The 115,343-nt window shown below is 39.3% G+C and carries 100 protein-coding genes, 1 tRNA gene, 1 rRNA gene, 5 pseudogenes, 1 riboswitch and 1 other annotated feature (1 of these 109 only partly in view); of the genes and pseudogenes, 18 read left to right on the plus strand and 89 right to left on the minus strand.

The genetic code is table 11. The features are described 5' to 3' along the window. Positions 1 to 47: 47 nt before the first annotated feature. The 14 genes from RBL01_RS11755 to pth all read right to left on the minus strand — a co-directional run bounded on the left by RBL01_RS11755 (position 48) and on the right by pth (position 17,460). A tRNA-Ala gene (locus tag RBL01_RS11755) sits at positions 48 to 120 on the minus strand. A 76-nt stretch (positions 121 to 196) separates the two neighbouring features. Next, positions 197 to 1,756 (minus strand): 16S ribosomal RNA (locus RBL01_RS11760). A gap of 680 nt (positions 1,757 to 2,436) precedes the next feature. Continuing rightward, positions 2,437 to 3,933, minus strand: coding sequence for a lysine--tRNA ligase (lysS, locus tag RBL01_RS11765; protein WP_002296055.1), 1,497 nt, complete (start codon positions 3,931 to 3,933; stop codon positions 2,437 to 2,439). A gap of 110 nt (positions 3,934 to 4,043) precedes the next feature. Continuing rightward, a complete protein-coding gene (dusB, locus tag RBL01_RS11770; protein ID WP_002307694.1) occupies positions 4,044 to 5,048 on the minus strand; it encodes a tRNA dihydrouridine synthase DusB in 1,005 nt (334 codons plus the stop codon). Next, positions 5,049 to 5,936: an Hsp33 family molecular chaperone HslO gene (gene hslO / locus RBL01_RS11775; RefSeq protein ID WP_002298174.1), complete on the minus strand. Its 888-nt coding sequence runs from the start codon at positions 5,934 to 5,936 to the stop codon at positions 5,049 to 5,051. 216 nt (positions 5,937 to 6,152) lie between these two features. Then, the gene (gene ftsH / locus RBL01_RS11780) at positions 6,153 to 8,264 is read right to left on the minus strand and encodes an ATP-dependent zinc metalloprotease FtsH (RefSeq protein ID WP_002287418.1); all 2,112 of its coding nucleotides are present in this window, start codon (positions 8,262 to 8,264) and stop codon (positions 6,153 to 6,155) included. A gap of 89 nt (positions 8,265 to 8,353) precedes the next feature. Then, positions 8,354 to 8,899, minus strand: a complete 546-nt coding sequence (gene hpt / locus RBL01_RS11785) for a hypoxanthine phosphoribosyltransferase (RefSeq protein WP_002287415.1) — start codon at positions 8,897 to 8,899, stop codon at positions 8,354 to 8,356. After that, positions 8,899 to 10,344: a tRNA lysidine(34) synthetase TilS gene (gene tilS, locus RBL01_RS11790; protein WP_002377521.1), complete on the minus strand. Its 1,446-nt coding sequence runs from the start codon at positions 10,342 to 10,344 to the stop codon at positions 8,899 to 8,901. Before tilS ends, hpt begins: the two co-directional genes overlap by 1 nt. 119 nt (positions 10,345 to 10,463) lie before the next feature. Next, complete coding sequence (locus RBL01_RS11795; protein WP_002287412.1) at positions 10,464 to 10,934, minus strand: S1 domain-containing RNA-binding protein; 471 nt, start codon at positions 10,932 to 10,934, stop codon at positions 10,464 to 10,466. A 45-nt stretch (positions 10,935 to 10,979) separates the two neighbouring features. Then, positions 10,980 to 11,405: an FtsB family cell division protein gene (locus tag RBL01_RS11800; protein WP_002287409.1), complete on the minus strand. Its 426-nt coding sequence runs from the start codon at positions 11,403 to 11,405 to the stop codon at positions 10,980 to 10,982. 66 nt (positions 11,406 to 11,471) lie between these two features. Further along, positions 11,472 to 11,741: an RNA-binding S4 domain-containing protein gene (locus RBL01_RS11805; RefSeq protein ID WP_002318863.1), complete on the minus strand. Its 270-nt coding sequence runs from the start codon at positions 11,739 to 11,741 to the stop codon at positions 11,472 to 11,474. 10 nt (positions 11,742 to 11,751) lie between these two features. Beyond that, positions 11,752 to 13,347: a polysaccharide biosynthesis protein gene (locus tag RBL01_RS11810; RefSeq protein ID WP_002298177.1), complete on the minus strand. Its 1,596-nt coding sequence runs from the start codon at positions 13,345 to 13,347 to the stop codon at positions 11,752 to 11,754. Between the two features lie 14 nt (positions 13,348 to 13,361). Beyond that, a complete protein-coding gene (gene mfd / locus RBL01_RS11815; protein WP_002318862.1) occupies positions 13,362 to 16,883 on the minus strand; it encodes a transcription-repair coupling factor in 3,522 nt (1,173 codons plus the stop codon). Positions 16,884 to 16,899: 16 nt separating this feature from the next. Then, complete coding sequence (gene pth, locus RBL01_RS11820; protein ID WP_002287401.1) at positions 16,900 to 17,460, minus strand: aminoacyl-tRNA hydrolase; 561 nt, start codon at positions 17,458 to 17,460, stop codon at positions 16,900 to 16,902. A 352-nt stretch (positions 17,461 to 17,812) separates the two neighbouring features. Here pth and RBL01_RS11825 point away from each other — a divergent pair, with 352 nt between their 5' ends. Together RBL01_RS11825 and RBL01_RS11830 are read left to right on the plus strand one after the other, a co-directional pair. After that, positions 17,813 to 18,787 (plus strand): L-lactate dehydrogenase, encoded by a 975-nt coding sequence (locus RBL01_RS11825; protein ID WP_002287399.1) that lies wholly within the window; start codon positions 17,813 to 17,815, stop codon positions 18,785 to 18,787. 169 nt (positions 18,788 to 18,956) lie between these two features. After that, on the plus strand, positions 18,957 to 20,357 hold the full coding sequence (locus tag RBL01_RS11830) for a L,D-transpeptidase family protein (RefSeq protein WP_002318861.1): 1,401 nt from the start codon (positions 18,957 to 18,959) through the stop codon (positions 20,355 to 20,357). 77 nt (positions 20,358 to 20,434) lie between these two features. On the opposite strand, the gene RBL01_RS11835 is transcribed toward RBL01_RS11830, so the two are convergent. Continuing rightward, entirely contained in the window at positions 20,435 to 21,157 is a 723-nt protein-coding gene (locus RBL01_RS11835; RefSeq protein WP_002287391.1) for a YebC/PmpR family DNA-binding transcriptional regulator, read from the minus strand. Positions 21,158 to 21,235: 78 nt separating this feature from the next. Then, positions 21,236 to 21,742: a VanZ family protein gene (locus RBL01_RS11840; RefSeq protein ID WP_002318860.1), complete on the minus strand. Its 507-nt coding sequence runs from the start codon at positions 21,740 to 21,742 to the stop codon at positions 21,236 to 21,238. A gap of 122 nt (positions 21,743 to 21,864) precedes the next feature. On the opposite strand from RBL01_RS11840, the gene RBL01_RS11845 reads away from it, so the two are divergent. Beyond that, a complete protein-coding gene (locus RBL01_RS11845) occupies positions 21,865 to 23,664 on the plus strand; it encodes a M3 family oligoendopeptidase (protein WP_002318859.1) in 1,800 nt (599 codons plus the stop codon). A gap of 67 nt (positions 23,665 to 23,731) precedes the next feature. Here the strand turns inward: RBL01_RS11845 and RBL01_RS11850 are convergent, their stop codons facing one another. The 20 genes and pseudogenes from RBL01_RS11850 to RBL01_RS11945 all read right to left on the minus strand — a co-directional run. Continuing rightward, positions 23,732 to 25,339: an NlpC/P60 family protein gene (locus tag RBL01_RS11850; protein WP_163299461.1), complete on the minus strand. Its 1,608-nt coding sequence runs from the start codon at positions 25,337 to 25,339 to the stop codon at positions 23,732 to 23,734. Positions 25,340 to 25,593: 254 nt separating this feature from the next. Beyond that, positions 25,594 to 26,103, minus strand: a complete 510-nt coding sequence (gene mreD / locus RBL01_RS11855) for a rod shape-determining protein MreD (protein WP_002287385.1) — start codon at positions 26,101 to 26,103, stop codon at positions 25,594 to 25,596. 3 nt (positions 26,104 to 26,106) lie between these two features. Further along, entirely contained in the window at positions 26,107 to 26,961 is an 855-nt protein-coding gene (mreC, locus tag RBL01_RS11860) for a rod shape-determining protein MreC (RefSeq protein ID WP_002298185.1), read from the minus strand. Between the two features lie 154 nt (positions 26,962 to 27,115). Next, positions 27,116 to 27,754 carry a thiamine diphosphokinase gene (locus RBL01_RS11865; RefSeq protein WP_002287382.1) on the minus strand — a complete coding sequence of 213 codons (639 nt, stop codon included), beginning with the start codon at positions 27,752 to 27,754 and terminating at the stop codon, positions 27,116 to 27,118. Continuing rightward, positions 27,755 to 28,405 carry a ribulose-phosphate 3-epimerase gene (gene rpe, locus RBL01_RS11870; protein ID WP_002318857.1) on the minus strand — a complete coding sequence of 217 codons (651 nt, stop codon included), beginning with the start codon at positions 28,403 to 28,405 and terminating at the stop codon, positions 27,755 to 27,757. A gap of 12 nt (positions 28,406 to 28,417) precedes the next feature. Further along, complete coding sequence (rsgA, locus tag RBL01_RS11875) at positions 28,418 to 29,317, minus strand: ribosome small subunit-dependent GTPase A (protein WP_002318856.1); 900 nt, start codon at positions 29,315 to 29,317, stop codon at positions 28,418 to 28,420. Between the two features lie 164 nt (positions 29,318 to 29,481). Beyond that, positions 29,482 to 31,551, minus strand: coding sequence for a Stk1 family PASTA domain-containing Ser/Thr kinase (pknB, locus tag RBL01_RS11880; protein WP_002318855.1), 2,070 nt, complete (start codon positions 31,549 to 31,551; stop codon positions 29,482 to 29,484). Further along, positions 31,548 to 32,288, minus strand: coding sequence for a Stp1/IreP family PP2C-type Ser/Thr phosphatase (locus RBL01_RS11885; protein WP_002287376.1), 741 nt, complete (start codon positions 32,286 to 32,288; stop codon positions 31,548 to 31,550). The genes pknB and RBL01_RS11885 overlap by 4 nt, the downstream gene beginning before the upstream one ends. Before the next feature lie 12 nt (positions 32,289 to 32,300). Next, positions 32,301 to 33,659: a 16S rRNA (cytosine(967)-C(5))-methyltransferase RsmB gene (gene rsmB / locus RBL01_RS11890; protein WP_002298188.1), complete on the minus strand. Its 1,359-nt coding sequence runs from the start codon at positions 33,657 to 33,659 to the stop codon at positions 32,301 to 32,303. Then, a complete protein-coding gene (gene fmt / locus RBL01_RS11895) occupies positions 33,659 to 34,597 on the minus strand; it encodes a methionyl-tRNA formyltransferase (RefSeq protein WP_002298189.1) in 939 nt (312 codons plus the stop codon). Before fmt ends, rsmB begins: the two co-directional genes overlap by 1 nt. Further along, positions 34,590 to 35,081 (minus strand): peptide deformylase, encoded by a 492-nt coding sequence (gene def / locus RBL01_RS11900; protein ID WP_307780871.1) that lies wholly within the window; start codon positions 35,079 to 35,081, stop codon positions 34,590 to 34,592. Before def ends, fmt begins: the two co-directional genes overlap by 8 nt. Before the next feature lie 14 nt (positions 35,082 to 35,095). Further along, the gene (priA, locus tag RBL01_RS11905) at positions 35,096 to 37,504 is read right to left on the minus strand and encodes a primosomal protein N' (RefSeq protein WP_002287367.1); all 2,409 of its coding nucleotides are present in this window, start codon (positions 37,502 to 37,504) and stop codon (positions 35,096 to 35,098) included. Between the two features lie 252 nt (positions 37,505 to 37,756). After that, positions 37,757 to 38,062 carry a DNA-directed RNA polymerase subunit omega gene (rpoZ, locus tag RBL01_RS11910; RefSeq protein ID WP_002287365.1) on the minus strand — a complete coding sequence of 102 codons (306 nt, stop codon included), beginning with the start codon at positions 38,060 to 38,062 and terminating at the stop codon, positions 37,757 to 37,759. 4 nt (positions 38,063 to 38,066) lie between these two features. Beyond that, complete coding sequence (gene gmk, locus RBL01_RS11915; RefSeq protein WP_002287358.1) at positions 38,067 to 38,681, minus strand: guanylate kinase; 615 nt, start codon at positions 38,679 to 38,681, stop codon at positions 38,067 to 38,069. 486 nt (positions 38,682 to 39,167) lie between these two features. Further along, entirely contained in the window at positions 39,168 to 39,452 is a 285-nt protein-coding gene (locus tag RBL01_RS11920) for a hypothetical protein (protein WP_002287356.1), read from the minus strand. A gap of 17 nt (positions 39,453 to 39,469) precedes the next feature. Next, complete coding sequence (locus tag RBL01_RS11925) at positions 39,470 to 40,360, minus strand: YicC/YloC family endoribonuclease (protein ID WP_038809715.1); 891 nt, start codon at positions 40,358 to 40,360, stop codon at positions 39,470 to 39,472. Between the two features lie 19 nt (positions 40,361 to 40,379). Further along, the gene (locus RBL01_RS11930; protein WP_002287352.1) at positions 40,380 to 40,598 is read right to left on the minus strand and encodes a YdbC family protein; all 219 of its coding nucleotides are present in this window, start codon (positions 40,596 to 40,598) and stop codon (positions 40,380 to 40,382) included. Further along, positions 40,568 to 40,996 (minus strand): annotated as a pseudogene (locus RBL01_RS11935) (patatin-like phospholipase family protein); the annotation flags it as partial. The gene RBL01_RS11930 and the pseudogene RBL01_RS11935, both read right to left, overlap by 31 nt. Positions 40,997 to 41,001: 5 nt before the next feature. Beyond that, complete coding sequence (locus tag RBL01_RS11940; protein WP_002341232.1) at positions 41,002 to 41,961, minus strand: IS30-like element IS6770 family transposase; 960 nt, start codon at positions 41,959 to 41,961, stop codon at positions 41,002 to 41,004. 94 nt (positions 41,962 to 42,055) lie between these two features. Further along, positions 42,056 to 43,336 (minus strand): annotated as a pseudogene (locus RBL01_RS11945) (patatin-like phospholipase family protein); the annotation flags it as partial. A 265-nt stretch (positions 43,337 to 43,601) separates the two neighbouring features. Here RBL01_RS11945 and RBL01_RS11950 point away from each other — a divergent pair. Beyond that, the gene (locus RBL01_RS11950) at positions 43,602 to 44,375 is read left to right on the plus strand and encodes a hypothetical protein (protein ID WP_002298196.1); all 774 of its coding nucleotides are present in this window, start codon (positions 43,602 to 43,604) and stop codon (positions 44,373 to 44,375) included. 80 nt (positions 44,376 to 44,455) lie between these two features. Here RBL01_RS11950 and thiT read toward each other — a convergent pair whose 3' ends face one another. The 9 genes from thiT to mprF all read right to left on the minus strand — a co-directional run bounded on the left by thiT (position 44,456) and on the right by mprF (position 55,386). Beyond that, positions 44,456 to 45,025, minus strand: coding sequence for an energy-coupled thiamine transporter ThiT (gene thiT, locus RBL01_RS11955; RefSeq protein ID WP_002301201.1), 570 nt, complete (start codon positions 45,023 to 45,025; stop codon positions 44,456 to 44,458). 65 nt (positions 45,026 to 45,090) lie between these two features. Beyond that, positions 45,091 to 45,193, minus strand: a riboswitch (TPP riboswitch). A 5-nt stretch (positions 45,194 to 45,198) separates the two neighbouring features. Then, positions 45,199 to 46,170, minus strand: a complete 972-nt coding sequence (locus RBL01_RS11960; RefSeq protein ID WP_002287347.1) for a ribose-phosphate diphosphokinase — start codon at positions 46,168 to 46,170, stop codon at positions 45,199 to 45,201. A 93-nt stretch (positions 46,171 to 46,263) separates the two neighbouring features. Continuing rightward, positions 46,264 to 47,637 carry a bifunctional UDP-N-acetylglucosamine diphosphorylase/glucosamine-1-phosphate N-acetyltransferase GlmU gene (gene glmU / locus RBL01_RS11965; protein WP_002298200.1) on the minus strand — a complete coding sequence of 458 codons (1,374 nt, stop codon included), beginning with the start codon at positions 47,635 to 47,637 and terminating at the stop codon, positions 46,264 to 46,266. A gap of 502 nt (positions 47,638 to 48,139) precedes the next feature. Continuing rightward, positions 48,140 to 48,958: a pur operon repressor gene (gene purR / locus RBL01_RS11970; protein ID WP_002287345.1), complete on the minus strand. Its 819-nt coding sequence runs from the start codon at positions 48,956 to 48,958 to the stop codon at positions 48,140 to 48,142. Between the two features lie 166 nt (positions 48,959 to 49,124). After that, entirely contained in the window at positions 49,125 to 49,949 is an 825-nt protein-coding gene (locus tag RBL01_RS11975) for a metal ABC transporter permease (RefSeq protein ID WP_002287344.1), read from the minus strand. Then, a complete protein-coding gene (locus RBL01_RS11980) occupies positions 49,922 to 50,602 on the minus strand; it encodes a metal ABC transporter ATP-binding protein (RefSeq protein WP_002318851.1) in 681 nt (226 codons plus the stop codon). The genes RBL01_RS11975 and RBL01_RS11980 overlap by 28 nt, the downstream gene beginning before the upstream one ends. Before the next feature lie 22 nt (positions 50,603 to 50,624). Next, the gene (locus RBL01_RS11985) at positions 50,625 to 51,563 is read right to left on the minus strand and encodes a metal ABC transporter substrate-binding protein (protein WP_002287342.1); all 939 of its coding nucleotides are present in this window, start codon (positions 51,561 to 51,563) and stop codon (positions 50,625 to 50,627) included. Positions 51,564 to 51,807: 244 nt separating this feature from the next. Continuing rightward, complete coding sequence (ispE, locus tag RBL01_RS11990) at positions 51,808 to 52,659, minus strand: 4-(cytidine 5'-diphospho)-2-C-methyl-D-erythritol kinase (protein WP_307780913.1); 852 nt, start codon at positions 52,657 to 52,659, stop codon at positions 51,808 to 51,810. A gap of 153 nt (positions 52,660 to 52,812) precedes the next feature. After that, complete coding sequence (gene mprF, locus RBL01_RS11995) at positions 52,813 to 55,386, minus strand: bifunctional lysylphosphatidylglycerol flippase/synthetase MprF (protein ID WP_002318849.1); 2,574 nt, start codon at positions 55,384 to 55,386, stop codon at positions 52,813 to 52,815. 139 nt (positions 55,387 to 55,525) lie between these two features. Between mprF and proC the strand changes: the two genes are divergently transcribed. Continuing rightward, the gene (proC, locus tag RBL01_RS12000; RefSeq protein WP_002318848.1) at positions 55,526 to 56,332 is read left to right on the plus strand and encodes a pyrroline-5-carboxylate reductase; all 807 of its coding nucleotides are present in this window, start codon (positions 55,526 to 55,528) and stop codon (positions 56,330 to 56,332) included. Between the two features lie 78 nt (positions 56,333 to 56,410). Here proC and rny read toward each other — a convergent pair whose 3' ends face one another. From rny to yfmF, 7 genes are all read right to left on the minus strand, one after another. Beyond that, complete coding sequence (gene rny, locus RBL01_RS12005) at positions 56,411 to 57,967, minus strand: ribonuclease Y (RefSeq protein WP_002287336.1); 1,557 nt, start codon at positions 57,965 to 57,967, stop codon at positions 56,411 to 56,413. A gap of 410 nt (positions 57,968 to 58,377) precedes the next feature. After that, positions 58,378 to 59,427 carry a recombinase RecA gene (gene recA / locus RBL01_RS12010; protein ID WP_002318847.1) on the minus strand — a complete coding sequence of 350 codons (1,050 nt, stop codon included), beginning with the start codon at positions 59,425 to 59,427 and terminating at the stop codon, positions 58,378 to 58,380. Positions 59,428 to 59,535: 108 nt separating this feature from the next. Then, complete coding sequence (locus RBL01_RS12015) at positions 59,536 to 60,777, minus strand: competence/damage-inducible protein A (RefSeq protein ID WP_002318846.1); 1,242 nt, start codon at positions 60,775 to 60,777, stop codon at positions 59,536 to 59,538. A 239-nt stretch (positions 60,778 to 61,016) separates the two neighbouring features. Beyond that, entirely contained in the window at positions 61,017 to 61,595 is a 579-nt protein-coding gene (pgsA, locus tag RBL01_RS12020) for a CDP-diacylglycerol--glycerol-3-phosphate 3-phosphatidyltransferase (protein ID WP_002298210.1), read from the minus strand. Between the two features lie 208 nt (positions 61,596 to 61,803). Continuing rightward, on the minus strand, positions 61,804 to 62,727 hold the full coding sequence (locus RBL01_RS12025; RefSeq protein WP_080129768.1) for a RodZ domain-containing protein: 924 nt from the start codon (positions 62,725 to 62,727) through the stop codon (positions 61,804 to 61,806). Between the two features lie 738 nt (positions 62,728 to 63,465). Then, positions 63,466 to 64,752 carry an EF-P 5-aminopentanol modification-associated protein YfmH gene (gene yfmH / locus RBL01_RS12030; RefSeq protein ID WP_002318844.1) on the minus strand — a complete coding sequence of 429 codons (1,287 nt, stop codon included), beginning with the start codon at positions 64,750 to 64,752 and terminating at the stop codon, positions 63,466 to 63,468. Further along, positions 64,745 to 66,013 carry an EF-P 5-aminopentanol modification-associated protein YfmF gene (gene yfmF, locus RBL01_RS12035; protein ID WP_038809669.1) on the minus strand — a complete coding sequence of 423 codons (1,269 nt, stop codon included), beginning with the start codon at positions 66,011 to 66,013 and terminating at the stop codon, positions 64,745 to 64,747. The genes yfmH and yfmF overlap by 8 nt, the downstream gene beginning before the upstream one ends. Before the next feature lie 251 nt (positions 66,014 to 66,264). Between yfmF and mscL the strand changes: the two genes are divergently transcribed. Next, positions 66,265 to 66,726: a large conductance mechanosensitive channel protein MscL gene (mscL, locus tag RBL01_RS12040; protein WP_002287431.1), complete on the plus strand. Its 462-nt coding sequence runs from the start codon at positions 66,265 to 66,267 to the stop codon at positions 66,724 to 66,726. 57 nt (positions 66,727 to 66,783) lie between these two features. Here the strand turns inward: mscL and RBL01_RS12045 are convergent, their stop codons facing one another. From RBL01_RS12045 to RBL01_RS12100, 12 genes are all read right to left on the minus strand, one after another. Beyond that, entirely contained in the window at positions 66,784 to 67,230 is a 447-nt protein-coding gene (locus RBL01_RS12045) for a GNAT family N-acetyltransferase (protein ID WP_002297374.1), read from the minus strand. Between the two features lie 92 nt (positions 67,231 to 67,322). Further along, positions 67,323 to 67,568 (minus strand): Veg family protein, encoded by a 246-nt coding sequence (locus RBL01_RS12050; protein WP_002287434.1) that lies wholly within the window; start codon positions 67,566 to 67,568, stop codon positions 67,323 to 67,325. A 114-nt stretch (positions 67,569 to 67,682) separates the two neighbouring features. After that, positions 67,683 to 68,261, minus strand: coding sequence for a sigma-70 family RNA polymerase sigma factor (locus tag RBL01_RS12055; protein WP_002287436.1), 579 nt, complete (start codon positions 68,259 to 68,261; stop codon positions 67,683 to 67,685). Between the two features lie 76 nt (positions 68,262 to 68,337). After that, positions 68,338 to 68,868, minus strand: coding sequence for an NYN domain-containing protein (locus RBL01_RS12060; protein WP_002318843.1), 531 nt, complete (start codon positions 68,866 to 68,868; stop codon positions 68,338 to 68,340). Between the two features lie 3 nt (positions 68,869 to 68,871). Continuing rightward, a complete protein-coding gene (rlmB, locus tag RBL01_RS12065; protein ID WP_002318842.1) occupies positions 68,872 to 69,732 on the minus strand; it encodes a 23S rRNA (guanosine(2251)-2'-O)-methyltransferase RlmB in 861 nt (286 codons plus the stop codon). Continuing rightward, positions 69,725 to 70,120: a Mini-ribonuclease 3 gene (locus RBL01_RS12070; protein ID WP_002293091.1), complete on the minus strand. Its 396-nt coding sequence runs from the start codon at positions 70,118 to 70,120 to the stop codon at positions 69,725 to 69,727. The genes rlmB and RBL01_RS12070 overlap by 8 nt, the downstream gene beginning before the upstream one ends. Next, positions 70,117 to 71,529, minus strand: coding sequence for a cysteine--tRNA ligase (gene cysS / locus RBL01_RS12075; protein WP_002318841.1), 1,413 nt, complete (start codon positions 71,527 to 71,529; stop codon positions 70,117 to 70,119). Before cysS ends, RBL01_RS12070 begins: the two co-directional genes overlap by 4 nt. Continuing rightward, a complete protein-coding gene (epsC, locus tag RBL01_RS12080) occupies positions 71,526 to 72,062 on the minus strand; it encodes a serine O-acetyltransferase EpsC (protein WP_002287446.1) in 537 nt (178 codons plus the stop codon). The genes cysS and epsC overlap by 4 nt, the downstream gene beginning before the upstream one ends. Positions 72,063 to 72,147: 85 nt before the next feature. Then, positions 72,148 to 72,388: a binding site (T-box leader), on the minus strand. Further along, positions 72,385 to 73,845, minus strand: a complete 1,461-nt coding sequence (gene gltX, locus RBL01_RS12085) for a glutamate--tRNA ligase (protein WP_002293095.1) — start codon at positions 73,843 to 73,845, stop codon at positions 72,385 to 72,387. Its footprint overlaps the feature before it by 4 nt. A gap of 169 nt (positions 73,846 to 74,014) precedes the next feature. Continuing rightward, positions 74,015 to 75,172: a PIN/TRAM domain-containing protein gene (locus RBL01_RS12090; protein ID WP_002318840.1), complete on the minus strand. Its 1,158-nt coding sequence runs from the start codon at positions 75,170 to 75,172 to the stop codon at positions 74,015 to 74,017. Positions 75,173 to 75,205: 33 nt separating this feature from the next. Beyond that, positions 75,206 to 76,576 (minus strand): DNA repair protein RadA, encoded by a 1,371-nt coding sequence (gene radA / locus RBL01_RS12095; protein WP_002287449.1) that lies wholly within the window; start codon positions 76,574 to 76,576, stop codon positions 75,206 to 75,208. Positions 76,577 to 76,638: 62 nt separating this feature from the next. Further along, positions 76,639 to 77,166, minus strand: a complete 528-nt coding sequence (locus RBL01_RS12100; protein WP_002287450.1) for a dUTP diphosphatase — start codon at positions 77,164 to 77,166, stop codon at positions 76,639 to 76,641. A gap of 229 nt (positions 77,167 to 77,395) precedes the next feature. Between RBL01_RS12100 and proB the strand changes: the two genes are divergently transcribed. The 3 genes from proB to RBL01_RS12115 all read left to right on the plus strand — a co-directional run bounded on the left by proB (position 77,396) and on the right by RBL01_RS12115 (position 79,866). Beyond that, entirely contained in the window at positions 77,396 to 78,202 is an 807-nt protein-coding gene (gene proB, locus RBL01_RS12105; protein WP_002318839.1) for a glutamate 5-kinase, read from the plus strand. After that, complete coding sequence (locus RBL01_RS12110) at positions 78,199 to 79,446, plus strand: glutamate-5-semialdehyde dehydrogenase (RefSeq protein ID WP_002318838.1); 1,248 nt, start codon at positions 78,199 to 78,201, stop codon at positions 79,444 to 79,446. The genes proB and RBL01_RS12110 overlap by 4 nt, the downstream gene beginning before the upstream one ends. A gap of 75 nt (positions 79,447 to 79,521) precedes the next feature. Continuing rightward, positions 79,522 to 79,866 carry a hypothetical protein gene (locus tag RBL01_RS12115; protein WP_002318837.1) on the plus strand — a complete coding sequence of 115 codons (345 nt, stop codon included), beginning with the start codon at positions 79,522 to 79,524 and terminating at the stop codon, positions 79,864 to 79,866. Between the two features lie 254 nt (positions 79,867 to 80,120). Here RBL01_RS12115 and RBL01_RS12120 read toward each other — a convergent pair whose 3' ends face one another. Next, the gene (locus RBL01_RS12120; protein ID WP_002287453.1) at positions 80,121 to 80,447 is read right to left on the minus strand and encodes a hypothetical protein; all 327 of its coding nucleotides are present in this window, start codon (positions 80,445 to 80,447) and stop codon (positions 80,121 to 80,123) included. 493 nt (positions 80,448 to 80,940) lie between these two features. After that, positions 80,941 to 82,143, minus strand: coding sequence for an MFS transporter (locus RBL01_RS12125; protein ID WP_002318836.1), 1,203 nt, complete (start codon positions 82,141 to 82,143; stop codon positions 80,941 to 80,943). A 116-nt stretch (positions 82,144 to 82,259) separates the two neighbouring features. Here RBL01_RS12125 and RBL01_RS12130 point away from each other — a divergent pair, with 116 nt between their 5' ends. Next, complete coding sequence (locus RBL01_RS12130) at positions 82,260 to 82,775, plus strand: PadR family transcriptional regulator (protein WP_002287456.1); 516 nt, start codon at positions 82,260 to 82,262, stop codon at positions 82,773 to 82,775. 198 nt (positions 82,776 to 82,973) lie between these two features. Here RBL01_RS12130 and RBL01_RS12135 read toward each other — a convergent pair whose 3' ends face one another. The 7 genes from RBL01_RS12135 to RBL01_RS12165 form a co-directional block, all read right to left on the minus strand. Continuing rightward, on the minus strand, positions 82,974 to 83,420 hold the full coding sequence (locus tag RBL01_RS12135) for a DUF2798 domain-containing protein (protein ID WP_002287457.1): 447 nt from the start codon (positions 83,418 to 83,420) through the stop codon (positions 82,974 to 82,976). Positions 83,421 to 83,466: 46 nt separating this feature from the next. Then, positions 83,467 to 84,945 (minus strand): ABC-F type ribosomal protection protein Msr(C), encoded by a 1,479-nt coding sequence (msr(C), locus tag RBL01_RS12140; protein ID WP_307780914.1) that lies wholly within the window; start codon positions 84,943 to 84,945, stop codon positions 83,467 to 83,469. A gap of 353 nt (positions 84,946 to 85,298) precedes the next feature. Further along, positions 85,299 to 85,928, minus strand: a complete 630-nt coding sequence (locus RBL01_RS12145) for a nitroreductase family protein (RefSeq protein ID WP_002287459.1) — start codon at positions 85,926 to 85,928, stop codon at positions 85,299 to 85,301. Beyond that, entirely contained in the window at positions 85,912 to 86,376 is a 465-nt protein-coding gene (locus RBL01_RS12150; RefSeq protein WP_002287461.1) for a MarR family winged helix-turn-helix transcriptional regulator, read from the minus strand. The genes RBL01_RS12145 and RBL01_RS12150 overlap by 17 nt, the downstream gene beginning before the upstream one ends. Before the next feature lie 669 nt (positions 86,377 to 87,045). Then, entirely contained in the window at positions 87,046 to 88,314 is a 1,269-nt protein-coding gene (locus tag RBL01_RS12155; RefSeq protein ID WP_307780915.1) for a glycoside hydrolase family 73 protein, read from the minus strand. A 230-nt stretch (positions 88,315 to 88,544) separates the two neighbouring features. Then, positions 88,545 to 89,282, minus strand: a complete 738-nt coding sequence (locus RBL01_RS12160; RefSeq protein ID WP_002287466.1) for an SDR family oxidoreductase — start codon at positions 89,280 to 89,282, stop codon at positions 88,545 to 88,547. A gap of 66 nt (positions 89,283 to 89,348) precedes the next feature. After that, entirely contained in the window at positions 89,349 to 89,918 is a 570-nt protein-coding gene (locus tag RBL01_RS12165; protein ID WP_002318833.1) for a DapH/DapD/GlmU-related protein, read from the minus strand. A 127-nt stretch (positions 89,919 to 90,045) separates the two neighbouring features. On the opposite strand from RBL01_RS12165, the pseudogene RBL01_RS12170 reads away from it, so the two are divergent. From RBL01_RS12170 to nagE, 3 genes and pseudogenes are all read left to right on the plus strand, one after another. After that, positions 90,046 to 90,918: pseudogene (locus RBL01_RS12170) on the plus strand (LysR family transcriptional regulator). A gap of 341 nt (positions 90,919 to 91,259) precedes the next feature. Continuing rightward, entirely contained in the window at positions 91,260 to 92,132 is an 873-nt protein-coding gene (locus RBL01_RS12175) for a PRD domain-containing protein (protein ID WP_002318830.1), read from the plus strand. Continuing rightward, positions 92,129 to 94,087 (plus strand): N-acetylglucosamine-specific PTS transporter subunit IIBC, encoded by a 1,959-nt coding sequence (gene nagE / locus RBL01_RS12180; RefSeq protein WP_002318829.1) that lies wholly within the window; start codon positions 92,129 to 92,131, stop codon positions 94,085 to 94,087. The genes RBL01_RS12175 and nagE overlap by 4 nt, the downstream gene beginning before the upstream one ends. Before the next feature lie 453 nt (positions 94,088 to 94,540). Here nagE and RBL01_RS12185 read toward each other — a convergent pair whose 3' ends face one another. Continuing rightward, on the minus strand, positions 94,541 to 95,392 hold the full coding sequence (locus RBL01_RS12185) for an SDR family oxidoreductase (protein ID WP_002318828.1): 852 nt from the start codon (positions 95,390 to 95,392) through the stop codon (positions 94,541 to 94,543). A gap of 122 nt (positions 95,393 to 95,514) precedes the next feature. Here RBL01_RS12185 and RBL01_RS12190 point away from each other — a divergent pair, with 122 nt between their 5' ends. Beyond that, positions 95,515 to 95,982, plus strand: a complete 468-nt coding sequence (locus tag RBL01_RS12190; protein ID WP_002287477.1) for an Rrf2 family transcriptional regulator — start codon at positions 95,515 to 95,517, stop codon at positions 95,980 to 95,982. A 262-nt stretch (positions 95,983 to 96,244) separates the two neighbouring features. On the opposite strand, the gene RBL01_RS12195 is transcribed toward RBL01_RS12190, so the two are convergent. Both RBL01_RS12195 and RBL01_RS12200 read right to left on the minus strand, forming a co-directional pair. Next, positions 96,245 to 96,727 (minus strand): GyrI-like domain-containing protein, encoded by a 483-nt coding sequence (locus RBL01_RS12195; protein ID WP_002339704.1) that lies wholly within the window; start codon positions 96,725 to 96,727, stop codon positions 96,245 to 96,247. Between the two features lie 99 nt (positions 96,728 to 96,826). Then, the gene (locus RBL01_RS12200; RefSeq protein ID WP_002318826.1) at positions 96,827 to 97,690 is read right to left on the minus strand and encodes an AraC family transcriptional regulator; all 864 of its coding nucleotides are present in this window, start codon (positions 97,688 to 97,690) and stop codon (positions 96,827 to 96,829) included. A gap of 597 nt (positions 97,691 to 98,287) precedes the next feature. Here RBL01_RS12200 and RBL01_RS12205 point away from each other — a divergent pair. Further along, positions 98,288 to 99,136 (plus strand): annotated as a pseudogene (locus RBL01_RS12205) (SWIM zinc finger domain-containing protein). Between the two features lie 170 nt (positions 99,137 to 99,306). Here the strand turns inward: RBL01_RS12205 and RBL01_RS12210 are convergent. The 3 genes and pseudogenes from RBL01_RS12210 to RBL01_RS12220 form a co-directional block, all read right to left on the minus strand. Further along, positions 99,307 to 99,465, minus strand: a pseudogene (locus tag RBL01_RS12210) (xylulose kinase); the annotation flags it as partial. 261 nt (positions 99,466 to 99,726) lie between these two features. After that, positions 99,727 to 101,058, minus strand: coding sequence for a PTS sugar transporter subunit IIC (locus RBL01_RS12215; RefSeq protein ID WP_038809695.1), 1,332 nt, complete (start codon positions 101,056 to 101,058; stop codon positions 99,727 to 99,729). A gap of 149 nt (positions 101,059 to 101,207) precedes the next feature. Then, entirely contained in the window at positions 101,208 to 101,921 is a 714-nt protein-coding gene (locus RBL01_RS12220; RefSeq protein WP_002318822.1) for a GntR family transcriptional regulator, read from the minus strand. Positions 101,922 to 102,095: 174 nt separating this feature from the next. Here RBL01_RS12220 and RBL01_RS12225 point away from each other — a divergent pair, with 174 nt between their 5' ends. The 3 genes from RBL01_RS12225 to RBL01_RS12235 all read left to right on the plus strand — a co-directional run bounded on the left by RBL01_RS12225 (position 102,096) and on the right by RBL01_RS12235 (position 104,837). After that, positions 102,096 to 103,520, plus strand: coding sequence for a glycoside hydrolase family 1 protein (locus RBL01_RS12225; RefSeq protein WP_002318821.1), 1,425 nt, complete (start codon positions 102,096 to 102,098; stop codon positions 103,518 to 103,520). A 299-nt stretch (positions 103,521 to 103,819) separates the two neighbouring features. Continuing rightward, complete coding sequence (locus tag RBL01_RS12230) at positions 103,820 to 104,527, plus strand: AzlC family ABC transporter permease (protein ID WP_002318820.1); 708 nt, start codon at positions 103,820 to 103,822, stop codon at positions 104,525 to 104,527. Beyond that, positions 104,514 to 104,837 (plus strand): AzlD domain-containing protein, encoded by a 324-nt coding sequence (locus RBL01_RS12235; RefSeq protein ID WP_002318819.1) that lies wholly within the window; start codon positions 104,514 to 104,516, stop codon positions 104,835 to 104,837. Before RBL01_RS12230 ends, RBL01_RS12235 begins: the two co-directional genes overlap by 14 nt. 88 nt (positions 104,838 to 104,925) lie before the next feature. Here the strand turns inward: RBL01_RS12235 and RBL01_RS12240 are convergent, their stop codons facing one another. The 10 genes from RBL01_RS12240 to RBL01_RS12285 form a co-directional block, all read right to left on the minus strand. Next, positions 104,926 to 105,963 (minus strand): zinc-binding alcohol dehydrogenase family protein, encoded by a 1,038-nt coding sequence (locus RBL01_RS12240; RefSeq protein WP_002318818.1) that lies wholly within the window; start codon positions 105,961 to 105,963, stop codon positions 104,926 to 104,928. Between the two features lie 447 nt (positions 105,964 to 106,410). Beyond that, positions 106,411 to 107,394, minus strand: coding sequence for a tRNA dihydrouridine synthase (locus RBL01_RS12245; RefSeq protein ID WP_002318817.1), 984 nt, complete (start codon positions 107,392 to 107,394; stop codon positions 106,411 to 106,413). 536 nt (positions 107,395 to 107,930) lie between these two features. Next, entirely contained in the window at positions 107,931 to 108,701 is a 771-nt protein-coding gene (locus RBL01_RS12250; protein WP_002287492.1) for an ABC transporter permease, read from the minus strand. Further along, positions 108,694 to 109,629 (minus strand): ABC transporter ATP-binding protein, encoded by a 936-nt coding sequence (locus RBL01_RS12255; RefSeq protein WP_002287494.1) that lies wholly within the window; start codon positions 109,627 to 109,629, stop codon positions 108,694 to 108,696. The genes RBL01_RS12250 and RBL01_RS12255 overlap by 8 nt, the downstream gene beginning before the upstream one ends. A 599-nt stretch (positions 109,630 to 110,228) precedes the next feature. Further along, entirely contained in the window at positions 110,229 to 111,878 is a 1,650-nt protein-coding gene (locus RBL01_RS12260; RefSeq protein ID WP_002318815.1) for a MutS-related protein, read from the minus strand. A 194-nt stretch (positions 111,879 to 112,072) separates the two neighbouring features. Continuing rightward, on the minus strand, positions 112,073 to 112,969 hold the full coding sequence (locus RBL01_RS12265) for a sensor histidine kinase (protein ID WP_038809454.1): 897 nt from the start codon (positions 112,967 to 112,969) through the stop codon (positions 112,073 to 112,075). Then, entirely contained in the window at positions 112,962 to 113,642 is a 681-nt protein-coding gene (locus RBL01_RS12270) for a response regulator transcription factor (RefSeq protein ID WP_002376364.1), read from the minus strand. The genes RBL01_RS12265 and RBL01_RS12270 overlap by 8 nt, the downstream gene beginning before the upstream one ends. Beyond that, the gene (locus RBL01_RS12275) at positions 113,643 to 114,425 is read right to left on the minus strand and encodes an ABC transporter permease subunit (protein ID WP_002318812.1); all 783 of its coding nucleotides are present in this window, start codon (positions 114,423 to 114,425) and stop codon (positions 113,643 to 113,645) included. It abuts the gene before it with no gap. Next, complete coding sequence (locus RBL01_RS12280; protein ID WP_002287502.1) at positions 114,418 to 115,335, minus strand: ATP-binding cassette domain-containing protein; 918 nt, start codon at positions 115,333 to 115,335, stop codon at positions 114,418 to 114,420. The genes RBL01_RS12275 and RBL01_RS12280 overlap by 8 nt, the downstream gene beginning before the upstream one ends. A 2-nt stretch (positions 115,336 to 115,337) precedes the next feature. Continuing rightward, positions 115,338 to 115,343, minus strand: the 3' end of a protein-coding gene (locus RBL01_RS12285; protein WP_002318811.1) for a hypothetical protein. It continues 210 nt past the right edge of the window; the window shows 6 of its 216 coding nt (coding positions 211-216); its start codon lies off the right edge, out of view — the gene reads right to left on this strand; its stop codon occupies positions 115,338 to 115,340.

A 115,343-nucleotide genomic window follows, 5' to 3' on the forward strand; every position in this document is an offset into this window, starting at 1 on the left:
CAAATATCCAGTTTTCAATGAACAAATTTAACAACTAATGTTGTTAATGGAGCCTAGCGGGATCGAACCGCTGACCTCCTGCGTGCAAAGCAGGCGCTCTCCCAGCTGAGCTAAGGCCCCGTTTTAAATTGAGAGTAAACCTCTCAAAACTGAACAAAGTAAAAACAAATTGTGTAGTCTCCGTAATATTCCTTAGAAAGGAGGTGATCCAGCCGCACCTTCCGATACGGCTACCTTGTTACGACTTCACCCCAATCATCTATCCCACCTTAGGCGGCTGGCTCCAAAAGGTTACCTCACCGACTTCGGGTGTTACAAACTCTCGTGGTGTGACGGGCGGTGTGTACAAGGCCCGGGAACGTATTCACCGCGGCGTGCTGATCCGCGATTACTAGCGATTCCGGCTTCATGCAGGCGAGTTGCAGCCTGCAATCCGAACTGAGAGAAGCTTTAAGAGATTAGCTTAGCCTCGCGACTTCGCAACTCGTTGTACTTCCCATTGTAGCACGTGTGTAGCCCAGGTCATAAGGGGCATGATGATTTGACGTCATCCCCACCTTCCTCCGGTTTGTCACCGGCAGTCTTGCTAGAGTGCCCAACTGAATGATGGCAACTAACAATAAGGGTTGCGCTCGTTGCGGGACTTAACCCAACATCTCACGACACGAGCTGACGACAACCATGCACCACCTGTCACTTTGCCCCCGAAGGGGAAGCTCTATCTCTAGAGTGATCAAAGGATGTCAAGACCTGGTAAGGTTCTTCGCGTTGCTTCGAATTAAACCACATGCTCCACCGCTTGTGCGGGCCCCCGTCAATTCCTTTGAGTTTCAACCTTGCGGTCGTACTCCCCAGGCGGAGTGCTTAATGCGTTAGCTGCAGCACTGAAGGGCGGAAACCCTCCAACACTTAGCACTCATCGTTTACGGCGTGGACTACCAGGGTATCTAATCCTGTTTGCTCCCCACGCTTTCGAGCCTCAGCGTCAGTTACAGACCAGAGAGCCGCCTTCGCCACTGGTGTTCCTCCATATATCTACGCATTTCACCGCTACACATGGAATTCCACTCTCCTCTTCTGCACTCAAGTCTCCCAGTTTCCAATGACCCTCCCCGGTTGAGCCGGGGGCTTTCACATCAGACTTAAGAAACCGCCTGCGCTCGCTTTACGCCCAATAAATCCGGACAACGCTTGCCACCTACGTATTACCGCGGCTGCTGGCACGTAGTTAGCCGTGGCTTTCTGGTTAGATACCGTCAAGGGATGAACAGTTACTCTCATCCTTGTTCTTCTCTAACAACAGAGTTTTACGATCCGAAAACCTTCTTCACTCACGCGGCGTTGCTCGGTCAGACTTTCGTCCATTGCCGAAGATTCCCTACTGCTGCCTCCCGTAGGAGTTTGGGCCGTGTCTCAGTCCCAATGTGGCCGATCACCCTCTCAGGTCGGCTATGCATCGTGGCCTTGGTGAGCCGTTACCTCACCAACTAGCTAATGCACCGCGGGTCCATCCATCAGCGACACCCGAAAGCGCCTTTCAAATCAAAACCATGCGGTTTTGATTGTTATACGGTATTAGCACCTGTTTCCAAGTGTTATCCCCTTCTGATGGGCAGGTTACCCACGTGTTACTCACCCGTTCGCCACTCTTCTTTTTCCGGTGGAGCAAGCTCCGGTGGAAAAAGAAGCGTTCGACTTGCATGTATTAGGCACGCCGCCAGCGTTCGTCCTGAGCCAGGATCAAACTCTCATAAAAAGTTCGAACAATCTTGCGATTGTTAAGCTCAATTTGTTTGCTAGCATATTGCTTGCTTGTTAAAAATGTTTGTTGTCTTGAATTGAATCAAGACGCCCTACACATTTGGTTTGTCTTACTTTGTTCAGTTTTCAAAGGTCTACTTCATCGAGAGTGTTTCCCGATTCATTTTTGGCTGCCGTAGCAACTTTTATATCATATCAGAGAGACAAACGATTGTCAACTCTTTTTTAAAAGTTTTTTTCGATTTCGTTTTTCGAAATCTTTCAGCAACTCATTTATCATAACTTATCGTTTGTTATTTGTCAAGAACTTTTTTGAAGTTTTTTTCGATAGAATCAAGCTTCGCAAGTGGTTCTTTTTTAACGACTCAGTTATCTTATCATGTCGTTAGTAACATGTCAATAACTTTTTTGTTATGTTTTTGAATAAATATTTTCTTCTGTCTTTTGGACAAGTAATAATATACCAACTAAATTTAGCTTGGTCAACGAATTTTTTGTATTTTTTCAAGTTTTTTTCAATAAACGATTATTCATAACTTTTCTTTCTTTATCGTTCGTTTTCGTCTTCTTTAATGTCTAGAATAGTCGGCATTAGCTTTTGAACTTTCGTTATTATTTATTCCTTTCTACACAGCAAAAGCTGCCTAAGGAATTCCTTAGACAGCTTTTATTCGATTATCTCATTGTTGGGAATAGCAAAACATCCCGAATTGATTGTGCATCAGTTAGCAACATTACTAATCTGTCGATCCCGATACCTAGACCACCAGTTGGCGGCATACCGTATTCTAAGGCTTCCAAGAAGTCTTCGTCTACACCGTGAGCTTCGTCATTTCCTAGTTCACGTTCTTTTTCTTGCGCTTCGAATCTTTCTCTTTGATCAATTGGATCGTTCAGTTCTGTAAAGGCATTAGCAAATTCACGCCCCACGATGAATAGTTCGAATCGATCTGTGAATCGAGGATCTTCTGGATTTTTCTTCGCTAAAGGCGAAACTTCGACTGGATGTCCGTATACAAACGTCGGTTGTGTCAATGTTTCTTCAACAAATGTTTCAAAGAATTCATTGATAACATGTCCGACACCCATAGCTTCGGTTACTTCTACATTGTGTTTTTCGGCTAAAGCTAATGCTTCTTCCAATGTCATTTCTTGCCAGAAGTCTACACCAGTTTGTTCTTTGATTGCATCTACCATATGGATGCGTTTAAAGTCACTTTCTAAGTCGACAGCTTGTCCATCATATGTGATTTTTGCTGTTCCTAGTACTTTTTCAGCTGCGTTACGGATAATACCTTCTGTCAGATTCATTACATCATTGAAATCAGTATATGCTGTGTATGCTTCTAACATCGTAAATTCTGGATTATGTGTAGTATCAATTCCTTCATTACGGAAAACGCGGCCGATTTCATAAACTTTTTCCATTCCGCCAACAATTAGTCGTTTTAAATGAAGTTCTAGCGCAATACGCAAATATAAATCAATGTCCAGTGCATTATGATGCGTGATAAATGGGCGTGCGGCAGCTCCACCTGCCTCATTGTGCAATACTGGTGTTTCTACTTCAATATAGCCATTGCCATCTAAATAGCGACGGATTTCGCTGATAATTTGGCTTCGTTTCATAAATCGGTCAAAGCTTTCGCGATTACTGATTAAATCCAAGTAGCGTTGTCTGTAGCGTTGTTCAATATTCGTTAAGCCATGGTATTTATCTGGCAGTGGACGAAGTGCTTTTGACAAAATCGTGATTTCTGAAGCTTTGATAGAAACTTCGCCTGTGTCTGTTTTCATGATTTGTCCAGTTACACCAAAGAAATCTCCAAGGTCTGCATGTTTGAATACTTCATAGGCCTCATCACCTACTTGGTCTTTTCTTACATAAATTTGAATTTGGCCTTCACGATCTTGTAGATGCGCAAATCCAGCTTTCCCTTTTCCTCGGCGAGTCATCATACGACCAGCTACACTAGCGGTCAATCCCATTTCTGCTAGTTCTTCTTTTGTTCTTGGATCAAATAGTTCATGCAATTCTTCTGAGTTGTGCGTGCGTTCAAATCGTTTTCCAAATGGATCGATTCCATCTTCACGCAATTGTTCCATTTTTTGACGACGTACAAGCATTTGATCATTTAAATCTTCTACTTGATGTTGTTGTTCCTGTGTCACAAAAGTTCCTCCATTCTCATGTTAATCTCTTTCCTATAATGCCAATGAAACACAAAAAAAGCAAGCCGAACTTGGAATTTCGGCTTGAAAATTCACGAAAAACTTAGAAATCACAACGTTTGTTTCAATAGTACTTTTTCCGCTTTTTCTACAAATTGATCCAGCAGGTCATTGATTTCTTGCTGTTTTTCTGTCTGATTGATTGCTACTTTCACTTTCGCTGCTCGAGGAATCCCTTTTAAATAATAAGCCGCATGTGTTCTGAATTCTCTACAAGCTACTTTTTCTCCTTTGAGATCTGCTAAGCGTTGTAAATGAAGTTTAGCTGTAGCAATTTTTTCGGCTGGTGTTGGTTCAGGAATCAGTTCTCCTGTTTCGAGATAATGCTGTGTGCGGTGAATCATCCATGGATTGCCCAGCGCTGCACGACCAATCATCACACCGTCTGCACCGACATAGTCAAGCATCCGTTTTGCATCTTCTGGCGTTTTGACATCCCCGTTCCCCATAAATGGGATCGTCAAATGTTTTTTCACTTCTTTCAATACTTCCCAGTCCGCTTTTCCTTCATACATCTGAACCCGTGTACGTCCATGCATAGCGATGGCACTTGCTCCAGCTGATTGTGCTGCTAATGCATTTTCTACAGCAAAGACGTGCTCTTCATCCCAACCAATACGCATCTTGACTGTTACTGGGATATCTACTGCTGAAGAAACAGCTTGGACCATTTCGTATACTTTCTCAGGATCTAAAAGCCATTTTGCTCCTGCTTCTGCTTTGATCACTTTATTTACTGGACAGCCCATATTGATATCTATTATATCGGCAGCTGTGTTTTCTTCGACAAATTGAGCAGCTTCAACTAGACTATCTTTATTTCCGCCAAATATCTGTAAACTTAATGGATGTTCTGTTTCTTCAATGTGGAGCATCTCTAAAGTTTTTTTGTTTCTGAAATGAATACCTTGGTCACTGATCATTTCACATACGACTAAGCCTGCACCAAATTCTTTGACAGTGACTCGAAATGCTGAATTTGTTATTCCAGCCATCGGTGCAACAACGACACGATTAGGGATTTCCACATTGCCGATTTTCCATGTGTGTTCCACTTAAATCCCTCCTAAGGCTTCTTTCTTCAATCCAGCTAATTCTTCTTCACTATACTTGTATTTGTTATTACAGAAAGAACAAACCGCTTCTGCACCGTGATCTTCGTCTATCATTGCTTGGATTTCTTCTGCACCTAACGCGATAATTGCTTCTGCAAATTTTTCTTTTGAACAGTCACATTTGAATTGAACAGGCATTTTTTCCAAAATGTTCAATTCTTCTGTACCAAGCAATCCTTTCAATATTTCTTCTGGTGTCTGTCCTTCATCTAAGAGGGTAGAGATTCTTGGTGTCGTTTTTAATTGTTCTTCGATCTTGCTGATTGTTTCTTCATCGGCACCTGGCATGATTTGGATCATGAATCCTCCCGCCGTCTTGATGCTGTCGTCAGTATTGACCAATACACTCAGTCCAACAGCTGAAGGGATTTGTTCTGAGATAGCAAGATAGTAAGTAAAATCTTCAGCGATTTCTCCAGAAACAATCGGCGTTTGCCCAGAAAAAGGTTCTTTTAATCCTAAGTCTTTTGTGACAGTAAACATTCCTTGTGTTCCAACTGCTCCCCGCACATCGATTTTACCTTCACTATTTAGAGGAAGACTGAGATGCGGATTTTTGATGTAACCTTTCACATCTCCCTTTCCATTTGCATCTACTACAATTCCTGTTGCTGGACCATCGCCTTGGATTCGAACAGTTAGTTTGTCTTCTCCTTTGAGCGTCGCACCAAGTAGCAGACTACCGACCAATGTCCGTCCCAAAGCAGCTGAGGAGGTGTGCCAAGTATCATGACGTCTTTGTGCCTCCGCTACGGTATTTGTTGCTTGAACGGCGTATGCTCGGACGAATCCGTCGTGAGCAAGTGCCTTAACCAAATAATCTTTCATTTGTTATGTACTCCTTTTTCCGTTTTTAAACTCATAGTGAATCATACTAGCAACTACTGCTTTTTTCAACTTTGGAATGCTTCTTTTAAAAATAATTCAGAATCATCTAGAAAACAGGACATCACCCTATTTACAACTTAAATAAAGAAATCTCCCGAAAACCGGTTTTTGTTCCGGTTTTCGGGAGTCATATCAGATCAATTGACCTATATTTTTTTATTTGTATTGATCGTCTGAATGATTATCTTCTGATTGTTGAGAATCTGAATCATGTTCTGCTTTATTTTCCTCATTCAGTTCATGTTTTGCTTCTTCAAAATCACGTTTTTCTTCCGCTTGTTTTTCAGCGTCTTTTTCTTCCAAAGCACGTTTTGCTTCTTCAAAAGTTTTCGCTTCTTTTTCGCTTGGATAATCATTTGACTCAGTACCTTCAGGCATCACACCGTGTTCAAACAATGACTTGATTGCTTTGGCATCCAACGTTTCGAATTCCAAAAGTTTTTCAGCAATCAGTTTATGCTGTGCACGATGAGCTTCGATGATTTCTCGAGCTTTATCATGAGCTTCCATCAAGATTTTTCGTACTTCTTGATCAATCTCGAAAGCGACTTGTTCAGAGTAAGCTTTTGTTTGACCATAGTCGCGGCCAACAAACACTTGATGGTTTCCTTCATATTGAACAGGACCTAAACGATCACTCATTCCATATTCTGTTACCATGCTTCGTGCTAGAGCTGTCGCTTGCTCAAAGTCATTGGAAGCACCAGTTGATTGGACATTGAAGATGATTTCTTCAGCTGTACGTCCACCAAGTAAGCCTACGATTTGTTCAAACATATCTTCTTTCGTCATCAAGAACTGATCTTCTTTTGGTAAAGCGATCATATATCCGCCGGCGCGTCCGCGAGGGATGATCGTTACTTTGTGGACGACCCGAGCGCGACTCAATACTAATCCGACAATCGTATGACCAGCTTCGTGATAAGCAACCATTTCGCGTTCTTTTTTGCTGATTACGCGATCTTTTTTAGCTGGACCTGCAATCACGCGATCTTCCGCTTCATCGATATCAGAAGCATCGATTTTCTTTTTATTTCTTCTAGCAGCTACTAACGCTGCTTCATTCAAGACATTTTCTAAATCTGCTCCGGCAAAACCTGGTGTCTGTTGAGCCACAACTTTCAAGTCAACGTCATCTGCCATCGGTTTATTCCGTGCATGGACTCGCAAGATTGCTTCACGACCTTTTACATCTGGACGTCCAACTAAAATCTGGCGGTCAAAACGGCCTGGACGTAGTAACGCTGGGTCTAGTACATCAGAACGGTTGGTTGCAGCAATGACGATTACTCCTTCATTTCCGTCGAAGCCATCCATTTCTACAAGCAATTGGTTCAATGTTTGTTCGCGTTCATCATGTCCGCCGCCCATACCGGCACCACGTTGACGACCTACCGCATCAATTTCATCAATGAAAATGATAGCTGGTGCGTTTTTCTTCGCTGTTTCAAACAAATCACGAACACGACTTGCTCCAACACCGACAAACATTTCTACGAAATCAGAACCCGAAATCGAGTAAAACGGTACTCCAGCTTCTCCGGCAACAGCTTTTGCTAATAAGGTTTTACCTGTTCCTGGAGGTCCTTCTAAAAGTACACCTGCCGGGATACGGGCACCTAATTCAACAAATCGGCGAGGATCTTTCAGAAATTCAACAACTTCAACTAGTTCTTGTTTTTCTTCTTCCGCACCCGCTACATCAGAAAAACGTACGCGATTAGCTTTTTTGTCTGCTTCTTTGGCTTTTGATTTACCAAAGTTCATGACACGGCCGCCACCGCCACCGCCGCCGCCTTGTTGTCCCATCATCATGTAAAAGAAAAAGATGATGATTACGATTGGCAAGAAGCTAAGCAATAGGGAAACCCATATACCGCTGCTTGATTCTTCTTTTACTGTTGTAGCAACTTTGTTTTCTTTTGCCAGTTCTGTTACTTGGCTCAATGTTGTATCATTTGGCAAAATGATTGTTGTGAAATGGGTAGTAGTCGTATCTGTTGAACCTAAGATAGCTAACCCACCGCTGTTAGCGACGGTCTGCTGTTCTTTGTATTCACCAGTGATCTTATATACACCATTTGCAGGCTGCACTTCAAATTCTTTGATCTTGCCTGCTTGTAGTTGTTCTGTGAATTTTGAGTACTCGATATCTGACGATCGCTGGCCGTTATTACCAAAAATAAAATAAACGACCATTACCATCGCTAAGATTACGAGGACATAATACAAGGCATTTTTCATCATGCCGTTGTTCTTTTTGTTCATAGTTGCCCTCCCTAAGCGTCAATTTAATTTAACAGTTTTTTATCAATCCTGACCATTCTATTGTACCATAATTTAATTGAGATACAGCATTAATTTGATTGATAAACACTAGGTTTCAATACACCGATGTACGGTAGGTTACGATATGCTTCTGCATAATCCAAGCCATAACCGACCACAAATTCATTTGGTACGTTGAAGCCAACATAATCTGCTTCGATATTTACTACTCTTCCTTCAGGTTTGTCAAGTAGTGTAACAATTTTGACTGATTTTGCTTTGCGGTATTTGAAAAGATCCACTAAATAAGCAAGTGTTCTTCCGCTGTCAATGATATCTTCAACGATCAACAGATCGCGACCTTCTACATTCGTATCTAAGTCTTTGACGATTTTTACTTCCCCTGACGAGACTGTTGCATTCCCGTAGCTTGAAACATCCATGAAATCCAATTCCAAATACGTATCGATAGAACGAACGATATCTGCCATGAATGGTACCGCTCCTTTTAAGACACCTACTACTAGGGGATTGGTGTTTTGGTAAATTTCTGTTAACTCTTTGCCTAGTTCTTTGCAACGAACTTGTATCTCTTCTTGTGAGATCAAAATTCTCTCAATATCCTTTTCCAACATCAGGTTCTCCTTCCAATTGCTTCTTTTTGATATTTGTAAAGAAGTATGTAGTGTATTTTATCAGTTTCTTCACGAATACTCAAATATGAAAAGGCAAAAGGTATCAAGCTATATATATTTCTTTTGGCATCTGTAATGATCCAAGCATGCTGCCTTTGTGAATTAGGTACTTTCTGATCGATAAAATATCTAGATACTTTTTTTGTGAGATTCTCTGTTAATTTAATGCGGTCTCCTGCTTTTCTTTTTTCGACATACAGTTGCACATCAGCAGGAATCCAAATGTCATGAGAAAATAGAGACCATGAATCTGTTGCTTTGATGTCCCCTGCATTTTCAGGTTTGACCAGACCAATCCATTCTGTTTCATTCAAATATATTCCTTGTTCTGGAATCAGCAACAAGCGCTGGTCTTCTGTCTGGCTAGTTGCTTGTTTTTCTTTTTTAGCGAGTACAACAAAATGATACTCTCTTTTCAGTATCCAATTATTGCCAATACTGAGTTGCCATTGGCTTTTTTTCTGTTGCCACTGGTCTAAAATCGACTCCATTTGTTGTTCTTTCAAAATAATCCCTGTTTTTGAGAATGCTTTGTCGAAAAAGGAGTAAAAAAAATAGTATCGTTCAGCATCTGTCATTTCTTCAATCATTTCTGCAGAAAATCGAAATTGTTCCTCCCACTGTTCGACTTCCTTTTCGATCAACTGTCCCATATATTTTTGAATGACTTGGTCTGCCCATTGGATCTGTTGCGAAAATTGCTGGAAATGTCTCAACGCCTGTGTATTTTCTTGTTTCAATTGAGGAACTACCAAATGACGAAGCCGATTTCTCTGGACATCTAACAATTGGTTTGTCTGATCCTCAAAGTAAACAAGCTGCGATTCCGCTGCATAAGTATATAGGTCTTCTTTGCTAAAACTCAGCAACGGACGAACCAGTCTGCCAGCAGCAAATGGTTGCACTTCTTTGATTCCAGAAAAAGTATTTAACTGTCCCCCACGAACGATTTTCATTAACACCGTCTCGATTTGATCATCTCCGTGATGAGCAGTCATCAATGTGTCATATTGTCCTTCTTCCATCACGCGAGTGAATTCTTGATAACGAAAGTTACGAGCTTCTGTTTCTATGGCGGATTTGGCTGGATCTTCCCAAATACTTACATATAAAGGGAGATTTTTCTCTTCACAATATGAGCGAAGATAGGCAGCTTCTTCTGCTGATTCTTCTCTTAATTGGTGATTGATGTGGACGATACCTAAAGAAAAACCGATTTGGCGTTGCACTTGTAAAAGTAAATGGAGCAAAACCATCGAATCAACACCACCTGATACCGCTGCTAAAATTCTCGATCCTTGTTGCCAGAATCCTTGTTCATTCCCGTGCCGAATAAATGACTGCTGTAATAGCGGTGCTTTTTTCCCGCCTTTTTCAACGTTCATCCTTTCCACACCCTTTCTTCCTAAAAAAAAGAGAGCGGGAAAACGTCTAAAACGACAATTAACCTGCCCTCTGTTGATACTATGACCCAAATAGTCGCACTATCCTTATTTGCGGCTTTTTAGCTGCGGCGTCCGCCACGGCCACCGCGCTTTCCTTCTGTGTTTCGCTTCAATGAAGATAAGCGGTCATCGCTATCTTTCAAAAATGAACTCATCAATGAATCGAAGTCTTCTTTTTGAGCTGAAGGTTGACTGCGAGAAAAAGATTTTTTCTGTGCTGGACGATTTCTGTTGTCACGGGGATCTTTTTGTTGATATTTTTTAGGACGGCTTTCTTCTCCAGATTCAGCAGGTTGTTCCTGCGCTTTCCGGATAGATAGTCCGATTTTTCCATCATCATTTACTGAAATAACTTTGACTGTTACTTCATCTCCTACACTTAAAACATCATGGATGTCTTTTACATAGCCATTTGACACTTCGCTAATATGAACTAGACCCGTTTTTCCAGCACCTAGATCAATAAACGCACCAAAATTTGTGATTCCTGATACTTTTCCTTGCAGTTTTGCTCCTACCTCGATTGACATAAAAAAAATGTTCCTCCTAATTATTTCCCTTTTTTATATTCCTGCTTATTTTGCAGTTGTAGAACTAGTTGATTGATCTGTTTCATTTGTCGAGCTGTCTGTATTTGATTCTAATATAGGATAAACTTTTTCACCGTCTTTTGAGTAAAAGAATTTGCTTCTGGCAAGTTTAGCTACATACTCATCATCTTTCAGCAATGAAACATCTTGGTGCAGCTGATCAACGTCTGCGTTGACTTCTTTCATTTCAGTATTTGCTTCGACTCTCAATTCGTTCAATTGATGCATCCTTTGCATGTCATGGAAAATCTGCACACCTATTATCGCGAAAATGACCAAAGCACCAACAAAAATTGCAGCCAGTCTGCGTCTTCGAAAAATCAGTTGACGTTGTTGTTGCTGAAATTCAGCATACTTTTTCTTTGCATATTCCGTATCTAGCGCAGCGATTTTATTGCTTTTTTTCGTCACTTGGATTCGCTCCAATCTTTTTGATTGTCTTTTTCATTATACCAATATCGTGAAAGCTTGTCTAATCTATTTCTTTAGTGTTTCTGTGCGATTTTCAGAAATAATTTCGTACATTTTTTGTGCATCTTCTTTTTTGGTTGATTCATGTAATTCCGTGATTTTCACTTCCAACGTTTTGTTGCCGAACTGGACTTTCAAAATATCGCCTACTTTGACATCACTGGAAGATTTCGCCAATTTACCGTTGATTTGAATTCTTCCTTTATCAGCTACTTCTTTTGCTACTGATCGTCTTTTGATGATTCGGGAAATTTTTAAAAATTTATCTAATCGCATATCTTATTCCTCACTTTTTAATTTTTTTATTTAATCGCAGGATTTTCTTACCAAAAGGCAACATTAGCCATTCTCGTACTGTAAACAGACGAAGACGGATCACTGTATAAATGAACACAGAAGCCCCGATCCCAACTCCTATCACGCTGACAAAAAAAGCAGTGGAACGATGAGTTACAGGACCAAACACTATATTCAATACACCATAATACAGCAGCAGTACTACTGCCATACAAAGAAGGCTGATCATCAACTTCCGTCCAAAATGCCGTTCTTTCCAAAAAGCATTTAGCTCTTTTGTTTCAATTCGAACAAAATACCAAAGCGTCACACCTAATCCTAAAAGGGTAGACAGGCTTGCACCTGCTGTTCCTAATAAACCGGTCAGAAAAGAAGTAGTCAATCCTTTTACCAATAGTCCCCATCCTGCGCCTTTTAAAGAAGGGCGAAACGAGTTCTTGCTTTGAGCAATACTTTGATAAGCTTGGATGACTGCAGTGAAAGCAATGGAAAAAACAAACAATACAAGCGCTGCATTTCCCGCATAATCTTTAAACAACGCATAATTGATATAAGGGAGCAGCAAGGCTAATCCCAAAGACGCAGCTAATGCTAAAGCGGTCGTCAATCTAAGATAGATTTTGGCTGTCTGTAAAAACTGACGATAGATCCGGTTGGTCAAATGACGAGTCAACGCAGGCAGGAATGTCGCACTTAATGCAGTGGCAATCACTAAACCTAATTGTACTAAAGGCTGACCTCGATCATAGACCCCTTTTGCTATCTTCGCACCGTATTCTGACAGTCCGTAAACTTCCAAAGCATTTTTTACAAAGAAAGAGTCGATCAGCTGGAAAAAGATAAGCAATCCACTATAAATCGAAACCAGTCCGCCTTCTACCAGAAAACGCCGGATCAAGGGCTTTGACGGCTGTTTGAACAATGGAAACCGTCGGAAGCTTAACGCTCCTCCATGAATCTTTTGTTCATAGTAGTGAAGGATCCCATATGCGCATAAACCGCCAAAAACAGCTCCACTCATTGCTGCCGTCCCTGTTTGGTACACCGTCCATCCAAGCTTTCTAAAAGCAAACGCACTACAGACAATCACAAAAACACGAACGAACTGCTCAACTACTTGAGAAACAGCAGTTGGTTCCATCAAGAATCTTCCTTGGAAATTCCCTCGATAAAAAGATAGACCAGGCATCAGCAAAAAGGTAAAGGAAACTACTTGGATCAGCGGTTTCAATTGTATGTCTCCCATCATCCAAGCAATCCAGCTGCTAAATGCAAAGACAAACAACCACAAAAAGACACCTGTCCAAAATACTAAGGGATAAAGATTTTGCAAAGCTTGCTTTCGCTCGAAAGGATTCTTTCTTTCTGCAACGTACTTTGATATGAACTGCGGAAGACCGGATAAAGCTAAAGTCATTGCTATCCCATAAATTGGATAAACTTGCTGATAAACATAAAAACCTTCGTCGCCGACTAAGTTTTGGAGGGGAATTCGGTAAAGGGCACTTAATACTTTTGCTATGAAAGAAGCAATCGTCAATACAAATGCTCCTTGCATGACGCGCCGCATTTCTTTATGATCCAAATCATTGCTCCTTCCTACGCTGACAGATATTTTTGCTCACGCAACGCTTTGACAAACTTTTGGATTTCCTGAAGCCATACTGCTTCTTCCATTTGGTTGGGGATCGTCAAGCGTATCACCATCTGTTCTTTTTCAACGCCTAGACTGGCTTTTAGTTTTGTCGCTGTCAGTGCTTCGAATAACTGTTCCACACTATAGCGTTTTGTTCCAACTTTACTTAGAGTAAAGACTATATGCGCCTCCTGTTTCCTTATCGTTTCTAGGAGCGCTCGATCGCCATCCATTTTGATCTGCCCAATTGTCAAGAGATGTGCTACTTCTTCTGGATATTCTCCAAAACGGTCGAGCAGATCATCTTCTAGTTCATCTAGCATTTCTTGCGAATCAAGTTCACGAATTCGTTTATAGATCTCGATTTTCTGCCGTTGATCTGCCACGTATGTTTCAGGTAGATACGCATCGACACCGAGGTCGATCTCAACAGTGGTCTTCTCCACTTGACTATTCTTTCCTTGTTTACGAGAAACAGCTTCGCTTAGCATTTGAGAATACATATCGAAACCGACTGCATCAATAAATCCATGCTGCTGAGCACCTAAGAGATTACCTGCACCGCGAATGGAAAGATCCCGCATCGCAATCTTGAATCCAGATCCCAGTTCTGTAAAATCTTTGATTGCCTGAAGACGTTTTTCACTGACTTCGTTAAGGATCTTCTGCTGCTCATACATAAAGTAAGCATATGCGACACGGCTGCTTCTTCCTACCCGCCCTCGCAATTGGTATAACGTGGATAATCCCATATAATCAGCGTTCTCAACGAACAACGTATTTGCGTTCGGGATATCTACTCCTGTTTCAATGATGGTTGTAGTGACAAGAACATCATACTGACCTTCAATAAATTCAAAAAGCGTATTTTCTAATTGCGCCTCTGTCATTTGCCCATGAGCATAACCGATCCGTGCTTCCGGAACGAGTTCTTGGATTTCTTCTACTTTTTGTTCGATCGTTTCTACCCGATTATATAAATAGAATACTTGTCCACCTCGTCCCATTTCTCGATGGATTGCTTCGCGAATAGCCCCAGGATTTTTTTCCATAACATATGTTTGGATCGGATAACGATTCGCAGGCGGTGTTTCGATTACTGAAAGATCCCGCACGCCTAACATCGACATATGCAAAGTTCTCGGAATCGGTGTTGCAGTCAGAGTCAAAACATCCACTTGTGCACGTAACTGTTTCAATCGTTCCTTATGTTTTACACCAAAACGTTGTTCTTCGTCAATGATCAGTAGACCCAAATCGCTAAATTCAATATCTTTTGACAAAATTCGGTGGGTCCCTACAACAATATCAACTTGACCTGTACGCAGTTGTTCGATGGTTTCTTTTTGTTGCTTTCTTGTTCTGAAACGACTTAATAGCCCGATATTTACGGGGAAGCCTTCAAATCTTTCCAGCATCGTTTCATAGTGCTGCTGTGCCAAGATCGTTGTTGGAACTAAAAAGGCTACTTGTTTGCTTTCCTTTATCGCTTTAAAGGCCGCTCGAAGCGCTACTTCTGTTTTCCCATAACCAACATCACCTACGAGTAGTCGATCCATTGGTTTTTCTTTTTCCATATCCCGTTTGATCTCCGCTGCACTTCTCAACTGGTCATCAGTTTCAGAGTAGGGGAAGGCATTTTCGAATTCTTTTTGGTAGGCGTCATCAGGTCCAAAAGCATATCCTTTTTCTGACTCTCTTGCGGCATATAATTTGATTAGATCGTCAGCGATATCCTCGATTTTTGAAGAGACTTTTCGCTTGGTTTTCGCCCATTCACTTCCGCCTAGCTTATTGATGCGAGGCGCTTTGGCTTCAGAGGCGACATATTTTTGGATCAGGTTCAGTTGAGTAACAGGAATAAACAGTTTATCGTCGTTTTGGTACAAAATAGTCATATAGTCTTGGTGAACGCCATCTACTTCTAGCGTTTCCATCCCGATGTATTTCCCGATACCATGATTGGCATGGACAACGTAATCTCCTGCTTTTAATTCATTATAGCTTTTCAATCGCTCTGCGTTTGTTACTGTTTGACGTCTCGTTTGTTTTTTTGTTGTTTTTTGAAAAATTTCTTTTTCTGTGATAGCTACTATTTTTTCTTGAGGAAGTTCAAAACCAGCTTGCAAAGCTCCTTCAACTAATTGCACTTGTCCTCTGATCAATGCATTTTTTTCTGTTTCTACTACTAATATGTCTTCATCTCGAAGCATTTGTTCTGCTTTGCGTATCCTGTCCTTTGTCGGAATAAAAATCACAACAGTTTGCTTTTGCTTGCGCCAACGGTCCATTTCTGTTTTCAGCAATGGCATTTGTCCGAAGAACTGTTGCATCGTCCGATATTGAAAATTATGGATTGCTTGGAAGCGAAGATTTCCCATTCCTTTTTGAAAGAGCGAGAAAAAGGTTGTGGTGAACTTTTCCTTCTGCACGATTTTTTGTATATCTGCTGAAAATGTCTGCTCAGAAAACACCCGCAATTCGCTGATTTTTTGAGTCTGCCATTCTGCCGCTTCCCTTTCGATTTCCCGATTTGTTTCCATGATTCGCTGATAATCATCAACGACTAGTAAACTATTTGAAGGGAAATAATCCAAGATCGTCACAGATTCTTGGTAAAGAAGATCTGAGTAGAATTTTGCTTCTTCTGTCGGGACACCTGCTTGCCAGCTTGAAGTCAGCTGACCGAAGTAATCTTGCAAAAACTCGCGGTCTGCTTCTTCTGTGGTCGCAGCAAGCCGTTTTTCTAGCATTTTTTGCATTTGCTCTATTCCATGTTCTAGATCCTCTGGTCCGTAGACTTGTTCACTCGTTGGGGAAACCCAGATTTCTTCCGTTTTTTCGATTGAGCGTTGTGTTTCTGCTTCAAAATACCGCATAGAATCTATCTCTACATCAAATAGTTCTACACGAACAGGATAGGTTGTCGTTAACGGGTAAATATCGATAATGCTTCCTCGAATACTGAATTCTCCCGGTTTTGCGACCATCTCTTCTCGTACATAGCCCATCAAAGTCAATTGGCGAGGAAGATTTTCCACGTCTATCTCATCACCAATATGCCAATTCAATTGCGCCTGTAGCCAAGTTTTCTTATTCGGCAGTCGCTTGTGCAAAGATGCGACTGGCAACAAATAGATACCTGCTTTTTTTTCTTGAAGTGCGTTAAGCGTTGCGACTCTCTCGCCTCGCGCTTCTGGAGAAGAAAAGGCCATTTCAGCAGAAAGCACTTCATCCACTGGAAATAAATGGATCTGATCTTGCGGAATCACATGTTGCAGATCTTCTGCTAACTGATTCGCATAATACAAATTTGGCATCAGAATAATCATGTTTTTATTTGTTTTCTTAAACGCTCGAGCAAATAGAAGTGTTTTCGCTGAGCCCGCTAATCCTGTGATTAGTTGTCTAGGCATTTTTTCTTCTAAATTGCTGACCCATTCTTTTACTTGCGGATCTTTTCCGACTAATTGAATAATATCCATTCCTTTTCCTCCTTCCTCAATTGAATCGATTCATCGCATCCACGAACGAATGCCCTTCTATGAGATATTCGACTGCTTTAACAGATTGACACATGCTTTCTTCTATCAAAGGCTGATTTTCTTTGCTGAAAGGACTAAGCACATGCTGGACTACTGTTTTTTTCCCTTCTGGCCTGCCGATTCCCACCTTGATTCGATCAAAGACATTCGTATTCAAATGGGAAATAATACTTTTGATACCGTTATGCCCGCCGGCACTTCCCTTTTGACGGAGCCGGATTTTTCCCACTGCCAGATCCAAATCATCGTAGATTACGACTAATTCCTCTGGATAAATCCCAAAATAAGTCATTAGTGGGCCGACTGCACGACCAGATTCATTCATGAATGTTTGTGGTTTGACTAAAAGGATCTTTTCTCCATTATGAAAAAATTCGGCAACTTCTGCTTCGAACGGATTTTTTTTGAAAGTAGCTTGATGCTCGCGTGCAATTTTATCCACGACCATAAAGCCGATATTGTGTTTTGTATATTGGTATTTGGTACCTGGGTTTCCTAACCCGACGATCATTTTCATTTTTGTTTTCCACCTAATTCTAAAAAGCAGCACAAAAGGCTGGACTGCTAATTAGCGGTCCAGTCCATCGAGCTTTTTTCTTTTTTATACTTGCCAATGCATAGTATAACACAAAACAAGGCGTTTCGGCTAAAAGAGAATCGTTAATAAATGATAAAGAAATTAAAAATTTCTTCAAAGTTTAATGAAATAATTGATATATAAAAATAGTGAAATAACGCACATGTAAGCTTTTACATATAATACAACCTTGTTATCTGTTATATTTTATAGCCAAATAGCGTGACATGGGGCTTGAGAAATGTTAGCATAAGCATGGGAAAAAACAAATCAATGGAAGGATTGATACTAAATGACTGCAGCTGCAGAAAAAAAAGATCATCAAAAAGTTATTCTTGTTGGAGACGGCGCCGTAGGTTCTAGCTATGCCTTTGCTCTAGTTACTCAAAATATCGCTCAAGAAGTAGGTATCGTGGATATCAATACTGCTAAAACTGAAGGAGACGCAATTGACTTGTCTCACGCTTTGGCATTTACTTCACCTAAAAAAATCTATTCTGCTACTTACGCAGACGCACATGATGCTGACTTAGTTGTTATTACAGCTGGTGCACCACAAAAACCAGGTGAAACTCGTTTAGACTTAGTAAACAAAAACCTAAAAATCAACCGCGATGTTGTCACACAAATCGTTGAATCAGGATTTAACGGTATCTTTTTAGTTGCCGCTAACCCAGTAGATATTTTGACTTACTCAACTTGGAAATTCTCAGGTTTCCCTAAAGAACGCGTAATCGGTTCAGGTACCTCTCTTGACTCAGCTCGTTTCCGTCAAGCACTTGCGGAATTAGTTGACGTTGATGCACGTAACGTCCATGCTTACATCTTAGGTGAACACGGAGATTCAGAATTCCCAGTTTGGTCACATGCAAATGTTGCCGGCTTGCAAATCTATGAATGGGTAAAAAACAACCCAGAAATCGATGAAGAAGCTATGGTTAACCTATTCTTTGGCGTACGTGACGCTGCTTACACAATTATCGAGAAAAAAGGCGCTACTTTCTATGGTATCGCAGTAGCATTAGCACGTATCACTCGTGCCATCTTAGATGATGAAAATGCTGTTCTTCCTTTATCAGTATTCATGAATGGCGAATATGGATTGAACGACATCTACATTGGTGCACCTGCTGTTATCAACCGTCAAGGTATCCAAAAAGTAATCGAAATTCCTTTAAGTGACAGCGAGCAAGACCGTATGGCTGCTTCTGCTAAGCAATTAAAAGAAATTCTAGATGAAGCTTTTGCTAAACTAGACGCTGAATAATCTTTGAACATGACGGAAAACATCTATTCGGTGTTTTCCGTTTTTTTATTTTATCACCCTTATGGTTTCTAAATTTTTTCATAAAGTAGAGATAACCTTCGTCTTTTCCTCTAAATTATGCTATCATGAGACCGTTCCACCCTAAACTTTTACTTAAGGAGTTGTCGATATGACAAGATCTTCGCATCGAAAAAAATCGAAACATGTTGCTTTGCTTTCAGCTCTTGGTGTTCTCTTAGTGCTGATCAGCTTTTATACCTATCGCAGTACATACTACACAAAGCATTTTTTGCCGAATACAGAAATAAATGGAATAAATGTCAGCAATCTAACAGTCGAAAAAGCAAATGAAAAATTAAAAGAAGCTTATTCTGATAAAAAACTGGCTATTAAAGAAGATGGAAAAGTCTGGCAGGAAGTACCAAAATCCGAGCTCGGCTACAAAGATGATTTCACTTCGGAGCTTTCTCCGATCCTAAATGAACAAAACGGATGGACTTGGGGAATGACTTATGTCTCAGCGGCAGAAAAACAAGAAATAGATCCTGTCAGTCAAAACCACCAAAAACTAGACACTACCGTTCAGACATTGACAACTAAGCTGACTGATTTGAACAAAGACCGGACACCTACTACTGATGCAACGATCGAAAAAGCAGGTGACTCTTTCGATATCAAGCCTGAAGTCAATGGAAATACGATCGACGTCGATGCTGCGATCAAACAATTAAAAAGTGCGGTAAACTCTGGTAAAGATACAATTGAATTGACTGAATTCAAAGAAAAACCAAAAGTAACATCTGAAGACAGCTCACTGAAAGAACAACTCGCATCCATGAATGCTATCGCAAATGTAAAAGCTACTTACAGTATAAACGGTGAGACTTTCCAGATCCCATCAAGTGATATTATGAGTTGGCTGACCTACAATGATGGAAAAGTCGATTTAGATACAGAACAAGTACGTCAATATGTAACAGATTTAGGCACAAAGTATAACACAAGTACGAATGACACAAAATTTAAAAGTACAAAAAGAGGAGAAGTTACGGTCCCAGTTGGCACTTACAGTTGGACGATCCAAACAGACAGCGAGACAGAAGCATTGAAAAAAGCGATTCTGGCAGGCCAAGATTTTACTCGTTCACCCATTGTGCAAGGTGGCACAACCGCTGATCATCCATTGATCGAAGATACGTATATCGAAGTTGATCTGGAGAACCAGCATATGTGGTATTACAAAGACGGAAAAGTGGCCCTTGAAACAGATATCGTTTCCGGAAAGCCAACTACACCTACACCTGCTGGAGTCTTCTATGTTTGGAATAAAGAAGAAGATGCAACTTTAAAAGGAACAAATGACGATGGAACACCTTACGAGAGTCCGGTAAACTACTGGATGCCGATTGACTGGACAGGTGTTGGTATCCACGATTCAGACTGGCAACCTGAATACGGTGGAGACTTATGGAAAACCCGCGGTTCACACGGCTGCATCAACACCCCACCAAGTGTAATGAAGGAATTATTCGGGATGGTCGAAAAAGGAACGCCTGTATTGGTCTTCTAACAAAAATAATATATAAAAAGAAAGCACCCGTACGATTGGTACAGGTGCTTTCTTTTTATTATCTAACCATGTGCTACTTACATTTCAGCAGCAGTAAAGACTTCTGAAACATCATCATCGTCTTCTAGCTTATCTACTAGACGTTCCAATTGCTCTTTTTGTTCCTCATTTAAATCAATCGTCGTTTGTGGAATCATCGTCAATTCTGCTTGTGCCAAAGTGAACTCTTTTTCCAACTCATCTCGTACAGCAGCAAAATCTTCTGGTGCAGTATAAATCTCGAATACTTCAGGAGAAGTTTGCAGATCTTCTGCCCCCGCCTCTAATACATCCTCAAACATCGTCTCTTCATCAACAGTCAACCCATCGCGTTCAATAGCGATATATCCTTTGCGGTCAAACAAGTAACTGACTGAACCCGTTTCTCCCAGTGATCCACCGTTTCGAGTAAAAGCTACTCGGACATTTGTCGCTGTCCGATTACGGTTATCTGTCAATGCATGGACTAAGATTCCTACTCCACCCGGACCATATCCTTCATACGTGATTTCATCGTAATTCGTTTCATCTACGGCACTCGTAGCCTTTTTAATCGCCCGTTCCACATTGTCGTTAGGCATATTTGCAGCTTTTGCTTTGTCCACAACAAGCCGCAAAGCTGGATTCATAGATGGATCAGGACCGCCTGCTTTAGCTGCCATATAAATTTCACGAGAAAGTTTCTGAAAGACTTTCCCTCGTTTTGCATCTTGGGCATTTTTTCTTCCTTGGATATTATGCCATTTACTATGTCCTGACATGATTTTTCCTCCCTTGTTCTTTTGAGAATACACTTCTATTCTAGTACTATTTCACAAAAAAACAAAGCCACAGCCAATCTATAAACGCTTCTTGAATGCCGCAAAAAGCACACATAATATCACAGCAGTCAGAGCACCGATCGAATCCAACATGACATCTTGGAACATAGGTGTTCGTCCACCGGTCATCATCTGATGGAATTCGTCCAAACCTGCGTACCCTGTTGCTGAAAGCCAAGCAAGGATCGCTGTCAGCCACCAAATTTTTAGCTTGGGGAAAACACCTAAAAACAAGCTGCTTCCCAAAATAAAATAGGTACCGAAATGTGCGCCCTTCCTTAAAAAGAACTCTAAAAATTTGGCGTAGCCCAGATGGTCGATACTCACCATACTTCCACCATAATTAAAACGTATACCCGCTAATGTGTCTTTAAATGGCTGATTAGGCAGCCAGCTTTCTAATCGCGAAACTTGTGATTGCTGTCCGTAAGTTTGAGAAGAACTGTAAAATAAGATTATAACGACTATCAGTGCGATTACTAAATAAATATTTCCGTTTTTCATTTGTTTTTTTGAAGAATTCATAAGTCACCTCTGTATTTTATCTTAGACTTTTTTTGAAGAAACAACAATCATTTTCATAGAGACTTCTTCCATAAAAAAGTGCTATACTTAATTTTGTATTACAATATGAAGGGAGTTTTTTCATGAGTTATTCATTAAATTGGAATCTAGATTCTATTTTTTCCGGAGGCAGTCATTCTGATGCTTTGAACCAACGGATGAAGCAATTGGAAGACCAAATGAACGAGTATTATCACCGCGTAACAAAATGGTCACCTAGTTCTGACAATGCAGAGCAGTTAAACGCTATTCTTCAATTGCAAGAAACGATTACGAATGGCTTTACCCAATGCAGCAGCTATATTACTGCATTGCTTTCTGCCAATGTCAATGATTCAGATGCAAAGGTCTTATCGGGCAAGCTTTACGCAATGCTGCCTCGTCTGCAATCAGCCGAAACTGTATTGTCAAAGAAATTTGCAGAAATATCTGACAATGATTGGAATCAGATGCTTTCTAAATCTTCGTTTGAAACAATTGCTTTTCGTTTAAACGAGATTCGTCGTGATGGCTCACAATTATTATCAGAAGCTGAAGAAAACATTATAAATACGCTTTCTTTAGATGGTCTAAATGCTTGGAGCAGTCATTATGATACGATTGTAGCCAGCATTTCGATTCCCTTCGAACAAGATGGACAAGTAGTCGAATTATCTGCTGGACAAGCCTTCAATAAGATGATGGGCGATCCAGATCCAAAAGTCAGAGAAACACTTTTCGCAGCATGGGAAGAAGCCTGGAAAGAAAAGGCACCCCTCTTCACGGATACTTTGAATCATTTAGATGGTTTTAGACTTTCTGACTATGAACTTCATGGTGTCACAGATTTTCTACAAAAACCATTAGAGTACAATCGGTTGAAGAAAGAAACATTGTCTGTCATGTGGGATACAATCCAGAAAAACAAACAACCCCTTGTTGATTACTTGACTAGAAAAGCTAATCTTTTCGGTAAAGAAAAAATGGAATGGCAAGATCAAGATGCACCTATTATTTTAGGCGATTTGAAAGAAAAAACCTTTAGTTTTGACGAAGCAGCAGCATTTATTATCGAAAACTTTAACAAATTCAGTCCAAAAATGGCTAAATTTGCCCAATCTGCTTTTGAAAAGAGCTGGATCGAAGCAGAAGATCGTCCTGGGAAACGTCCTGGTGGTTATTGTACTGAGTTACCAGAAACAAAAGAATCAAGGATCTTTATGACCTACAGTAATTCTGTTAATGAGGTTGCGACACTTGCTCATGAACTAGGACATGCTTTCCATAGCAGCACGATGTGGGATTTACCTTCTTTAAATCGCGAATATGCCATGAATGTCGCAGAAACAGCAAGTACATTCGCAGAACTGATCGTAGCCGATGCTACATTAAAAGTCGCAAAAACAAAAGAAGAAAAAATTAATTTGCTAGATACAAAACTGCAAAATGCTTTAGCTATGTTCATGAATATCCATTCCCGATTCATTTTTGAAAATCGATTCTATGAAGCACGGCAAGAAGGATTAGTCTCAGAAGATAAGATCACAGAGATGATGGTTGAGGCGCAAAAAGAAGGCTATCAAGGAGCTTTAGCTACTTACCATCCATATTTCTGGGCTGCAAAATTGCATTTCTTTATTGATGACGTACCGTTTTATAACTTCCCATACACATTTGGCTACCTCTTTAGTTTGGGCATCTATGCTTACGCCAACCAAAAGGGAGCAAATTTTGAAGAAGAATATATCCATTTACTACGCGATACTGCCTCAATGACGACGGAAGATCTTGCGAAGAAACATTTGAATGTCGATCTTACCCAACCAGATTTTTGGCAAGCAGGTATCGACATGGTGACTGAAGATATCCAAACGTTCATGGAATTGACAGAAGAATTTATCTGATTTCTATTTTATCACAATAAAAAAAGAGTTAGTCCAGAATGGGCTAACTCTTTTTGATTAATCATTCTTACATGCTGACAGCAAAGTCAGGGGCAAACCATTGAACTGAACCAACTTTTACGCTTTCGCCTGGTTGAGGAGCATGGATATATTGTCCTCCGCCTAAAGCAATCGCTACGTGGTAAGTTCCGCCTTGTGACCCCCAGAATAACAAGTCTCCAGCTTTTGCTTGAGAAACTGAAATTTTTGTTCCAGCTGATTCTTGAGGAACTGTCCAACCACCGATGTCACGACCAGTTACTTGCATGTAAACATAGCGTGTGAACCCTGAGCAGTCAAAGCCACTTGGATCTTTACCGCCCCAAACATATGGAGTACCAATATATTTGTAAGCTTCTGCTACGATTGCTGCACCATTCACACTTCCAGAAGGAGCTGGAGCAGGTGTTACAGGTTTTGGTTGTTCAGGTGTTGGTGTTGGCGTTGGAGCCGGAGTACTACTTCCTGTGCCGTTTCCTGTATCAACACTTTGATCTGTTGATGGTGTTGTAGGCGCAGGTGTTGTTGATTCTTCTGTTGAAGATTCAGGTACAGTTGTTGATTCTTCTGTTGTTGAAGATTCAGGCACTGTTGTTGATTCTTCTGTTGCTGAAGATTCAGGCGCTGTTGTTGATTCTTCTGTTGCTGAAGATTCAGGTGTTGTTGATTCTTCTGTTGCTGAAGATTCAGGTGTTGTTGATTCTTCTGTTGCTGAAGATTCAGGTGTTGTTGATTCTTCTGTTGCTGAAGATTGTGTAGCTGATGATGATTCTTCAGTCACTGAAGATTGTTTAGCTGATGATTCTTCTGTTGCTGAGCTTTGTGCAGTAGATGAAGCTTGAGTAGCTTGTGCTTCAGCCTCTGCTTGTTCGCGTGCTTCTTTTTCAGCTTTTTCTTGTGCAGCTTGTTGACGAGCTTGTTCTGCTAGACGTTGTTGTTCACGAATACGAGCTTGCTCTGCTTCAGCTTCTGCTTTTTGACGGTTCAAGTCAGCTTTCTTGTCTTCAGCAGTTGCTTGTTCAGCAGCTAATGAAGTTTTCAGTACGTTCAAATCAGCTTGTTTAGATAAAAGATCGCCTTTTTGAGATTCCAAAGCAGCTTGGTTTTCAGCTAATTCTTTTAGTTTAGCATCGTTTTCAGCTTTTTTGTCTTCTACAGCTTTTTTATCTTGTTTTTGTTGTTCCATCAAGTCGTTGTTTGCTTTTACCATCGTTGTCATTGCTTGAACGCGTCCAATAGCATCTGCTAATGATTCAGCATTCAATACAGCATCGATGTAGTTTGAGCTTGTGTTGCTTACTTGTGCTTCGCGTGCTTGTTTTTGGATTGTATCTTCACGTTTTTCAATACGTTCTTGTAAATCTGCAATGTCTTTTACTAATTGTGCAGATTCTTGACGCAATGTATCTTGTTTTGCTAATAGGTCTTGTGCTTGTGTGTTGATTTCAGAAACTTGGCTTTCTAAGGCATCGATTTGTGATTGTGCATCTGCTTGTTGATTTTTCAAGTCTGCAATCTTTTGATCTTGCTGTTGTATCTGAGAATCAAAATCGTCCGCCGCGGCAGCGATCGGTGATGCTACGGCAGTTAAGGTCATTGAACATACCATTACTGCTGATATTAAACTCTTTTTCACTCTTCATTCCTCCGACTGGCTTAATTTAATAAATATCTAAATATATTTAAGTCTTTCTTAACGATATAAAAATTGTACCATAGCAGTATGTCAACGATATAATAGTTATGTTACAAAAATGTTTCAAAACAACCTTTTAAAATGACAAAACTGTTCGTTTCAGAAAATGATCATGAAAAAGCCGCGTTAAGTCTAGCATTTCTTAAGATAACAACGATTCTTTTTCGCTTTCGACCTAAAAATAAAAAAAGAAATTATTCATCACTGAATAATTTCTTAAATGGAAAAATGAATAATACAAATATAATCATGTTCAACAGCAGTGTAGGTCCTAAAAACCTTGTAATAAAATACGTGTTATTTACTACTGCTAATTTAAAAATCAACTGGACCACCATCGTAAACAATTCATAACCCGTGACAAAGATGATCATACTGAAAAATTCAGTAAAGATGTTGACATGGATAACGTCTTTCATTACATACATCAACCATACAATTAAAGGGAGAGCTACTGCATAGATACCGATAACGCCAATATAGTAAGCGTCATAGATAGCCCCGAGAACAATCGTGGTAATCAGTAAATAACGTTTTTCAAACGCCATACTGCAACATAATAATGCCAATATCAGAAAGTGGGCATTTGACATATAGGTGCCTTTCGACCACTCCCCTAGCATTCTTGTTAAATGACCATCTATCAACATCAAAAAGAACAAAACGATTGGCAGATAGTACTTCATTGTTTCTTTCTTCAACATGGACTAATCCTCCGCTAGCCGTTGGACAATCGTCACAACTGACACGTCATACATTTCTGCATAAGGTTTCACATAAACTTCCCGATCCAGCCCATAACTATCTGGTTTCGTTTTAATAACCGTACCGATCGGCAAGTTAGCTGGAGAATTCCCTCCAAGACCGGATGTCTGGACAACATCCCCTTCTTTGATATCCGTATCACCAGTTAATTGGGTCACCACTAAGGCATGGAGCTTTTCATCATAGTTTTTAAGCAAACCAAACGCTTCGCCATTAGCCGAAGATACCCGTACTGGAAAATGATTGGAGCTTTCATTAGAGGATGACAGTAATTCGATTTTAGACGAAGCCGTATTGACCTCGATCACTCGGCCAATCAATCCTTTTTGCGACATGACTGCCATATTTGCTTCGATACCGTCTTTAGAACCCTTGTCTACGATCAGCATGTCCTGCCAACTGTCAGGCGAACGAGTAATGACATTTGCCGTTACTTTTTCGTAACTAGTCAGCGTCTGATTCAACTCAAGTTCTTTTTTCAACGATTCGATTTCTCTCTCGTAATTCTTGTTTTGCTGTGAAACGTCATCATAGCTATCGATTTTTTCTTTTAGCCGCTCATTTTCGGCATAAGTTGAAAAAAGATTATGGACAGAATCTACTCCATTTCGTACCCACCGTACTGGGGCAGAGATTGTTTTATCAACCATTGCAACACTGTCATTAACGATGGATTGGAAGAAATTGGGCTTTCCTTCATTCGCTCGCTGCGCAGCGGTCACACTTAGTATCGTCACCACGATGATAACAATAACCAAGGTAATAATAATATTTTTATTAGGATTGAACTTCTTCACAAAGACACCTCGAATTAATTAGACTCTTGTGTTCAATTTTATCACTAAATGCCGTGAAACAAAAGGTAAGTTGCTCCTCTTAAGCTTTTTTTTAGCAAATAATAGATTCTGTCATTTTTAGCCTGAAAGACAAATTTTTTTATTTGTTTATGGATCAATCTTTGCTTTGAATAACTGCAATCATACCATCTGAAAAAGAAAATTCTGCGGTATCTGAAAGAAATTCGTTACTTGCATAAGATGTCGGATATTCTACTTCTTTATTTTCCAATACATACTTGCTGCCTTTTAATGTAAGATTCGAGACGGGAGTCAAGCAGCAATAAGCTAAATACTTCATATCTGGTATCTGTCTTACTATATGCTCTCCAGGCAAATAATAAGACAAATAATTTTGACAATCTCTGATAATAAGCTGATGGGCAAAGGGTTTGAAGCGAGGTTCCATACCTAACCAGAGATTGGCTAAAAGATGATCCAATCTTCCGCCCGTAGCTCCAATCAAAGTGACTTCCGCTTGCGGGTAACGTTCAAATGTTTTTAAGATACCTAACTGTGTATCTGTATCGTCTTTTTCTGCAGGGGAACGGGTATACTCTTTGGCTTTTGCAAATACTTCCTTCTGCTCTTCGTTCGACAATGAATCAAAATCACCCACTGCCAGATCTACTGGGTAGCCTGCTTGAAGCAGGTACAGCGCACCACGGTCTATCCCGACATAGGCATCGTATTTGGACAGCAGAGACTGCGGCCAGTTTTGCGGATTACCTCCAGCAGCTAATAAAATTTTCATTTAGTCTAATGCCTCTTTTAATCGTTCGATTTGTCCGACTGGATTTTCGGCTCCATAGATATATGATCCTGCAACGAAGACATCCGCCCCTGCATCTTTACAGATTTTTGCTGTGTCTGGAACGATTCCGCCATCTACTTCGATTGCATAAGTCCAATTGTTCTCTCTACGTAGATCAGCGAGTTCCGTAATTTTTTCTACTGTTTCTTCAATAAAGCTTTGTCCGCCGAACCCAGGATTGACAGTCATGACTAGTACTTGATCAGCCAAAGGCAAAACATGTTTGATCATGGAGACTGGTGTTCCTGGATTGATAACTACTCCAGCTTTAACTCCTAAGCTTTTTGTCATTTGAAGTGCCCGATGAATATGAGGAGTTGCTTCGACGTGGACAGTAATGATATCTGCTCCAGCTTTTGCAAATGCTGGAATGTAGTTTTCTGGATCAACGATCATCAGATGGACGTCTAACGGTAATTTAGTAACAGGACGGATTGCCTGAACAATATTTGGCCCTAATGTGATATTTGGGACAAATTGGCCATCCATTACATCTACGTGGATGTAATCTGCGCCTCCTTTTTCCACTAACTCAATGTCTCTTTGTAAATTGGCAAAATCTGCACTCAAAATGGATGGTGCTATTTTCATTCTTGTTTCCTCCTATTTTCGTTTACCTTCTTTTTTTGCATACATTGGTTTTCTTTTTTCGATTTCTTGTAAGAATTGCAAATAATTGTCGTAACGTGTCTGTGCGATACCACCTGTTTCTACTCTATGTTTTACTTCGCAGCCAGGTTCTTTAGCATGCATGCACTCTCTAAATTTGCAATGGACAGAAGCTTCTACAAATTCAGGAAATTGTCTCGGCAGTTCTCCTGCTTCAATTGTCAAAAAGTCAATCGAGCTAAATCCTGGTGTATCTGCTACTAACCCGCCATAGATAGGAATCAGTTCCACATGACGTGTTGTATGCCGTCCTCTTCCAAGTGCATCAGAAATCTCTCCTGTTGCTAAATTCAGTTCCGGTGATATTTGATTCAGTAGCGTCGATTTTCCTGCTCCAGACTGACCCATAAAGACCGATAGCCGTTCTGGTAAGTAACGGATCAGTTCTGTCGTATCACCCGTATGATTGGGTACAATCACCGGATAGCCTATTTTAGTATAGGTTTGCTTGATCTCTTCGATTTTTTCTGGGTCGTCTGACAAGTCGGTCTTTGTCAAAAAAATAATCGGTTCGATCGACTCGTATTCCAAGGTAACTAGAAAGCGGTCAAGTAGATTATAAGAAAATGCAGGCTCTACGATACTTGTGACAATGATTCCAAGATCAACATTTGTGACTGGTGGGCGAACTAATTGATTTTTTCTCGGCAAGATTTCCAGAAGATAGCCGTCTGTTTGATTTTCACTCTCAAAGATCACCTGATCTCCGACAAGCGGCGTGATTTTCCGATTCCGGAAATTTCCTCTTCCTCTTGTTTGATAGGTCTCTCCGTTTGCGTATACATAGTAAAAACCGCTGATTGCTTTTCTGATTTGTCCTTTGATAAGTGCCACCTCCGTTTTTGTTTATTTTACCATACGAAGAGGAAAGTAGGTGTTATTCCATGCAAACTTCTCAAAGTATATGGCTTGAAAATTGATCAAAAGAGATAGAAACACAAAAAAGAGAATGCAACAAATCAATGTCGCATTCCCTTCTGATATATTTTATTCAGCACTTATTTTGAACTTTCTGAGGTGCTAGCTGATGAACTTGTGGAGCTGGAAGATTCTTCTTTTGAAGAGTTGCTTGTGCTACTGGAGCTACTTGAGCTGCTAGAACTGTCTGAAGAGTCTTTTTCAGAACTAGAAGACGCTGGATCTGGTCCTTTAGAGTAAATTACGTTCACAACCATTCCTTTGGTAATTGTCGTTCCTGCCCCTGGTACTGTACGAATCACTTTATCTTTATCCACCGTGTTTGAATATTCGGAAGTCTCATGCCCGATATATTCTGCACCGACACTAGCTAAATAACTTTGTGCTTCGCTTTTTGTATAGCCGGAGATATCATTCAATTTAGGCTCTGTTCCTTGGCTTACGACAAAATTGATGTAAGTTTCTTCTGCTACAACTTCACCCGAGGCTGGATCCTGACTGATGATCGAACCTGATGGTACAGTGTCGCTATAGTCATAAGTAGCACTAATATTATTGATATTGAATCCTTGTGTAACAAGCCAATTACGAACAGTTTCGTAGTTTTCTCCTACATGACTACTCAAAGTCACTGTTTCTGGTCCTTTGCTGACTGTGAAAGTAATCGTGTCTGTTTTAGGATCGACTTCTGTATCTTCTGATGGAGATTGCGAAATGATCATTCCGCTTTCTACCTCTGAACTGAATTCCTCTTCTTTTTGAATCAAGTCAGCAGAAAACCCTAATTCTTTCAAACTTGCTTCGGCATCTTCATAACTTTTACCACTGTAATCATCTAATTTGATTTTTTTCGTGCCGCTACTAATATACAGAGTGACTTCGCGTTTTTGCTTGACTGTCGTTCCCGCTGCCGGGTCTGTCTTCACTACATTACCTTCTTCGATTTTGTCATCTGCAATTTCTTCTGTTTTTGTTGCTACTTCTAATTTCGCTTTTGCGAGTGTTTCTCTAGCAGAAGCTTCAGAAAGATCAGAAACATCAGGAACAACAACTTCTCCTCGCCCGCCAGAAGCAAAGAATACAGCTGTTCCGATTCCTAAAACAGCAAGAATAGCTAATAGGATCAGCCACCATTTTTTCTGTCCTTTCTTTTTAGGATCAGGCAGAACTTCTTCCTCCTCTGGTAAGGTTTCGTTTTCTGGCTTGTCTTTTGGCAGAGGCATAGATTTGAATGAATCAGGCATTGGTGCATCTTCCGTAAGGGGTGTGATAACTTTTGTTTCATTATCCATCGCATGAGGCTGCCATTTTTCTTCGTTTGCACGAGCTGGTGATAATACTGTAGAAAGATCATCAGACATTTCCTCGGCTGACTTATAACGGTCTGCAGGTTCTTTAGCCGTTGCCCGTAAAATCACGTTTTCCAGTGCTTGTGGCACATTTGGATCAAGTGCTTTTATAGATGGAAGATCATCTTGAAAATGTTTTAAAGCAATTGTTACAGCAGATTCACCATCAAACGGTACGCTACCCGTCAACATCTCATAAAGGATGATCCCTAAAGCATAAATATCTGACTGCTTCGTTGCCATACTTCCTCTGGCCTGCTCAGGGGACAGATAATGAACAGATCCTAGCATCGTATTCGTCTGCGTGATCGATGTTTCAGATAAAGCGATAGCAATCCCGAAATCCGTGATTTTTACAACACCTTCATTATCGATCAGTACGTTTTGGGGTTTCAAATCTCGGTGGATGATTTGATGGTTATGAGCTAAAGAAATAGCAGAAAGGATCTGCTGCATAATATTTACTGCTGTTTCATAAGGAACAGGATAATGTGTTTGGATATATCGTTTCAAGTCCATTCCTTTGACGTATTCCATCACCAGATACTGCATGTTGTCTTCTTCACCAACATCGTAAACACTAACAATGTTTGGATGAACGAGTTCTGTTGCTGCTAAAGCTTCTCTCTGAAATCGTCGAATCGCAGTCTGGTCATTTTGAAAGTCAAATCGTAAGACTTTAACTGCTACATCACGATCCAAGATTAAATCGTGCGCCAAAAATACATTTGCCATACCACCGCTACCGATATTTCCAGTGATTTGATAACGGCCATTTAATTTTTTTCCCAACTCGATCATACACTGTCCTCCTTATATTCGATAAGAAGAACGGTGATATTATCCGCTCCGCCTGCTTCATTGGCACGATCAATCAGCTCAGTTACTTTATGAGACAATGGGCCTTCTTGATTGATGATCGTTCCTATTTCTTCTTCAGACAGCATGTTCGTCAAGCCATCTGAACATAACAGCAGTCGATCTTTTAGTTGCCAAAGATGAGTAGAAACATCTACTTCGACTGTTCCAGGCATGCCGACAGAACGTGTTAAAATATTTTTCCTTGGATGGTTCACTGCCATTTCTTCGCTGATTTCTCCTGATTTGACTAGTTCATTGACTAAAGAATGATCCTCCGTCAATTGCATGATTTTATCTTCACGAATCAAATAAGCTCTGCTATCCCCAACATTGGCAATCGTGAACCAGTCATCTGACAGAGCGGCCGCTACGATTGTTGTTCCCATACCGTTATATTCCGGCTGTTCTTGTCCACGTTGATAAATCAGCATATTTTCTTCTTGAATCGATTGAATGAACCATTGGGCGATTTTTTCATCGTCAACAGCTTCTTGTTTTTCCCAAGCTTCGCCTAGATTCGTTACCGCCATCTGACTGGCAATGTCTCCGGCACGATGACCACCCATCCCGTCTGCTAATACAGCAAGCTTGAGACCTGAACGGCTGGTAAATACACTGGCATAGTCTTGATTTGTGTTACGTCGTCTTCCTACATCTGATTGATATTCAATCTGCATTTTTTCACCTCATTACTTTTTGCGCAAACAACAAATGAAAAATCCATCTGTGTAAAACTGATGCGGATACAAAGTCAACATTTTCTCTTCGATTGATGATTGTAGCATAGGATTGGTCAAAACATCAATCCTCTCAAAATCAGGGTGTCTTTCCAAGAAAGCAGAAACAACGTCTTGGTTTTCTTCTTTTAAGATCGTACAAGTGCTATAAGTCAGAATACCGGAAGACTTTAAAGCTGGTGCGCAGCTTTCTAAAATTTCCAATTGGATTTTTGGTAAATTCGCTAATTCATCCGGCTGTTTTTTATAACGAATATCTGGTTTTCGCCGAAGCAGCCCAAGACCTGAACAAGGCGCGTCTACTAAAATCCGATCAAACTGCTCTGCTTCGAACTGTTTACTGACTTCTCTAGCATCCATCTTTTGAGCGTAGACAGCAGAAGAGACACCTAGACGTGCTGCATTATCTTCAATGAGTTTGACTTTGTGTTCGTGTACATCTAAAGCGACCACTTCTCCACCGCATGACGGATCTAAAAAAGAAGCAATATGCGTCGTCTTACCTCCGGGTGCTGCACAGGCATCTAAGACATGATGTTCAGGCTCGATTTGCATAGACGGCGCTACAAGCATCGAACTTTCATCTTGGATCGTCATGACGCCATCGTGGAACAATGAGCTAGAAGCTAAATGCCCTTTTTTCGCTACTATACCGTATGGACTGACTTGGCTTTTTTCAGCTGTGATCTCTTCTTCTTGCAAAACAGTGATGGCCTGATCTCTGGAAAGTCGGCGTGTATCTACTCGGGCACTAGCATGGCTAGGCTGATATAGCGATAAACCGAGCTTTTCAGTTTCTTCGTATCCGATTTGATCCACCAGTCGTTTCGTCATCCATAGAGGCAGGCTGATTTTGACAGAAAGTCTTTCGATAGGATCAGCAATGCCTTGCAGATCTGGTGCTCCTTGACGCTGATAATTCCTCAAGACACCATTTACAAATTTCCCTGTCCCAGGATTTCCTTTTACTTTTGCGATTTCGACCGCCTCGTTTAAAATAGCATGTGCAGGGACTTTATCTAAAAATTCTAATTGGTATACAGAAAGATAAAGAAGCGTCTTGACCCAGTCATCCACTTTTTTTGCTTTAGCGATCAATGGTGCAACGTAAAATTCCAATAGTCGCTGATGGCTAATCGTACCGTAGATCAATTCTGTAAATAAACCCACATCTTTTTGATTTAGCTCGCTTTGTTTGATCATCTCATTCAACAAAAGATTCGAGTAGGCGCCACCCTTGTTCACTCGCTCTAATGTCAGTAATGCCATATATCGTACTGATTTTTTCATTTTTTTAGGGATTTTTTTCATTATTTCACCTGCTGACCAATCTGAACTTGCTGACCGCTTCCGTTAAGGAAATCATGTACGGCCTGTTTTCCTTTACCAGCTGGCTGTAATTCATTGATGGCTAAGACGGTCTGTTTACCGCAAGCAATCCATAGATTTTTTTTGTCTTTCCGGATGATCGTACCAGGTGCTTTGTCTGTAGTTTCTTCCAATACTTCAACCGATAATAATTTCCAGCGTATGCCCTCATAGGTCGTGAATGCAATTGGCCAAGGACGCATTCCGCGTACTTGGTTGTCAATTTCTTCTGCAGTTTTATGCCAATCGATTGCTTCTTGTTCCCGTGTGATGTTTGGCGAAAAAGTTGCTTCTGACTCGTCTTGAGGTACTGGTTTTTGTCCATCCAAAATATTGGGCAATGTTTCTAGCAATAGCTTTCTTCCTAAAAGGCTAAGCTTTTCAAACATCGTCCCTACATCATCTTGTTTAGTGATTGGTATGCTTTCTTGCGCATAGATTCCGCCTGCATCCATTTTTTTGATCATTTCCATGATCGTTACACCAGTTTCTTTCTCCCCATTCATGATGGCATAATGAACAGGCGCACCTCCCCGATATTTAGGAAGTAAAGAAGCATGGACATTGATTGCCCCTAATTTTGGTACTTGCAATAACTTTTCAGGCAAGAATTGGCCAAATGCCGCAGTGACGATCACATCAGGCGCCAATTCAATGATTTCTTCCATTTCTGGCGAACCGGAGATTTTCTCTGGCTGCAGCACACGGATACCGTGCTTCAGAGCCGCTTCTTTTACCGGTGTCGGCGTAATTACTCGTTTCCGCCCAACTGGACGGTCGGGCTGTGTTACCACTGCCTGGATCTCGTAACCTGATTCTATCAGCCCTTCAAGAATCGGCACAGAAAAAGCAGGTGTGCCCATAAATACTAGCTTAGTCATCAAGATGTTCCTCCATATATTCTTCAAGTTCTTCTTCCGGGATCTGCTGTATCATTTTCTCAATGAACAAGATACCGTCTAAGTGATCGATTTCATGCTGGAAGGCACGGGCTAAATAGCCAAAAGACGTCACTTCTATCTCTTCTCCGTCTCGATCATAATAACGCACGGTCACTTCATCTGCTCGCTTGACCGTTCCATAGACATGCGGAATACTGAGACAACCTTCTACGTCAAGGCTTTCACCTTTTGCTTCGATGATTTCTGGGTTAATCAGTTCAAATTTCTCGCCTTCATCTACTTCGATCACAGCAATTCTCTTGTTTTGTCCTACTTGAGGAGCAGCGATCCCTATTCCGTCATTCGCAATCATTGTCTCATATAAATTGTCTAATAAAGCGATTGTCTCGTCCGTGATTACATCGATTGGCTGAGCAGTTCTTTTTAATTTATCATTAGGGTGGATCAATATAGGATAGCGCATAATTTGGCCCTTTCTTAAATAAAGTTTAATGGTTCGTTGTCAATTGCCACAAAAAGACCTTGTCGCTGTTCTTTCTGGCTTCCATTCAAAATTTCATCCAAAACATGAGGAAGATTCGGTTCATGTTTATATTTGATGATTAGTTGATAATAATATCGGTTTTTCACTCTCAAAATCATGCTGGGCGTTGGCCCTAATAGCAAGCTTTGAGGGCTTAACACTTCTTTTAGCTGATTGGCAATCTGAAAGATTTTCTTTGCCGCTACTTGTTCTTCAGGATGGCTGGCGGTTATTTTCACAGTAAAGTAATAAGGAGGATAGCCTCCACGATGCCGTACATGCATTTCCTGCTGATAAAACTGCTCATAATTTTGTTTTTTAGCCAATTCTATGGCGTAATGTTGAGGATTGAATGTTTGGATCACGACTTCGCCTGCTTTTTCCGCTCGCCCTGCTCGTCCTGAAACTTGGGTAAGCAATTGGAATGTATGCTCACTAGAACGAAAATCCGGTAAATTCAGGGAGGTATCAGCATTCAACACCCCAACTAATGTCACTTCTGGAAAGTCCAAACCTTTAGCAATCATTTGTGTCCCTAATAATATATCTGCTTCTTTTGCACCGAATTTTTGTAAAATCTGTTCGTGTGCCCCTTTTCTTCGAGTGGTATCTACATCCATACGCAAAATCCTAGCTTGCGGATAAAGTTCTCGGAGTTCCTCTTCTACTTTTTGAGTACCTGTTCCATAGTAGCGGATTTTATTGCCGCCACAATTAGGACAGCGATTGGGAATAGGTTCTTCATGTCCGCAATAATGGCAGCGCATTGAACGTGTATCCATATGCAGTGTAAGAGAGATATCGCAATTAGGACATGGAAGAACAAATCCACAGTCCCTACACATCACAAAAGACGAATATCCTCGACGATTGAGCAATAGGACAGTTTGTTCTTTTTTGTCTAATCGATTTTGTATTTTTTCCTGCAAATTAGCAGAAAAAGTAGAGGTCCGATGATTCTGAAACTCTTCACGCATATCTACGATCTCAATAGCTGGAAGCTGTGCAGCTGCTTTGGCTCGGTGGTTCAACTGCAATAACTGATAAACGCCTTTTTGAGCTCGTGCTCTTGATTCTAAAGAGGGCGTCGCGCTTCCTAGAACTATTGGGCAATGATGATATTTACTGCGCCAAATTGCTAGATCTCTCGCATGATAACGCGGTGTCTCATCTTGTTTGTAACTTGATTCATGTTCTTCATCGATAATGATCAGCCCGATATTTTTCAGCGGGGCAAAAATAGCAGATCGTGCGCCTACTACTACTTGCGCTTCTTCCCGCTCAATCTTGCGCCATTCATCATATTTTTCACCTTGGGAAAGTCCGCTATGTAAGACCGCAACTGATTCTCCGAAGCGTCCTTTGAATCGCTCGACCATTTGCGGAGTCAATGCGATTTCAGGCACTAACATGATCGCCGTTTTATTTTCTGACAAAACATCAGCGATTGCCTGAAGATATACTTCTGTTTTCCCGCTGCCAGTGATTCCCTCCAGCAAAAAGACCTGATCTTTTTGCTGCTGACCTGCTGTGATGATTTGTTCGACAGCATTTTTTTGTTCTGCATTCAGTTCCAATGCCGTCGTTTGGTCAAATACTCGGTCTTTATAAGGGTCGCGATAACGTTCTGATTCTATAAACTCCAGCCAGCCCTTTTCTTTTCCTTGATTCAAGACAGCAGTACTGATTCCTTTATTTTTGAAATAAGCAATTGGTTCTTCTTGGCTCAGTTCAGATAAACACAAAAGAAGTTCTTTTTGTTTCTTGGCATTTTGCCGTAATTTTGCCCATTCTTCTTCGATTTGCTTTTCAGTTAACAAAGAACGGACCAAACGAATCGTTTTTACTTTATTTCGTGTATGGACTTCATATTTGATATCTACTAATTGCTCTTGGCGCCAGCGAATCAATTGAGAAAGGCTGCCTTCTTCTTCTGCTTCCTTCCAGGAAATCACTTCTCGCTGATCAAACAATACCTGAACTTCTGGTGTGTCTGCCAAAGGATAGATCAATTTATCATATTCTGCTTTCATCACACTCGGAAGCATCGTTTGTAGACAAGTGATTTTGAATGCGTAAGTAATTTTTTTCATATAATCAGCTAATGAAAGCAATTCTTCATTGACCACCGGAGCAAGGTCTAGCAAACGAATAACTGCCTTCAAAGATGGATTAGCTGATTCTTCTGATTTTTGGATAGCCATAACAAATCCTTGGACATGACGATTGCCATTACCAAAAGGGACTTCTACTCGCATCCCGACTTGCAAAGCTGTTTCCATTTCAGAGGGAACCAAATAAGTGAATGGCTGATCGGTCTGCATAGTAGGTACGTCCACAATGACTTCAGCTGTTAATGTCATGGTTCGTTTCCTCCTTTTTTTGTCTTTTCTTATCAAGCGACAAAAAGTTCCTTGCCTATTTTACTAGAGATCGATGGATTTGTCTTATTTTCTGCCAAATCCTAACAAAAAATTAACAGCAGATAAGAAAAAAAAGAACTGTGTCAAAAAGTTCAGACACAGCCTTTTCTACCAGACAATAAGTGGCGAATGTTTGAAAAGGAAACAGCTGGGTTTGCTTTTCTTTTTAGATGTTCGCTCTATTTTTCTTTATTACATTTTTTGCTCTTCACGGATACGTGATTCCAATTCGTGTTGTTCACGCTCTTTTTGTGCTTGACGTTCCTCTTCTTCCATCTTCAAACGTTCACGTTTTAATTCAGGATGTGGATCATTGACTACATTTCCTGCATCGATTTCTTCTAAAGCTTGACCGACGCTTTTTACTGAATCAAAAGAATCTAGAGTAGGCTGTGCACTTGCATCCAATTCATGCGCGCGTTTACTTGCTAAAATCACTAGAGAATATTTTGAATTTACACGATCTAATAGTGAGTCAATTGAAGGTTTTAACATCATAAGACTACATCTCCTTTAACATTTTAATATATTTACCGATTACGCGATCTACTCGAAAATGTTCACTGGCAATAATGTTTTTGATTCGTTCAACTGCTAGCGGCACTTCATCATTTACAACAGCATAGTCGTAAAGAGCCATCATTTCGATTTCTTCTTTTGCAACTTTCATTCGTTCTTCGATTACTTCATCTGCATCTGTTCCTCGGCCTACGATCCGTGATTTTAATTCCGCTAAATCTGGCGGAGTCAAAAAGATGAATACGCCATCGGGCACTTTTTCTTTGACTTGTTTTGCTCCTTGGACTTCAATCTCCAAGAAAACATCTTTTCCTTCATCCAATGTCTTGTTGACATATGACAAAGGAGTTCCATAATAATTCCCGACATATTCTGCGTATTCCAGCATCTCTCCAGCTTCGATCATTGATTCAAACTCTTCTTTGCTTCGGAAGAAATAATCAACGCCTTCGACCTCCCCTTCACGCATTTTACGGGTAGTCATTGAGATCGAATACTGAAAATCATTATCCTCACTCTCAAAAATTGCTTTTCGTACTGTGCCTTTTCCTACACCGGATGGACCAGACAACACGATTAATAATCCACGCTCTGACATGACGACGTCCTTTCAACTAGTCTTTTTGTACTTATCGTTTATTTTGCACTTTTTTTCTGCAACTTTCAAGGTTATCTTTAATTATAGCTAGAAATTGGTAAAAAAGCTACCCTGTACCAAGAGGTCGTAAAAAAGCTGTCCTGCATCAAGTAATAAGAACAGCCAAACATAAACAGCTTCTCATGTTTTTCGTTTGGTTGGGCTTATTACCGCAGATGCAAGCTTTTGAACGCCGTGTATAAGAGGTCGTGAAGAAGCCGATTAGTTTCGAGTATGAAGAAAAATTTTGTGAAAATAGTTTCTCACATTTTTGCATAAATTTGGCTTAATACCGAGAAAATGGTTTTTGAACATCACTTATTCAAAATAAAAAAAGATTGTGACACGAATTTTGTCACAACCTTTAAATGTATTCCTAGAGCAAAGAAGCTAAGCGAAGAAATCCAATTCTGATTATTTATTGTATTTCTTTGTTCAGCATCCTTGCTAAAAGCCCATATTGGACAAAGTATTCACTACACCCATGATTTCATCTTTTCGAGAACGTGCTTTTTCTGTCGGATCTTCTACCTCTTCTGTGTCGATTCGAACAATAAATTTCCGATTCATCGTCACGTAAGCACCGTCGTTGATCAAAATAAACAGTTCGTTCTCATTATAGTCTGCACAGGCATCTTTCCATACGTCAAAGCCGTTTTTTTCAGAAGGGATATCCCGTTTTACAACAGTTTTTCCACTTAATTCGTGGAACGTTACGTCATAGTATTTCATTATCTCTACCTCTTTCGTCATTCAATATTTTGTACTTGCTCTCTGATTTTTTCTAAGATCGTCTTAGACTGGACGACTTGATTTTTAATTTCGATTGCATTTGATTTGGAACCGATCGTGTTGATTTCCCGATTCATTTCTTGGATCAGGAAATCTAATTCCCGACCTACAGGACATTGTGCTTCGATAAGTTCATCTAGTTTTTGTACATGGATCGCCAGACGATCCAGTTCCTCGTGAATATCTCCGCGTTCCAACAAGATGGCTAGCTCCGTCAACAACCGTTGCTCATCGACTTTCGCTCCAAGAAATTCCTCCAGCTTTTTTTGATACCTTATTTGAAATTCCTTTTCATAGATTTCTACAAAACTATCGAGTTTTTTTAGTACTTCTTTGAATTCTTCAGTATTCTTTTTCAACACTAAAGCTAAAGCTTGACCTTCTTTTTCTCGACTCGCCTCAATAGAATCAAGTGCGCTTTTCAATGTATCTAGAGCTAACTGTGCCAATTCTTCCATGCTCTCTTCCGGTTTTTCTTCTACCGTTACGAAGTTTTCGTCCAGCGCGAAGCGTTCCGCCATCCGACTAATTGACACTTGATTTTGACTACCGTATCGTTGTTGAATTCCGTCTGTCAATTGAGTGATAAGTGAATCAATCAATTCCCAGTTGATGACGATCTGTTTTTCGTTTTTGTCAATATAAGCTAGATTCACAAATACTTCGATTCGACCGCGGCTTAACTGCTGTTTAATAAGCTGACGAAAATCGTTTTCAACAAAGTTCAGGATTTTAGGACTTCGTATTTGAACATCTAGAAAACGCTGGTTGACACTTTTTATTTCAATATCTAACTGATACGCTTTTGTTTCGCGGATGGCTTTGCCAAAACCAGTCATACTTTTCATTCGACAGGGTCCTTCCTCATTACATATTTTCTATTGCTTTTTGCAGTTGTTCAAACTCTTCGTTCGTCAATGTCAGGCCTTTCCCCATTTTTTCATGGTCTGGCGCCCAATCTCGAAGATCGAATTTTGGCGGGCGACCATTCCAGCTGACTAGGTTCAGTTCTTTACGCCACCCCTTGTTGTTTTCTGACAATATAGCGATTTCTTCTACGATTTCATATGAAAATTCTTGTGCCATGGTTGTTCCTCCTTGAGATAATATAAATATAGGATCAGTAATGTGTCAACTGGTTGCTTAAGCAATTCATGCTGCAAACGATCCTTGCGTTTTCCTTGTAGCAGATAATCAAAATAAACAGTTTTCGTGCGCTCATTTTGTATTTTTTGTTGGTATTTTCGATACCTTCGCCATTCTTCAGTACTTAATTGACCAATTTGTGCCAATAAATCATCCGGCATACTTTTTATATCTTGTTGGCAGATCATTTGAATCATCATGTCTACTTGATAGATTTCATTGGGCAGTAAAAAATGTTTTTTTGCTAAAAGTTCTAGCATCGCCAATCCGCATGTCTCTGGTACGACCCTGTTCTTATATAAATTACGCAGTTTTTGCCAAAATTTTATGCTTTTATGATTTGTCAAATTAAGCTAGAATAAAATGCTTCTTGTACATAGCTCAAAAATATTTCGATTGGTGTTCTGTAATTCAATGATTTTCTTGGAATATGATTACGTTGATTGCTGACACTGGAAATAAATGTCTGATTCACTTCTCTAAAATCCATTGATTTCGGCAGTCCATTACGACGCAGAATCCCGTTAGAATTCTCGTTTAATGGGCGTTGAGAAGGTGTTCCAGGGTCCGCAAAATATATATCAATATCATGTTGGTTACTAATGGCTTTCCAGTTAGAAAATTCTTTTCCACAGTCAAACGTAATAGATTTAAAGAAGTTTTTAGGGAAGCGAGAAAACCATTGATTAAGGGCAGTTTCAATATCTAATGCCTTACGGCCGTTGGGTTTAATCGTGATAATGACTTTAGATAATCTTTCAACTAAAGTAATGACGGCACTTTTATGATGAATGCCAACGATCGTATCACCTTCAAGGTGACCAAACTCAGAATTGAAATCAGGATAATTATCAGGTCGATCATGGATTGAGCGCTGATACTGTTGTTTTCCCCGTTTTTCCTGATGGCCATTGGGTTTTCTTTTACCTTTCATCGGTAGTGTGTCAATATCAAATATTCCTTTAGAAAATAAACGATAAAGTGTTCTCATACCGCATGAAACAGGCCTTTCTTTTCGCCCGATAATGACGTCAGGCGTCCAACCAAGAGTGACTTTCTCTTTAATGTAATCTACTTCATGAGCAGGTAATTGAATGACTTTTCTCCCACATTTTTTCTTATTTTCTTTATACTGGTGCCAATAATCAAGAGCAGTCTTGCCTTGCTTGAACTTATTGACTACACTATAAATAGTTTGTATAGCACGTCCCATTCGGTTAGCGATTTCAACCGGCTTATTATGTTGAAGATAATATGATTCTATCATTGTCAGTTCGTCTATGGTAAGATGTTTGTAGGTCATTTATAGTTACACTCCTTTGTTTTCTTTCGTCGGAAATACAATTTGAGTGTACCATAAATGCCTTTTTATTTTTCTAACTTAATTTTACAATTCGCGTTTTGAAAAAAGATAATTCTAACTGAATTTCTTTTGTTAAGTAAGACAAAAATCCTCGCCAGTATGTTCTTGCAGGTTTAACAGAATGAAATGTATACCAGTTCCCATAGTAATAGCCTAATCGTTTTTTCATTTCCAGATAGCCTAATTGTAAATTTAATTGGTTCCTTTGGCTATCAAAAAGCAGAAAGCTGCCTAGTGTCCACAATGTTTGACATTTCCAATGGATAAAAATGTCTGGCATACGAATTTTTTTCGCTGGGCCTGGCCCTTGCACATCTACGACAAATGCCTCTGTTGCTCCTTTGTTAATCGCAATATCAATAGGTATTTTGTTGCGATACCCACCGTCTGCATATTTATTTTTTCCGATCTTTCGATAAGCCATAGCGGGATAAAATGAAGCAGAGGCGAGTATCCAATCTGGTATTTCTTCTGTTTTTGTCTGTTGGATATCAGTCACTACTTCCGCTAGTTCTGGCAGTTTAGTAGACACCGTATATAAACGTATTTTGGGATTATGTTTGAGTAAGGACAAATCCAAATTGTCTTTGACCATCTTTTCCAATGGAGCAGAAGAAACCCCGCCTTCAATTAGTGCTGTTTTCGTCATTTGGCGTCTTTCTCGATAGAAGCGTTCACGAAGGTCTTCAACCGCAGCCATTTCTGGTAACGCAAGCACTTGTCTTGTCGACAGCTTTTTCCATAAATTCACAGCTTTTTTCATATCTCCTTGTAAAATCAATGCGCCGTTCAACGCACCTACCGAGGTACCTGTGATAATCTCAAAGTTGATATCATGTTCCTTCAGCGCCTGCCACACACCAATCTGATAAGCACCGTGCGCTCCTCCTCCACCTAAAACAAGTGCTGTATGATAGACCAGCTTTTTATTTAATTGTGTGGTTCCTTGATAGCCGTTTTTATGAAAAATACGCAACCATTCTTCTGATAGAGGAGATTGAAATAAAAAACAACAGTTTTCTTTAATAAAAAAACGAGCGCAAGCTTCCATATACCGAAAAAATTTTTTCCATTCAAAAGTTTCACCTTCAATCAACAGATTATTAAAAATAACATCTCCTCTACTTTTAGCAATAGTAAAATAGACGGTATATTTTTTCGATACTGCTTTAAAAGCACATTGCTTTTTTGCAGAACGCCAAAAAGCGTCTCTACTTTCTTGATGACTTTGAAAAAATGGAAGGGGTTGTTTTGCTTGCTGGATAGGCGAATACAGCGACATTTTCTGTGAAAAGTAAACTTTTTTTATCTCCATCGCTCTCTCCTTTTTCTTCAAGTATACCAGTACGTCATAAAAAGGTCATGAGTCTCGTATTCGACTTTGTAGATTCCATAAGAAAACAATTCATAAAACCTCCTTTAAATAAAAAATACAAAAATCACAAAAATTAATTGAAAATGAGAGTGTTTTCAATGAAAACGTGATTTTGTAATGGAATTTTAAAATAAAAGAAACAAGCTTTTTTAATGCAAATGTTGTAAAATAAAAGAGATTAAGAGGAAATAAGAGGAGGAACATGATGACTGAGTCAGTTTATGTACATATTGATACCACAAGTAATGCTGTTTTAACAAAAGGGCTGACTGCTACTGACTTTGCAAACAGTATCGTGCATTTTCCTCAAAACTTGCTCTTGCTTGATCCATCTGCTTCTGCTGGAGAATATGAATCCCATACAGGGCTGAAAGTAATCCGTGGTACAGAAAATATTCAGCGTTTCTTTTCCTCTTCTCGTAACAGGCGTGGATTCGATGAATTGAAGTGGATCGACTTTACTGATTTAACGATGCTGAAAGAATTGACACCTTTAGAAATTTCAGAATTATTATATTTTGGTCATATGAAAACACATCTTCATTCGCCGTTTTTTTATAAACTACAGAATAATTTTGTATACTTCGATCTTAATGATCAGCTGAATCGGATTTATTATCGCTATTTAGATGAATTTTATAGGATTTTTGCTAGTAAATTAAGTTCGATCTTGTCAGATAAGATCAATGTAAAAAAATCTTTTTTCAAAAAAGAAACACCTGTTGAAAAAATCAGTGTGGAATTATTGAAAGAAATGCGTAATTTGATGCAGGAAGGGATCATTTTTTCTTTTGATCAAGTTGGTTTGATCGATGGTGAATATCGTATCCCAATCTATGTGATTGAAGATTATATTTGGAAATTAAAAGGCACCCGGTATCGAGAAGAGGAAATCATCGCTACTTTAATCTACTCTGTCACCGATCGACACTGGCAATTGGTGGAAGATGCCGATCTTTCTTATCTGCCATTGAAGTAGATCTATTTCTTATCAAAAAATAAAAAGGAAACAAGAAACTAGGACATGATTCTGTCTCAAGTTTCTTGCTTCTTTTTTATTTACAGCTCCTGTCGTTTATCTGGCACAAAAATCGAAGGAATCGTTTGTTGGATCCCTAATAAAACGATGATCGTTACAATAGCTGTACTCAACCCGCTGGCACCATTCATTACGAAAGAAAAGAGCCAAGGATTCATCCCCCATAGTGCATACGCTCCCCAGAAAACCACTCCTGCAATAAAATGCCAAAAATATCTGGAAAGTGCGCCAATCAATGCACCAAACACGATGCTTTTTCTAATTTGTTTCGTATTATCGTCTACATAGCCTTTTTGGACATTTGAAGCCATGAGCCCTGCTGCGCCTGCAAAAGTATAGGCAATCGGGTACTCAATCAACACTTGAACGACACTTAAATAATAAACTTGTCCCAACGGAAAATGTAGGATGCCCCAAATGAAACCTGCCAGCATCCCTGCCTTTGTCCCTCTTCTTAACGCAAAAAGGGTCAATGGAATCTGCCCTAATGAAATAGAAAAACTGCTGCCGATCTGGATCGGAATCAACGACAACACCATCGCTAACGCTGCAACAATCGTTCCTTCTACCCAAACTCTATTTTTTCCCATAAAAAAACTTCCTCCTTTGAATAAAAAAGTCACAAAGGAGGAAGCAGCTTTCGAAAATAGTCAAACAGCTGTTTATTCACAATTCCTACGCTCGCATAACCGATACAGGTACGAAGGGTTTAGAAATAGATTCAATCTCAGCCCAATTGGACTCCCCTTTGTGAGTTTATTTATTATTTATTTTTTGTTTCAAACAATGGACTAACTGGTTTGTTTTCATGGATACGTTTGATTGCATCTCCCATTAGTCCGCCAACACTTACTTCATCGATTTTGTCGATTTTACGATCTTCTGGAAGATAGATCGAGTCTGTAACAACTAGACGCTCGATAGCTGAATCTTCTATTCTTTGTAAAGCAGGGCCGGATAATACTGGATGTGTACATGAAGCATACACACTAGTTGCACCAGCTTCTTTCAAAGCATTGGCAGCCAATGTGATCGTACCTGCTGTATCGATCATATCATCGATCAGTACACAAGTTTTGCCTTTGACTTGTCCAATGATATTCATTACTTCTGCAACATTTGCTTTTGGACGGCGTTTGTCTATGATCGCAATCGGAGATTTCAAAAATTCCGCTAATTTACGTGCCCGTGTGACACCACCATGGTCTGGTGAAACAACGACAACATCATCGCCTTTGATTCCTTTTTCTAAGAAATAATTGGCAATAAGTGGCGCACCCATCAAATGATCGACTGGAATATCAAAGAAACCTTGGATTTGGACTGCATGAAGGTCCAAAGTCAGCATTCTTGTTGCACCAGCTTTTTGAATCATGTTTGCTACTAATTTCGCTGTGATTGGTTCCCGTGCACGTGCTTTACGGTCTTGACGCGCATAGCCATAATAAGGCATGACTACGTTGATTGTTTTTGCACTTGCTCGTTTCAGTGCGTCAATCATGATCAGCAACTCCATCAAGTTATCATTGACTGGGCTGCTCGTTGATTGAATAACATAGACATGCGATCCACGAATACTTTCTTCAATGTTTACTTGAATTTCTCCATCACTAAATTGAGTAACAGATGATTTTCCTAACTCGACGCCGACTGCTGCTGCAATTTTCTCTGCTAATGGGCGATTAGAATTTAACGCAAAAATTTTTAATCTTGGGTCAAAGTAATGTTTTGACATGGGGACCTCCACTTTCTTTTTCACAACTCTAGAATTCTACCTAATAAATAGTAGTCATATTTTTTAAATAAATCAAGTGATTTTGCAAAAGTCTTAGTTTAGATAAGGGAGTTTTTTTGCATATCCTTCTTTATTGACTTGTCTTGCTCTCGCAATTGCCAGCGCATATTCTGGAATATTGTCTGTAATTGTTGACCCTGCAGCAATCGAACTGTTTTTAGCTACCTCGACAGGTCCGATGATATTCGTGCTAGAACCAATAAAGCTGTGGTCGCCGACAGTCGTATGATGTTTGTTCTTTCCATCATAGTTGACGAAGACAACACCACATCCGACATTGATTTCTTCTCCCAGCGTAGCATCACCAACATAAGTCAAGTGACCGACTTTAGTTCCTTTGCCGATTTGAGCATTTTTCACTTCCACAAAGTTTCCGATATGGACGTTTTCGCCAATTTCAGCTTTTGGTCGTAAATGTGCATAAGGTCCCACATCTGCATGTTTCTTGACATGGCTGCTTTCAATGACTGAGTTTTCAATGACGACGTGATCCTCAATCCTACTGTCTACGATTTTTGAATGTGCCCCGATGACACAATCAGAACCGATGACTGTATTTCCTTGGATTTGTACACCTGCTTCGATCAATGTGTCTGGACCGATTTCTACGCCTGCATCGATGTATGTCGTTGCTGAATCGACAAAGCTTACGCCATTGACCATATGCATCTGGTTAATTCGCTTTCTCATGATCTCATTTGCTTTAGCTAACGCGATCCGATCATTGACTCCCATTGATTCTTCAAAATCATCCGTTTGATAAGCAGCAACTGTATTGCCTTCTTCTTTTAAGATTTCGATGATATCTGTTAGATAGTATTCACCTTGAGCATTGTTTGTTCCAACTTTGCTTAACGCATCGAACAAAGCTTCGTTGTCAAAACAGTAAGTTCCTGTATTGATTTCTTGTACAAGAGCTTCTTCTGGTGTTGCATCTTTTTGTTCCACGATTTTTTCTACGATCCCAATATGGTCACGGATGATTCGTCCATATCCTGTTGGGTTTTCTGCTTGTGCCGTCAAGATCGTTGCACTTGCATTTTTTCCTTGGTGATATTCAAAAAGATTGTTCAGCGTTTCAGTAGTCAATAATGGTGTATCGCCACTGATAACTAACGTTGTTCCTTTTTTTCCTTCCAAGAAAGAAGCAGCTTGCAAAACAGCATGTCCTGTTCCCAATTGTTCTGCTTGTAACGCATATTTACTGCGTTCTCCTAGTTGTGCTTTAACTTGTTCTGCTCCGTGTCCAACGATCGTAATCACTTCATCTGGTTTCGTTTCACTGACCCGATTAATGATATGTTCTACCATAGGTTTACCAGAAACGGGATGTAAAACTTTATATAATTTTGACTTCATGCGGGTACCTTTCCCTGCCGCCAAAATAATTGCATAACGTGCGTCCAACTGCGTCACTCCTAAATATAGTTTGCTGATTTCAGTTTATCCCAGTATACCCATTTTTTCAACAAAACAAGTGATTTTCTTTTATCCCAGCGTTTTCTGGATAAAAAAATAGATAGACCATAACGGGCCTATCTATTTGGTAACCGGTGCTCTCCTGCCAACTCCTCGGTCACAAGTCACACTACTCATAAAACATGAAAAGCTGTTTTTTGAAATCGTTTCTTGTGACTTAGAGTTAAACGGTAGGCTTACAACCTCTTCATTAAACGGTTTTCAATCAGCTGACCTTCGGTATTAGCTCAATAAACGGCAAAATATGAGGAGCAATTTTTCCGTTTATTGAGCTAATACTCAGGACAGGACGCTGATTTCACAACCTCTAGATAAACGGTGTTCAAAAGCCAGTTTCTCGGTATTAAGCCAAATTTATGCAAAAATGTGGAAAGCCATTTTCACAAAATTTTTCTTAATACTCGAAACTAAGCGGCTTTTTCACAACCTCTTATTCTGAAAAATAATTTCCCGGCACAACCGTAATATTTTTCGTTTGAGTATCTACATCTTTGACATAAAGCAGTGACGTATAATCATCGATGGCGCGATGACCGTTGAATTTTGATTCGGCAAATACAGTGATGCCAACAAGTTCTGATTCGAATTCTTCAATCAAGCTCTTCATTCCGTTGACTGTTCCGCCGCCTTTCATGAAATCATCCACTACAAGGACACGTGAACCACGTTTCAAACTTCTCTTAGACAGTTCCATCTTTTCAATTCTTTCAGAAGATCCAGACACATAGTTGACACTTACTGTTGATCCTTCTGTTATTTTTGAGTCCCGGCGTACAATAACGAATGGCGCATTCAGATAATAGGACACAGCTTGGGCAATAGGTACGCCTTTTGTGGCTACAGTCATTACAGCATCGATTTTTTCACCAAGGTATTTAGAAGCAATGATTCTTCCAACTTGACGCAGCAGTTCAGGTTCTCCTAACAAATCAGAGAGATAAACATATCCTCCTGGAAGCAGACGGTCTTGTTCTGATAGACGTTCTGCTAGAGATTCAATATATTTTTTCGCCTCTTCATATGAAATTTCAGGGATGAACAATACACCACCTGCAGCACCTGGGATTGTTTCCAAGGTTCCATACCCTCGTTCTTTAAATGTTTTCTTGATGATTCCCAAATCTTCACTGATAGAAGATTTAGCAGATTCATAACGTTCGGCAAAGCTTGTTAAGGAAATCAATTCATGCGGGTGATTCAATAAATACTGTGTCATGTCAACTAGACGTTCACTGCGACGTACTTTCACCTATTCCAACTCCTTTTAAGAAATTTTATCGTTTTACATTATATAAGTTTTTCTTCAAAAATTCGAGCATTTTATGAAAAAATAAGAAAATAGTTCGGTATTTATTAAAATAAAAAGAAGCCTATAAAAAATTTTTCGTTTTTATAAGGCTTCTTTTCTTTATAATTTAGTTATTTTTTCTTCTGAAGGCAACCAATATTCGTTTGATGATATTTACAATCAGGAACAAAGCAATAAAGACTAATGTGATTGTTGCTCCTGGAGGTGTATCTAGATAAAACGAGCTAGTTAGTCCTGACAGCATCCCTAGAAATCCTACACAAACACTGATAGCAATCACGACATTGAAGCTTTTGCCTAATCGCATACCGATTGCTGCGGGAAGAACCATGATTGCGGATATCAAAAGTGCACCGGCAATCGGGATCATCACAGCAATAGCCACACCAGTAATCACATTGAACATCATCGACATCAAATGAACGGGTAGCCCATCCACGTGGGCGGTATCTTCATCAAAAGTCAGAACATACATCGGCCGTTTGAATAAAAAGAACAATATACCGATGGCAACGAATAAGATTCCTAAAAAGATGACTTGCTCCCATGTAATGGTCACGATCGAACCAAACAGATAGGATTGGATACTTGTTGCTGAATTCCCTCCGCTCAAATTCATCAATACTAACGCTAGCGCCAAACCACCAGCCATTAAAATGGCAATGGAGATTTCTGAATAGGTTCGGTAGATCGTTCGCAGATACTCCAATATCACAGCTGCTAATACAACGACTAGCATGGTCGTAAGTGTAGGATTAAGGTTCAAAAAGAATCCTAACGCTACCCCTGCTAAAGAGACATGAGAAAGCGTATCAGCCATCAGCGATTGTCTTCTGATCACTAAAAACACACCTAGCATCGGGGCGATTCCGGCAATGAAGATAGCGGCAAGAAACGCTCTTCTCATGAATTCATATGAAAGCAACGCCATTGAGAATCCTCCTTTCTCACCAGTCGGATCTGTCTGTCCGCATACTGTTTGATATCTTCATGATCATGGGTGATCATTAGAACTGATTTCCCATGGACATGCGCACTATGTCGGAGAAGACGATAAAATTCATTTCTGGATTCTTCATCCATACCTGTTGTTGGTTCATCAAGAACAAATAAGTCAGGGTCAGTAGCAAAAATACGCGCTAAACTGATTCGCTGCTTTTGTCCGCCAGACAATTCACCTATTCGCCGATTTCGCATATCCCACATCCCTACAGCTTCTAAAGCACGCTGTACATGTTGATGATCTTTTTCAGAGAGACGCTTGAACCAGCGGCCTCTTGGATATCTTCCTGAACGGACTAATTCGATCACCGTACTAGGAAAACCTGCATTGAAAGATGCAACTTGTTGAGGAATATAACCGATACTTAATTTTTTTCCTTCTTGATTTTTCTCAACAATCTTTATCATTCCTTTTGAAGGTTTCAGTAATCCTAACGATGCTTTCACCAAGGTTGACTTGGCTGCTCCATTTTCTCCAGTTAAAATGACAAATTCACCCGCATCTACATGATAAGAGACATCTTCTAGTACAGGTTCATCATCATAGTAAAAGGTCAAATCAGATATTTCGATATAACGCACCTTACAACCTCCATTCTAAAACTTAATTGATACTTTCTTTTAAAGCTTTCAGATTTTTTTCCATGACAGAAATATAATTTTCGCCTGCTTTGATTTGTTCATTAGTCAAGCTTTCTAAAGGATTCAACACTTCTAGCTTCACTCCTGTTTCATTCGACAATGTCTCAGCTACCTTCGAAGAGGCATTTTCTTCAAAATAAATCACTTTGATGTTGTTTTTCTTCACAAATTCTTTTAGCTCAGCTAAGCGACTTGGTGTGGGTTCCTGATCTGGTGAAACGCCCGAAATCGCTACTTGTTTTAAGTCGTATTGATTCGCTAAATAAGCAAAAGCAGCATGCTGAGTGACAAATGTGCGGTTTGTTGCATCTTTTAGCTCATCGGAGTATTTTTGATCCAGTGCTTCAAGCTTTTTGATATAAGCATCGGCATTCTTCGTAAAAGTTTCCTTTTTATCTGGATATTTTTCGCCTAATTCTTCAGCAATCGTTCTGACTTCTTTTATAGCTAATACCGGATCGAGCCAAACATGTGGATCGTATTCATGTGAATGACCATGCCCTTCTTCTGATTCTTCATGTTCGTCTGCTTCTTGCGATTCTAAACGGTCGATTCCTTTAGCTGCTTCGATCATCAAGGTCTGTTTGCTATCCACTGAATCCTTTAACGAATCCACAAAAAATTCCATGTCTGAACTATTATACACGAAAACATCTGCATCGGAAATTTCTGCTCTTTCTTTTGCACTTGGTTCGAAATCATGCGGCTCCGTTCCAGCAGGGATCAAAAGTTTCACGTTTCCTTCATCCCCTACGATCTCTTTTGTAAAATCATACATCGGATAAAAAGTCGTAACGATCGTCAAATCCTCTTTTTTGTCTGCTTCCTTGTTCGTATTTCCACATGCTGCAAACAGTAAAGCACCTATCATTACCGTAGCTGTCAAAAGATATTTTTTCATTTATATGCTCCTTTCAATGAACAAATCGTAATTTTACGATTTATTAACGTGAACTAATGTATCAAAATAAAAAAACACAGTCAATAGAAATCCATCAATTTCTGATTTAAGCATGTATATTCTTGATTAAATCGTAAAATGGATGAGTTGCTGCTCATATCTAGCCATTTCACTACAATAAAAAACTGAAGAATACCATTTTAGGATTCCTCAGTTTTTCATCACCTATTTTACTTCTTATATTTTATTGCAGGGTTCGTACTAAATAAACTTCCTCACAAAAACCTTTTAACCCATTATATACTCTCTGCGCTCTTGAATAATGTTGACACAAGGCAAAAACGGTTGGTCCGCTTCCACTCATCAATGCGGCATCTGCTCCGTACTCGATCATACGCTCTTTGATTTGATGGATGACTGGATGCCGCTTTCCCGTTATATCTTCTAAACTGTTTCCCATTTTTTTGATCATCTGCTGATAATCTTGCTCTCGGATGGCTTCAGCAAGTCCCTGGATGTCTTGATGTTGGACGGCTTGCGTATCTACTTCTCTAAACACTGTACGTGTAGAGACACTCATTCTTGGTTTGACCAACACAACCCAGCACTGTGGCATAGAAGGTAATACTTGGATTTCTTCCCCTTTGCCACCGACAAATGCCGTACTTCCGTAGACACAGTAAGGAACATCTGTACCGACTTCCAAACCGATTTCTGCCAGTTCTTCTAACGAACAGCCCAGATTCCATAATTGGTTGATCCCTCTTAGAGCAGCTGCACAGTCTGTACTTCCTCCGCCTAATCCAGCTGCTACTGGAATATTCTTCTTAACAAAGATCTTGACACCGGTTTTGATATTGTATTTATTTTTTAGCAATAAAGCAGCTTGATAAACATTGTTCCGTTCATCTACCGGTAAAAATGCTTTATTTGTTTCTACAATGATTTTGTCTTCTGTTATTTCTTCAAAAAATAGATGATCTGCCAAGTCTACGCTCGACATCACCATTTCCAACTCATGATACCCATCTTGCCGTCTATATAATACATCCAGTCCTAAATTTATCTTGGCTGGCGCTTTTTCAATCAATTCCATCCTCTCACCCATTCGAAAAGTCTAAGTCGCAAGTATTCTATCATAGGGAAAAATAAAAGTATAGCTTATGTCTGCCTAGTGGTTGATTTTGTCATCGTTTCAACAGCTTTCACAGAATTTTCTCTTCATAATCCAAACAAGTTCTAGTGATTCTTATAATTCTGTGAGCACTTCTTCTGCCAAACTCGGAATATTTCCTTTTTCTTTTCCTATCAGACTGAGTAGCTGCATGGTAGCAAATCCGAAATTACTTCCTTTCCTATAAGCAAAGTAACGTCCTTCCCAATGATCGACATATTTTAATTTCTTTTCATAAGCAGACTGGAAGGAATAGAAAAAATTACCATAATTATATACGATATGCATGACTTTTTCTTGAAAGAAAGAAAAATCTGTTTCTCCAACATTAGCTAATGGAGCTAAGCCTAGATTGGCTTCCGAGTAGCCCATTTTCTCGTATACAATAAACAGATTGGCTAACAGATAGTCAGCTAATTCCTCAGATTCTTTAGGTAAGACCCGCAACAAATCATATCCCGCCTGCTTCTTCGTCATCGGCTGAGCGGTGATGAAGCCAACGACTTTTTGATCTTTACGGACAATACCGACACCGCTAGATAATACATATGATTTATCAAATCGTCCCACAGAGAAGTATTTTTCTCGTGCACCTTGAAGCCATTTTTGTGAAACTTCATTTACAGCTTGATGTAATTCTTCTGGCAGTTGATCGTACCAAGTAAAATGGTATCCTTCTTTCATCAAACGTTGATATTCAAGTTGCTGACTCAGCCGAGACAAGTCTTCTGTTGCTAGATCAACAATCCCTGCTTCACCTACTTTCGTGAAGTGAAAACCCAATTCATGAAGCATCACTACGTAGCTTTCTGATATCTTATAAAACGCAAGCTGATAGCCTAAACAATCTGCTTGTTTCATAAACTGATTCGTTGCTGCCCGCATCATTTTAGGATTGCCAACTGGATCTCCTAAAACAAAGCATTTGTTTCCTTTGATCTGATAACCAAAAACGACTTGATCTTGGTCATCTTCTTGGTAATAAAAATAACTGTAACCTGACAAGCGAAGCTGATGGCTTGTAGCTGTGCCTCCGTATGTTTCCAATAAACGGTCAAAACGGTCTTTTTCGTACTCACTGCCAAGCTTCGTAGTATCTTCAGCTAAATATTGATAAAGCGCCACTAAAGCTAGCAATGAGATGCCCAAACCAATAAGCCCTGAGAACCACACATCATCTGAAGGAAACAAAATAAAATGATTTCCTGTTATTCGACCGACTAAAAAGCGTCCGCTGTGATAGCCTGCGATTGCGTAAACGATAAACAAAAAGCCGAACAAGCTAGCATCAAAGATTATAGCTCCCCAAGAATAAACGAATTTTGTTCGATAAAATTCTTTTCTGGATAACCACACAGCTAACAGAATCAAGACATATACCAATATCAACTGCCAAGATAACGTACGTGTGATTGTATTTAAAATACCAAAAGATAGTAAAGCAATCGTAGGCAGAAATGCCTTTTTGACTTTTACTGAAAGTGCTCGAGCAAGGCCGAGTAATAAAAAGCCAACCAATAGATTCACTGTCTGATCTAAAAAATTGAATGAGAACGGCAATAATACTTGAAATAGTCGACTGATTGCAGACAGATTAGTGATTGTTGATAGAAGTACCATCATGATTCCCGCAAAATAGACAGCACTTACGAGCACGATATGCGCAACCTTTTGGAAAAACAGTCGCGGAATGTTATCTAAAAATCGATTGATTTTGACTCCTGTATGTGTGATGAACAATAGAAGTCCCGTCATAAAAGGTAGAACATAATAAAACAACCGATAATATAATAGCCAAACTACTGCTACATCTTGCCGAACAGACAATTGACTCATTCCTAAGATCATCAAAACGTCAAAAGTCCCCATTCCACCTGGGACCATCGTCAGCATTCCTATCAATGTAGCAATCATGAACATAGGATAGATCGAAAGCATCGAAATATCTATTCTCATCAACTTGCCGATGATCAAAAATACCGCAAGTGCTCCCGTCCATTGTCCAAAGGATGCCAGTAGCAGACCAAGCAAGCCTTTTGGATAAAACTCGAAGAACAATGTCTTTCTCTTTAGATAAGCAAAAAAGAAAATGACTGGTGCTAAAAAACTACCGCCGAAAAGCCAGATCCAATAGCTTCGAAAAATACTTTCTGACTGAATAAAAAAGACATCAATAAATGTAAGAAACGACCATACAGACAAACCAGTCAGCATAAATAGTGCGACTTTTGATACAGTGGCTAAAACCATTTTTCTATTTGTCTGCTTTCCATAAAAACTAGCCCGAAGACTTGCTCCTACCACACCACCAAAACCGGCGAGATTGTTGATCGTGTTTGTTACCCACGCAGCAAGAAGAAACTCTTTTCTTTCCATTTTTGGTTTTCCTTGTTTTTCTAAGACTCTGATCGTCACCCAATCATACAACAACATCGGAGTGACACCCAGCAGTCCAGCCAGAATCATGAGCAGGATCGTCATGTGGCTTTGTTGTCCCATCCTTTGCCAAATATCTTGCCAACTCATGCCATTAGCAATATTTGCGACTTGATTTGCCACAAAGACTAACACGGAGCCGAAAAAAATCAGTTTTAAAATCAGACTATGTTCCTTTATCCATTGCAGCATCAAGTATCGTTTATTTTTCACATTTTCCCATTCCTAACTTATATACTTTTTGTCATACCCCAATGTTATCTTATTTATTTTAATTTTTCCACTTTAGACCTGTTCTTTGCTTGCGATCATAGAAAAAGAAAGATATCCTAATGCTAAAGGAGAGGATAACATGAAAGTAGGATTTATCGGTACAGGAAATATGGCACAAGCTATTATTGATGGTTTATTGAAAACAGGAACAGTCTCGAAAGAAGAAGTGTTCGTTTCCAGTGGTCATTTTGAAAATGCACAAAAATTTGCTGCTGAAACTGGCGTCCATGCATGCAAAAGTAATCAGGAAGTTGCATCACAATCAGATATCGTTCTTTTAGCAGTGAAACCAAAAATCATTGAAAAAGTATTGGAAGAACTAAGAGAATATAGCCAGAAAGTCTTATTCATTTCTATTGCTTCAGGAAAATCATTAACAGATTTAGAAACAGCGCTTGAAGATCCTCAGGCCTCCATCGTACGTGTGATGCCGAATGTCAATGTCAGCGTAGGAGCAGGCGTTTCTGCGATTTGCAAAAATGAAGCTGCCACGGAGGAACAGCTTCAGCAAGCTACGATGATTTTTGAAGCAATCGGCAGCGTCTATCCTTTAGCAGAATCAGATTTCAGTACATTCATTGGCCTTGCTGGCAGCTCACCCGCATTCGTTTACATGCTGATCGATGCGATGGGACGGACTGGTGTACTGAATGGTTTGTCCAAACAGACAGCAACTGAGATTGCTGCAAAAGCAATTATGGGTTCTTGTCAAAAATTCCTTTCAAGTGATAAAAATCCATGGGAACTTGTAGACCAAGTTTCTTCTCCTGGCGGTACAACTGTTGCAGGTGTAGTTGCCTTAGAAGAAGCAGGATTCATCCCAGCCGTCATCAAAGGAATCAATACGACGATCGAGAAAGATCTTGAGATGTTGAATAAAAAATAATGATAGCAATGTTTTTTCGTGCCTTACAAAAAAAGAAGAGCTGTGGCTTTTGCCGCGGCTCTTCTTTTGTATTTTTTATTATTTAGCATAATCAGTTGCACGAGTTTCCCGAATAACGATTACTTTGATGTGTCCAGGATAATCCAGTTCTTCTTCGATTCGTTTACGAATATCACGTACTAAACGAACAGCGTCTAAATCCGAGATTTCTTCTGGCTTGACCATTACCCGAACTTCGCGTCCAGCTTGAACTGCGTAACTTGATTCTACACCGGCGAAGCTGTTCGAAATATTTTCCAGACTTCTTAAACGACGGATGTAGTTTTCTAATGATTCACTTCGCGCACCAGGTCTTGCTGCTGAGAGCGCATCTGCTGCAGCTACAAGGACAGAGATAACAGAAGTAGCTTCCACATCGCCATGATGAGAAGCGATCGCGTTGATTACTACTGGGTTTTCTTTGTACTTGGCAGCTAATTCCGCACCGATCTCAACGTGAGATCCTTCAATCTCATGGTCAAGTGCTTTCCCAATATCATGGAGCAACCCGGCACGTTTTGCTAATTGGATATCTTCGCCAAGCTCTGCTGCTAAGATACCAGCTAATTTTGCAACCTCGACCGAATGCTTCAAGACGTTTTGTCCATAACTAGTTCTGAATCGCAGACGTCCGATGATCTTGATTAGATCTGGATGAAGTGTATGAGCACCGACTTCAAACGCTGCCTCTTCCCCGTATTCGCGAATACGTTCATCCATTTCTTTACGAGATTTCTCGACCATTTCTTCGATACGCGCTGGATGGATTCGTCCATCTTGTATCAGTTTTTCCAAGGTCATCCGTGCGATTTCTCTTCGGATTGGATCGAATCCGGAAAGAACAACTGCTTCCGGTGTATCATCGATGATTAAATCGATACCAGTCAGCGTCTCAAGCGTTCGAATATTACGACCTTCTCGTCCAATGATACGACCTTTCATTTCATCATTCGGAAGGGTAACGACTGAAACAGTCGTTTCTGAAACTTGATCTGCTGCGCAGCGTTGGATCGCTAATGATAATAAGTTTTTCGCTTTGCGATCTGCTTCTTCTTTGGCACGCTGTTCAGATTCTTTTACCATTAGAGTTAACTCATGATTCAGCTCTTCTTCAGTCGATTTCATGATGACATCTCGTGCGTCCTCTTTTGATAAACCAGCAATTTTTTCTAGTTCTTTTTGTTGATCTTCAATCATTTTTTCAACGTCTTTTTCTCGCTCTTCAATTAATTGCTGTTTTGAACTAAGTGCTTCTTCTTTACTTTCAAGTGAGTTCTCGCGTTTTTCTAACGAGTCATCTTTACGATTCAGCGTTTGTTCGCGTTGAATCAAACGATTCTCTTGAGATTTTAATTCTAACTTACTTTCTCTCAGCTCACTTTCAACTTCAGAACGGTATTTCTGATTTTCTTCCTTAGCTTCTAACAATGCTTCTTTTTTTAGAGTTTCTGCTTCTTTTTTTGCACTATCGATGATTCCAGCAGCTGATGATTGTGCACCAGCTATTTCTTTCTCGTGACGTGACTTTGCGACCATAAACCCTAAACCAAGACCGACAATTAAACCGATGATAGCGAGGAGAATGTTGAATACCATAAAATCCACCTCCATACTATCTTTTTCATTTTTATCATCTATACAGCTTCTATGATAAATTATTCTAAACTTGTCAATATGCATCTTCGCATATATGTGTACAAAAAACATGCACAACTTTATTCTAATGTTTGTACCCCGTAGTGTCAACTTTAAATAAACAAAGAAACGGCTTTCTATTTATTCATTAAACGATGGTTTTTAAAATAAATGACACTAGTTTCATATAGGTAAACCTTTAAGTTGAGAAACTTTTCTATTAAATTATTCTTTGTAGATGAACAGATATTTTTATTTTATGTACCCACTCGCATAATTAAATAACTCACGATTTCTTTATTCAATAAAAAAACGGCAGGTCAAGGAGAGTACCTACTCTTCAGACCAGCCGTTTTTGTTTATCATGATTTTTATTCTTCTACTAAAGGCAATTCTTCTTGTCCTTTTTCATCTTCTGGGACAGCGGCTTCTTCGCCAATACCATAAGCTGCTCTAACTAGAGCAGAAACTTCTGCCATCATTTCAGGATGATTAGCCATATAGATTTTAGCGTTTTCCCGTCCTTGGCCAATCCGATCTTCTTTATAAGAATACCAAGCACCACTTTTATCAACGATGTCTTTTTCTACTGCCATGTCTAGAAGTTCTCCTTCTTGTGAGATACCTAAGCCATACATGACATCTACTTCAGCGATTTTGAAAGGAGGTGCTACTTTGTTTTTCACGACTTTGATCTTTGTACGGTTACCAACAATATCTGTTCCTTGTTTCAATTGTTCTGCACGGCGTACTTCTAAACGGATCGTTGCGTAAAATTTCAATGCGCGTCCTCCAGGCGTGATTTCTGGATTCCCAAACATCACGCCTACTTTTTCACGGATTTGGTTGATGAAAATAGCGATTGTTTTTGTTTTGTTAATCGAACCAGAGAGTTTACGCAATGCTTGAGACATCAAACGTGCTTGTAACCCGACATGTGAGTCGCCCATTTCGCCGTCGATTTCTGCTCGTGGAACTAAAGCGGCAACTGAATCGACTACTACGATGTCTACAGCTCCACTTGATACTAAAGCATCAGCGATCTCCAGACCTTGTTCTCCTGTATCAGGCTGTGAAAGAAGTAGTTCATCGATATTCACACCTAATTTTTGTGCATATTGCGGATCTAACGCATGCTCAGCATCGATGAAAGCGGCAGTTCCGCCATTTTTTTGTACTTCTGCAATAGCATGTAGCGCCACTGTTGTTTTACCTGAACTTTCAGGTCCGTATACTTCGATAATACGTCCACGGGGATAACCGCCGACACCTAAAGCGACATCTAACGCAAGAGAGCCACTTGGAATTGTAGAGATTTGCTGGTCGATTTTTTCGCCCAATTTCATAATAGAGCCTTTACCATAGCTCTTTTCAATTTTTTTCAGTGCAGCATCTAAGGCTGCTTTACGATCATCTGCCAATACGATAATCCTCCTTATATTTACAAATCAGAGCAACATTTCATTATCCTTATCATATCTTTTTTAGTGAAAAAAAGCAAGAAAAAACCGAACAAATATTCGCATTTATCATTTTCTTAAAAGCTGTTTTCTCAAAAGATCAAATCCTTGCATAACCGCATTATATCTGATAGCAGCACGGTCTCTGGCAAAGTGATATTTTTCTGAAACTACGCCGTCTTTAGATGAAATAGCGATCCATACTGTTCCTGCAGATTGACCTTCTAACGTGTCCGGTCCAGCCACTCCGGTGAAAGCTACACTGTAATCTGTTCTTGCTATCTCACGTGCTTGAATGGCCATCTGCTCCACACATTCTTTGCTGACTGTTCCATATTCTGCTAATAGCTCCGGATCAATCTCCAGAAAACCAGCTTTTGTTTGGAGCGAGTAGGTAACGAATCCACCTGGAAATACTTCAGATACACCAGCAATATCGCCCAATGCGGCTTGGAAGGCACCGGCTGTCAAACTTTCCGCTGCTGTTACAGTCTGCTTGTTTTCTTTCAGTAGTTCCACTACGACTTTTGCTAGCGAATTATTATCGCCGTATCCATAAAAATATTCCCCTACTCGTTCTTGGATTTTTTCTTCTAATGCTAAAAGAGCTTGATTCCCTGCCTGAACATCATTTGTTTTCACTGTCAGTCGTAATGTCACTTCATTTGGTTTGGCATATGGTGCGATCGTTGGATTGATCTGTGTCTCAATCAGATCTTTTAGCTCAGTGACCAGTCGCGATTCACCAATCCCATAAAAGCGCAAAACTTTAGAAATTAGTTTTTCTTCAGAAGGAAAACGTTCCTCTAGTAAAGGACGTACTTGTTCCACAAACATTGGTTTCAACTCATTAGGCGGACCGGGAAGAAGGATATACGCATGTGTATCTGTTTGATAAAAAGTCCCTAAAGCAAGCCCTGTACGATTTGGTAGAGGAACCCCGCCTTCGATAATCTGGGACTGTTGCAGATTGTTTTTGGTCATTTTTCGATGGGTTGTTTCAAAATATGCCAATAATTTTTTGTATCCTTCCGTATTTTGTATGAGAGACTTACCGAGGTGAGCCGCAGTTGCTTCTTTTGTCAGGTCATCTTCTGTCGGTCCTAATCCGCCACATAAGAGTATGAGTTCACTTCTTGTTTCAGCTAGAGCAATCAACTCTTCTAAACGCTGCTGATTATCTCCTACAACTGTTTGATAATAAACTTCGATACCTAGATCAGCTAGCTGTTCTGACAAGAAAGTGGCATTCGTATTCACGACTTGTCCTAGTAAAAGTTCTGTTCCGACAGCTATTATTTCTGCTTTCATTACTTCCCGCTCCCTTATATAGTATACGCTGTATTTTTATATTTTTTTATTTAAAAAGAGGGCAAGGAGCTGTGACAAAAATCTTGTCACAGCTCCTTGTTCTAAATAAACAGTGTTCTCCTGCCAAAACCTCGGTCATAAGTCACAATATACATAAAACATGAAAAGCTGTTTTTTGAAATTATCCCTTGTGACTCAGAGTTAGACGGCAGGCTCACAACCTCTCCACTAAACGATACTTACATTGATCCTTTGAACACACCGCTGTTTTTGATGAAGTAATCCACACCTGAATAGATAGTAAAGATCAGACAAGCATAAAGCATGATTTGATCTACTGGAATACCGATCAGGCTGAATGGGATATTATTGATAAACAGCAAGATAATAGCAACCATTTGTGTAGCCGTCTTGACTTTTCCCGGCCAAGCTGCAGCCATGACTTCTCCATGTTCGACAAGTAGTAAACGCAAGCCTGTGACGGCTAATTCACGACAGACAATGATCGCTACTACCCAACCAGGGGCCTTTCCTTGGTCAACCAACATGATAAAAGCAGTCATAACTAGCATTTTATCTGCCAACGGGTCCGCAAACTTGCCAAAATTAGTGACAAGGCCTCGCGCACGGGCAATTTTTCCATCTAACCAGTCTGTGATACTAGCTAAAGCAAAAATAACTGCACCTACTAGCTGTGTGACAGCCAGTGTGGTGTCTCCTACGTTAAGTTGTCCCCAATCTAAAGGTAAACCTACAACCAAAATGAAAATCGGGATCATACAAATTCTAAGTACAGTTAATTTATTTGGTAAATTCACACTATCGACTCCTTTCTTCCCTATTCTACGTGACTATCAGCGAAGTTTCCACCGATATTATTTACTTTTCCAAATGAATTTATTCAAAGGAGTATTTTTATTGAAATTGATCTTTTTGAATTAACGAAGAAGGATCGCGACACAGATTTGTCACGATCCTTCTTTTTTATACCTGCAAGTAAACAGATGCGTAAACTAATTTATACGATCACTCTGCGTATTGAAGAGTAAGGTTCACATTTTTTGGACTCTGATTGTTTTCCCCTGGATTAACTGGTACGGATTCTCCATTCGCTTTGATCGTTGCATTGCTTGCTGCACCAATCGTGATGGTCGCATTTGTTGCTGTTTCCGGTAACACGGTACTCTGTGTTTCATTTGCTGCCAGTGTCCCTTGATAAACATAGGCATTGTCTACTAGCACACCTAACCATACACGATTGACAGCAGTAAATTCAAGGGTTACAGGCTTGGTAGCGTCTGTGATATTTACTGCGATGGCACTGCCAGAATCTTCTCCTGTAGCTATTGCCATTTTCTTTTCTTCACTTGATTTTGTTGTTGATTCTACTGTAGAAGACTCTTTGGTCTGCGTGCTTTGCTCTGAGGAAGAGGACTCCTCGACTGATCCTTCTACTTTAAGCGAAGAAGCTGTGTCTCCGATTATTGGATCAGCTTGACGATCTTGCCAAGTCATATAGCCCACGACAACGACAATCGCCAAAGCAACCAATCCTAATAAAATGACAGGAAGACTTGTCCAAAAGCGACTTGGATGCGATTCTTCCTGATGCATTGCTTTTCTAGAAGTACTTACTTTTTCAGGCTGCGGACGTTCAGGGACCGATCCTGTCAATTTGCTTTTCCCATCAAAAACATCGACTAAATGGTCTCCATCTTCTCCTACAGCTTCAGCGTATTGCCGAATAAATGCCCGCACGTAAAATTTACCAGGCAATTGGTCAAAATCATCATTGTCGATTGCTTCCAAATAACGTTTTTGAATTTTTGTAATCTGCTGTAATTCATCTAAAGATATTTTTTTATTCAGGCGTGCTTGCCGTAATTTTTCTCCGATGGTTTCAAAAGCCACTCGTTCATCTTCTCCAGTCTGTTTGATTCTCCGAAGCATCTGCTGTTGCAACGAAAGACGTTATGTTTGGGTGCTGTGACAAAAGTCATGTCACAGCTCCTTTTTTCCGAATAAACATTGTTCTCCTGCCAACTCCTCGGTCACAAGTCACAATATCCAATAAATATAAGAAGCTGTTTTTTGAAATTGTTCCTTGTGACTCGGAGTTAAACGGCAGGCTCACGACCTCTTTCTTAAACGGTATTCAATCAGCTGTTCCTCGGTATTAGCTCAAAAACCGGAAAAATATAAGGAGATATTTTTCCGTATGTTTCTCTAATACTCAGGTCAAAACGCTGATTTTACAACCTCTTCCTTAAACGGTGTTCAAAAGCTTGCATCTGCGGTAATAAGTCCAACCAAGTTAAAAACATTAAGAAGCTGTTTTTACTTGGCTGTTCTTATTACTTGATGCAGGGCAGCTTTTTCACAACCTCTTGGTACACGGTGTTCCAGAAGTAGCTTCTTCGGCAATAAGCCGAAATATCACAAAAATTTGAGAAGCAATTTTCGTAAATTCCTTCTTATTTCTTGAAGCTGACCACTTCTGTCACAACCTCTTTGATTACTTCGTTTGATTTTATTTTAATATAAGTTGATTAAAAGAGAGCATGATTTGTTTTATTTTCTCACTAATTTTTCCAACACAACTAAGAATACCATAAAAGCTGATTTTGGAGGAGGTTCCTACTACAAGTCTAAAACGAAATTTAAGACTTTTCCTCATAAAATACTGGTTTATTTTGGTCTCATGTAAAACTCGCTGAAGGCCTCTTCACTTATAAATGCTTCCCCAGCTGCCAGTACGTCTTTCATTTGGATCGAATCGATGATTTCAGGAAGATCAAATAAAGTTCGATCGCCAAATAAACTTTGCGTAAATTGATTGGCAATATATTCGATCGAATTTAATGATTGGAAATATTGTCCAAGCATTTTCTTCTTCAGCAAATCGAGATTTGTTTCTGACACTTCCGGATCATCAGCGAATCCAAGAATGATTTCTTTGACTTTTTCTGCTGCTTTCTCTGGTTCGTCCGTATCTCCGCTGAAGTCCGCAAAGTGAAATTCACGATCCAAGCTGAATTCAAAACCAAAGCTGTCATCGATAATTCCTTGATTGTACATCGCTAGATAGTTTCGAGAAGTATTGCCTAAAATCATTTGGAACAACAGATTGATTGCTGTTTTATAGCGTAACAGTTCTGTTCCTTCTTGCGGCAATGTGTCTAATCCTTTAATACCAAGTACAAATTTATCTCGTGTAATGGCTGCTTCCAATGCACTTTGTTTGATGATTTCTTTTGTGTTTTCAGGGAAATAACGTACAATTTCTTGCTTTGGAGGGAAATTTTTTGCTTCTTGGTTTTCCCGAATAAGTTTCATCAATTTCTCAGGCTCCATCTTACCAACTACAAATAAAACCATATTGCTTGGCTGATAAAACGTCCGATGGCACGTATACAAGTCTTGAGCTGTGATTTTGTCGATACTTTCAACCGTGCCCGCAATATCGATATGCAATGGGTGTGTAGGATACAAGTTATTTAGTATGCCAAAAAATATCCGCCAGTTAGGGTCGTCTTCATACATTTGGATTTCCTGACCGATGATTCCTTTTTCCTTGTTTACAGTTTCTTCTGTGAAGTAAGGTGCTTGTACAAAATCGATCAGAGTCGTCAGATTCTTTTCTACCTGATCCGTCGTAGAAAACAGATAGCTGGTTTTCGTAAAACTTGTGAAAGCATTGGCGGAAGCTCCTTGTTTCCCAAATAATTGAAAGACATCACCATCTTCTTTTTCAAACAACTTATGTTCTAAAAAATGGGCAATTCCATCTGGAACTTTCACCTTTTCTTTTTCACCATAGGGAATAAATTCGTTATCGATCGAACCATAATTCGTACTGAACAAACCATATGTCTTGTGATAGTCATTTTTAGGCAACAAATACACGGTCAAACCGTTTGGCAGTACTTCATGATAAAGTGTTTCATTGATTTGCTCATATTCTGTTTTATTCATTTGCATTTCCTCCTGCTAAAAAGAAGATTGCCTGCAATTCGATTTGCTCAGCCACTTGTTGTATCTCTTTGATTGTCACGCTTTCCATGCGTTTCAACCATTCTTCATCAGATAATTTTGTTTCTGGCAGCCAGCTGTCCAAAAAAGAAGCTTCGATTGCTGCTTGAGGAGAGTCTAGAGAAAGCAGATATTGGTTTCTCAGCATTGCTTTTGTCTGAGACAGTTCCAACTCTGTTATTTCACCATTTCGCAAACTTTCTAATTGCTCGTGAATCAGATGAAGTACTTGATTTCGGTTCTTTTCATCGATACCGGTTTGGACACTCATGAACCCTCGGAACGTATCCACGCTACTAGAGGCATAATAAGCTAGACTTTCTTTCTCTCTGACATTCATGAAAAGTTTAGAGTGAGGAAAACCGCCAAATAAACCGTTAAAGACCATTAGCGCAAAACGTTCTGGTTCATCGTAATACACATTTGTCTGATAAGCTAGGTTCAGCTTTGCTTGAACGATTGGCTCACGTACTTGTCGTTCCTTCACGATATTCACTTGAGGCTGGGTATAAAACAGATCGGGATAAACTGTTTCCCGCGACTCAAATGGTAATTGCCCAACTGCTTCAGCTGCTTTGTCCGGATCAACATCGCCGACAACAAAAATGTCGATTTGATCATTTGCCATCATTTCTTGATAGTAGGACGCTAGCGAACTAGCAGTGATCTTGTCCAGATCTTCGACTACGCCCAACCCTGGGATCTTTTGTTCCGGGCTGTTTTCAAAATAAAGTTCTTGCAAGGCATAGGAAGCAAAAGTTTGTTTATCTTCCTTCAAACTTTCCAAATATAGACGCAGATTGTTCTTTTCCAAGTCAAACGTCAACTGATCAAACTGATGATTTTTAATATTTGGATAAAATAAAACCTCTTTTAAAAAATCTACCGCTTGAGAAAAAAGGTTTGGATCATTGACATATTCACCATTCACAAAACTGATCCCTGCGTTTAGCCAATGTAAATTTCCTTTTTTTCTAACTGATAATCCAAAGCTTGCGCCATAAAGCTCTGCAAGTTGCGCACTTAACTTTGTCTGATCCGGATAATTCAAACTATTTGTTTCCAACATGCTGCTGAGAAGTGAACGTTTCGTGATGACTTCTTGTTGCAGACGCGCAGTAAAACGGATAAAAATCCGGATCGTTTTGTATTGTTTTGTTGGTAAGAAATGAAGATTCACGCCTTCTGCCAATTGATACACCATATTTATATGCTCCTTTTCACAGATGATTGCCCGCTTACTCTTTTAATGGGTCAACCTGCCTTTTTTACTTATTCCTCTGCTTGAAATTTATAAGTTCAGGCAATTCGCCGTTTTTTCTAAATGATGTTACACTTTATAGTATAGCATAGATGTTTTTTATCAAAAGAAACAGACGGCTAAAAGCGTATATTGTTTTTTTATTTTTTATTTTTCGATATACTAAAGACAAATAAAAGAAGGGAGGGTCATTCATGATCAAAGAATTCAAAGAGTTCATCATGCGTGGAGATGTCTTGGATCTTGCTGTCGGCGTTGTTATTGGTAGTGCGTTTACAAGCATCGTAAACCAAGTGGTGCAAGGCTTGATCACACCACTAATAGGTTGGTTTGTCGCAATGATCACAGGTACTTCTGATTTAGAAGGAGCACTTTCAATTCTTGACTGGTCGCCGACAAAAGGCGTCACATTTGCGTTTGGTAACGTTATTAGTGCTATCATTACATTTCTGATCACTGGTTTTGTCTTATTCTTAGTTGTCAAAGCGGCAAACCGTGCGAAGAATTTACGCTCCAAAGAAGAGCAAGTGGAAGTGGAAGAAACTCCTACTGCAGAAGATTATCTTAGTGACATACGCGATCTTCTTGCCAAACAAGTGGCAGAAGACAATACACATCCAGTAGAGCAAACAAATCTTTCCGATACTTCTAAATAATAAATAATCTAAAAAAAGAAAGCCGATTTTCAGTATCGGCTTTCTTTTTTTAGATTCTTAACTTGCTACTTGTTCCTTTTTCATGTCGATATGTGGAATATCATCTTCCAAATACACATCTGAGATTGCCTTGAATCCAAACGACTCATAAAAAGCTTGTAGGTATTCTTGTGCGCCGATCACGATTGGTTTTTCTGGAAAATTTTTCTGGATCATGTTAATCGTTTCTTGAACAATCTTTCTTCCTAAACCATCTTTACGGTTGTCCTGATGAACAAGGACACGTCCAAAATGGATACTCTCCGCTTCTTCATATACTCGCGTGTAGGCAAGGATCTTCCCATCAGTATCTTGAAAAAACGTATGCCAAGCTTGTCCATCAATGTCATCAACTTCTTGATAAGGACACTGTTGTTCCACAACAAAAACTGCGATTCGTTCTTTGACGATCGCGTAAAACTCTGCTGTTGACAATTCTTCAAATTTCTTTACCTGATATTCCACTAAGCAAACGCCCCCTGCTTTTTTATTCTTAGCATACCGATTCGCACACAAAAAAGCAAACGAACCTTACGAATCTCAGGCTCGTTTGCTTTTTAAACTGCTTCAGTTAAAAATTCGATCTCAACTGTCCGAGTAAGTACATCTGAATAGCTGTAAGATACTCGTTCAAAAGAATTTTCTTCAGGATCCAAATCAACAACGAATACTGAAGGATAGGTTTCTGTTAAAACGCCGCGGCGTTCTGTTTGACGCTTTCTTCCTGTCTGAGCAACCAACATGATTGGGCTGCCGATACGACCTTCTAAATCTTTCTTGATTGAAGCTAAAGTTGTTGGCATACAGTTCACCTCTACTATCAACTATACCACATATTTTTAAAATTTTCAAGTTTACCATAAAAAAAAAAGAAATGCAATAAAAATAAATAAGAAGCTCATTAAGATTTTTATAAATTATTCCTCATTATAAAATTTCAAGTGTTTTTTTATTTTGAGTTTTACTCTCCCGTAAGCGCTCATTACTTGCTTGTGATCCATTGCTAAACATTCAGCCATGTCTACAAAATCAACGCCTTGCATATAATAATGAAAAATTTTAGCTTCTATTTTTGAAAACTGGATTTCGCAATTTTCGATTGCTTCTTTTAATAAAAGATGCTGAATCGCTAAAGGTTCTTGCAATGTGATCTCTGCTAAAAAGTCTGGTCCTTCTGTCTCTATTTTTTGGTCGATTGAGACTTCATCTTTTTGATCACGACGCTTCAGCGCGTTCTGCTTCCTCAATAGAGAATAGATTTGATTGCTTATAATGCTTTTATAATAACTTCCAAAGCTAACACCTTTGCTTTTTTCGTAAGTTCTCAATGCCTGATATAAAGCGATCCTTGCTTCTTGTTCCCAATCCTCAGAAACATAATTTCTTAAATAATAGGTGTTTTTCAAACGTAGTAAAAGTGGAAAATATTTTTGATACAGGGCAGCAAATGCTTCTTCGTCACCATTACGTGCAGCGCGCAATAACTCCTCAGACATAAAATAATTCCTCCATAAATTCGTTTATGGAGGAATCTTATCATCAATGATTCATCGAACTGATTAGAACGATATGTTATTTATTTTTTCTCATTAAATCGTCCAATTTTTGGGACAATTTTTTTAACTGCTCTTCATTCCATGGAGAATTACGTCGGAAATCAATAAAATGCATATCTTTATTTTCTTGGGCTATTGTTTTTTCCGTTTTTTTTATCGTCTTATATAATTCATAAGCAGAAGTTCGTAATGCTCCTTGGGAAAAGATCATCCACTGTTCTGCTAAATCGCTTGTCGCCACTGTCACTTGTGTCAAACGGTCATTCAGCTGACCAGCGATTCTCTCGATATAACTGTCAGCCGTTTCGTCTTCTTTCGTAAAAACAACATCCAACTGGTATTTCTTATAATTTTGTTGGATGCCCGGAACTAATTGGGCATCGAAGACAACGATGACTTCTAGTCCTTCATATTTCGCATAATTTGATAAACGATGTAAAAGAGCTTCTCTTGCATCCGCCATTTTGTCCTGCTTTTTAAGCTGGACAAGTTCCGGCCACGAACCAATCATGTTGTAGCCGTCTACAATCAACAGCTGTTTTTTCATGGTCTACTCCCCCTGACGTTGGGAAAAAGCCTGATACATAAGCAAACCAGCAGCAACACTGGCATTTAAGCTCTGGACGTGCCCGGTCATCGGGATCGTCAGCAATTCATCCATTTCTTTTTTCAATCCTGGACTCATTCCTTTGCCTTCATTACCAATGACTAAAGCAATTGATCCTTTGGCATTCCATTTTTGGAAGTTTGTGCCGGTCATATCTGTGCCAAATACCCAAAATCCTGTTTCTTTGAGCTGTTGCACAGCTTGTACCAAATTCGTCACGCGTGCAACGGGGACATGTTCGACTGCCCCAGTGGAAGTCTTTGTTACGATAGGTGTGATTCCAACTGCTCGGTGTTTTGGTATGATCACACCATCGACGCCACTTGCGTCTGCTGTCCGTAAAATCGACCCAAAATTGTGTGGATCTTCGATGCTATCCAAAATCAAAAAGAAGGGGTCTTCTTTTTTCTCTTTTGTTCGTTCAATCAGTTGGTCAAGGGATAAATATTCATAAGGTGTAATCGCAAGAACGACTCCTTGATGCACGCCGTGATCGCTCAAAGTTTCTAATTTTTGTTTAGGAACCCATTTGACTGGCACAGCTTGTTCACGTGCGATTTCTTTCAGTTCTTCTACTTTTTCTCCTCGTGAATCTTCTTGAAGAAAGAGTTTATTCCCTCGCCCTTGTTGTAGCGCTTCTACTGCGGCATGGTGTCCAAAGACGAAATTATCTTCTAATGCTTCTTCATTTTGATCAGAAACTGACTGATTTCGTCCAGTTTGCTTTTTATTTGGATATCTATTTTGTTTTTTGTCTTCAAATCCACGTTTCGATTGATGTTTGTTTGTTCTTTCTTTACCCATTTTTTTCACCAACTTTCTGAATACACCAGCGGATCAATTCTTCCATCCGCTCGGTTTGTTTTGTCAAATGCAGATAGCCCATGAGCGCTTCGAACCCTGTTGCGACCCGATACGTCGTAACATCAGCATTTTTTGCGCTCGTATGGCTTTTAGCATTTCTTCCTCTGCGATAATAAAGTTCTTCTTCTTCTGTCAAAAGATGTTCTTCCAGCATTTGCTGAATCAAAAAGGCTTGTGCATTCGCAGAAACATAATTCGTTGCCGCACGATGCAGCTTATTGGGTTTTGTTTCTCCTTGATCAATCAGGTGGTCACGAACATAGATTTCGTAAATCGCATCTCCAACATAAGCCAAGGCTAAACCGTTCAATTGTGTGTAATCTCTCATGCTTCTCTTCTCCATCGGGTTCCTTGCGGCGTATCTTCTAATAAGATCCCTTTTTCTTTCAACAAATCACGAATTTCGTCGCTTCGGGCAAAATCACGATTGCTTCTTGCTTGATTTCGTTCTTCGATCAATTGTTCAATCTCTTCATCTAATAACTCTTCTGCTGTAAATAAAATACCGAAGATCGAAAGCCATTGCGAGAATAAAGCTTCTCCTTGTGCCAAGACAGCGGCAGAAACTTTCGGCTGGTCTAGATAAGTGTTCAGCCACTTAGCAAGCTCATAGACCACTGTGATCCCATTTGCTGCATTAAAATCATCGTCCATTTCTTCGATGAATCGCTGTTCTAAATTTTCTAACAAAGCGATTTTATCCGCATCATCTGCCAAATTCTCTGAGGCAGTTTCTTGGCGGAATTTCAAATTGTCAAACGTATTCTTCAGTCGTTGTAAATTGGTGGCTGCTTCTTTCATCGTCGTTTCACTGTAGCGGATCGGACGACGGTATTGTGTGGTCGCCATGAAGAAACGCAAGACTTGTGGATCAACGTTTTTGATCATTTCATGTACAGTGATGAAATTCCCTAGAGATTTACTCATTTTTTCATCGTCTTCGCCAATCGTTACATAACCATTGTGCATCCAGTAATTAGCGAATTTTTTCCCTGTTTTCGCTTCACTTTGTGCGATTTCATTTTCATGATGAGGAAATTCTAAATCTTGCCCGCCACCATGGATATCGATCGTTTCTCCTAAATGTTTTGTTGCCATAACGGAACATTCAATGTGCCAACCGGGACGTCCTTTGCCCCATGGTGAATCCCAAGAAATCTCGCCAGGTTTTGCTTGTTTCCATAAAGCGAAATCTAATGGGTCTTCTTTTTGCTGCTGTTCTTCCCCTGTACGCTGACTTGCTCCGACTTCCAGTTCATCGATGGATTGGTCACTTAATTTCCCATAATTTTCAAATTTACGGGTACGGTAATACACATCACCTGAAGATTCATAAGCATAGCCTTTTTCAACCAACACTTGAATAAATGCTAAAATATCTGGCATATGATCCATGACTCTTGGATGCAGTGTAGCAGGCTCGACATTCAACGCTTTCGTATCTTCTTCAAATGCTCGGATGAAACGATCAGCAACTTCTGGTGCTGTAATACCTAATTCGTTTGCTGTACGGATGATTTTATCGTCTACATCCGTGAAATTCGATACGAAATCGACTTTATAGCCTCGATATTCAAAATAGCGTCGAATTGTATCGAAAGCAATGGTGCTACGAGCATTTCCGATATGGATATAATTATACACAGTCGGTCCGCAGACATACATACCGACACGTCCCTTTTGTATAGGGATGAATTCTTCTTTTTTTCTGGTCAATGTATTGTAGATTTTTATCATTCTGATCTCCTCACTTTTTCTCCTTTGATTCGAACGACTTTTGCTGGTACTCCTACCGCTGTAGCGTCGTCTGGAACATCTTTCAACACAACGGCACCTGCACCGATTTTGGCGTTTTTTCCGATCGTTACCGGTCCTAATATCTGCGCATTCGCAGAGAGCATGGCTCCTTGTTTAACAGTTGGATGTCTTTTACCCGTTTCTTTTCCTGTACCGCCTAATGTTACGCCATGGAATAAAATCACATCGTCCTCGATTTCTGCGGTTTCGCCAATGACGATTCCCATTCCATGGTCGATGAACACGCCAGTGCCAATCGTTGCTCCTGGATGGATCTCAACACCAGTTAGGAAACGCCAGAATTGAGCATTGATCTTCGCCAATAAAAAGAGCCGGTGCTGATATAAAAAATGAGAGAAACGATGCCAAAACAGGGCATGAAAACCAGGGTATGTCAAAACGATCTCAGCTGTCGAACGTGCAGCCGGATCGTTTCTCTTTGCTGCATCAATCGCTCGGGTAAACCAACTCATGACTTTCCACTCCTTTCGTAAGAATTTTATGTAGGAAATCATCTTCTTATAAAGAAAAGAAGCGCCTTTTAAATAAGTTTCCTTATCAAAAGACGCTTTCCGCGTGGTTCCACTTTTCTTCATAATCAACGATTATCTCTGACAGCTAACGCCTGTTATACGTTCTTGGCTACTTCGTTTCCTGTAAAACAGTTTTTCCTGTTTTCTGTGTTTTCGCCAAGACCACTCCCAGAGGCATTTCGGCAACCATTCATTGATACCTTGCACCACCCGGTATCTCTCTTGTAATGATCAGCTGCTTACTTTTTTCTGTTCATCGTGTTTAGTTCAGTACTTGATTTAAATGTGCTAATGATTTTTCACGACCAAGCAATTCGATCGTTTCAGGCAATTCTGGTCCATGCATTTGTCCTGATACAGCTACACGGATCGGCATGAAAAGATTTTTCCCTTTTACGCCAGTTTCTTTTTGAACAGCTTTGATGGCAGCTTTTACAGTTGGAGCATCTACTACTTCCATTTGTTCTAGCTGTGCTTTAAATGCGTGGAGAACAGTAGGAACTGTTTCACCAGCAAGTACTTCTTTTGCTGCTTCATTCAATACAGGATGTTCATTGAAAAATAGCGTAGACAGATCAACGATTTCTGCAGCATAGCTCATTTGAGGTTGATACAGGCTAACGATCTTCTTCACCCATTCGATTGTCTTTTCATCTGGGTTTTCTGCTACACGTCCATCAGCGATTAGATAAGGCAGACACATGTCAGTAAATGCATCTAGATCCATTGCTTTGATGTAATGGTTGTTTACCCATTGCAGTTTTTTCGCATCGAAAGCTGCGGGTGATTTACTTAGGCGTTTTGGATCGAACATTTTGATCAATTCTTGGTGTTCGAAGATTTCGTCTTCGCCCACAGGTGACCAGCCCAATAATGCAATAAAGTTGAACATTGCATCTGGTAGATAGCCTAATTCGCGATATTGTTCGATAAATTGCAAGATTGATTCGTCACGTTTGCTTAGTTTTTTACCTGTTTCACTGTTGATGATCAATGTCATATGTCCGAAGGTTGGTGGTGTCCAGCCAAATGCTTCATAGATCATCAGTTGTTTTGGTGTATTGGCAATATGGTCATCTCCACGTAAAACGTGAGTGATTTTCATCAAATGATCATCGACCGCAACAGCAAAATTATAAGTTGGCATACCATCGCGTTTTTGGATGACAAAGTCGCCACCGATATTATCGGATTCGAACGAAATAGCGCCTTTCACCATATCTGTAAATGCGTATTCTGTATTGCGAGGCACACGGAAACGTACAACAGATTCTAGACCTTGTGCTTCTTTTTCTGCTTGTTCTTCAGGTGTCAAGTTCGCACATGTTCCTGCGTAATGAGGCATTTCTCCTCTTGCGCGTTGTGCTTCCCGTTCTGCTTCTAATTCTTCTTCTGTGCAATAGCATTTGTATGCTCGATTGCTAGCAAGCAGCTGATCAATCAGCGGTTGATAGATTTCTTTACGTTCAGATTGACGGTAAGGGCCGTATTCTCCAGGATTTTCAGGAGATTCATCCCAATCCATTCCCAACCAAGCAAGGTTTTCCAACTGGCTTTTTTCGCCATCTTCGATATTACGTTTTTGGTCAGTATCCTCAATACGAATAATAAAGTCTCCATCATTGTGGCGGGCAAACAAATAATTGAATAATGCAGTTCTTGCATTTCCAATATGCAGGTGCCCAGTTGGACTTGGTGCATAGCGTACGCGTACTTTCGTCATTTTCTTCCTCTTCTTTCAAACTAGACTTTGACTAACAGCAAAAATTCCGTCAGTTACGGCTTCTCAAATATCATTTATTTAAAGCCACTCAGCACAAATTTTACCTTTTCTAAGGTAAATAGTAAAGCCAACTGGTTGAATTTCCTTACCAGTTGGCTGAATTTCTTTTTTATTTTGATTGTTTAGTCTTTTTCTCTGTCTCTTTTTTATTGTCGATTCCTCGTCCTGCATGTGCAGGTTTAGCAAAGATCATGCGTCCAGCAGCTGTTTGAAGGGCACTCGTTACAACGACTTCGATACGCTCATTCATGTAATGCTGTCCATCTTCTACGACAACCATCGTGCCGTCATCTAGGTAGGCTACTCCTTGTTGGCGTTCTGTCCCGGCTTTTACTACTAGAACATTCATCGTTTCACCAGGGATGACGACTGGTTTTACGGCATTTGCCAACGCATTGATATTAAGAACAGGTACATTTTGGAATTCAGAGACTTTATTCAAGTTATAGTCATTGGTTACAATGACACCATCTAAAAGCTTAGCCAATTTGATCAATTTGCTGTCTACTTCACTGATATCTTCAAAGTCTCCATCGTACATTTCGACAGATATACCCTCTTCTTTTTGCAAGGCATTTAGGATATCTAATCCGCGACGACCACGCACACGTTTCAAACTATCCCCTGAGTCCGCGATGTATTGTAGTTCGTAAAGAACAAAATTAGGGATCATCAAGGTTCCTTCTAAGAATCCAGTCTTTGTAATATCATAAATCCGACCGTCAATGATCACGCTTGTATCCAAGATTTTATATTTATGGAAATTTTCTCCTGATTTTCGTTCTAGCAGTTGACTCTCAACTTGACTAGCTGTTTCTTGCTCGATTTTTTTGCTTCGTGAACCAAAAACTTTCTTCCATTCTTCGATTCGTGTTGTTCCCATTCTCAATCCCAGATAACCTAAGATGATCATCAGTAAAATCGGCAATACACTATTGACGAATGGAATTTCCATATTGTAAAGAGGGGTCGAGATCACAACACCTAAAGTCAATCCGATGATCGCACCGATCGCACCGAAGAGAAGATAAGTCAAGCTGACCTCACTTAGTTTTTGTTCTACTTGTTTGATAACAGCTGAGATATGTTTGGCCAACAGCAAAGATAATAAAAAGAAAATAAGTGCGCCTAACAGGCTGTTGGTAAATGTATTATTCAGCCATCCGTTTGACTGTTGACCGATTGCCTGCCAAGCTGAGGGTAAAAATGAAATACCCAAGCTTGCGCCGACAATGATCATCAGCAAAGTAATGACACGTTTTTGCATCGTTTTTCCTCCGTTTCGACAATCATTTATTAGTTAGCGGAACACACGCTTCAACGTTTCAGCCAAAGTTGCTACTCCAACTATCTCGATTCCTTTTGGCGCTTCCCAGTTACCTAAGTTGTTTTTAGGTAGGTATACTTTTGTGAAGCCGAGTTTTTGGACTTCTTTGACTCGTTGTTCAATATGACTGACACGTCTGATTTCTCCAGTCAGTCCAATTTCACCGATGAAACATTCCGTTGGCTGTGTTCCTTTTTCTTTATAGCTTGAAGCAATACTGACAGCGATAGCTAAATCAATCGCTGGTTCATTTAATTTTACCCCACCTGCAGCTTTTAAGTAAGCATCTTGATTCTGAAGAAGCAACCCAGCTCTTTTTTCCAGCACTGCCATGATCAGAGATACCCGATTGAAATCAAGACCTGTTGTTGTTCGTTTGGCATTTCCGAACATAGTAGGTGTGACTAATGCTTGGATCTCTACCAAAATTGGACGTGTCCCTTCCATTGCCACAACGATAGCAGAGCCAGTTGCACCGTCTAGGCGTTCTTCTAAGAAAATCTGTGAAGGATTAGCGACTTCTTCCAATCCATGCTCATGCATTTCAAAAATCCCAATCTCATTCGTTGAGCCAAATCGGTTTTTTACTGCTCGCAAAATCCGAAAACTATGATGTTGTTCACCTTCAAAATATAACACCGTATCCACCATATGTTCTAACATTCTTGGGCCGGCGATCGAGCCTTCTTTGGTAACATGACCGACGATAAAAATGGCTATCCCATTTGTTTTAGCGATTTTGAGTAGTTCTGCAGTGGTTTCTCTTACTTGGCTGACACTTCCTGCCACACTTGTGATGTCTGGCTGCGTCATCGTTTGGATGGAATCAATGATAACATAATCAGGGGAGATATGTTCGATGGCACGACTGATTTCGTTCATATCTGTTTCAGCGTATAGATAAAATTCTGTGTTGATACTTCCGAGGCGTTCCGCGCGTAATTTTATCTGCTCTGCGCTTTCTTCGCCGGATACATATAAGACTTTTCCGCCTATGGCTGCTAATTGCTGAGAAACTTGTAACAGCAAAGTGGATTTCCCGATACCTGGATCGCCACCAATCAAGACCATAGACCCTGGCACCACACCTCCGCCTAACACACGGTTCAGTTCTTCTAATTTTGTTTTGATCCGAGGTTCTTTTTTAGGGACGACGTCTGCAATTTTTGTTGGTTTTGCTTTTTCTCCTGTCAAACTTGTCCGAGTTCTGCGGTCCGTTGTATCTTGTTCGATTTCTTCGACCATCGTATTCCATTTTCCGCAATTTGGGCAGCGTCCCAAGAACTTAGGCGACACATACCCGCAATTTTGGCAAACAAATTGTACTTTTGATTTTTTTGCCATTGTACCGCCTCCTTTTATCCTAATCATGAGACATTAAATCAAGCTTAAGTATCTTTAACGTTTTATTTACTGGAAGAACCAAATCCGCCTTGACGTTGAGCAGTCGTTTGATCTTGATCTGCTTTTAAAAACGGCAAAAAGATCCCTTGGCCGATACGCTCGCCTTTTTTGATCACTACATCCTTGAAACCAAAGTTGGTGAATTGGAACATGATATGGCCTTCATTTGCCTCATTATTGTAATAATCACTGTCAATCACACCTACTCCGTTTGTCAACACTAAAAACCGCTTCAACGGATTGCTTGAACGGTTAGCAAGCTGCAAAAATTCATCTTCTCCCATGTAAGCTTTGATTCCAGTAGGCACGAGGGTTGGTTTCAATTGTTTTTCATTTTCTGATACATCTTTTTTCAATCCATCTGCGACTGTTTCCAACCCCTTTTTCCAGCCTGCTTTCCAGATACTTGGAATCACGACCTCTTCTGCTGCTTCAAAATCATAGCCAGCAGCATGATGTGTAGCGCGCTGCGGTAGATTGATATTTTGATCTTTATATTTAGAAATAACTTCAAATCCTCTTTTTCTCACCGGTTTTCCTCCCTAAATAAACTACTCCTATTCTAACATATCCGAGGCTGTAAAAGACTTTCTTTACAAATTCTTCAAGAAATTCTGCTATCTTAAAGTAAACCATTAATTCGTTCTTTTTCCAAACGACTGCAAGTTGTACAAAAAAACTATTTTTTACATGACTTTACTCGTCAAAACAAGTAGAATAGAACGAAATTAATGAGTGGATATTTGATTGAGGTGTCACATGCGTAAAGAAATTAAAAATGCAAAACGAATTATTGTCAAAGTAGGAACAAGTACATTGATTTATCCCAATGGAAATATCAATCTTGCGGCAATCGATCAGTTAGCTTTTGTCCTTTCTGATCTTAGAAATCGGGAAAAGGAAGTGATCTTAGTCTCATCAGGAGCTGTAGGCGTTGGTATGCATAAATTACATTTGTCAGAACGTCCGACTTTGATTCCTGAACAGCAAGCTGCGGCGGCTGTTGGTCAAGCCGAACTGATGAATATCTATAATCAAAGATTCAGTGTATATAATCAACAGACGGCACAGATCCTCGTGACAAGAGACGTGGTAGATTATCCTGAAAGTCGTAAAAATGTGAGGAATACATTGGAACAGCTTTTGATTATGGACACGATCCCTATCGTGAACGAAAACGATACTGTAGCAGTGGATGAATTAGATCATCTGACAAAATTTGGCGATAATGATCAGCTGTCAGCCATCATGGCAAAACTTGTCGCGGCAGACCTTTTGATCGTCCTTTCTGATATCGACGGGTTTTATTCAGATAATCCGACTACAAATCCCGAGGCTCAGATGTATCGCTATATCGATAAAATCGATGAAAAGATTCTGGCACAAGCAGGTGGTGCTGGTAGCACATTTGGAACAGGCGGTATGCAGAGTAAATTAAAAGCCGCTTCTAGGATATTTGAAGCAAACAGCGCAATGATTTTAGCAAATGGAAAAAATCCGGCAATTATTTTTGATATTCTTGCAGGAAAAGAAGTAGGTACTTTATTTAAGGAGGACTTGAAATGACTGACTTGATGCAATTAGGACAACAGGCAAAAGATAGCGCGCAACAACTAGCACTTATGCCTACAAACCGCAAAAATGAGCTACTTGTTCAAATGGCACAAACCATCAAAAAGAATCAACAAGCGATCATTGAAGCAAATCATAAAGACTTAGAAAAAGCAGTCGAAAACAATATCAGTGAAACGATGCAAGACCGCTTGCAGCTGACACCTGAGCGAATCAATGCCATGGCTACAGAGATCGAAAAAATTGCTTCGTTAGACGATCCTATTGGAAAAGTAGATGAGATGTGGACGAACACCGACGGATTGAGAATCGGCAAAAAGCGCGTGCCACTAGGCGTGATCGGCATCATTTACGAATCTCGTCCAAATGTCACGACAGATGCAGCTAGTCTAGCATTCAAATCAGGGAATGCCGTTATCCTTCGCGGTGGCAAAGAAGCATTCTTCTCGAATCAATTATTAGTCCAATTATTGCAGCAAGTACTGGTCAGTGCTGGCGAATCTCCTTATGCCATCCAGTTTGTCGATGATACTTCTCATGAAACTGCAGGACAGTTGATGCGATTGACAGAATACTTAGATGTGCTGATTCCTCGAGGCGGAGCAAAATTAATCCAACGAGTCAAAGAACAGGCAACGGTACCTATCATTGAAACAGGTACAGGAAATAATCACGTATATATCGATAAAGAAGCACAGTTATCTATGGCAGTGAACATCATCGTCAATGCAAAAGCTTCCCGTCCATCTGTCTGTAACGCGGCAGAAACATTGCTGATCCATTCCGAGATCGCACCTTTTTTCTTGCCAGCTATTGAAAAAGAACTGGTAGAACACGGGGTCTCTTTACGTGCGGATGCTCGTACGTTAGAATATCTAGAGACGGCTGCTTTAGCAGAAGACACAGATTGGGATACTGAATATCTAGATTATATCCTTGCTGTCAAAGTGGTCGATTCTTTGGGTGAAGCAATTGCACATATCAATCGGCATAATACTAAACATTCAGAAACGATCGTGACAGATAGTTATGCGGCTAGTCAACGTTTCTTAAATGAAGTGGACGCGGCGGCTGTCTATGTCAATGCCTCCACTCGTTTTACAGACGGATCGGTATTTGGTTTTGGTGCAGAGATCGGTATCTCTACTCAAAAATTGCATGCCCGTGGTCCAATGGGGTTAAATGAATTAACTTCCACAAAATATATCATTTATGGCGATGGACAAATCCGGGAATAATGTTTCGTGTGAAACATTATTCCCGCCTTTTGCCTTTTTTCTGTAAAGGTTCTATCCAACTAGAAAGGTGTCAATATGTTTGAAATTTTAATGATTTTTTTTATTTACCTTATTTCTCTGAATATCGCTGTTTTTCTGGGAGTCGGCATTTTATCCCTTTTCTTTCAATTCAAAAAACGAAGCATAGGGAGTCAACGGGAAAAATGGTCGCAGTATTTTGACAAAATCGGGCCAAAAGGGCTGGTTACACGCTTGCACATTAGTTACATGGTTGCATTATGCTTATTAGCGACAATCAATTACTATTCTTTTTTCGATCATTCAATCGCTTATACGATTACGCTACTGATTGCTGGGATTTTTCACTTATCTTATAAATATCAGCTGAATAAAAACCACTTGAATCGGATTTTCCGCTAAAAAATATCCGTACGATAAGTAGAGTGCCTTGAAGATCGGAAAAAAACTGCCGGACTTTTTAGAGCGTGGGACAAAAGTAAAGAAAAACTTTTGTCCCACGCTCTAAACATGTATAAACGGCGGGAGCAGAAGCAACTCCTTCGGAAATAAGAAGAAATTCACAAAAATTTGAAAAGCAATTTTCGTGAATTTCTTCTTATTTCTTGGAGTTAAACGCTTCTGTCCCAGCCTCTTCCCATATAAACGGTGTTCGCCTACCAGCTGCCTGGTAAATCTGTTTCCTCTTCGTTAAGAAGCGAAAATCCGTCAAATGTTTCGCCATCATAATAACGAAGCAGCTCGTCCATGGACAAGTTCATCGTTTTTTCTTTTTCTTCTTCCGCTGATTCAGCCAGTAGCTGTTCCCGATACACCTGATACATACCAGCTATTTTTTGCTGCATCGCTTTTCTAGTTTCACCTTCCGCATTGATTATTGGCAATTCTTTGATATAGCCACGATAAATCAACCGATCATCTGAAAATTCAATGGGCAATTCAACGAGTGTCAACCCGACTTCCTGAAAATATTCTTCCAGCATCTATTATCCCCCCATTCTTTTTCTTAAATGAATTTTAGCTTACCTACTGAAAATTTTCCAGTTTCATTATTTTGAGAAAAAAAGGGAATGTGACAAAAATCGTGTCACATCCCCTTTTTCCGAATAAATGGTGCTCTCCGGCCAACTCCTCAATCATAAGTCACAATATTCAACAAACATGAGAAACTGTTTTTTGAAATTGTTCCTTGTGATTCAGAGTTAAACGACAGTCTCACAACCTCTTGGTAAACGGCGTTCAATCAGCTGACCCTCGGTATTAGCTCAAAAAACGGTAAAATATGAGAAGCTATTTTTCCGTTATGTTTCTCTAACACTTAGGATAAAACGCTGATTTTACAACCTCTGATAAACGGTGTTCAAAAGCTTGCATCTGCGGTAATAAGCCCAACCAAACGAAAAATATGAGAAGCTATTTTTGTTTGGCTGTTCTTATGACTTGATGCAGGACAGCTTTTTCACAACCTCTGATTTCTTATTCTTCTTCATTTGTAGCAAAATAATTACGGTGATAAATGATACAACATACACTGATAAGAACAATGGCACCTGCAAAATAAAACGCATAGCTTTCACCAATATGTTCACCAATCACACCTGCAATAAATGGTGCTAAAGCTCCACCGAAAAAGCGGACAAAACTATAGCTGGAAGAAGCAACATTTCGTTGCAGACCTGGTATTTCCATAGCAATCGTCGTCAACAGTGTATTGATAATTCCTTGGAAAAATCCTGCTAACACAATGCTGATCGGTACAAGGACTGGCATAGAAGTTCCAGCTCCTAATAACAGCAAACAAATAATGAATAAGACAAATGCAGCTAAAATCGTCCGATAAGTCGTAAACTTCCGCTCAAGAGCCGGTGCAACGAAAATCGAAGCAATAGCCAGAAGCACACCCCAGCCAAAAAATACAAAACCGACTTCTAATTCAGAATAGCCAATCAATAAAAATGGCGCATACGCAAGTAAAGTAAAGAATCCGAAATTATATAACAATGCGATTAGTCCAACTGAACGAAGTTTATGATTGCTTAACGCTTTGACACCTTCCCAAAGGCCTACTTTTCTCTTTGGTTTCTCAGTTTCAGGTAAAAGTACCGCTAGGGCTATAAAACCGCAAAACATCAAAAATGCTACCCCAAAAAATGGATAACGCCATGAACCACTGCCCAAGACCCCACCGACTAGAGGGCCAACAGCCATTCCGCAGCCAAGTGCTGCTTCATACATCATGATTGCTTTTTCTGTGTTACCAACTAAAATACTGACGATCGTTGCTAAAGCAGTAGAGACAAATAAAGCATTCCCGACACCCCAGCCGGCACGTAACCCAATCAGCATTCCGATATTCCCAGATAATCCGCCAAGACCAGCGAATACAACGATGATAAACAATCCTGTCATCAATGTTTTTTTCAAACCGATCCGACTAGATAAGAAACCTGTAAATAGCATCACCACACTAGTGACTAACATATAACTAGTAAATAACAGGGTCGTTTCAGCTGGCGTAGCGTTTAACTGTGCAGCAATCGTTTTTAAGATTGGGTCTACTAGACCCACTCCCATAAAAGCGATCATACAGGTAGCTGCTACAACTAGCGCTGAACTTTTCCCCTTTGTTCCTTCATTTGTTTGTTCTTGTATATCTATTTGATTCTCCAATATTTCCATCCCTTTCTCTCTATTAGCATCATACATGATTTATTTTACATGTCAATATGCACATGTAAAACGTGGAAACTTTACTGTGATATAATAAAGAAAATAAGACGAGAGGTAGGATTTTTATGAATACTTTAGCCTATATATTATTATGCGTGCTTTTATCCAAACCACGTTCTGGGTATGAATTGAAGCAGCTGATCACAATTTTTTGGGAAGCCCATCACAGTCAGATCTATACAACGCTTGCCAAGCTAGACCAGCAGGGTTATGTGACCGTTTTGGACAAAGACGAGCACTCTCAAAAAAAGATCTACCACTTGACTGATGAAGGACGTGCTCTTGTAGAGGAATGGATCAAAGAGGAAACTCCCGCTCCTACGCAAAAAGATGAATTTCTAGCAAAAATCTATGCTTTTTCGACGCTCGATAAAACAACAGCTACTGGACTGCTATTCACTAGAGAACAACAGCTGAACAAAATCATGCAAAAAAATCAAAAAAAATTGAATGACCTCTCGCTAGACAAGAAACAAGAATTTGGACGTTACGTTGTAATCCAGCGCCGAATCATGCTTTGTCAGCAGGAACTCCAATGGTGTCAGCAAGTAAGAGAACAAATGCAGCAGTTTTTTGAGTAAGAGATAAACAGAACCTTTCTAGAAATATCTATTGAAGAGCAAATTATCTTCAATAAAAGAGCAATACAGTTGGAAAAGAAAAAGCGATCCGAACGACAGGCCAAAACCTATCGTTCGGATCACTATTTTTCTAGAACTGCATTCAAGAGACTATGACAAAAAGCATGCCAAGGCCTTTTTTCAAATAACAGTGTTCCATCATTCATTACTTTGAATTGCTTTTAGCACACTTCTTGAAAGCGGGCCAACGATGATCAACTGCAACGGTAAAGCGGCAATCACATTCATTTTCCAAGCATTCATATAAGCAGAGAATAATTGATCAGGTATTCCTTGTTCCATGATCACACCGAATAAAGACATACATGTCACCATTCCTAAAACCATCAAGCATGAAATAGTTAAGATCATTTGGACCTTGCTTTCTGGATTTACTGGTAGTTTAAAGGCAATTTTTTTCGCCAGCACACCGATGATGAAGACATCCAAAATGAAAGCCACCACGAATCCAGGCACTAGACCAATCAACAAACTTGATAAATGAAGATCTTGATGCAGCCATAAATTATACGCGCTCATCCCCAAGACCATCAAAAAACACATCATTGTTGTAAAAATTATTCCTTCTTTTTTATTTGTAGGCAATCTGTACCACTCCTTTAAATTTGTCACGAAAATCATCGTAGCACATTTAAAAATTTCTCGTAAGTACTTTTTTTATTTTCTGCCCTTTTATTTCATAAACTTCATCAGCCGTACGCTCGACAAAGTAAGAATCATGAGAAGTAAACAAAATCGTTCCCGGATATATTTGCATTAGCTTCTCTAAAGCTTCGATCGTTGCCATATCAATAAAATTAGTCGGTTCATCTAACAGCAACACATTACTTGGCTTAGTAAAAAGCAAAGCAATCGTCAGACGGGTCGCTTCTCCCCCACTTAATGTACATAACGGTTTCGTCAGAGTTTCCTGAGCAACCCCTAAGTGATTCAGCAAACTACGGACAAGCGATTCTGAAAACTCTGTTTGTCTCATGACAAAACGAATGATGGATTCTTCAGATGTCATTTGATAACCCTTTTGCTGATATGCTTGAAAGCTTACTTTCGGAGAGAGAAGGATTCCTTCTCCTTGTTTGCGGATATGTTCTAATAAGGTTGTCTTACCTGAACCATTTTCACCGACAATCGCGATTTTTTTACCTAAAGAAAACTGAAAATCACCATTTACCAGTAATGTTCTCCCACTTCTTTCCAATTGGACATTTTGTCCCATAATGGGATAGCGGCTGTGGAGTTCAAGAGATTTTGGTACTGGAAAACGGATTTGTTTCATCTGCTGCGGCTTGGTTGTTTCTCCTATTTTTTGGAGTCTTCTCTCTAATGTTTTCGCATTCTTTTGGATGGCTTTTTGTACACTGTCTTTTTGTTTAGAGGAAGACAACCGATCCGGTCTGATTTGTTGCTTTTTCTTTTTACTGGACACTTTTTCCAACTTTTCCGCTTGTTTTTTCTTTTCTTGGATCGATTTTTCCAATCGTTTTTTCTCTTTCATGATCGACTCTGCTTCTCGTAGCTGAGTCTTTTTCTCCAATTCCTTTTGAGTGAGATAGGCACTATAATTCCCCGAAAACTCTCGGATTTCTCCGTCTTTTACTTCCCAGATTTTCGATGCTAGCTCATCTAGAAAATAGCGATCATGACTAACAAAAACCAGCGTACCATAATAATAACGAAGCTCTTCAATCAGTCGATCAATACTTTTTCTATCTAGATGGGTTGTTGGCTCGTCTAGAAGCATCCCTTGTTCATAAGAAGAAAGAAGACGTATCAACTCGATCTTTCGTTCTTCCCCTCCGCTCCATTTCCGCTCTGAAGTTTCTTCCAGTCTTAACTGGAAATGACTGGCTAATTCCAAATTTAGGTCCTTTGCTTCAGCGAGATAGGTTAATTGAGGCAGGTAGTTGAAGGTGATCTCTGTTTGGATTTTCCCATGATCGGGAAAAAGTTCACCGGCTATTAGTTTGAGCAAAGTCGATTTACCGACACCATTTTCTCCTATGATCCCTATACGATCTTGCTGATAGACACGAAGAGAATCAATAGATAGTTCTAGCTGGTTGCCAAAGCTGACTTGTAGATTTGTTATATTTACTGCTAAATTTTCCATATGTTTTACACTCCTATTTCATGTAAAACAACAATTATCGATACTAAAAAAGAGCAGAAAAATCTGTTTGCAAAAAAACTGCATCACATCTTTTCCTACTCTGAACGAAATAACTATGACTAAATCACCAAATCTGTCATAGCTTTCACCTATTCTACTGTCGTTCGAAAAAATGGACATACTCCATCCATGAAATTGTTGTTTATACATGTCTTTTGAATTTATTTAGTTGTTATTCAAAAGTTCGAAACGTAATTTCATCGATGCAGTCATTTTTCCGACCTCCTTTTTTATTAGGTTACCACACACGATTCAAAAAAAGCAATAGCTAATGAATAGTAACTGAAAACCTTTTATTCGAACGTAGTGATCTTTTCTGGTGCTAAACGAACAGACTCGTAACCTTCTTCTACCGCTTTTCCTATTGATAAAATAATAACTGGAACATAACGGTCTTTATCCAAACCAAATGCCTCTGCCAACTGATCTGCTTCGAATCCACCAATTGGATTTGTTTCATAACCATGATCACGCGCAACTAACATGAATTGCATAGCCGCTAAGCTAGAATCGACTTTGACTACATCGTTCATTTCTTCTCTTGAAAAACTCTTGTAATAAGGAATGATCGCAGCTAATTGTTGATCTCTGACTTCTTTTGGCATCTTCCCTGATTCGTAAGCTTGGTTATAGATTTCTTCGCCATATTCGTAACATTGCATATCGCCAAAAATCATGACCATTGCAGAAGAAGTATCATTTTGTCTCGTATTGAAACGGATCAAAGGACGCAAGATTTCTTTTGCTTCCTCGCTTTCAGCGACCACAAAGCGCCATGGTTGCATATTGACAGAAGAAGGTGCAGTCGTCGCTTCTTTGATCATTTCCAGCATTTCTTCGTGTGGGATTTTGTATGTTTCATCATATACGCGAACGGATCTTCTACCAGTCATAATTGTTGAAAAATCATTTTTTTGTTCCATTATTATTAACCTCTTTCGTTTCTGTTGTTATATTGCAAAGTTGGGTATTCAATTTATCTAAAAGTGTTAGAAATTGTTTCATTTCTACATCGCTGAAAGCCGGGGATAGCACGGAACCTGTATCTTTATGGTCCATTTCACAATGCTCGATTTTCTTCTGGGCTTTTTCTGTTAGCGCTACATACACTTCCCGGTTGTTCTGAGGATTTCTCTGACGCGAAACATAGCCATTTGCTTCCAATACCTTCAGATGACGAGTAACTGCTCCTTGATCAATCTGCAACTTTTCTTGCAAACTGCTTTGTAGCAATGGATTTTCTTCTTTCAGTCTCATCATGATCTCGTATCTAGTAAGACTTATACCGATATTTTCTTCAAAGATCTGGACGATTTTTTGATCGGCTAATTTGATTTGATATAAAAGGTGACTAATCTCTTCTAAAGACATAATTTCCTCCTTTCTAATAATTGACTCGTCAACGGTTGACTTGTCAATAATAGAATAAAAAAAGAAAAAAGTCAAAGAATCAGCTGTGTAATAAAAAAAACGCTCTCAATAGAAAAGTATAGAGAAAAGAAATTTTTTGTAGAATGAACGGAAAAAATGATAAAGAAAGCACAACGCTAAAACCAAGATTATTGATTCTTATCAAACTATAGAAGATAGCTCTTCTGCAGTAGAAAATTTTACACCGCCAAAAATTTCCGAAATCGCCTTTTGCAAGAATCCCGTCGAATATTAGAAATTGGATCAGTATGCTTAAACAGTAATAAAAAAGTTATGACAAGATGTTGTCACAACCTTTTTTGAGTAAACGGTGTTCAAAAACTTGCATCTGCGGTAATAAGTTCAACCAAACAAAAAACATGAAAATCTGTTTTTGTTTGGCTGTTCTTACTACTTGATGCAGGGCAGCTTTTTCACAACCTCTGATACACGGTGTTCAATCAGCTGTCCCTCGGTATGAGCTCAAAAAACGGCAAAATATGAAGAACTATTTTTTCGTTTGTTTCTCTAATACTCAGGTCAGGACGCTGATTTCACAAAAATTTGAAAAGCAATTTCGTAAATTCCTTCTTATTTCTTGAAGCTGACCACTTCTGTCACAACCTCTTTTTAATAACCATAAAATCCTATTCCTTCATATCTCCAGCCCATCGGTGTTAGCCAATCTCTTTCCTTAGCACTCAAGGTATAGTGATGGGTACCAGTTTTTTCATTTGGATTAAATAGTCGATAAATTGGCTTGGAACCACCAGAATAAAAACTTAGACCTTCATAACGCCAACCGATTTTTGTTAAAGAGTTGATCTCAGATTGTGCCATTGTGTAATGATGGTCTCCACTGTAAGGATTGTATAAACGGTAGACAGGTTGTCCGCTGTTTGGTGCTTGCCAAGCAATCCCTTCATATTCCCAGCCTACAGTTGGCAGATAATTTTTTTCTCCGGCATTCAATGTATATAAATGTTCTCCTGTATGACGGTTATACAGACGATACATCGGAGAAGTTGAAGTTGGTGCTGTATCATACTGTGTCAGATTATAGGTTTCGATTAAATTGTTCAATGTAGAACCATAATTAGGCGCAGTGGCATAACAACCTGTTAGCCAAGCCGTAGCATCTTTGTAAGAGTTCGTATTGCTTTTCCATGCACCGGAATAGTAGTAAACGCCTGGCTGAAAAGAAGTCGTCTTCAATACCGTTACGTTATCTTGCAATGATTCTTTGTACGAAGGATATTTTCTAAAAGCGGCATTCACCGTAATCCATTGCCCATTCACATATTCCGAAGTAGGCATCGTAACAGATTGGCCATTATAGCTTCCTTTAATCCCAAATAGATTGTAATTAGGGGCAGAAGCCAAAGTACTGTTCCCCCAGCCACTTTCAACGATGGCTTGAGCAATCATGACTGATGCATATAAGTCATTGGCACTTGCCAAACTTTGTGCAGTTGAGGCAATACTATCAATGAACGCTTGTTGAGAATTAGCAGATGAGCGAGCATAAAAAGCATAGCCAGTATAGTTTTCGAATTCAGACAAATCTGCTTGATGGGTATGTGTCAATGTTTGCCCATCTGTCAATTGGTTCGTGATTTCTTCTGCATTCTCTGGATTGTTCTGAGCTTCTGCTGATGTACTGTCTTCGGTTTGTGTTTGTTCTGTTGTTTCAGTTGTTGGTTCTTCGGTTGAAATTGTATTTTCTGAGACAGTAGCTGACTGCAAAGTACTCTCTGTATCGTTTTCAATTCCTGTTTCTGAAGAACTCGATGTCTGAGTTGCGACAGTTTCTGTCGATTCTTCAGCTAGCACTGTTGTGTTGGCAACTGCTAGATTTCCTAAAAGAATAACGCTAAATAATAAATTCTTTGCTTTCATCTTTTTTCTCCTTTGAATTATGAAACTTTTCCTAAATAACAGTGTAACTAAAAAAGTAAAAGCAAATCAATGTCCATATTTAAATAACGTTTGTTTCTTTTTAATAAATTTGCTTTTTCTGCATAAAAAGACGTAAATGAAGAATATTCTTCTCCATTCACGCCTTAAATTGATGGTCGTTTGAATAACTATTTAACAAGTAATTCTCTCTGGATATTATCCGTTATGGATTATACTTCCTGTGTCGTCGGACGGATAATCATGTTGCTGACAGACATCCGGTCTGGCGTTTCTATCGCAAATGCTACAGCAGAAGCTATATCTTCAGATGTTAATCCCCATTCTTTTTGCGCTTCATGAAGTTCAAGAGCAGCCTTTTTGTCGCTGATGGTTTGATATAATTCAGTTTGAACAGCTCCTGGAGAGATGATCGTAGATTTGATGTTATTTTGCCGTTGCTCTTGACGTAATCCTTCCATGATTGCACGGACAGCAAATTTTGTTCCGCAATAAACGGCGGAATCAGGATAAACAACATGTCCCGCCACAGAATCAGTTGAAATGATATGCCCAGATTTTTGTTTTTCCATGATTGGAAGTACGGCGGAAATTCCATTTAACACACCCATGATGTTGATATCAAGCATATTTTGCCATTCATCACGGTGACCTTCAACTAATGGAGCGGTTGGCATGATTCCTGCATTATTGTACAATACATCGATTCGACCGAACTTTTCCATCGCTAAATCGATAACTGCTTGGACTTGTGCAAAATCTCTTACATCTGCTGTTTGAATATATAGCTCAGCTTCTGGTAAAGATTCTTTTATTGCTTTTAGGCGATCTTCTCGGCGTGCAGCTATAACTAGTTTAGCCCCTTTTTCTGCTAACAGCTTCGTTGTTGCTTCACCGATTCCGCTTGAAGCGCCCATGATGACAATCACTTTTTCTGATAAATCATTCATTCTATTCTCCTCCTGTTTTGAAAAATCTCTTGCTTATACTCACTATCTCTTATTTCATCTTACTGTTCAAATAATCCGTTCGACAGGTTTGACGATTTTGGCAGGGATTCCTGCAACGATGGTATTGTCTGGGACATCTTTCGTAACAGTTGCATTCGCTGCAACAATGGCATTCTCGCCAATCGTTACGCCTGGCAGAATAGTTGCTCCTGCTCCGATCCAAGCATTTTTCTTGATGTGGATTGGCTTTACTGACAAGCCTCTTCGTTCTTTTGGATCGGTTAGATGGTTCACCGTGATGAGGTTGACACGAGAACCAATCAATACTGAATCTTCTAAACAGATGCCACCTAAGTCAACGAACATCACTTGACGATTGATAAAGACATTTTTCCCTATACTAATATGTTTGCCGAAATCTGTATAAAAAGGCAGCAGAACAGTCACCGTATCATCTACTTTGTCACTAATGATATTTTCTAGCCGTTTGCGGATATCTGCTGGTTCATGGTACCCAGTATTCAGCGCTGCTAAAGGCTCTTCGTTTTCAGCTTGGATCTGATGGATCACTTCAAAGAGCGGATCCGTTACTCGAATCTCTTTATTGACGATTTGTTTTTCGATGAGGCTTGTCATTTTGCTCCCTCCTTTTATTCTTACTTTATAACGGACGGCTTATGATGTCTAATACTTATATAACATACTTAACTATTCCTTTTAACTATACTTAGTGGTATGCTTTTTTAAAAACAGGAGGGAAAAAATGGATATTCGTATACTGACGTATTTTTTAGCAGTAGCTAGAGAAAAAAATATCAGCCGAGCAGCAAAATCTCTGCATATCACGCAACCTACTCTCTCAAAACAACTGAAAGATTTAGAAGAAGAACTTGGTGTGACACTTTTCACTCGAGGCTCCCGAGAGATACAGTTGACGGATTCTGGTCGATATCTTTATTCAAAAGGAAAAGAAATCTTGTCGTTGGTAGAAAAAACGGCGAACAATTTAACAAATGACGCAATCATCTCTGGATAAATCTACATTGGCGGAGGCGAAACTAAAGCAATCTCTTTCATTTCTGATAGCCTTCATTCGTTGATCAAGGCGCATCCTGATATCCAGTTTCATTTATATAGCGGGAATGCAGATGATATCATAGACAAACTGGATAGCGGATTACTTGATTTTGGACTCGTAATCGAACCGACAAACAAACAAAAATACCAGTCATTTCGACTGCCAGCCCAAGATCGTTGGGGACTTTTGATACATCGGAATCATCCTTTAGCAAAGCAAACAGTCATCCATCCGCAGGAACTGAAAACTGTTCCTTTGATCATTTCCCGGCAAACGTCAGTGGACAGTCAACTAGCTGAATGGCTAGGTTTCAGCATAGATCAGTTATCGATCGTCGGAACATATAACTTATTGTACAATGCTTCTTTGATGGTCGATAACGGGACTTTTGGTGCATTAGCTCTAGATGGGATCATCAATACTTATGGGACGGAAAAAGTATTCATCCCACTCGATCCGCCATTACAAGCTTCACTGAATCTCATTTGGAAAAAAGACCAGCCTCTTTCTCCTACTGCTCGTAAATTTTTAGATGTCCTAACGGAGAAATACAGTTAAGTAGAGTTTTTTTCCTTCGCTTTCAGCTTTTTAACAACGAATAAGTTAAGCAAAAGATCCAATGATTAAATAACATAAGTTTCTTAATTTGTTCCTTCCTTTTATTTCTGATAATTCCAGTAAATTACTATAATTATAAAAAAAGAATTGACAAAACATAACTGTCTATATAAAATTGATTACGTTAACAATAATTCGTTTCATGTGACTAGATCATACTAGGCATGAAAAATCTCTGAGGAACATGGTTTCCCTAGGAGGTTTTTCGTGTCTATTTTTGTTTGGTCGCAATCAACTGGTCTAGCAAACGTGAAAACCAAATCTTCAAAAAGGGTGCGCGCATGAAAATCAAAAAGATCTTTAATCAAAATGCAGTATTGGTAGATGACGGTGGACAGGAAAAAGTAGCTATTGGAAAAGGGATTGGATTTGACAGAAAAAGAAATGATTTGATTTTTGATCGTGATATCGAACGGATATTTGTCATGGAACCAGAAGGTCAAATCAAGTTGCAAAATTTACTTAATCAGATCGATGAACGCTTTTTATTTGCAGCAGAAACGATCATTGATCATGCGGAAACTGTTTTGATGGAAAAGTTGAATGAACATGTATTGATCGCTTTGACCGACCACATTGCTTTTTCTGCGGAGAACATTAATAACGGTATCGTCATCCGCAACAAACTTTTAAGAGAAATCGAAGTGCTTTACAGTGATGAATTCAGTATTGCTCAATGGGCAGTAGAGTATCTGACAAAAGAGCTTGGGATTCCATATACTTATGACGAAGCAGGATATATCGCAATCCATATTCACAGCGGACGAAGCGGTCGGAACAATAACCATCGCAGTATCCGTGAAGTGACGATTGTATCTGACATCATCCATTTAGTGGAATCAGAATTGGAAACAGATATCCATTCAGAACCATTTTCACTGAATTATTCAAGACTGGTGAATCATTTACGACTGCTTCTACAACGAACCCATGCGCAACAATATGCTGTTTTAGACACGGAAATCGTAGAAATGGTCAAACGAAAATACCCAGAAAGCTATAAGATTTCTAAAAAAATCCGTGTGTTGCTGACCAAAGAATACCAGCTCGCGATCACGAAAGAAGAACTGGGTTACTTGGCCATCCATATCGAGCGTTTGAGAAGCGCAATCGTACAAATAAATGTTAACAATCATGAGGAGGAAAAAAATTGAAAGCATATCTACAACGAATAGGACGTTCCCTTCAACTTCCAGTTGCGGTCTTACCTGCTGCTGCTTTACTAGTAGGGATCGGAAACTGGTGGGCATCTTATAGTAACGACATTGTCGCTCATTTTTTACAAGCTGGCGGTAACGCAGTTTTAGGTCAATTACCTTTGCTGTTTGCCGTTGGGTTAGCACTAGGGATGTCAGTGGACAAATCAGGTGCTGCTGCCTTGGCAGGTTTGGTCGCATTTGAAGTTCCAGTAAATGTTTTAAAAACTGATTCAGTAGCTACTTTATTGAATATCAAACCAGAATCAGTTGATCCATCTTTTGCTCAGATCAGTAACGTATTTATTGGTATTATTGCCGGATTGATTGCGGCAGCTCTTTATAATCGTTTCCACGAAGCAAAATTACCAATGGCTTTATCTTTCTTTAGCGGCAAGCGTCTAGTGCCAATCTTGGCTGCCTTTGTCATGCTGCTGATCAGTGCAGTGCTACTGCTCGTATGGCCTCCGGTTTACTCTGCTTTAGTTTCTTTTGCTAAATTCATTTTGAGTTTAGGCTGGGTTGGTGCAGGTCTTTATGGCTTCTTCAACCGTTTACTGATCCCTACAGGATTGCATCAAGCAATGAACTCCGTGTTCTGGTTTGACGTAGCAGGAATCAATGATATTGGTAAATTTTTGGCTTCTGAAGGAACAAAAGGCGTAACAGGAATGTATCAAGCTGGATTTTTCCCAATCATGATGTTCGGGCTTCCAGCAGGAGCATATGCTATTTACAGAAATGCACGTCCAGAAAACAAAGCAAAAACAGCTTCCTTGATGTTAGCAGCAGCTTTTGCTTCATTCTTTACTGGTGTAACAGAACCACTTGAATTCTCATTTATGTTCGTTGCTTGGCCATTATATGTCTTGCATGCAATTTTCACTGGGATTTCTTTAGCAGTGAGTGCATTCTTCCATTGGACAGCAGGATTTGCCTTTAGTGCCGGATTTGTCGATTACTTCCTATCTTTGAAAAATCCGATTGCGAATCAGCCATTGATGTTGATCGTCCAAGGATTAGTAACAGCAGTGATTTACTACTTTGGCTTTAACTTTGCTATCAAAAAATTCCATCTGATGACTCCTGGCCGCGAGGAAGCAGATCTTTCAGATGACGATACTGCAACGACAAATTCAGACAATAAATATGCGGCACAAGCAAGCAAAATCTACGCTGCATTAGGCGGAGCCGACAATGTAACTTCGATCGATAACTGTACTACACGCCTTCGTTTGCAAGTCAAAGATACAGGCCTGATCGATCAAAATAAAATCAAAGCCACTGGCGTACCTGGTATGAAGATCATCGACGGAAAAAATGCGCAAGTCATCGTAGGTACAGAAGTACAATTCGTTGCAGATGAGATGGCAAAACTACATGGTGGTGCTGCAGCACGACCTGCACAAACAAACACCGTGGTTAAAACAGAAACATTTGCCGGTGGAACGATCGAACAAGATATTTACGCTATCGCAAATGGGAAACTGATTCCAATCACTGAAGTTTCAGATGATGTATTCGCGGAAAAAATGATGGGTGACGGCTATGCTGTATTACCAGAAAATGGAGAAATCTTCTCTCCAATCGCTGGTACGATCACAAACATTTTCCCAACAAAACATGCTGTCGGAATCCAAACAGATGCTGGTATCGAAGTCTTGCTTCATATGGGCATCAACACTGTTGACTTAAAAGGCGAACCATTCACTTTATATGTAGAAGAAGGTCAAAAAGTCGCAAGAGGTCAATTGATTGCTTTAGTTGATCTTGCCGCTATTCAATCTGCAGGCAAAAACACGGATATGGTCGTTGTATTCACAAATGGCGACAAAGTCCAAAGCTTAAAAATCGAACCCGCACGTGATGTAAAAGCAAATGATAAAATCGGCTCTGTTTCCAACAAAGCCTGAGCCATCGTCTTCCCCAGACTTTTTTATCGATAAACAAAAAGGAGCTGAGACAAAAATCTTGTCTCAGCTCCTTTTTCCGAATAAAAACGGCGTTCTCCTGCCAACTCCGCGGTAATAAGTCCAGCCAAACGTAACATATGAAGAACTATTTTTTATTTGACTCTTCTTATTACTTGATGCAGAACAGCTTTTTTACAACCTCTGATAAACGGTGTTCAAAAACCAGTTTATCGGTATGAAGTCAAATTTATGCAAAAATGTGGAAAACTAGTTTCACAAAATTTTTCTTCATACTCAAAACTAATCGGCTTTTTTTACAACCTCTGGTAAACGGTGTTCAAAAACCAGTTTATCGGTATGAAGTCAAATTTATGCAAAAATGTGGAAAGCCATTTTCACAAAATTTTTCTTCATACTCAAAACTAATCGGCTTTTTCACAACCTCTTTATACATTATTCCTGATCCAATATTTCTTTTAATGCTGCTTCAAGAGAAGTTAATGGTTTTCCCAATACTTTTTCTAAATCATCAGAGGAAATAGCTAACTGATCCTTTTTAATATCATGTTGGATCGCTAAAAACATGTCAGCTGCTTCTTGAGGGAATCCGGCTTCTTTTAGATTTTCGACAAACGCTGCATCACTTGCTTCAATAATTTCTAACTCTTTACCTGTCGCACGCTCTAATGCCTTGACTAATTCTTCATAGTCAGTTAGATTGCCGGATAATTCTAAGATTTCTGGAGAGTCACTTTCTACTAGTACTTTTGCTGCAGCTTCTGCATATTCACGTTTCAATGCCCAACCTGTTTTTCCATTTCCTGCAGCATAAACGAATTGACCAGTTTTTAAAGCCTGCCCAATGATAGGTAATTCATTCTCTACATACCAATTATTCCGTAAAAATGTATGGGAAATACCTGAATCCTTAATCATTTTTTCAGTGAATTGGTGATCTGGCGCTAATACACTGATCGAGTGATTGGCATCTGCAAAACTTGTATAAGCGATATAAGATACCCCAGCTGCTTGTGCTGCCTTCACTACATTCTTATGTTCGGCTTGACGATTTCCTGGAACGCCAGAGACAAAAAGCAATCGATCTATTCCTTTCAACGCTTCTTTCATTGAGTCTAAATCATCATAATCACCAATACGTATATTAAATCCAGCTTCTTTCAGTGCTTCTCCTTTTTCTTCACTACGTACTAGTACATAGATTTCATTTTGTGGAACCATCTTTTTTAAGAATTCCAGCGCATAACCACCAAAACCTCCAGTTGCTCCTGTTACTAAATAATGCATATTTGCCACTCCCTATTCTTTTTATTTGTTAAGATTTACAGCTGTACATTTATAAATTACACCTTTATCATAAAGAGTGTGGTAAGATAAGTCAAGCAAAAAAAATGAAAGGATGACAACTGATGAAGTATTCTCTGCAATTTAGTGATGCAATCCATGTACTTGCCTATATTGAAATGTTTCAAGATACCCGATCACTTTCTAGTGAGATGATTGCCAGTAGTATCGAAACAAATGCAGCAAATGTACGTAAAATCATGAGTCAGCTCAAAAAATCCGGTTTGATCTTTACAAAAACCGGAAAACCGCAGCCTTCCCTTGCCAAAAGTCCAGATCAAATTTCTTTACTAGATGTCTATCGCAGCATCGAAGGTAATACACAGCTTATCCAAGTCGATCCAAAAACAAATCCAAATTGCGTCGTTGGTGCGAATATCCAAGAAGCTTTAGAAGAAAGCTACGCTCGGCTGCAGAAAAAGGCAGAAGAAGAAATGGCTAAGATCACACTTGATAGTCTGATACATAAAATAGCCGTTTTGGAAAAAGAAAAAAGACCAGAAAACACAGGCCTCGTAGAGAGATTTTTATAATTCTCTCTACTGTGCCTGCATTTTTCTGATCGGAATCGTCTACATAAATTCTTTTATTCTCCGGGGGACAAAAGCCTTGTCATGCCCCTTCTTCCTCTCTAATGCTCAGGTCAAAGCGCTGAAGTCATGACGTCTTGATAAACGGTGTTCAAGTAGCTGACCCTCGGCATTAGTTCTGAAAAATGCAAAATATGGAAAGCTATTTCCCCTTTTTCCTCTCTAATGCTCAGGTCAAAGCGCTACTTTCACGACCTCTATATTATCATGGTTTATTGACTACCGGTATCCAGATTTCTCCCATATATTTCCCGTTGGTAACTCCCATTTCGACTACAGCATTTGGCCCCCCAACATAGGCGTAATCTTCTACTTCTCTTAAAACATGCCCAAAGGCCGTATTCGTCAAATCGTTCCTTAGTTCTTCAGGCGACTCCAATGAAGCGCTTACGACGAGATACGTTCCTTTTGGAAATGGGATGATTCTCGTAGTGTTAGGAATATCCTGACTCGTTTGAACACCGACATAGTACATCATTTTCCCGTCATAGGGTTCGTTGACTGTAAAGAAATAATGATTTTCAGCAGCTTGTTTCAAGGTGTCTATTGTTCCGTCACTGATGACTTTTTGCTCAAAGGCTTGCTTCTCTGCTGCCAAACCGACAAAATCTGTATTGCTACTTTTCAATTCCACACCAATACCTGTCACTGCAAACTCTGGTTTTTCTTCAATCTTATACTTTGCCATTTCTCCCACCCTTTCTATTATATTAAGTTCATCTTACATAAAATTAAAGGGAAATGACACGATTACGCTCTTTTTTCTAGGGATATTTTTATTTTTTAACTATTTTTTTGCTTTCACTGCAATCCAAATCTCACTGTAAACATGACTGAAATCCTCTCCCCATTTTGTAAAAGAGATCTCGGGAGCTTCGACTAACTCATAATCTGAAGAAGGAAGCCATTCTGCATAGATTTTCCCCCAAGTATCTTGTAAAGTTTGGGGGAATGGCCCTTTATTAGGAAAAATGGCCCAAGTGTGTCCTTCTATAGCAAGCATTTCTAAATCAGCGTACGAATTTTCTTTTGTCGTAGCAAAGCCAATCATGTGCATCAAACTGCCCTTTTCTTCCAAGCGGTCTCCATCAAATCCATAAGAAACGTTGATTACTTGATTTGGATATAAATCTCCTAACTTATGCATCTCTTCCCTTTGAGTCTCCGTGATTGTCTGCGCTAACTTTTGTATTTCTTGATTGACTCCTTCAAATTTGACAGGAACTTTTTTCGCCACACCTGCCACATAAAACTGTTCTTTCTTTTCGATACGAAATTCCATCGATTTTCCTCCTCTGACATCAATAAAAAATGTCAAGCGTGGAAAAGATTTTTGTATGCCGTATCTGCTGATTTCTGAAGGCAGATATCCTGACCAATCACGAAAAGCTCTTGAAAAACCCTCGACTGTTTCATATCCATATCTAAACGCCGTTTCTGTCACTCTTGATCCATCTAGAAGATCGCGATTAGCCAAAGCCAATCTACGGTTTTTGATATAGTCCATTAGCGACATCCCTGCAATAAACGTAAAGATGCGTTTTAATTGATATTCAGAGATTCCTGTATTTTCGGCTATTATTTTATAGGAAAGTCCTTCTGTCAAATGTTCTTCGATGTAATCGATCAATTGGTTCAGATCTTTAAGCATATTTATCTTCCTCCTTGCTTGCCTTTTTATCATATTATCAAAGAAAGTCAATTACTTGATGAATCAGGAACCAATTTAGTCAGATGTAGAAAATGTTGTATGGATCTAAAGAAAATTCTCAAGCAGCGTTTCGTAACGGATAATTGGTATTATCTGCCTATCTATGTTTTACCTTTAGAAAAATAAATTTTGGGGAAGACACATTCTAAGTAAACAAAGCGGTAAAAATATCTTTTATTCCCTTAGTTAATCCGCTTACTACCTACTGTACAAAGCAAATTGTTGTTCAAACTGCTGATCAGAACGCTGCTTGGATTTTTCTTTGCGATATATCATACCTCTTTTATAAATTGGAACAATTATTTATTTCTAACAAAATCACTTCATTTTTGTCAGATAAATAAAAAACAAAAAAAGTTCCATCTTTAAAACACGCTATCCTTTTACTTTTTCTCACATTCTCTAAGAAAAGAAAAGGAGAATGAATTTTTGACAATTCGAGCAAAAGTGATTATCAAATATGTAAAATCAGCTACTTTTTTCTTAAACGTTTCTTTATACTAAATATAAATAAGTGTTTCATGAAAGGAGAATTAGATGAATAATTGGCTTGAGTATTTTCCTGAAAACGTTTTGGAACGCGGTTACAGCTATCATCTGCACGGTTTTGTCCGTCATTTGAACTATACAAGCAAGTACTTGTCCGCAACAGTTTCTGGCACGGAAGATTATAAGGTAGTGATCACTTGGGATGAAAAGACCAACATGACTTGTGATTGTCTATATGCCATAGAAGGAAAAAAATGCAAACACATGGCTGCTGTCTTATTCGCTTACGAAGAACGTCCAATAAAAAAATCCAACTACTCACTTTCCGAACTCTCGTCCCTTGTTTCCTCCGCTAGTTCCTCTCTTGTACGGGAGCTTTTAACAGAGATTCTTATAGAACATCCGCAATTTATCGAACGCTTCAAAGTTAAGATGCCATTTCATGCAATAAATTATTCAGATAAATTAACAACTATCATCCATAAATACGATCATATTATCAAGAAAAACAAAAACAGGAAAACAGCGAAGTTCATCATGTAGATGCGAAAGTTCATCCAAGAAGCAGTTGAATCGCTTATTCAGCAAAATGCCTATCTTCCCGCATTCGAATTGATCAATGAAGTGATTGCTACTCTCGAAACATTCTATTGGGAGCCTGAGGATGAACGAACCCTTCTTCTGATAGAGGACTGTTATTATTTATGGAAAGAATTATTAGCAGAAGCACCTCATGCAGAAAAAAGGCAAATGTTCTCTTGGTTCGTTTGCCAAGTCGATCATACTGACGCCTCTTATTCAAAACGCTACTCCATAAAAATCCTGAAAGAAGACTTTCGGGAAAAAGAATTTTCTAACCAAAAGAAAAAAATAGATAAAAAACTAAAGAAACGGTAAAGAAAGACGATTTCAATGAAAAATAGCAAGTAAACGATAACAACCATCCTAAATCCACAAGAAATACAGCAGACCCTGCTTTAAAAACACGAATCATGCAAAGGATGAAGTAAAGAAGACTTAACGCGTACCCAATATTAGTCATTTGACTGTTAGGTACGCGTTTTGTTTTATAAGTCATGACAAATTTCTTTCGTTGCTGGATAGATTTTCCGGCATTGTTGATAGATTTTATGATACTTTTCTACATTTTGTAAGAGAGGTTCCACTGCATCTGTATATTGGATAAAATTCTGACAACAACTTTCAGGTGTATCGAACCACTCTAATCTTTAAAGATAAATATTAAAATAAAGATTAATAATATTAACAGTCTTTATTTTTCACCACCAAAAACCTATCTTTGCATATACTAAATAGACGTATATACACAGATAGGTTTGTCTTGTGAAAAATAATGATTATCCTTACCAAAAAATGTTTGTTTTTCTACATGTTCGTACTTATCAAAAAATATGATCCTTATTGAAATTACTGGCTATTTATATTCCAACGACTTCTTGTGTTAATTTTTGTTATCTCATAGTAAATTATGTTTCATTTTCACTTAATTTAGTTGTCACGTGTTCGTCAATTCGTAAAAACGGTAAATATATAAACACACTTGCGGCTATAAGTAATATTTGTAAAACAGCTGCTCGCCAGTCTCCGGCTGTTGCTAAAAATCCCGATATAACTGGTGGCGTAGTCCAAGGAATTTGCACTACTACATGATTAATTAATCCCACAGCAGTTGCAAAATATGCTACTGTCAAAGAAAAAATCGGTGCAAGCACAAAGGGAATAATCAGACTGATATTAAATACAATAGGCAATCCAAAAATAATAGGTTCGCTTATATTGAATATAGCGGGAGTTACTGATAATTTAGCAAAGTCCTTATAATCTTTTCTACGACTGAAGATAAATATTGCAATCAATAAAGCAATCGTATTTCCCGATCCACCCATTACCGCAAAGGTATCTTTAAAGGCCATATTGATAATATGTGGAATTTGCTCTTTGTTTGCATAAGCTGCCATATTTTCTTGCATATTCTGAATCAAAAACGGATCTAACAATGAACCTGATATTACTGCTTGATGGATACCAAATCCAAAAAATAGATTAGCAATAGATGTAATTAACAAAAATCCTGGTAAACCAGTTGTAATTTTACTTAATGGCTCTGTAACTATCGTGGTAATTAGCTTATTTATATCCATATTAAACAATTGAATGATTATAAATGACAATAAAGCAAACGAGGTAATCGTAATAATGATTGGGATTAATACATTAAAAGACTTTAAAACAGCGGGAGGAATATTTCCGGATAGCTGAATCTGCAGTTTCTTATTATTAGAAAGTTTAATAAATAATTCTGTAGCCGCTAATCCAACAAATATACCTACAAACATTCCTGAAGCTCCTGTATAGGATATAGGTATCACACCCGTCACTTCAACAGCTTTATCCGCATTTTCAGGAGTAAACATCATCTGCATAGGTGTTAATACAACAAATGTCGAAATAGCAACTAATACCGCTGCAATATGATTTGTATAATTTCTGCTTGCACACATATGATAAGATACTGCTGCTACAACTAATAATGTAGTTATGCTTAATGTACCATTGGCAATTGAAGTACCAATTTGTTGTAACGTGGTCAATGTACTAGTATCGACAATTTCCCCCATGGATCCTGTTGGTTCTAAGATCACTGAATTAATAAGTGTCACAAACCCTGCTAACATCATAAATGGCATAAATGTAGCAAACGCATCTCGCAAAGTTCTTAAATGGATCTGATTCCCCAACTTAGTCGCAACTATACCGAATTTTTCAAATACAATGTCCTTCCTGCTACTTTTACCCATATTTTTTCTCCTTTATGCTTATTGTAATCGATTACTTTTCCACCCAAATAATACATCACTTATCAATAAAAGTAAATACTTTTAATTAAATATATATATCTTTTTTTAGTATAAAAAAATAAGCTCTGAAAAAAATAATTTTCCCGAGCTTATTTTTCAACAAAAACAGCTTCAAAAACAAAATCTTGATATAAATGTCTCGATACCGAATACTCGAAAGGTTTACCAGATGATAGAGCAACAACTTTGTCTATCTCGATCATAAATTCACCTGGATCTATTTTTAATATTTTTGCGTCAAATTCACTCGCAGTATCTCCTTTGATACGTATGTGCGAAGTCTTTATTTCCAGACCCAGTTCATTTGTGATATAAGCATATACAGATTTCTTTAAATGTTTTGGTTCCAAGCCTGGTATGACTGCTAATGGCATGAATGTTTGCTCAATCGAGTATGGTTGACAATCAATAAAACGGCTTCGTACAATATTATATACATAGTCTTTTACACTGATACTTAATTTATCAGCTACTTTTTTCGATGGAAGTTCAATTGAGAAAGTATGGATTTCTGAATCTACGTGTTCTTCACCAATCACGCTAAACAAACCTTCGTTTGGACCAAGAACTCGTGAGTTATCAATTGGTGTTCTGACGACTTCAGTCCCATACCCACTTCTACTTCGCAAAACTCCTTCGGAAACAAGTAAGTCTACGCCTTTCTTTACTGTTAACTTGCTTGTATGATAAATAACTGCCAATTCATCTCCTGTAGGAAGTTTCTCACCAATTTTATACTCTCCATTTACAATTTTTTTCTTTATATCTAAGTAAATTTCCATATACTTCGCAATTTTTTTCAATGGTGACCCTCCAATCAAAAACATATCTTCATCTATACTTTAACATAAATAAATCGATAAAATCCACATCAAAATTATACATACAACAAAAAAGATATATATATTTAAACAAAACTATTTACTTTAAGTTGTAAGCGGTGTTATCATTAAGTGAAAACAGGAGGTAAAAAAATTATGACAACTATGAAAAAGCTAACTTTTCCAGATGATTTTTGGTGGGGTTCCGCTTGGTCAGCTGAGCAAGCAGAAGGAAAAGGGGAAACAGGAAAAGCAGAGACTATCTGGGATCGCTGGTTTAAAGAACAACCTTACCGGTTTTATCAACGAATCGATTCCTCTATTACAACCGATCACATCCATCAATATAAAGAAGATATAGAACTAATGAAAAAAACTGGGCATAACTCCTTTCGCGTTTCTATTTCTTGGGCACGAATGTTTCCAAATGGCGGTACCGGAAAAGTAAATCCCAAAGCCATTTCTTTCTATCGAAAATTATTTTCCGAAATGAATAATAATGGAATCAAAGTATTTGCCAACTTATATCATTTTGACATGCCTGCTACTCTTCAAGATAAAGGTGGATGGGAATCACGTGAAGTAGTTGATGCTTATGTTCATTACGCTGAAACTTGTTTTAAAGAATTTGGTGACTTAGTTTGTCATTGGTTTACCTTCAATGAACCACTTGGGCCTATTTTAGGTACTTATCTTGAAGATTTTCATTATCCAAACCTCATTGACTTTAAACGCGGAGCGCAAGCAGCATTCTTCACTATACTTGCACACGCAAAAGCAATACAAGCATTTAAAGAACTAGCTCTTCCTAGTAAAATAGGCGTTATTCTAAATTTGAGTCCTACTTTTCCTCGTAGTCAAAATCCTGCTGATGTGAAAGCAGCAGAAATCGCTGATTTATTTTATACGCGGAGCTTTTTAGATCCTATGGTTAAAGGGAATTTTTCTAAAAAGCTTATCCTGTTATTACAAGAATATAATCAGCTTCCTGAAGATTATACGAAAGAAGATCTTGTATGTATCTACGAAAATACCGCTCAAATTCTTGGACTAAACTATTACGAGCCACGTCGCGTCAAATCTCGTTCTTCTATGGTGGATACATCTAGTCCATTTTTACCAGAGTGGTTTTTCGAACCACATATCATGCCTGGACGACGAATGAACGAATACCGGGGATGGGAAATTTACGAAAAAGGAATTTATGATTTGTGCATGGATATCAAGAACCATTATGGAAACATCGAAGCATTTATCTCCGAGAACGGAATGGGCGTTGCGGATGAAGAACGTTTCATGGATGATACAGGGCAAATGATTGATGATTATCGGATTGAGTATATCAAAGATCATCTTGCTTACTTATGGAAGGCAATAAATGAAGGATGTAACATTAAGGGGTATCATCTTTGGACATTTATTGATTGCTGGTCATGGATCAACGCCTATAAAAACCGATATGGGCTGGTTTCACTCGACCTTACTACTCAAAAAAGAACAATTAAAAAAAGTGGCGAATTTTACAAGCAATTAAGTGATACAAATGGATTTAGATACGATGTAGACTTGTTAGTTGAATAATATTCTAAAATTCCACTTGAAGTGAACACATTAGAAAACAAGAATAATGAGAAATACCAATAACAAATACTTTTTCTTTATACTTCATTTATACTTGTCAGTATAAGAGACTGTGACAAATGTAGTGATCCTCAGAAGTTAGGTCTGGAAATCTAACTTGAGAAGATTTTTTTTAAACTACGTCCAGTCTTTTTTATTTGTTTAAAATTGAAGTTGACAAGTCTTCATTAAAAATTTAGAATATTCACAAGTTTGACGACAATTATGAAAATTTATGTCGTGCTAAAGGAGTTTTGTTATTGGATGAAAAGTTAGATATAAAAACTGCGATCAAAGACACGTTACCTACCGTTTTCGGTTATATCGGTATTGGACTTGCATTTGGTATCGTTGGGAAAGCTGCCGGATTTCATCCACTAGTCGTCACGTTGATGTCCCTGCTGATCTATGCTGGTTCTGCCCAATTTATCACGGTCAGCATGCTTGCTAGCCATAGTCCACTGCTCTCCATCGTTCTCTCGACCTTTCTAGTCAATTCCCGAATGATTCTGATGAGTATGACGATTGCTCCTTATTTCAAGAAAAATCGGCTGCTTCAAAATCTGCTGATTGGCACATTGCTGACAGATGAAAGTTTCGCACTGGGAATGAATAAATTGAACTATACTGGACAAAAGTTAAACTTTCGTTGGATGAATACAGCTAATTGGATTTCTTATTTGACGTGGGTGGGTTCTTCTCTTGTTGGCGCACTTTTAGGAAATTTTATTACTGATCCGAAAAAGTTTGGTTTGGATTTCGCCATCGTCGCTATGTTTATCGGGTTACTTTATCTTCAAGTCATTTCTGATAGAAACACCTCTAAACGATTACAGTTGATCCTGATTGGACTCACTTTGATTCTGGTATATGTCGGACTGATTTTTATCCCAAGTAACTTATTGATTGTAATTGTAACACTGATTGGGTGCGGATTGGGGGTGTGGATCAAACATGCCTTCTTTTGAGTTTACATTGCTGACTATTTTAGGTTGTACTTTAGCAACTTGGCTTTCTAGGGTCCTACCATTTGTCTTACTGAAAAAATACGATTTACCGCAACCGTTGCTTGAGTATTTAAGTTTTGTCCCAATCGTCATTATGTCTGCTTTATGGTTCAGCAGTCTATTTACCCAAAATATCGGACATCTGCCGCAGATCAATCTCGAAAATGCTTTGGCTTCAGTTCCTACACTTTTAGCTGCTATTCTTTCAAAAAGCTTATTGGTGATCGTCTTGGCAGGAATTCTTTCCCTTTCGTTGATTCGCTTATTATAAATAAAAAAACAAGAGCTTATGGCAAATTACTGTCATGCGCTCTTGTTTTTATCAAAGTCAAATAAGAAAAAAATCGGCGTATTCTTGCTTATCCGTTGAACGGACCACTAACAACGACTTTTCCTAACATATGTCCTGTTTCTACGTCTTTGGTTGCTTGTTTCAAGTTCTTCGCATTCATCCCATCTGAATAGACCTTGCTCAATGTACTGCGGATAATCCCTTCATTTGCTAAAGCAGCAATGTGCGCTAAAGCTTCTCCTTGCGTTTCGATTTCATAGTTATAGTCTGTTTTAGCGAACATATACTCCCAGTCGAAGCTGATAGATTGGTTTTTCCAAACACCTATATCTAACGGCTCTTTGATCCCTACGATCGTTCCCACATGTCCAAATGGTCGGACAAGGTGCTTGATTTGATCAAAGTAGCGGGTAATATCGAATAATACAGCGACATACTCTACTTGATCGATTCCTAATTCACGAAAACTTTTACTTAAGTCGTGATGATAATCGATTGGATAGTCTACACCTGTTTTTTTCAGCCATTCAAAATTCTTCGGACTTGCAGTCGCGTAGACTTCTAGGCCAGCCCAATGCGCTAGTTGATTCAAAATCGAACCGACGCCCCCGGCTCCGTTGATCACTAAGATTTTTTTCCCGCGATTGGCATTTTCTTCTGGAGTTAGACCAAATTTTTCAAATAACAATTCATAAGCGGTCAATGAGGTCAACGGCAAGGCTGCAGCTTCTTCATCTGAAAGATTTTTTGGTGCAAGAGCGACAATACGTTCGTCAACTAGTTGGTATTCTTGATTGCTTCCTGCTCTTGTTGTTGTACCTGCGTAAAAAACGCGATCGCCGACAGAAAATTTTTGCACTTCGTCACCTACAGCAACAACTTTCCCGACTCCATCAAAACCTAAGATACGTAAAGCATTTCTTATCCCGTTATCTTGGCGAAGTTTCGTATCGACAGGATTAACAGATACTGCGTTGACTTTTACCAGAAGATCCCGTGAACTGGGTACAGGTATCTGTTCTTTTTCATCAATAAAGCTTTTTGGATCATCGATCGGCAACCCTTCATAAAAACCGACTACCTTCATTAATTCCTTTTCTGACATACGAATTCCTCCTTAGCTTCATCAAGTTGGAGCATCCATACAGTTTTCATTTCAATATATATAGTATGCTATTTGTTCCACCTTTTTTATTCATCATAATTATTCTCTTACTTAAAGTAAAATATTTGCACTTTTTTTGGTTAAAAAAGAGGTTGCGACAAGACTTTTGTCACAACCTCTTATAAACGGTGTTCCCCTACCAACTCTTCGGTCACAAGTTACAATATTCATAAAATATGAGGAGCTATTTTTTGGAATTGCTCCTTGTGACTCAGAGTTAAACGGCAGGCTCACAACCTCTGATATAAACGGTGTTCAATCAACTGACCCTCGGTATTAGCTCAAAAAACGACAAAATATGAAGAGCTATTTTTGTTTGGCTGTTCTTATTACTTGATACAGGACAGCTTTTTCACGACCTCTAATTCACGGTGTTCAAGCAAGAAATCATTGTTCACTGAAAAGCGTTGGATGTTCTTTTTCAAAGGTGTCTAAGATCTCTCGTACTTCATCAGTAGATTTCGTATTCATCAACTGAACTCGCAAGTCATTTGCTCCTGGAAATCCTTTGATATAGATTTTAAAGAAACGATGTAGTCCTGTGATGGAACGCGGGATGATTTCTGAATAATGATCTTGCAGATCTAGTTGCAGACGAAGTAGTCCGATCAGTTCTTTTTCTGTATGTTCCCTCGGATCTTTTTCAAATGCATAAGGATTCTTGAAAATTCCTCGGCCAATCATGATGCCATCAACGCCATATTTCTCGGCCAATTCTTCTCCTGTCTGGCGATCGGGGATATCTCCATTGATCGTGATTAGTGTTTGTGGAGCGATTTGGTCACGTAAAGCAATGATTTTAGGAATGACTTCCCAATGTGCATCTACTTTACTCATCTCTTTACGCGTACGCAAATGGACAGAAAGATTGGCTATATCTTGATGAAGTAGGTGACTGATCCATTCTTCCATCTCAGACATTTCCGTATAGCCGATACGCGTCTTGACGCTGACAGGCAAACCGCCAGCTTTAGCTGCTTCAATCAATTGTGCCGCTACTTCTGGACGAAGGATCAAGCCACTGCCTTTTCCACGTTCTGCTACATTAGGGACTGGGCAGCCCATGTTGATATCGATTCCTTGGAAGCCCATTTCTGCCATAGCAATGCTCATTTCTCTAAAAAATTCTGGCTTGTCTCCCCAAATATGGGCAACCATCGGCTGTTCATCTTCTGTAAATGTTAATCTTCCTCGTACACTGTCTTTTCCATCTGGATGACAGAAACTGTCTGAGTTTGTAAACTCAGTAAAGAAGACATCCGGTGCTGCTGCATGCTTTACGACATGGCGAAATACAACATCTGTTACATCTTCCATTGGTGCTAAAACAAAAAAAGGCTTTGGCAGCTCTTTCCAAAAATTAGTAGTCATTTATTTGTTACTCTCCATTCTATCAAGCAGTGAAGTCGCAATCTTTCTCAAAAACATTGTCATTATACTAGGAAACAAAAAAAGAAGCAAAGTGAACAGCTCAGAAGGTTTGTCTGATTGAACAAAAAGAGGACTGTGACAAAAATCTTCACAGTCCCTTTTCCGGAATAAATGGTGTTCTCCTGCCAACTCCTCGGTCACAAGTTAAAATATTCATCAAACATGAGAAGCTGTTTTTTGAAATTGCTCCTTATGACTCGGAGCTGAATGGCAGGCTTACGACCTCTTTCTTAAACGGTGTTCAAAAGCTTGCATCTGCGGTAAAAAGCCCAACCAAACGAAAAATATGAGAAGCTATTTTTGTTTGGCTGTTCTTATTACTTGATGCAGAACAGCTTTTTCACAACCTCTCCACTAAACATTGTTCAATCAGCTGACCCTCGGTATTCGCTCAAAAAACAACAAAATATGAGGAACTATTTTTCCGTTTGTTTCTCTAATACTCAGGTCAAAACGCTGATTTCACAACCTCTTTTCTAACTTCTCAATCCTCTTCCTTTATTAATCAAATACCAAGTAACGGCGTACAAAACAACGATGAATAACACAAGTACGATCATCGATGTTGCTACTGGCACATCGATCGTTCCAAGGAATCCGTAACGGAAACCGGAGATCATATAAACGATCGGATTGACTTTCGAAACAGCTTGCCAAAAGGGCGGTAACATAGAGATGGCATAGAAAACGCCACCTAGATAAGTTAACGGCTGCAAGACAAATGTAGGCACGATCGATACATCATCATAAGACTGAGCAAAAATCCCGTTGAGCAGTCCTGCTAACGAAAACAAGATTGCCGTCATCAATAATGTAATGATGACCATGAACCATGAATACACATGAAGTGGTACAAAGAACAAGGAAATGATCGTTACGAGAGAGCCGACGAGAATACTGCGACCCACACCACCAATCACAAAGCCCCAAATAATCACATGCGTAGGAACAGGTGCTACCAAGATTTCTTCGATATTTTTCTGAAATTTTTGAGAGAAGAAGGACGAAGAAACATTGGCATACGAACTAGTGATAGCAGACATCATAATCAAACCAGGAACGATGAATTCCATATATGAAAAACCACCCATGTCACCGATCCGCCCACCGATCATTTTTCCGAAAATAACAAAATACAAGGATGTCGTGATCACTGGCGGAACCAGTGTTTGGACCCATATACGCAAATAGCGGTTCGTTTCCTTGATAGCTAAACTTTTTAATGCAGTAAAATAAAGATTAAACATTTTTCTCCTCCGTATGATTATTTTCTTCTGTGATTTTCAAGAACAGTTCTTCTAAACGATTCGACTTATTCCTCATAGAAAGAACTTTGATTCCTTGTCTTGTAAGCTGATCGAAGATTCCGTTCACCCCTTGATTTCGTTCAACTTCGACAGCGATTGTCTGCTCATCTTCAAATGTACAAGCATATCCTTCAATCACAGGTTTGGTATCATATGGCGCTAAATCAAAGATAAATGTTTCAAATTGCAGTTTTGACAGAAGCTCTTTCATACTTGTATTCTCGATCAGTTCACCCGATTGGATGATTCCGATGTTGCGACAAAGCATTTCAGCTTCTTCTAGATAATGCGTCGTCAAAATGATCGTTGTACCATTTTCGTTCAATTCTCGTAGAAACTCCCACATCTCGCGTCTCAACTCGATGTCAACTCCTGCTGTTGGTTCATCTAAGATCAGCAAACGTGGTTCATGCATCAGTGCTCTAGCAATCATCAGTCTTCGCTTCATTCCCCCGGAAAGCATACGTGCACGGACATTTCTCTTTTCCCAAAGATTGGACTGCTTCAAATATTTTTCACTGCGTTTCATCGCTTCTTTGCGAGAGACACCGTAGTAACCGGCTTGATTCACGACGATTTGCTGGACCGTTTCAAAAGGGTTAAAATTGAACTCTTGCGGGACCAATCCAATCTGTTGCTTTGCTCGAACTAGATCCTTGTCCAGATCATAACCGAAGACATTCACTTTTCCAGATGTTTTATTGACTAAAGAAGTAATAATCCCGATCGTTGTAGACTTCCCAGCTCCATTTGGCCCTAATAGCGCATAGAAATCTCCTTCTTTCACCGAAAGATCGATTCCCCGCAATGCTTCGACCCCACTTCCATAGATCTTTTTCAAATTATTTATTTCAAGCGCATTTGCCATTTATTTCCTATCTCCTTATAGACATGATTCTTTATTGTATCATGGAATACAGCAGATGAAAAAACAACTTGGTTTCCACACAAAAACACACCTGCTCACAAAGAGGAGATGTGTTTTCTAGTTCATGATCATCTTCGATAGAATAACTATCTAAACAACTCTGGAACTTTTAAAATCATAAAAGCACCGACAGCAACTACTACGATGACATATAGAAGATCCTTATAACTGAGGTTCTTGTCTTTTTTATTCATGTTAAGCTTTCCTCCGTCCTTTTATCGAAAGCTTTTTTCTTTTATTTTATTTTAACCGAAATAAATAAAATGGAAATAGTTATTTATCAATTTCTGTTTTCTCTGTTTGTTTTACGGAGAACTTTTCCATGGAACGTGCGTCTCGTCGCTAATGCTAAGTTTTTTCGATAAAAGCTGCTAGAAGGAAGACAGCGTGGTTTATTTTGTATCGTCTTTTGCTAAATCTTCCAAGATCATCTGGACAGCAGACTCGTTTCCATTGAATTCTGCCACTTTTTTGGCATCGATGTACTTCTTTTGATAATCGTCTTTTTGGACCCACGCATCATGCTTCGTTTGATAAAGTTAATCAAACGGATACCACTGCCGCTGTTCATCGAACAACAAACTTTCTTTTTGGGCCTGTTCAACTATGGATTCAGGGTAATCCAAAACTTTCAGCAAGGCAATCGCATTTCGGGTCCTTGAAGGTCCTTCTTTTAATTTGAAATCAAAACTGATTCCTTTTCCTTCTGTTACTTGTTCTTCAAAGTGGACATTCTCACAATAATTCTTTAAAATCTCTGTCAATTCGATATCATGTGTGGCGACAAATGCTAATGATGGATACTCCGCAAGCCACCGAACGACTGAAGCGGAAGAAGCAATCCGTTCAATCGTATTTGTCCCTTTTAAAATCTCATCTACGAAGCAGTAGCAGCGTTCTTTGGAAGCCACTTGGTCCAGCAAACGTTTGATCGATTTGATTTCTGAAACAAAATAACTGTCGCCTTCAAATAAATCATCTTCGATTGCCATGGAAGTCAACACATGTCCAGATTGCAGGGTAAACTGTTCTGCAATCGCTGTTTGGATCGTCTGTGCTAGAATACAGCTGATGGCTATACTTTTGACATACGTAGATTTTCCTGATGCATTGGAACCCGTGACTAATATATTCTTCTGCCAGTTGACTGGATTCACTACCGCTTCTTTTAACAATGGATGATAGATATCTTTCGCTGTCACACCGCCCTCAGTAAACTCTGGTCGGCAAGTGATCGGCATATAGGTGCGATAATTCAAAACGGCTGCTGCAACTTCCAATTCTCCCAGCAATTCCCACAGCTTGATGGCTTCATTTGAATGCTTTTCTAATTTAGTGAGAACGAAATGATAGGAGATAAATGGTAGCATGAACATGATGTTGACATATTCAAAAATCAATTCTGCTTCACTCCCGCTCTTCATTCGAAATGAAAAACCTAATTTAGGGATGTCTCTTAATGGTTTAGTTTGCTGTTTCAGCTCTTTTTGAAGTGGTGTCGTCATTTTTGCTAACTGATTGGCGGCTGAAATCGTTGAAACCAAATAACTCATGCTATTCAACTCTGTTTCTAGTGTTTGTTTCTTCACTAGATAATAGACCGTATTGAATACTAAGCCACCGATTGCTAGATAGATTCCTAGTACTTGCCCTAAAAGAAGCAAACCTACACCCACCAGCGGAAGCAAGCCAAGAAAAATAAATAAACCTACGCGTCCAATCTTTTTACTTTTTCCATCCGCTAGATATTGTTTTGCAAAATTATGATCTTTTTTTCCTAAACGAGCGAATTGATATTGGATTCTTTCTCTCAGTTGAGGATTTTCCTGATAAAAAGCAATTAGTTTTTCTAACTGATAATCTTCTCCAAAATCAAAGCTACGTAAACGCTGATACAACGCTTCTGAACCTACACTAGAATAGGTACTGTTGATCCCTTCAAATACTTCGAACATATCCAAGTCATACCAAGTAAGATCGTCGATTTCACTATCCCATGAACGGAATTTTTTCTCCGTGAGCCACGCATCCTTCAAACTTTCTTCTTTATCAAATCTCGGTTGATAAGGAATTTTTCCCCAATTACTACGAACTGTTTCCTTTACTTTCAAACGTGAAAAAATGTCTAAAACAACTAATAAAATAATAACTGCAATAATAATTAAAACGATAAATTCTCTTTGGCCCATATCCCTCTCCGTTCCTTGATTTGTTAGTTTTAGTATAGCACTGTTGCGCTATTTGAAAAGGGGGTACAAAAATAACTATCTTCGTTACCTAATTCGTATCAATCACACCAAAATAAAAACACCTTCCAAAAAAGAAGATGTCTTTAAAACGAGATACAATTTTTTGTCATTCACTTCAGGTAAATTAGAGCCAATTAAACCCTCCGCAACTTGACGGAGATGGAGAAGATGCCCCCGTCTAATCTAGCGGTCATCTCTCCTCCCATTCCTTCCACCAATTTTTTTGACAGGTAAAGCCCGATTCCGCTAGATTCCGTATTTGTGCGGCTGGTATTTTCGGTATAAAAACGCTGGAAGACTTTTTCAACAGAGGTTTGCGCTCCTGGTTTGATAGGATTGGCCACTGTTAATCGAATGAATGGATCCTCTTTTGAAAATGTCACCTTTGCTTGTCCATCTGCATAACGCAATAAATTCTGTATGATATTTTGCAGCACTCGCAGCAACATGAGCGGATCTGCTAATACAGTTGTATTTATCGAGTCTTCAGCGAACGCTACCTGGATATTTTTCTCAGAAAATTGTTCATAAAAAGAGAAAAATACTTCTTCCACCTCTTTAGAAAAAGAAAGCGTATGGAGATCCATTTCTTTTTGCTTCGTCTCTATTCGAGCAAGATCATAAAACTGATCCGTCATACTGAGTAATCTTGCAACAGATTGTTTGATGATCGTTAAATACTTCTCCCGTTTCTCCGTATCCTCTACCTGTTCCAGTAATTGTACATAACCGTTAATAGCAGTCAAAGGAGTTCTGAGATCATGAGAAAGGCCGACGATCGATAGTCTGATGTTTTCTTCCATTTCTTGAAATACTTGTCCTTTTTGTTCATTTTCATCCACCCATCTATTCAGTGCATCTACTAGGTCCATTAGATTCTTTTCTCGAAATTCGACTGAGAGACGACCACCATATTCTTGTCGTTCAGAAAGAGTGGCGATTTTCTTAGTTAATCGCTTGATTTCCCTTTGCAGGAAGAAAATAAAACTTCCCATAAAGATAACAACGAGAAGCAACAGCCACTTAATCAAATCTAAACCCCACTCCCCACACCGTATGAATATACACAGCATGTGCCTTTGCTAGTTTCCCTCGAAGATTGGAAATATGCATATTCACTGTTTTCTCACTATCAAAATATGGTTCTTGCCAAACTGTTTCATAAAGATTTGCTCGCGAAAATACTTTTTTCGGATGTTCTAAAAAAAGCTTCAGCAGATCGAATTCTCTTCCTGTCAAATGGACAGCCACGCCATTCACATTTACATCCCTTGACTCTTTGTCCAGTAAGATTTCCTTGTAATAGATGCGTTGTGACAGATCTTTTACTTGGACAGAAGTCTGATGACGAAGTTGGATGCCGATTCGTAACAAAAGTTCTTCGATATCAAATGGTTTCGTCACATAGTCATCCGCTCCTGCTGCCAACAAGGAAACTTTATCTCTTTGATCGCTTTTTGCTGAAAGAACGATGATCGGAACATTCGATGTCTGTCGGATTTCTGCTAATAATGCTTCACCTGAAAGCCCTGGAAGCATGAGATCTAGAAGGATCAAATCGACAGGATATGTGCTTAACAATAATTTTCCTTCCGTACCTGAATAAGCATCAAGAAGTTTGTATCTCTGTTCAAGAACCTCCTCCAGTAAGGAATGAACAGCTTCATCGTCTTCGATAACCAAAATAGTTTCCAGCAGGACCATCTACTTAATGTCAGATTTTTGGAAAATAAACATTCCTAGAGCTGATGATACCACGATTGTTACTAGACTGACCAGAATCATTTTCGGTGCTTGCGAATAAGTTGCTTGTTGCGCAAAGTCCGTATACATGAGCCACGTTTCCGTAAACCACTCCGTTAGAAATTCCAAGCCTTTGATTTTTGCGAAAACACCGGGAACGAAGGCCGTTCCCATGATATAAAGAAAAGAAAGAAGCAAACTGACACTGGTACTTCTAGTGATGAATGTCAAAGCCAATGGAACAGATAATGTCCCTAATATCAGCAGAATCAATACAGGAAATACTTTTAGAACATAATTTCCATAGTTTTTGATTCCCTCAACTTCACCAAATCCGAAAGCAAGTGTGTAAGCAAGCATGGCTAGCCCCGTAATCAAAACCACGCCAAGTGTTGTGATCAAAAGCGTAACGAGAAGTTTCGACACATAATAAGTCATTCGATTCCGTCCTAAAGATAACGTATTGCGAATCGTACCGTTTTGAAATTCTTCCCCAATATAAAAGCACGCAAATGCTGCGAAAGCCAGAAGAATCCATGCAGCCATTTTTTCTACCATTAAAATCCCTGTTGCACCGTTGATGACTGTATCCGTTGCTTGGTTTAATTCATTGCCGTATTTTGTATGCATATACCATTCGTTCCAAGAATAAAAAAGCGGAAGTACGACCATCAGTCCTAGTGAGACCCACATTTTACGGCTCTCCCATACTTTTATTTTTTCAGCAGTTAATAGATTAAACATGTGGATTGCCTCCAGTTAATTGTAAGAAATAATCTTCCAGTTTTTGCCCAACTAGGTGGATACCATCCACAGGAACTTTTGCCTCTACCAATGCTTGATTGATGGCTGCTACTTGGTCAATTCCTTCAAAAAGCTGGATAACACGGCTAGATTGGACAAAATAATCCCTATAACCAAGAGAGTCGAGAACCGTTACTGCTTGTTCCGTCGCCGAAGTGTCAATTTTTATAAATTGACGAGATTCTTGTGCCAATTCTTCTTTCGATAATTCTTTGATCAAGTGTCCTTCATGCAAAATACCATAGTGAGTGGCGATCTGTGACAATTCATCTAGCAAGTGGCTAGAAAGCAAGACGGTGATGCCCCGTTCTTTTACCAAACGTTGGATGATTTCTCGCATTTCTGCCATCCCTGCTGGATCCATCCCATTCGTCGGTTCATCCAAAATCAAAAATTCTGGATTCGTGATCAGTGCATTTGCAATAGCTAAACGCTGGCGCATACCTAAAGAGAAATTCTTTGCTTTCTTTTTCCCTGTATTTTCCAATCGCATCATTTTCAGCAGGTCTTCGATTTCTCTATCCGACACACCGCCGTTCGCTGCTTGGATACGTAGGTTATCTCTTGCAGTTAATTCTGGATAAAGAGCAGGGGTTTCAATCGATTGACCCATACGTCGTCTTGCTGCCTGCAAATCCGTCGTTCCAAATAATTCGATCGAACCTTCATCAATCGAGATCAAACCCATAATAGTTCTCATAAAGGTAGACTTACCCGCTCCATTCTCCCCAATCAAACCATAGATCATTCCACGTTTGATTTCGATCGATACTTTATCTAATGCTTTGGCAGCACCGTATTTTTTGGTTATACCAGTTGCTTTCAAGACCGTTTCATTTCCAAAATCCATACTTATCC

The sequence above is a fragment of the Enterococcus sp. SB12 genome, from assembly GCF_030910025.2.
Lineage (GTDB): Bacteria > Bacillota > Bacilli > Lactobacillales > Enterococcaceae > Enterococcus_B > Enterococcus_B faecium.

Excerpts from the sequence above, each read along its gene's own strand:
- RBL01_RS12175 (WP_002318830.1), top strand. The coding sequence starts at position 91,260 with ATGAAAATCAAAAAGATCTTTAATCAAAATGCAGTATTGGTAGATGAC.
- RBL01_RS12235 (WP_002318819.1), top strand. The coding sequence starts at position 104,514 with ATGCCTTCTTTTGAGTTTACATTGCTGACTATTTTAGGTTGTACTTTA.
- RBL01_RS11950 (WP_002298196.1), top strand. The coding sequence starts at position 43,602 with ATGACTGAGTCAGTTTATGTACATATTGATACCACAAGTAATGCTGTT.
- RBL01_RS11865 (WP_002287382.1), bottom strand. The coding sequence starts at position 27,754 with ATGAAAATTTTATTAGCTGCTGGAGGTAATCCGCAAAACTGGCCGCAG.
- RBL01_RS12255 (WP_002287494.1), bottom strand. The coding sequence starts at position 109,629 with ATGGCAAATGCGCTTGAAATAAATAATTTGAAAAAGATCTATGGAAGT.
- rsmB (WP_002298188.1), bottom strand. The coding sequence starts at position 33,659 with ATGAAAAAAATCCCTAAAAAAATGAAAAAATCAGTACGATATATGGCA.
- RBL01_RS12275 (WP_002318812.1), bottom strand. The coding sequence starts at position 114,425 with ATGTTTAATCTATTAACTGCTGAAAAAATAAAAGTATGGGAGAGCCGT.
- def (WP_307780871.1), bottom strand. The coding sequence starts at position 35,081 with ATGCGCTATCCTATATTGATCCACCCTAATGATAAATTAAAAAGAACT.
- RBL01_RS11960 (WP_002287347.1), bottom strand. The coding sequence starts at position 46,170 with ATGTCAAAACATTACTTTGACCCAAGATTAAAAATTTTTGCGTTAAAT.
- RBL01_RS12270 (WP_002376364.1), bottom strand. The coding sequence starts at position 113,642 with ATGGTCCTGCTGGAAACTATTTTGGTTATCGAAGACGATGAAGCTGTT.
- RBL01_RS12195 (WP_002339704.1), bottom strand. The coding sequence starts at position 96,727 with ATGGCAAAGTATAAGATTGAAGAAAAACCAGAGTTTGCAGTGACAGGT.
- priA (WP_002287367.1), bottom strand. The coding sequence starts at position 37,504 with ATGACATTAACAGCTGAAGTCATTGTGGACGTACCTACTATGCAGACC.
- RBL01_RS12190 (WP_002287477.1), top strand. The coding sequence starts at position 95,515 with ATGAAGTATTCTCTGCAATTTAGTGATGCAATCCATGTACTTGCCTAT.
- gltX (WP_002293095.1), bottom strand. The coding sequence starts at position 73,845 with ATGACGAAAGTACGCGTACGCTATGCACCAAGTCCAACTGGGCACCTG.
- rpe (WP_002318857.1), bottom strand. The coding sequence starts at position 28,405 with ATGAAAATAGCACCATCCATTTTGAGTGCAGATTTTGCCAATTTACAA.
- RBL01_RS12160 (WP_002287466.1), bottom strand. The coding sequence starts at position 89,282 with ATGAATGATTTATCAGAAAAAGTGATTGTCATCATGGGCGCTTCAAGC.
- RBL01_RS11835 (WP_002287391.1), bottom strand. The coding sequence starts at position 21,157 with ATGTCAGGACATAGTAAATGGCATAATATCCAAGGAAGAAAAAATGCC.
- cysS (WP_002318841.1), bottom strand. The coding sequence starts at position 71,529 with ATGATAAAAATCTACAATACATTGACCAGAAAAAAAGAAGAATTCATC.
- RBL01_RS11840 (WP_002318860.1), bottom strand. The coding sequence starts at position 21,742 with ATGAATTCTTCAAAAAAACAAATGAAAAACGGAAATATTTATTTAGTA.
- RBL01_RS12155 (WP_307780915.1), bottom strand. The coding sequence starts at position 88,314 with ATGAAAGCAAAGAATTTATTATTTAGCGTTATTCTTTTAGGAAATCTA.
- thiT (WP_002301201.1), bottom strand. The coding sequence starts at position 45,025 with ATGGGAAAAAATAGAGTTTGGGTAGAAGGAACGATTGTTGCAGCGTTA.
- RBL01_RS12150 (WP_002287461.1), bottom strand. The coding sequence starts at position 86,376 with ATGTCTTTAGAAGAGATTAGTCACCTTTTATATCAAATCAAATTAGCC.
- RBL01_RS12280 (WP_002287502.1), bottom strand. The coding sequence starts at position 115,335 with ATGGATTTTGGAAATGAAACGGTCTTGAAAGCAACTGGTATAACCAAA.
- RBL01_RS12165 (WP_002318833.1), bottom strand. The coding sequence starts at position 89,918 with ATGACAAGCCTCATCGAAAAACAAATCGTCAATAAAGAGATTCGAGTA.
- RBL01_RS12055 (WP_002287436.1), bottom strand. The coding sequence starts at position 68,261 with ATGTCTGAGGAGTTATTGCGCGCTGCACGTAATGGTGACGAAGAAGCA.
- RBL01_RS12240 (WP_002318818.1), bottom strand. The coding sequence starts at position 105,963 with ATGTCAGAAAAGGAATTAATGAAGGTAGTCGGTTTTTATGAAGGGTTG.
- ispE (WP_307780913.1), bottom strand. The coding sequence starts at position 52,659 with ATGGAATTGATTGAAAAAGCGCCAGCCAAGATAAATTTAGGACTGGAT.
- RBL01_RS11825 (WP_002287399.1), top strand. The coding sequence starts at position 17,813 with ATGACTGCAGCTGCAGAAAAAAAAGATCATCAAAAAGTTATTCTTGTT.
- gmk (WP_002287358.1), bottom strand. The coding sequence starts at position 38,681 with ATGTCAGAGCGTGGATTATTAATCGTGTTGTCTGGTCCATCCGGTGTA.
- rny (WP_002287336.1), bottom strand. The coding sequence starts at position 57,967 with ATGGTATTCAACATTCTCCTCGCTATCATCGGTTTAATTGTCGGTCTT.
- RBL01_RS12115 (WP_002318837.1), top strand. The coding sequence starts at position 79,522 with ATGTTTGAAATTTTAATGATTTTTTTTATTTACCTTATTTCTCTGAAT.
- hslO (WP_002298174.1), bottom strand. The coding sequence starts at position 5,936 with ATGAAAGATTATTTGGTTAAGGCACTTGCTCACGACGGATTCGTCCGA.
- RBL01_RS12025 (WP_080129768.1), bottom strand. The coding sequence starts at position 62,727 with ATGCTTCGGAGAATCAAACAGACTGGAGAAGATGAACGAGTGGCTTTT.
- mfd (WP_002318862.1), bottom strand. The coding sequence starts at position 16,883 with ATGGATATTATTCAATTAGTCGGAAAAGATCCGCAAGTAAAAGAATGG.
- pth (WP_002287401.1), bottom strand. The coding sequence starts at position 17,460 with ATGAAAATGATCGTCGGGTTAGGAAACCCAGGTACCAAATACCAATAT.
- radA (WP_002287449.1), bottom strand. The coding sequence starts at position 76,576 with ATGGCAAAAAAATCAAAAGTACAATTTGTTTGCCAAAATTGCGGGTAT.
- RBL01_RS12245 (WP_002318817.1), bottom strand. The coding sequence starts at position 107,394 with ATGACTACTAATTTTTGGAAAGAGCTGCCAAAGCCTTTTTTTGTTTTA.
- RBL01_RS12145 (WP_002287459.1), bottom strand. The coding sequence starts at position 85,928 with ATGGAACAAAAAAATGATTTTTCAACAATTATGACTGGTAGAAGATCC.
- RBL01_RS12200 (WP_002318826.1), bottom strand. The coding sequence starts at position 97,690 with ATGCTTAAAGATCTGAACCAATTGATCGATTACATCGAAGAACATTTG.
- RBL01_RS11830 (WP_002318861.1), top strand. The coding sequence starts at position 18,957 with ATGACAAGATCTTCGCATCGAAAAAAATCGAAACATGTTGCTTTGCTT.
- ftsH (WP_002287418.1), bottom strand. The coding sequence starts at position 8,264 with ATGAACAAAAAGAACAACGGCATGATGAAAAATGCCTTGTATTATGTC.
- RBL01_RS11940 (WP_002341232.1), bottom strand. The coding sequence starts at position 41,961 with ATGACCTACAAACATCTTACCATAGACGAACTGACAATGATAGAATCA.
- tilS (WP_002377521.1), bottom strand. The coding sequence starts at position 10,344 with ATGAACGTTGAAAAAGGCGGGAAAAAAGCACCGCTATTACAGCAGTCA.
- RBL01_RS12130 (WP_002287456.1), top strand. The coding sequence starts at position 82,260 with ATGAATACTTTAGCCTATATATTATTATGCGTGCTTTTATCCAAACCA.
- RBL01_RS11975 (WP_002287344.1), bottom strand. The coding sequence starts at position 49,949 with ATGGCGTTGCTTTCATATGAATTCATGAGAAGAGCGTTTCTTGCCGCT.
- pknB (WP_002318855.1), bottom strand. The coding sequence starts at position 31,551 with ATGATCGAGTTGGGAAAAAAATTAAATGGCCGTTATCAAATCACTGGA.
- RBL01_RS12110 (WP_002318838.1), top strand. The coding sequence starts at position 78,199 with ATGACTGACTTGATGCAATTAGGACAACAGGCAAAAGATAGCGCGCAA.
- RBL01_RS11805 (WP_002318863.1), bottom strand. The coding sequence starts at position 11,741 with ATGCGATTAGATAAATTTTTAAAAATTTCCCGAATCATCAAAAGACGA.
- RBL01_RS12060 (WP_002318843.1), bottom strand. The coding sequence starts at position 68,868 with ATGAAAAAACAGCTGTTGATTGTAGACGGCTACAACATGATTGGTTCG.
- yfmF (WP_038809669.1), bottom strand. The coding sequence starts at position 66,013 with ATGGTGTATCAATTGGCAGAAGGCGTGAATCTTCATTTCTTACCAACA.
- RBL01_RS11795 (WP_002287412.1), bottom strand. The coding sequence starts at position 10,934 with ATGTCAATCGAGGTAGGAGCAAAACTGCAAGGAAAAGTATCAGGAATC.
- RBL01_RS11885 (WP_002287376.1), bottom strand. The coding sequence starts at position 32,288 with ATGCAGATTGAATATCAATCAGATGTAGGAAGACGACGTAACACAAAT.
- RBL01_RS11925 (WP_038809715.1), bottom strand. The coding sequence starts at position 40,360 with ATGAAAAGTATGACTGGTTTTGGCAAAGCCATCCGCGAAACAAAAGCG.
- rpoZ (WP_002287365.1), bottom strand. The coding sequence starts at position 38,062 with ATGATGTTAAAACCTTCAATTGACTCACTATTAGATCGTGTAAATTCA.
- hpt (WP_002287415.1), bottom strand. The coding sequence starts at position 8,899 with ATGTTGGAAAAGGATATTGAGAGAATTTTGATCTCACAAGAAGAGATA.
- RBL01_RS12185 (WP_002318828.1), bottom strand. The coding sequence starts at position 95,392 with ATGCATTATTTAGTAACAGGAGCAACTGGAGGTTTTGGTGGTTATGCG.
- proC (WP_002318848.1), top strand. The coding sequence starts at position 55,526 with ATGAAAGTAGGATTTATCGGTACAGGAAATATGGCACAAGCTATTATT.
- RBL01_RS12215 (WP_038809695.1), bottom strand. The coding sequence starts at position 101,058 with ATGGGTAAAAGTAGCAGGAAGGACATTGTATTTGAAAAATTCGGTATA.
- RBL01_RS12250 (WP_002287492.1), bottom strand. The coding sequence starts at position 108,701 with ATGTTTAATCTTTATTTTACTGCATTAAAAAGTTTAGCTATCAAGGAA.
- RBL01_RS12015 (WP_002318846.1), bottom strand. The coding sequence starts at position 60,777 with ATGAAAGCAGAAATAATAGCTGTCGGAACAGAACTTTTACTAGGACAA.
- RBL01_RS11985 (WP_002287342.1), bottom strand. The coding sequence starts at position 51,563 with ATGAAAAAATATCTTTTGACAGCTACGGTAATGATAGGTGCTTTACTG.
- RBL01_RS12260 (WP_002318815.1), bottom strand. The coding sequence starts at position 111,878 with ATGGGCCAAAGAGAATTTATCGTTTTAATTATTATTGCAGTTATTATT.
- RBL01_RS11930 (WP_002287352.1), bottom strand. The coding sequence starts at position 40,598 with ATGGCACAAGAATTTTCATATGAAATCGTAGAAGAAATCGCTATATTG.
- RBL01_RS12125 (WP_002318836.1), bottom strand. The coding sequence starts at position 82,143 with ATGGAAATATTGGAGAATCAAATAGATATACAAGAACAAACAAATGAA.
- mscL (WP_002287431.1), top strand. The coding sequence starts at position 66,265 with ATGATCAAAGAATTCAAAGAGTTCATCATGCGTGGAGATGTCTTGGAT.
- proB (WP_002318839.1), top strand. The coding sequence starts at position 77,396 with ATGCGTAAAGAAATTAAAAATGCAAAACGAATTATTGTCAAAGTAGGA.
- RBL01_RS11845 (WP_002318859.1), top strand. The coding sequence starts at position 21,865 with ATGAGTTATTCATTAAATTGGAATCTAGATTCTATTTTTTCCGGAGGC.
- RBL01_RS11920 (WP_002287356.1), bottom strand. The coding sequence starts at position 39,452 with ATGAAATACTATGACGTAACGTTCCACGAATTAAGTGGAAAAACTGTT.
- rlmB (WP_002318842.1), bottom strand. The coding sequence starts at position 69,732 with ATGGGTAAAGAAAGAACAAACAAACATCAATCGAAACGTGGATTTGAA.
- RBL01_RS12090 (WP_002318840.1), bottom strand. The coding sequence starts at position 75,172 with ATGCAAAAACGTGTCATTACTTTGCTGATGATCATTGTCGGCGCAAGC.
- RBL01_RS12225 (WP_002318821.1), top strand. The coding sequence starts at position 102,096 with ATGACAACTATGAAAAAGCTAACTTTTCCAGATGATTTTTGGTGGGGT.
- yfmH (WP_002318844.1), bottom strand. The coding sequence starts at position 64,752 with ATGAATAAAACAGAATATGAGCAAATCAATGAAACACTTTATCATGAA.
- RBL01_RS12070 (WP_002293091.1), bottom strand. The coding sequence starts at position 70,120 with ATGAGAGATTACACACAATTGAACGGTTTAGCCTTGGCTTATGTTGGA.
- fmt (WP_002298189.1), bottom strand. The coding sequence starts at position 34,597 with ATGACTAAGCTAGTATTTATGGGCACACCTGCTTTTTCTGTGCCGATT.
- epsC (WP_002287446.1), bottom strand. The coding sequence starts at position 72,062 with ATGAGTTGGTTTACCCGAGCGATTGATGCAGCAAAGAGAAACGATCCG.
- RBL01_RS12050 (WP_002287434.1), bottom strand. The coding sequence starts at position 67,568 with ATGCCAACAACTTTAGCTTCAATCAAGAAAGATTTAGAAGGTCGTATC.
- mreD (WP_002287385.1), bottom strand. The coding sequence starts at position 26,103 with ATGTTGAAGAAAGAAACAATGAAGTACTATCTGCCAATCGTTTTGTTC.
- RBL01_RS12120 (WP_002287453.1), bottom strand. The coding sequence starts at position 80,447 with ATGCTGGAAGAATATTTTCAGGAAGTCGGGTTGACACTCGTTGAATTG.